Source organism: Streptomyces sp. MNU76, from assembly GCF_020982545.1.
GTDB lineage: Bacteria > Actinomycetota > Actinomycetes > Streptomycetales > Streptomycetaceae > Streptomyces.
In genome coordinates, this window is the sequence record NZ_JAJKLK010000001.1 from 171897 (window position 1) to 286636 (window position 114740).

Below are 114740 nucleotides of genomic sequence, written 5' to 3' on the forward strand. Positions count from 1 at the left end.
CCGTGCGGGAGCCGGACATCGAGGCCGTGATCGCCCAGATGTACGCGCAGCAGGCGGAGCGGGTGGGGAAGGAGGGAGGGGTGGGGAGCCCGGTGCGGCTGTGTCGTAGCCCCCCGTACGGGGTTCCTCGTAGGCTGATTCGCATGACGGACGACCTGCCGGATCTTCCGGCCGCCGCGGACCTTCGTGCCTCCGACGCCGATCGTGAACGAGTCTCCGAGCAGCTGCGGGACGCCCTCGCGGAGGGGCGGCTCGACATGGAGGAGTTCGAGGAGCGGCTGGACGCGACGTACAAGGCGCGGACCTACGGCGAGTTGGCGCCGATCACCCGGGATCTGCCCGGCGCGGGCGCGGTGGCGCCGCCGGCCGTCGTGCCGCAGCCGCCCGTGTCCCTGGTCAAGGGGTCCGCGGCGGACGCGAGTTGGCCGGAGCGGATCGTCGGGGGCGACGGCTCGTCCACCTGGGGTGTGGCGATCATGTCCGGGTTCGAGCGCAAGGGGCGGTGGACCGTGCCCGCGCGGTTCGACTGCTTCGCGTTCTGGGGCGGCGGGGAACTGGACCTGCGGGACGCGTACTTCGCGGAGCGTGAGGTCGTCATCAACTGTGTGGCGATCATGGGCGGGATCAACGTGATCGTGCCGCCCGGCGTCGAGGTCGTGGTCCGGGGCATCGGCATCATGGGCGGCTTCGACCATAGCGAGGAGGGGGTGCCCGGGGAGCCGGGTGCTCCGCGGGTCGTTCTCACCGGGTTCGCGTTCTGGGGCGGGGTCGGGGTAGAGCGGAAGGTGCCCAAGGCCGAGCGCCAGCGGTTGAAGGAGGCGCGCCGGCAGGAGCGGTTGGAACGGCGTGAGGCTCGGCGGGAGTTGCACGCGTCGCATCGCGATCACACGCATGAGATGCGCGAGGCGCATCGGGAGGCGATGGGCCAGGTGCGGGACGCTCTGCGCGACCGGCGGGACGCGGAGCGGGAGCGACGGCGGGGGAGAGGCAACTAGGGGGTGTTTCGAAAGTCCCGCACAGCACCCACGGCGCCCGGCACGCACTCTCGCCGCACCGGCCGAAACCCCAAGTACGTCCAGTACGAGGGCTTTCGTCCGGCACGCCGAGAGCACGCACCGGACACCGCGGGCACCGCACAGGACTTTCGAAACACCCCCTAGGCCGTCTGCCGGGTGCGGGCACGTCGTGGTCGCTCGCGCAGTTCCCCGCGCCCCCTTACGGGCTGCGCCCCTGACGGGGCGCTCCCTCCCGTGTCGCAGTGACCGTCACAGCTTCGCCGGTGCCGATCCCTTCAGTTGCTCCAGGTCGAAGACCTCCGCCATGCGCTCGTAGCCCTTGTCGCTGGGGTGCAGGTGGTCGCCCGAGTCGTAGTCGGGGCGCAGGCTGCGGGGGTCGTACGGGTCGCGCAGGGCCTTGTCGAAGTCCACGTAGGCGTCGTACACGTCGCCGGAGCGGATGATGGCGTTGACGGCCTGGCGGACGGACTCGCGCTGGTCGGAGTAGCCGCGGTGGCCGTGGAACGGCATGAGGGTGGCGCCGACGACGCGCAGGCCCCGCGCGTGCGCCTGCTCGACGAGCCGGCGGAGGCCGTCGGTGATGGCCACGGGGTCGGCCCGGCCGGGGTTCTTCAGGATGTCGTTGACACCGAGGTCGATGACGACGGCCTTGACACCCGTACGGCCGAGCACGTCGCGCTGGAAGCGGGAGAGGCCGCTGGGGTTCTCGGCGGGCCGCCCGTTGCCGTCGGTCAGGACGCGGTTGCCGCTGATCCCCTCGTTGACGACGCTGTAGCGGGGCGCGTCGGAGGAGCCGGCGGCCGCCCGGATCCGTCCGGAGAGGACGTCCGTCCAGCGCCGGTTCTCGTTGACGGTGGAGCTGACGCCGTCGGTGAGCGAGTCGCCGAGGACCACGACCGTGCCCTCGGACTCGTTGCTCAGCACGTCCAGGGCGGTGACGTACCGCCAGTGCAGTGTCTGTGTGGTGTACGGCTCACCGGTGACGTCCGCGACCTGGTCGCCCTCGGCGGTGTAGGAGATCTGCCGCGCGTGCGCGTGGTAGGTCGCCGGGCCGGAGGGGGTCGGGGAGTAGGTGGTGATCAGTACGTCGCTGTCGTGCGGGATCGGCACCCGTACGGCGTCGCTCACCACCTGCCGGCCGGCCGCGATGACGACCGTCGGGTTGCCGGCGAAGGTGAGACGGCGCATGGTCTCGGCCGCCGCGGCCGGGGTGTCGCTCGAAGCGGCGACGGCGAGCGAGGCGTGAGTGATGGTCAGCGGCTGCTGGCCGTAGAGATTGGACAGGGTGACGCGGGCACTCGTACCGGCGGCGGTCGTGTGCACCACGTTGCGCACCGAGCGGCCGGCGAGTCCGTCCCGCTCGGTGCCCGGCTCCGACCCGCTCGGCGACGCGGCCCAGGCTCCGACCCAGACGCCGGTGGAGGCGGGGGCGGCGCTGTTGTGGGGCGCGCGGGCGAAGGTCTCCTGCCGCGGGGTGCCGTCGTCGATGCCGACGCCGACGTATATCGCGGCCGAGACGGCCACGATCAGGGCGGCCATGGCCGCCAGAAGTGCATAACCGTGCTGCTTGGTCATGCGGTGTGTGACTCCTCGGGCTGTGGAGCCCCGAGGCTCCGATGTGATCACCCCATGATGCGTCATGGGATGGGGGTTGCTTGCGAGAACCCCCATCGGTTCCCCCGCCCGGACAGACGCGGGGAACTCCTGTTCCGTTCCGGGAGTCGGTCATGGAGTAGTCCACATCACGTCACCGAGCGGTGAAGAGACGGGAAACGGGACAATGTGTACGGGGGACAGGGAACGGGTGGAGTGAATGGACCGTACGAAAGCGGAAGAAGCGCAGCCCGGGGCGGCGGCGGGCGCCGGGCCGCGCGCCTCGCACCGCACCATGACCACCTTCAGCGCCGCCGACGAGGAGAAGCAGCGCGGCGTTCGGCAGATGAAGCTCATCGCGGCCGGACTGCTGCTCTTCGTGGCGCTGGTCTACGTGCTGGCCAAGTGGGCCGCGCACGAGGGCGCGGGCGCCTGGGCCGGCTATGTCGCGGCGGCGGCCGAGGCGGGCATGGTGGGCGCGCTGGCCGACTGGTTCGCCGTGACCGCGCTGTTCCGGCATCCACTCGGGCTGCCCATCCCGCACACCGCGATCATCCCCACCAAGAAGGACCAACTGGGCGTCTCGCTGGGTGAGTTCGTCGGCGAGAACTTCCTCTCCCAGGACGTCGTACGACAGCGGCTGCGGGCCGTCGGCATCGGCAGCCGGCTCGGCGCGTGGCTCGCCGAGCCGCAGAACGCCGACCGGGTGACGGCCGAACTGGCGACCGCGCTGCGGGGCGCGCTGACCGTGCTGCGCGACTCGGACGTGCAGGCCGTGGTGGGGGAGGCGATCACCCGGCGGGCGAACGCGCAGGAGATCGCGCCCGGTATCGGCAAGATGCTGGAGAAGGTCGTCACCGACGGCGGCCACCGGCGGGTCGTCGACCTGATCTGCACCCGCGCCCACGACTGGCTGGTCCTGCACGACACGCAGGTCATGAACGCCGTCGAGGGCGGCGCCCCGGGCTGGACCCCCCGGTTCGTGGACCGCAAGGTCGGCGAGCGCGTCTACAAGGAACTGCTGCGCTTCGCCACCGAGATGCGCGACTCGCCCACCCACCCGGCGCGCGGCGCCCTGGACCGCTTCCTCACCGACTTCGCCACCGACCTGCAGTCCGACACGGAGACCCGGGCGCGGGTGGAGCGGCTGAAGGGCGAGGTGCTGGGCCGGAGCGAGGTCCAGGACCTGATCGCCTCAGCGTGGACGGCCGTACGGGCGATGATCGTGTCCGCCGCCGAGGACGAGCGCAGCGAGTTGCGGCTGCGGGTGCGCGCGTCCCTGCTGTCGCTGGGGACGCGGATGGCCACCGAGCCGAGCGCGCAGGCCAAGGTGGACAAGTGGGTCGAGGGCGCGGCCGTGCACGTCGTCACCACCTATCGCGCCGAGATCACCTCCCTGATCACCGAGACCGTCGCGAGCTGGGACGCCGAGCACACCACGAAGAAGATCGAGGCCAACATCGGCCGTGACCTGCAGTTCATCCGGATCAACGGCACGGTGGTGGGTTCGCTGGCCGGGCTGCTGATCTACACGGTGTCGCGGGCGCTGGGGGCGTAACCGCTGTCCGGCAGGGCACTCGGGGCGAGTTCGCTCGATGTGGAGGGAGCCCGCACCCATGTCCTCATCGCCCCGAAGCCGCCGGGATCACCGGGATCACCGGGATCACCGGGAGTGATCACCACCGCCGTTCCGGCGCGCCTGGACCGGCTGCCCTGGTCGCGCCGGCACTGGACGATCGTGATCGGCCTCGGCACCGTGTGGGTCCTCGGGCTCCGCCCAGCGTCAGGTGGGGTTGTGTGTGGGGTGGGGTTGTTCGTTGGCTGCGGCTGCGTGGGGGCCGGGCGCGCAGTTCCCCGCGCCCGTTTGGGGCGCGGCTCCGGTCGGCGTCTTCTGGGTCCGGGAAGTAGGGCGGTCTGAGTATCCGTACTCTGTCCGGTTGGCTCCCGGGGCGGAAACCTCGTACGCATGACCGAGAAGCTGCTCCGCCCCCTGCGCACGTGCCCCTGGCCGGAACGCTGGCTGACCCGCCTGCTCGGCGCCGCGCTCGCCGCGGCCGCGTACCGCCTGTGCCTGCCGTGGGATCTTCGCGACCGCCCCGAGTTGGAGGGCTCCCTCACGGAGACGACGCCCGTGACCGTCACGGGCGTCGTCGTCCTCGCCCTCGTCCTGCTGCTCCTCGCGGCCTACTTCGGCCACCGGGACGCCCTGGCCTGGCCCCTGCTCCTGGTCGCCGTGCCGCCGTCCGCCCTGATGTACGTGTCCTTCCACGCGCCCCCGGAGCCTCCGGACGCGGACGTATGGCCGCTGTCGTGGGCCTTCTTCACGCTGGTGCTCGGCGCGTGGGTGCTGGTCGCGTCCTCGGTGGCGCGCCGGTTCCGGACGGATCCGGTGGACGAGCGGTGGCTGATCCACAGCCGGCCCCAGGACGGTTCGGTCACCGCCCGGTTCGCCGAGCAGCCGCCGCCGGGCCGCCGTGCGGGCGCCCGTCAGCCGTAGAACCGTCAGCCGTAGAAGTACTGCCGGGCCTTCTGCTCGAAGAACGACGAGTAGGCGAGGCCGATGGCCGGGGTGCCGCGGTACGAGCCCACGTACTGCTGGGTGCTGTCGACCACCACGGGGCGGGCCATGCACGCCCACTTGTTGCGCTGCTGGGCCTCCGCCCAGCGGACGGCCGCCGGGTCCACCCGGTCGCTGACCAGCACCGGGAACGCGCCGATGCCGTTCTGGATCCCGGCCGGCAGACCGCCCTTGGTCTTCTTCGCGTACGTCAGCACCTGGTCGGTGAAGGTCTCGATGGTCGGGATGGTTATCTCCTGGACCGCCGCCGCGACCGTGAACAGGTGCAGCTTCGTCCCCATCCAGCTCCACCGGAAGTCGGCCCGGCGCCCGACGAGCACGGGCACCCCGGCCCACTCCTCCCACCAGGTACGACATCCGTCGGCGGCGAGACGGGCGGCCACGGAGGCGAGGTAGGTCTGGGAGGGCGTCTGCTGAGGATGCATGGCCGGATCATGCACCCGCCGGTGGGCGCGTGTGAAGCCGGGGCGGCTTCACACGGACGTCAGGCTCCGGTGGTCGAACCGGGTCGCACGATCATGAGGACCGTGACGGTCGCCCACAGGAGGTTGAACACGCCGGTGAACATGGCGAGTCGGGCGGTGGCCGCGGGTCCGGCGTCGGTGCCGGTGCCGGTTCCGGCCGCGGCTCCGGTGCCGACGGCGGTGCCGCCGAGTCCCTCCAGGATCTCCTCCTGCCGGGGCAGCACCAGTGCCAGCAGGACCATCGCCGCGAGGGCGGTCAGCAGCATCGACACGATCAGCCAGGCGTCCTTCAGCACCCCCATGCTCAGCGCCGTGGCGAACCCGAGCACGGGCACCGCGATGCCCACGCCGCCGTACACCCGGCAGATCCGGTGCAGCAGCCGTACGGCCGACACCGCCCGCTCGCTGTCGGGTTCGGCCAGCGCCTTGCGGGCGCTCGGCGGGAACATGCTGGCCGCGACGGTGACGGGCCCGACGGCGATGATCGCGGCGAGCACGTGGAGGGAGAGAAGGAACTTGGTCACAGGGGGACGGTAGGGCGGGGAAGGATCACAGAGGAGTGGCTTGATTGCCATGCCCCAACGGATTTTCGCCAGCGCCGCCACGACAGGGTGGGAGAAGCCCGCCTCCCGTTGGCCGGATCCCGGTGCGGGCCTACGCTCCCGCCATGCACACCGTGGCCGTACTGGCGCTCGACGACGTGATCCCCTTCGACATGTCGGCTCCCGTCGACACCTTCGGCTGGGCGCGGCTGCCGGACGGGCGGGAGGCGTACCGGGTGCGGGTCTGCTCGGCGGCGGGGACGGGGTGGTGCGGGCGGGGCCGTTCAGCGTCCGCGCGCCGTACGGGCTGGAGGCGCTGGCCGAGGCGGACACCATCATCCTGCCGGGGACGGCCGACCCGACCCGGCCCCTGCCGCCGGGGGTCACGGAGGCGCTGCACGCCGCGGCGGCGAGCGGGACGCGGATCGCGTCGATCTGTGTGGGCGCGTTCCTCTTCGCGGCGACGGGGCTGCTGGACGGGCTGCGCGCCACCACGCACTGGATCGCGGCCTCCGATCTGGCGGCCCGTCACCCGAAGGTCACCGTCGACCCGAACGTCCTCTACGTCGACAACGGCCAGTTCCTGACCTCGGCGGGCGCCGCCGCGGCCATGGACATGTGCCTGCACATGATCCGCAAGGACCACGGCTCGGCGGTCGCCGCGTTCACCGCGCGGATGTGTGTGATGCCCCTCGAACGGGAGGGCGGACAGGCGCAGTTCATCGTGCAGGACCTGCCCCCGGCACCCGCCGGCACCACCATGGAGCCCCTGCTGCGCTGGCTGGAGCAGAACGTGGAGCGGGATCTGACCCTGGACGACATCGCTCTCCACGCCGGCACCAGCACCCGTACGCTGAACCGCCGCTTCCGCGAACAGACGGGCACGACGCCCTTGCAGTGGCTGCACCGGGCGAGGGTCCGTCGGGCCCAGTACCTGCTGGAGTCCACCGACCACACCGTCGACCGCATCGCGACCCAGGCGGGCTTCGGCTCCCCCACGGCCTTCCGCGACCGCTTCAAGAGGGTGGTGGGAGCGAGCCCGTACGCGTACCGGAGGGCGTTCCGGGGAGAGGGGCGTGGGGCGCGGAGGCGTTAGAGGGCGGAGTCCTTCACGGCCGCTTCGCCTCGGGCCGTGCCCCTCCACGGCCGTGCCCCGTAAGGGGCGCGGGGAACTGTGCGAGCAACCACGGACAACCCGCAGCCCCCGACCGGCGGCCCCTACCGGCGGCGGCTACCCAGGGCCCGGCAACCCCTTCTGCCACTGCTGGGCCGCCGCCGCACACGCCACCGCGAGGACCGCCCCGCCCGAGGCTACTGCGCCGCCACCCGCCGGGCGCCCCGAGGCCCCCGTACGGCCACGGCCAGCAGGGACGCGGCCAGACAGACCGCGCTGAGGACGGTCCAGACGACGTCGTACGCGCCGAAGAGATCACGGGCGGTGGCGCCGAGGAACGCGGAGGCGCCCGCGCCGAGTTGGTGGGCGGAGTTGACCCAGCCGAAGACGATCGGGCCGTCCTCGCCGTACACGCGGTCACTGAGGGCGATGACCGGCGGGACGGTGGCGACGTCGACGAGGCCGTAGACGACGACGAAGGCGACCATCGTGGGGGTGACGGTGGACGAGAACACCATCGGCAGCGCCAGCAGGGTCAGTGCGCGGACCGCGAAGTACGCGGACAGCAGGCGGCTCGGGTCGAAGCGGTCGGTGAGCCAGCCGGAGAAGACCGCGCCCAGCGCGGAGAACACGCCGATCAGGGAGAGCAGCGAGGCGGCGGCCGTGGCGCGCATGCCGTGGTCGTGGGCGGCCGGGGCCCAGTTGCTCCACATGATCCCGTTGGTGGAGGCGCCGCAGATGACGAACATCCCGGCCAGGACCCAGAACGGCCCGGTCCGCGCGGCGTCGAACAGCACCTTCAGGGCACGCTGCGCCGCCCCCGACGCAGGCGGCGGCTTCGGTACGAACTCCGTCGCCCCGTACGGCTTCGCGCGCACGTCCGCCGGGTGGTCGCGCAGCAGCAGGAGGACGAGGGCGGCCACCGCGAGGGCGACGAACGCGAGCGTCACCACCGGCGGGCGCCAGCCGTGCCGGTCGACGCCCCAGGCGAGCAGCGGCAGGAAGAGGAGCTGGCCCAGGTGGCTGGAGGAACTGAGCACTCCGGTGACCAGTCCGCGCCGCCGCTCGAACCAGCTGCTCGTGATGCTCGCCGCGAACGTCATGGTGAGACATCCACTGCCGAGGCCGATCAACACGCCCCAGTACGCGGTCAGTTGCCAGGGCTGGGCCATCACGCTGGTGAGCAGCGCGCCCGCCGTGACGAGCAGCAGGGCGCCGACGACCACGCGCCGGATGCCGACCCGGTCCATCAGCGCGGCGGCGAAGGGGGCCGTGAGACCGAAGAGCACCATGTTCACCGAGGCGGCGAGGGCGATCTGGCCCCGGTCCCAGCCGTAGTTCTCGTGCAGCGGCGTCACCAGCAGCCCGGGAACGGTGGTGAAGGCCCCGGCGGTGACGATGGCCGCCCCGGCGGCGAGGGCCACGGCCCAGGCGCGGTGGAGGCGGGGGGTGCTGCCGTCATGGTCGCGGGGGGTGTTGCCGTCGTCATGGTCGCGGGGCGTGGTGCCGTTGTCGTCCTGGCGGTTCCGGGGGGTCGTCAGCTCAGCCATACGTCCAGCCTGTCGGCCGTGCCCCGCCCCTACGAGTGGCCAGATGGACCAGGTGCGCAAGAATGTGGCCATGCCTGTCTTCGCCCGTCCCGGACGCCACCGCGTCGCCGTGCTCGCCCGTCAGATGCTCCTGCCCATCGAACTGGGAATCGTGCACCAGCTGTTCGGGCAGGCGAGAGAGGGGGCCACGGCGGAGGGGGAGCCGCTGTACGAGGTCGTCACCTGCGGGCTGCGAGCCGGTGTCACCCGTACGGACGGCGACTTCACGGTCAACGTCCCGTACGGCCCGGAGGCGTTGGCCGAGGCGGACACCGTCATCGTCCTGTCCTCCCACGACGACTACGTCCAGGACACCCCCGACCTCACCGCCCCGCTCGCGGACGCCCTCGCCCGGATCCGCCCCGGCACCCGGATCGCCTCCATCTGCACCGGCGCCTTCGTGCTCGCCTCCGCCGGGCTGCTCGACGGCCACACGGCCACCACGCACTGGCGGTACACCGACCTGTTCGCCCGCCTGTTCCCCCGGGTCGAGCTGGACCCGGACGTCCTCTACACCGACGGCGGTGACGTCCTGACCTCCGCCGGCTGCGCCTCCGGCATCGACCTGTGCCTGCACATGATCCGCCGCGACCACGGCACGGCCGTCGCGGGCGACGTGGCCCGCCGTACGGTCGTGCCGCCGCACCGCGAGGGCGGCCAGGTCCAGTACGTACGCCGCCCCGTTCCCGCCCTCGCGGCGCCCGCCACCTCCGCCGCCCGCGAATGGGCGCTGCGCCACCTCCACGAGCCGGTCACCCTGGGGCAGTTGGCGGCGCGGGAGGCGATGAGCGTGCGCAACTTCAACCGCCGGTTCCGGGACGAGGTGGGCACGACCCCCATGAACTGGCTGACCCAGCAACGCGTCGAGCGGGCACGGGAGCTGCTGGAGGAGTCCGACCTGCCGGTCGACCAGATCGCGGCCCGCACGGGCCTCGGCACGGCTGCCAACCTGCGCCGGCACTTCCAGGAGGCGCTGGGCACGTCCCCGAGCGCGTACCGGACTACGTTCCGGGCGACGTGACGCCGAGGGGGCGGCCCCTTCGAGGAGGGGCCGCCCCATGGTCGTACGGTCATGCCGGCGTCGTACGGTCGCGCCGTCGGTCACATGCCTCGCGGGAACTCCCGGTTGCCCAGGTGCTGCGGCCGGGGCACGGGGGCCGCGTACGGCTCCTCCAGGAGGTTCTCCACGCTGTTGTAGACGATGAAGATGTTGGACCGCGCGAACGGGGTGATGTTGCCGTTCGAGCCGTGCATCAGGTTGGAGTCGAACATCACCGCGGATCCGGCGGGCCCGGCGATCTGTCGGATCCCGTGCTCCTGGGCCATCCGCGTCAGATGCTCCGGTCCGGGGGAGCCCACGGTGATCTTGTGCACCCGCAGCGACTCCTTGTGGAAGTCGAGGGGCGTCTCGCCGACCGAGGGGACGAACGTGCGGTGCGTCCCCGGCATCACCATGAGCGGCCCGTTGAACTCGTAGTTCTCGCTCAGCGCGATGGACACGCTGAACGCGCGCGGCCTCGGCATACCGTCCTCGGCGTGCCAGGTCTCGAAGTCCGAGTGCCAGTCGAACTGGGCGCCGCCGAAGCCCGGCTTGTAGTTGACGCGGCTCTGGTGGACGTACACCTCCGAGCCCAGCACCTGCCGGGCCACGTCCGTCAGCCGGGGCGAGGCGAGCAGATCGGCGAAGACCTCGCTGACCTTCTCCACCTCGAACACGGAACGGAGGCGGTCGGAGTCCGGCTCCAGCACCACGCGGTCGCCCGCCAGGATCGCCGGGTCCTCGCTCAGCCGCCGGAGTTCCGCACGGTAGAGCTGGACCTCCTGCTCGCTCAGCAGGTTGTCGAAGACGTGGAAGCCGTCGGCCTCGTAGCGCTCCAGTTCGTGCCGGGTCAGCGGCCCCTCCCGGGTGCCCCACACGGTCGGGTCGACCCGCGGCTGGGTGACGGCCTTGCCGGTGACACGGGTCGGGTAGCGGTCGGTGCGGGTGGGGGCGGTGGGGGCGGTGGTCATGCCTGCTCCTCCGAGGGGTGCGAGGGGTGGGGGTGGTGGCGGTGGTGTCGGTGGTGAGGGGGTGAGGGGGCCGATGCGGTGCAGGACCTCGTCGTGGTGGCCCTCGCCGAGCCACGCGGCCGGGAACAGCACACGTTCGGTGACCTCGGCCGACCGCTTGCGCGCGTACTGCTTGAGGACCATGTGGATGGCCTTGTTGTCGGCGGACACGGTGGCCTCGACATGGCGGGCACCGCGCTCGCGCTGTCGCTCGGCCGCCGCCTCGAAGAGCCGTACACCGAGGAACGGGATGCCGTGCCGGGGGCTGACGGCCGTCTGCCAGACGAAGTACGTCTCGGGCTCGTCGGGGCGCCGGTAGCCGGTGAGGAAGCCGACGATCTCACCGTTCACGGTGGCGAGCAGCGAGCAGTCGGCGTAGTCCCGGAACCACAGGACGTAGGAGTAGGGGCTGTTGGTGTCCAGGCCGGGAGTGTTCTTCACCAACTCCCAGACGGCGAAGCCGTCTTCGGGACGGGGCTCGCGGAAGACTGCCCGGCGGGTCGGTTCGGGGGTGGCGGCGGCCGGGGCGGCCTTCTCGGCGGGAGCCCGGTCGGTGTTCTCCGCGTCGGTCCGGGTGGCGGTGGGGCTGGTCACGGCCGGCCCACCCCCTCGGCGGTCAGGCCGGGCGCCTCGGTCGGCAGAGGGTACGCGCCGGTCGCGTCGTGGTCCTCGGCGCCGGTCACCGGCGGGTTGAAGACGCAGACGTATCGGGAGTCCGTCCTCGGCCGGAGCGTGTGCCGCTCATGGCCGTCGAGGAGGTACATCGTGCCCGGAGTGATCCAGTGCTTCTCGCCGGTCTCCTCGTTGGTGAGCTCCGACTCGCCCGCCACGCACAGCACGGCCTCGATGTGGTGGGCGTACCACATGGTCGTCTCGGTGCCGGCGTAGACGGTGGTCTCGTGCAGGGAGAAGCCGACCCGCTCCTTGGCGAGCACGATGCGCTTGCTCTCCCAGGTGCCCGACTTCGCCTTCACATGACGGTCGGTGTTCTCGATGTCCTTGAACGATCGGACGATCACGGTAAGTTCAGCCCTTTCGGTGGCCAGGCGGGTTGGTGGTCAGGCGGTTGGTGGTCGGTGTGGACGGTCCGTCGCCGTGGTCAGGCGGTCTCGCGGACGGCTCGGGACAGGACGCGCAGGCCCTCGTCCAGGTCGTCGGGGGTGACGGTCAGGGGCGGCAGCAGCTTCACGACCTCGTCCTCGGGGCCCGAGGTCTCCAGGAGCAGACCCAGCTCGAAGGCGCGACGGCAGACGGCCGAGGCCCGGCCCCGGTCGGTGAACTCGACGCCCCAGACCAGACCGCGCCCCCGGTGGACGGCGTCCGGGTGTTCGTCGACGAGGGCGAGCAACGCCCGCTCGACCTGTTCGCCCCGGGCGAGGGTCTGCTTCTCGGTCTGGTCGTCGGCCCAGTACGCGGCGAGCGCGGCGGACGCGGTGACGAACGCGGGGTTGTTGCCCCGGAAGGTGCCGTTGTGCTCGCCGGGCTCCCAGACGTCCAGCTCCGGCCTGCACAGCGTCAGCGACATCGGCAGGCCGTACCCGCTGATGGACTTGGAGAGGGTGACGATGTCCGGCGTGATGCCCGCCTCCTCGAACGAGAAGAAGGCACCGGTCCGTCCGCAGCCCATCTGGATGTCGTCGACGACGAGCAGCATGTCGTGCCGTTCGCACAGCGCGGCCAGCGCGCGCAACCACTCGGGACGGGCGACGTTGACCCCGCCCTCGCCCTGCACGGTCTCGACGATCACGGCGGCCGGCGTGTCCAGCCCCGAGCCCCGGTCCTCCAACAGCCGCTCGAACCAGCGGAGTTCGGAGAGGCCGTCGAGTCGGTCGGTGAGGTGGTCGGTGACACGGGTCCGGCGCTCGCCGAGGTAACCGTCGTACGGCAGCCGGACGGCGTGCGCCAGGGGCACTCCCGCTCCCGCCCGCTTGAAGGCGTTACCGGTGACGGCGAGCGCGCCGAGCGACATGCCGTGGAAGGCGTTGGTGAAGGAGACGACGGACTCACGGCCCTTCACCTTCCGCGCCAGCTTCAGCGCGGCCTCCACCGCGTTGGCGCCGGTCGGCCCCGGGAACATGACCTTGTACGGCAGGTCGCGCGGCCGGAGTACGAGGTGCTGGAACGTCTCCAGGAACGTCCGCTTGGCGGTGGTCGCCATGTCGAGGCCCTGGGTGACCCCGTCCCGCTCCAGGTGGTCGAGCAACGCCCGCTTCAGTACGGGGTTGTTGTGCCCGTAGTTGAGGGAGCCGGCGCCCGCGAAGAAGTCCAGGTACGGGTGGCCGTCCTCGTCGTACAGCCGGCTGCCCCGGGCCCGGTCGAAGACGGTGGGCCAGCCCCGGCAGTAGCTCCGGACCTCCGACTCCAGGGTCTCGAAGACGCTCAGGTCGGGCGGGGCGATGGTCATACGGCGGCCTGCTCGGGGATGCCCGACGTGACGCCTGAGGCGAGGACGAAGTCGGTGAAGGTGTCCACGGAGACGAAGTCGTCCGCGTCCAGCTCCTCCGGGTCGACGACCAGCCCTAGGGAGTCCTCCAGGGCCATCAGCATCTCCAGCATCGTCGTGGAGTCGAGGTGCAGGTCGTCGAAGAGCCGGATGTCGCCGTGGAGACCGGTGACGGGGCGTTCGAGGACGTGGGTGAGGGCGTTTTCCAGCGCGGTGACGACGTTCTGACGATCCATTGCGAGTCCTTCGGGGTGGGGATGGCGGGGATGGTGGGGTTAGTGGGGTTGGTCGGTTGCTGGGGTCGAGGGCGTGGGCGGGGTAGAGGGCGCTCAGGGAACCGGGGCCGTGGGCGTGGCGGGGCCGGAGCCGGCTGCCGGGGTGGTGAGCGGGTCGGGCGAGGCGACCAGGGTGGCCAGGGCCTTCCGGTCGACCTTTCCGTTGCCGTTCACGGGGATCGCGTCGAGGCGTACGCAGCGACGGGGAATCTTGAAGGGTTCGATCAGGTCGCGCATGCGCTCGCGCACGGCTTCGGCCGGCAGGTCCGCGACCACGGCGAGCACGGCGGACCGCTGCCCGTCGGGAGGCAGGACGGCGGCCGACACGACGCCCTCGACACGGGACGCAGCGGCCTCGACCTCGGTGGCGCTGAGCCGGAAGCCACGCTCCTTGTAGAGGTCGTCGCGCCGCCCGGAGAAGTACAGGTAGCCGTCATCGTCCTGCCTGCCGTAGTCGCCGGTGCGCAGTTCGGGGAAGAGCCCCTCCGCGCGCGGGAAGCGCTCGGCGGTCAGGTCGGGGCGCCGCCAGTAGCCGGCCATCACATGCGGTCCGCGCACCACGAACTGCCCGATCTCCCCGGGCGGCAGTCGCTCGCCGTCGTCCCCGACGACGAACACCTCGGTGCCGGGCAGCGGCAGACCGCAGGAGCCGGGCCGGGCGAGGTCGCCGTCGGGTGGCATGATCGCGGTGCGCTTGCACTCCGTGAGGCCGTACATCACCTGGATCCGCAGCCCCGGCAGGGCGCCGCGCAGTGCGGCCATGGTGGTGTCCGACAGTGCCGCGCCGGTGTTGGTGAGCAGCCGTAGCCTCGGCAGCCGACCGCCCGCCGCCCCGCCGGAGCCACGCCGCACCAGCCACGCCAGCCGGTCGGCCACGGACGGCACCCCCGGCAGCACGGTGGCCCCGCTCTCCTCCAGACTCCGCAGCAGCGGCGGGCCCGACTCCGCGACGGTGCCGAGGCGCAGCCGGGCGCCGCTCAGCGCGCAGAGGTAGAGCTGGTAGAGGCCGTAGTCGAAGGAGAGGGGCAGCGGGCAGTACACGACGTCTTCGGCCCGGTATCCGAGGCACGACTGGATCGCCGACACCGCGAACAACACCTGCTGGTGGGTGCTCACGACGGCCTTCGGCAGCGCGGTGGTGCCTGAGGTGTAGATGAGGCTCACGGGGTCGGTCGTGAGGGGCGCGGGGCCGTCGGCGGTGAGGGGAAGAGGGCCGTCGGTGGTGGACCGTAGGAGATCCTCGATCCGTACGGCCGTCACGCCGGCCCCGGCCGCGGTACGGAGGGCCTTCGGGTCGTCGGAGACGAGGACACGAGGCTCGCAGTCGCCGAGCACGTGCTCCAACGGGCCGCCGCGCACCTCCTCGTGCAGCACGCTGAACACCGCCCCGATGCGGGACGCCGCGTACACCAGCATCGCCACGCCGAGCCCGTCCGCCGCCTTCACGACCAGGCGGTCACCCCGGCGCACACCCTCCCGCCGAAGCCGTCCGGCCAACCGCGTACTGGCCTCGGCCAGTTCGCCGTAGGAGAGAACACCACCTCCGCTCGTGCTCAGGGCGGTGGCCCGGGGGTCCCGCTCGGCGGCCAGGTCGAGGAGCTGGTGGAGGTGGTGGGGGAGGGGTGGTGGATGTGCGTCGGCGGGGCCGGGATCTGCTGGGACTCTGCGGTCATCACTGCTCCCTCGTCGTGGTGGCCGCGGTGGCTGTGGTGGTGGAGCCGGCGGCGGAGGTGTCGGCCGTGGCCGCGGTGGCGGGGCCGGTCTCTGTGCCGGGGGCGCTCGCGGCCACGACCACGCCCCTCTCACGCCTCCTCGCGGCCCTTCTCATCGGCACCACCGTCGTGGCCGTGGCCGCGCAGACGAGCTGGGGTTCGTCGAGAACCTCGGCCGAGCTGTCACCGGCACCGCCACCGGGACCGGCACCGGCGCCGGGTTTCGCGGCGATCACCTTGTGGGCCCGTAGCTCGACGATCCGACGCAACCGGGTGCTGCGCACGAGACGGCCGCTCGCCTCGATGTAGTCGCCGGGGTGCACGGGCGCGGTGAAGCGGACGTCGGAGTACTCGGAGAGCAGCCCCTCGTCGCTGTCCGTCCGTACGGTGATCTCGGTGACCAGATCCCCGAAGAGCCGCAGGATCCGGGCACCGTCGACCAGCCCGCCGCCGTAGTGGGCCTCCTCCTGTCCGATCCGTACGCGCAGGAAGGCCGTGGTGTGCTGCTCCGAGTGCCGCTCCGTGCTGTGGTGGTGGTCCTCGTCGCTGTCCGCCGCGGACGACATGATGGCGAACTCCTTTCTGTCGATGGCACTTTCGGTGAGGCTGTCGTCGCATCCGCAGGCCGCGCCGGGCAGGGCGATGGCGACCGCCGCGACGATGTTCTGCTTGTGCGTGATGGACAGGGAGATCTCCGGCGGCCTCCGTGCCGCCCGCCCCCGGAACCGGACGACGGGCGCCCCGTCGGTGTCCCGGTCCACGCAGATCTCGTACGGCGCGACGCCCTGGAGCATCCCGGTGCCCAGCACCTTGAGCACCGCCTCCTTGGCGGCGAACCGCCCGGCCAGGAACTCCAGCCGCCGCTCGGCCCCCATCGCGTCGGCGAGCGCGGTCTCCTCGGGGGCGTAGGCGAACCGCAGGAACCACGGTCGGCCGAGCAAGGCGCGGAGTTCCTCACGGTCGAGGACGTCGACGCCGATCCGCAGGCTCAAGGCATCCCGTCGAAGTCGACGAGCCGCTGCTTGGCGAGCAGGTCCTCGGTGGTGTCCCGCTCCCGCACCAGATGCGCGCGGCCACGGTGGACGAGCACCTCGGCCGGATAGCCGTGGCTCAGGAAGAGCCCCGGCGACGCGGTCGGCCCGTACGCCCCCGAACGCTGGACCCCCAACAGGTCCCCCGGCCGCACCTCGGGCAGCTCCACCTTCTTGGCGACCACGTCGTTCGGCGTACAGAGGGGGCCGGTGAGGGTGTAGCGCCGCAGAGGCGCCTCGGACGCCGAACCCGATACCTGTTCCTGCGCCTGTCCCTGTGCCTGTCCCGGTCCCAGATGGACGACGGGAAAGTTCCGTTTGACGAAGCTCCCGACCCCGACGGCCGCCATGTGGTGATTCGTCCCGCCGTCCGCGACGACGAACGTCTCACCCCTGGACTCCTTCACGTACCGGGCGCGTACGACATACGTACCGGCCGTCGCCGTGAGGAAGCGGCCCAGCTCGATGATCAGCCGGCACCCGGGATTGCGCGTGGCGAACGGCGCGATCGCGGCACGCATGCCCGCGCCCAGGGCGGTCAGGTCGAGGTCGTCCTCGTTGTCGAAGTAGGCGACCCCCAGACCACCGCCGAAGTCCACGGTCTCCAGCGGGAATCCGAGCCGCCCCGCCAGATCCTCGGCGGCGGCCAGCACCTCGCGGGTGTTGCGGACCACGTCCTCGTGGTGCAGGAACCGCGTCCCCATGTACGCGTGGACGCCCCGTACCCGGATGTTGCGCAACTCCGCCAACTCGCTCTTGGCGTCCCGCAGTTCCTCCTCGTCGATACCGAACTGCCGGGGTTTGCCACCCATGGCGAGCCCGGACCCCTTGGTACTGAAGGCGGGATTCACCCGCAGCACCACGGGAACCCTGCGGTCGGCGACAGCTCGGGCTTCGGCGACAGCGTCGGCGTCGGCGTCGGGTTCTGCTTCGGCCTTGACGTCAGCCTCGGCGTCGACTTCGGCCGCGAGCCGATCCAACTGCCTCAGCTCCTCCAGCGATTCACACACCACCGCGTGGATCCCGGTCTCGACACAGGCCGTCAGCTCCCGCAGGTCCTTCCCCGGCCCGAGGAAGATGATGTCCTCCGGGGCAACGCCGGCCCGTAGCGCGGTGACGAGTTCGGCGTACGAGGAGACCTCGGCGCCCGCTCCCCGCGCGCCGAGGAAGGCGCACACGCTGATGTTCGGGTTGGCCTTGAGCGAGAAGAAGATGTCGACGGACTCGGGCAGGAGACCGCGCAGTTCGCGAAAGGTCCCCTCCAGTACGTCCGCGTCGTAGACGAACAACGGCGTACCGAATTCCTCGGCCAGCTCTCCGAACGATTTTCCCTGTACCTGGACGCGCTGTGCACTCACTGCACTCACGAAATTCCCTTCCTGGGTTTTCCGGCCCCCGCTGGTGCGGTTCACTGCCAGCCGGAGTCGTCGTCCTGTGTATGACGAACAGGTCCCTGGGATGTCGCGAACGCCATGACCGCCTCGCGTGCCATGAACTCCATGAATTCCATGAACTCCGTGCCCATTCCTGTGCGGCTGATGGGGTGCTTCCGACAAGCAAGAGTTTTGCGGCTCGGAGATGCCGTGGGAAGTCGAAAGCGATGGCCCAAACTGGCCGTGGCCTATTCAGTCCTGGGCCACCAGGGCCAGCCCTCGTCCGGCACGAAGAGGGGCGATTCGGCACACCGCACCTGCCAGCTCCGCAGGTCGGGCCGACACGCGACCGTCCGCCGCCAGAGCCGTACCGCCCTGCCCTCCGCTTCTTCGAGGCAGGCCGCGCGCAGGAAGAACCCCACCACCGGTCGCGTGGGGTCGTCCCGGTGCACGGTGACATGTTCGAGCCCCTCGGACTCACCGGCGCTCGCGGCGAGCGCCGGCCCGGTGTCCGCGGGCAGGGAACCACCGCCGGCCCCCCGACCGGACGGTTCCAGGGCAAGGTGAATGAGATACATCCCCCTAGCTTGGGGCGCTCGCCGCATATGCCCTGCCGACGGTCGCTGGACGGTTCGGGCCATGGCCGGGACCGGCCACACCTCACGCACTCGCGCGATCGCGCCCACCGGCCTGCTGTCGGCAGTCGTCAGGCACCCGTCCGAACAGACGTCAGGCACCCGTCGCGTCGCGTCGGCCTCAGCCCTGGATGAACCCCTGCTGGGCCGCCCGCACGCCCGCCTGGAAACGGCTGCGGGAGTCGAAGTGCTCCATCAGGGCGGTGGCGATGCGGCGGGCCGTGCGCGCCGAGACCCCGAGCCGCTTGGCGACCATCTCGTCCGTGTGCCCCAGCGCCAGCAGCCGCAGTGCCTCCAGATGTTGGGCGCTCAACCCGGCCGGCTCCCGCTGCTGCCCGTCCACCCCGAACGGTTCGGCCGTCCGCCACACGTTCTCGAACAGCGCCGACAGCGCGGTCACCGTGCCCTGCGCCCGATGGATCGTGACCCCTGCCCCCGTGTCGTCGCTGTTCGCGGCGATCAACGCGACCCGCCGGTCCCAGATGATCATGCGGTTGGGCAGCGAGGGCGCCGTCCGTACCTGCGCCCCGTGGGAGGTGAGCCACTCCGCGTGCGCCACGCTGGCCGAGTCGTTGCGGATGCTGTCGAGATAGACGGTCCGCATCCGCACACCCCGGTCCAGCAGCCGACGGTTCAACGGCCGCGAGTTGCGCATGTTCGCCTCGGTCTGGGCGCCGCCGGGCGCGAAGGTCAGGAACTCGTCCTCGACCTCGTTGTTCATCGCCGCCAGATGGTCCCGGATATTGTCGAGGCCCTCGACGTGTTCCGCGTCGCCCTTCACGGTCGCGGAATCGTCGAGCGCGAATTCCGAGAGAATGCGCGCGGCCGCCGCGCGGCCCTCCTCCACCCGCTGCTGCTGAACGGCGAGTTCGGCCTGCTGCCGGGCGATCAGCATTTCCATCCCCAGTTGGGGATTGAGGGCGTGCATACGCTGCGGATCCTCGGCAGACGGTCGTATGAGCGCCATTTCGCTGAGTCTGTCGAGAGCGGTACGTATCTCGTCCCGGGAGAGACCTAATGCGTCGCTCAGGCCTGTGACTCCGGCTTCGGGGTGGGCCAGCATCCCCCGGTAGACGGATTCGGTGCGGGCGTCAATCCCAAAGACATCGAGCATGCGTCTCATCCATCTCCAGTACGGGTCCCCTTCGCACGCCCACAGCCCGGACCCGTGGCGACGGCGACGCCGACCCGGCCCCCTCTCGTGATCATGCGTTGCTGGTCCGCTACCCCGGGTGGCGCCCAACACGCCCGCCTCCAGCCCGCCTTCAGCGGATGTGCACACCACGCACCCGTTTCGCGAACGAAACCACGGGTAACCGGAACAGTTCGCTCCGGCCCGGACTCCCTGATCCTGAGGCTCACGACGCACATCTGGACCGGCCGCGCCGGCTGCGTGCGGCAGTGCCCCGATACCTCAACTCTCCTCACCGAAAAGGAAGTTGGGGCGCGCGAAAAGGGCGAGTGGCGTGAGTCAGGTCACAGGCCGGCTGCGGGGGAAGTGGTCCACGGCATCCCCTGAGCCTGGCATGCTCATGCGTGGCTACTGGGGGGTAACCGCCGCGTGCGCACTGCCGTGAGGGCATGTGCGCCGCCATGCCCTCCCTGCGCCGCCTCGTTCTCTCTCCCTCCTGAAGCGCACCCCCCTGTCACCGCTCCCGAGGACTCACGCGTGCACAAGCTCAGAAGACACACCCAACTGTCGGTACTGTCGGCGATCACCGTCGCGACCCTGCTGATCACCGGCTGCTCCACCGACTCCCCCGCCACCGCCGACAAGGCGGCCGCCACGACGGCCGAGTCTCCCGCGTCCGGCGCGGCCGAGGAACAACTCGCCGTCGTGTCCGCCCCGACCGGTGACGCCACCCCCACCGCCGTGGCCGACGCGAACGCGGCCGACCGGCTGGGCAAGGCCGAGAAATCCGCGCTCAAGGTCGCGTCGTACGACAGAAAGAGCGGCCGGGCGGTGATCACGGCACCGGCGTCCGAGCCGGACGCCGAACCGTCCGCGACTCCGTCGACGACCGCCTCCGCCTCCCAGGACTCCGACGAGGGCGACACCGGCACCGACCCTGGAACCGCCACCGACCCCGGAACCGACCCTGGAACCGACCCCGGCACCGGAGCAGGTGCGAAGCCGAACCCGAAGCCGAAGCCCGCCGTGGCCGTCGGCGACGTCATAGCCAGCGCCCCCGCCCCCGGCGCCCCCGACGGCGTGCTGGCCGAGGTGACGGAGATCGTCGGCACGGCGGCGGACGGCGGCACGACCGTCGAGACGGAGCCGGCCGAGCTCAACTCCGTCCTGGGTGAGGGCAAGGCGGACGGCCAGGTCCCTGTCGACCCCTCCACCCTGGACGTCGACCCGCTCGTCCAGGGCGTGAAGGTCTCCTGGGCGAAGACCGGCGACCTCACCTTCGGCCCCGAGGGCGCGAAGCTCCCGCTCGGCAGCCTGCGCATCGACGTGGGCGCGGCGGTGGAGACCGCGCCGGGCGCCCCCGCCTCGGCGGCGGCCTCGGTCGAGGGCTTCGTCCAACTCGCCCCCGAGGTCGCCTTCTCGTACGACGGCTCCGGCGCCGGCACGGGCTCGTCGCCGGGCGGCGCGTTCCTGGGCCTGACCGGCGACTGGGCCTCGCAGTGGTCGCTGAAGGGCCGCGCGGCCGGCTCGACCGACGGCAAGCCGATCCGTATCCCCTTCGCCGAACTGCACGCCGATCCCGTCATCCAGGTCGGCCCCGTCCCGATCGTCGTCAACCTGGACCTCGTCTGCTACTTCCAGGTCGACGCCGACGGCCGCGTCACGGTCGACGTCGAGCAGGACCTCAAGGGCGACTTCCGCCTCGGCGGCAACTTCACCTGGGCCAAGGGCTGGCAGGGCGTGAGCGAGTCGAACATGACCGGAGAGCCCCTGAAGACGACGGTCACGGCCGTCGGCGACGTCAAGGCCGCGATGGGCGCGGAGGCGACGGTCGGCCTCTACGGCACGGTCGGCGTCACCGCCGACATCGCCCCGTACCTCCGCGCCGAGGCCGACGCGACCGCCGAGGGCTCGGCGAACGGCACAGGTTCGGCGAAGGGCTCCTGGGCCCTGTACGGCGGCATCGACCTCACCGGATCCCTGAACCTCCAACTCTCCATCTTCGGCACACCGATCTTCCAGACGAAGATCCCCCTCGGCGCACTGCACGAGGAGTGGCTCCTGACGAAGGGCGAGGCGAAGACGCCGTAGGGCGCGCCCGCTTCCCTGTGACCGCAGGCCCTGCTCTCCTCCCGCCGGGAAGGGCAGGGCCTACGGCACAGGCCGAAGAGGGCGAAGGAATAGCGGGGGCAACGGGAGAGAATCCCCCCATGGGGACCACGAAACTCACCGCCCGCGCCCTCAACCGCGCGACCCTCGCCCGCCAACTGCTCCTCTCCCGCGTGGAGTTGGACGTGCCGTCGGCGATGCGACGCATCGTGGCCCTCCAAGCCCAACACCCGGCGTCCCCGTACATCGCCCTGTGGAACCGCCTGTCCCCCTTCGACCCCACCACCCTGGACGCGGCGCTCGCCGACCACCGCCTCGTCCGGGCGACCTTGATGCGCGTCACGGTCCACACGGTCCACGCGGACGACTACACCCCGTTCCGCGAGGCGATGGAACCCACCCTGCGAGGCTCCCGCCTGGGCGACCCCCGCTACCGCGCCTCCGGCCTGACAGCCGCCGACGCCGACGCCTTCCTCCCGCACCTCCTCGACCACGCCGACCGCACCGTGCGCACGGCCGCCGAACTCCGCACCTGGCTGGAGGACCACCTCGGCGCCGCCGCCCCGGACGCCGACGCCCCGGACACCGCCGCCCACCGCATGCTCCGTCACTACGTGCCCCTGTGGCACGCCCCGACCGGCGGCCCTTGGTCCTTCGACACCCGCCAGTCCTACGTGGCGGCCTCCCCGCGACCGTCCCTCACGGACCCGGAAGCGGCCGCCGAGGGCCTCCGCGCCCTCATCCGCCGCTATCTCCAGGGCTTCGGCCCGGCGACGGTCGCGGACATGGCCCAGTTCGCACTGATCCAACAGCGCCGCATCAAAACGGCCTTGTCCGCCATGCCGGAGGAACTCGAAACCCTGCACGCCACCGACACCGGCCACACCCTGTACGACATCCCGGGCGCCCCACGCCCCCGGAGGACACCCCGCCCCACCCCGCCTGCTGGCCATGTGGGACAGCACGCTCCTGGCCTACGCGGACCGGGGCCGCCTCCTCCCACCCGAGTACCGCCCGTACGTGACCCGCATGAACGGAGACGTACTCCCGACCCTCCTGGTGGACGGCAAGGTGGCCGGCATCTGGCGCCCCCTGCCCGACTCCATCGAGGCCACGGCCTTCCACCCGCTCCCCACCGCTGTCTGGGACGCCCTCACGGAGGAGGCCACCGCCCTGCACGCCTTCCTCACCGCCCGCTCGGACCCCACCCCGTACCGCCGCCACGACCACTGGTGGACGAAGCCGCTCCCGCCCACGGCGGAGACACGCGTACTCCCCGCCGCTTGACGGGGACCTGCTCCCCGCAGTATCTCGCTCCACCACTCCTCCGAGTGATGGCGATCGCGCGAACTTCGAAGTACTTTCAAAGTCATGGGTACCGAGAGCGCCGCCGTGAACTTCTCCGAGCTGGTGAACAAGAACAAGCAGACACTCGCCCGGCTCCAGGAATCACCGAGACTGCTCCTGCACCGCCGGGACGGAGAAGATCTGGTTCTCACGACCGCGGCGCGGGCCGAGCAGGACCAGACGGTGGTGTCCGCAGCCACTCGGATGCTGGTCGCGATGGCTCGCCGGGAGCCCGGCAGCATGGAACTGCTCCTCGACATACTGCCGGAGGCCTTCCCCTGGGTCCGTTTCCTGCCCGAGCCCGATCTCCACGCCTTCGCCGTCGAACTGGTCGACACCATGCGGGCCGCCGACTCGGTCGGCAACAGCGCCTCCGTCGCCCAGCTGCTCATCGCCTGGCAGCACACCGCGGAGGTCTACTCCGACCCGGAACTCCTGGCCGCGCTGACCCGGCACCACTCCGAGGACTACGGCCTGGTACCCGACCCCAGGAACATCGCATGACCGGGCGCCGCGGAGACCGCGCCGCCCCACCGGCGCCCCACGGGCACTGGGTAGTCCGCTCGCGGACGCGGGGGTGGCCAAGGGCTGGGAGAGCCTCGCCCAGCAGGCCCGCGAGAACACCTACCGCGCCTGGATCACCATGCGCACCACCCCGAGGCCCACCATCGAGACACCCCGGCACCATCGACTCAAGGGCGCCCTGGCACACGGCACCCATCGAGGACAGACCTGCGAGCAGTGGCAGATCGAGGTGACCGGCGGAGGCCGCGTCTGGTACCTCCTGGACACAGCGAACGACACATGCTGGATCACCTTCGCCGGCACCGGGCACCCGAGAGCCACGGACCGACGCTGACCCGGACGGCGCCCAGCCAGCCCGCCCACCCTCATCCCTCCCGACCCCAACCCTCCCAGGCTCACCCTCAAGCTGCCCCACCAACGCGTCCGCGAGGCCCTCGGCATCAGGGTCGGGCCCACCGGGCCGGCACTCGTCGATGAACTGCCAGAAGGTTTTCTCATCCATGCGGCAGAGCATGATGCGCACCACTGACACCCGGGCCTCGGCGGTGGCGTCTGCCCGCTACTCACGACACGGACGGACTGGACATCACCTGAAGAGGAGGGTCGGCTCGGCGAGAATGTCCCGCCCCAGTTCGCTCTTGTAGATCAGGTCGATGCTGCCGAAGCGGGCGTGGCCGTAGTCCAGGCCCAGAGCCTCTACGGCGTCCCGCACCGCCGCCTCGGAAGAACTCTCGATCTCCAGAAAGGTGTCCAGCTCCGGCCAGGTGTCGAAGTCGTAGGTGACGCCGTCCAGCTGCCATTCCTTGCGGTAGTTCTGCTGGTAGCGGACCTGCCGCAGACCGAGCGCCGTGAGCAGCTCCGCGGTCTTGTCCAGGTCGCCGACCTCGATCTCGATCTCGGTGGTTCCGTTGATGTGCGTGGCATCGGTGACCTGCTTCAAGGTGAGCGTGGTCCTGCCGCCCTCGTCGCGCAGCCGCAGCCACTGTTCGCCCCGCACGGCGTCGTTCTCGAAGATCAGGCGGGTGAACATGGTCCTGGGGAAGACCTGTTCGGCCCCGGCGGCCCGTAGCGCGCCGATGGTGGCCTGCACGTCGATCTCCAGGAACTTCGCCTCGTACTCGTGTTGTGCCACGGTTCTCCTTGTCGTCTGAACAGAAGCTGCCGTGGCCTCGATGGAGGAAGGGCAGCCTCCCAGTGTGGTCACTGCTACGGTCGCGTGCATGGCGTTCTCCGTCTCCATGGCCCAGGCTGTTGATCTACGGGTGCAGCCGGTTGACGAGGTCCTTGATCGCGTCGAGCGGTCTCTGCGAGTGCACTTGCTCCCGGAGACGTTGGTGCGGAAGCGGCGATCGGTGGGGGCCAGGACAGACCGCGATACCTGGGTGCGGATCGAGCGGCGCTTGCTCGACAAGATCCCCGATCAGGGCTGGAACGGTACTGAGTGCGCCGCGCGTCTGGAAGGCATCGCTCAACCCGAATGGCACGGATGTGTGGTCTGGCGGGATGTGAACGGGCCCGTGATGTGGCGAGCGGACGAAACCGCGCTGCTGCCGGGAGCGCCTGTCGGTACCGCCGTGTTGAGTGTCGTCCCGGAACTGTCGGATCAGTGGTGGGAGACCCTGAACGCTTCGTTGGGTGCGCTGGCGGCTCAGGACACGAGGCGGATCGCCACACCGGACACCGCCACCATCACCCAGGCCTCCGTGACCGAGTCCATCCACGGTGTCTTCCCCAGCGACTTCGATACGACTGTGGAGCGGTGGGTCCCGGCCCACGCGGACCTGAACTGGGCGAACATGACCGCACCGACCTTCAGCCTCTTCGACTGGGAAGACTGGGGAAACGCACCGTTGGGGCTGGATTCTGCCTCCCTGTGGGCGAGTTCCCTCGCTGTCCCGGCTCTGGCCGATCGCGTACGGCACGAGCGCCGGTCCGACTTCGAGAGCCGGGACGGCAAGGTGATGACGTTGTTCGCCTGCTCGAAGATCCTCGGGCCCTACGCGCACCCCGGGGACCCTCGTCTGGAGCCCGCCCGGCGCACGGCCGACCAGATCATCAAGGAGATTCAAGCGGGTTGACCACTCGAGAGTGATCTCGAAGGAGACGCCGGTACTCCTGGACGGTCCGCTCCTCGACCTCGCCCGCCAGTGCGCCGACGAGTTCGCCCAGATGGGCGGGCTCATCAGTGCCCACGGCGACGGAGTCGACCTGCGGGAGGTGATAAGCGGCTCTGAAAGCCGCCTGTGCACGGGAGAGTTGGCTGCTGTCACGGAGAAAGAGGCGGGGGTCGATCCTGGCCCACACCGGAGCGCTGGTGCTGCCTCCGAAAGGGCACATCCCCCATACATCGCCGCTGCCCAAACCCCACGCCCTGGTGAGGGCATCCGAGGCATCCAGTGTTCTGGCTCCGACGAGCAAACCGGCGCGGACCATGAGGACCGCTGGCCTCGGTACGGTCGTGTCGACCAGGCTCAGCAAGGGCAACGGGTCGCAGGACGCGACGCCCCAAGCTGCGCACAGCCCCGTCGCCACAGCGGCGTCGAGGGCGGCACACGCCTGTACCAACACGTCCTGGTTGTGAGGGGCGGCTTCACGGAGCGAATGCTCCGGGTTGTGCAGGAACACCAAGTCCGGCTCTCGCCCAAGGTTCTCGGCAGCCTGTTTCACAGCAGCGTGCAGCCGTACGGAGTCCAGGGAGTGCTCCACCCCGTCCGGCCCTGGGAAGCAACCGACCTTGGTGGAGACCGTGAACTTCGGCAGCAGGTCGCCGGCTGTCCGCGCCAGGACCTGATGCGAGCGGAAGCCGAGGTAGTTGGCGCTGGTGTCGAGTGCGGTGACGCCGAGGTCCAGGGCCCCGGTCAGGAGACGGCGTTCGTGACGAGACCGGTGTAGCCCGAGGACAACTCGGGGGTCAGCACCGCGCACAGCTCCTCCTTCACCAGGATCTCGGCGACCTCCATCACTTCGGCTCCGACGACCGCTGCGGCCCGTTCCAGCGCGACCGGCCTGCCGCTGAGCAGCAGACGCAGCGCCGGCAGGGCCTTGGCCGTGAGGGTGAGCTTCTTCCCTGAGGCCACGACGTGGACGGCTTCTCCACTTTCCTGGATACGGGGAGAAAAGTGGGTGGTGCACACCACGGCGTCGAGCGGCCCGAGTATGTCGAGGAACGGCACGTGCCGAGACAGGGCCGTCCCACGCTCGTATGCGGCCAGGAAGTCGGCCGGGGAGCGTTCGGCGACGAGTCGGGCGACGGCCGCAGTCAGAGCTTCGCTGCCGGATCCGTGCCAGCGGTCGAGGTCCTGGCGAAAGATTTCGCGCTCACGGCACCAGTCGCCCAGCCATGCGAGCCAGCTTGCTCCAGTGCGCTTGGTGATGCCGAAGGTGACGTGAAGGCTCTTGCCCGAGCCGCTGCCGACCCGGGTCGCCTGGTGCCAGTGGCCTCGGGGGATGTGCATGACGTCACCAGTCCGCATGACGCCGGACCAGATGATCTCGTTGCTCGGCGTGTTGTTGGGGTCGGAGTCCCGGTACAGGGGGGCGCTTCGGGAGGCCGTGCGCACCTCCCACTCCTTCTCACCAGCGAGTTGGACGATCACGACATCGTGGTCGTCCCAGTGCAGAGGGAAGCCTGCGGCGTCGTTCGTCGTCAGGTATGCGTTGACCTGGACTCGCTCGCGGGACCACCACTGCAAGGCCCGGCAGGCGACCTCCATCGTGGGATCGAAGACGTTGGCCTGGTCCATGATCACCGTCGCGCCGTCCTGCAGGAGCCTGCCAAGGCTGCGCATGTTGACCATGGAGATGCTCTGGCCCCGAGGGCTGACACTGTCGGTGTAGTAGATGGCCGGGTGGACCTCCTCGCCCTTTTGGAAGCACCGGAACTGCGGGCGGTTCAGGCTCCTGCGCATCGCGATGTCGAGCAGGCGGTTCGGAGTCATGATCCGGGAGACAAGGGCGGGGTCGTCCATGCTCCCGCGTGCGAATCCCCTGCCCAGTCCCTCGACCCCGCTCCATCCAAGCGCTGCCTCGACGGCGCTGATCAACCGATGTTCCATCGCTGCGTCCTCCATGAGTTCGATCACGTGATTCGGACACAGCGGGGGCGACACGGCCGACCGTGCCGCCCCCACCGCTTGGTGCCTACTCGCTGTCGTGCAGGTTGCCGTCGCCGCCCGGCCACGGCGCGTCGCCGGAACTCCCGGCGTTGTCCGACCGGAGGCTGTCGTACCGGTCGTGGACGGCGGTCAGTTCCTCTACCGTCACCAACAGGCCACTCGGGCCCGGCGGCGTCGCGTTGTCTGCCACTTCGTGCTCCTTCCTCTTCGGGTCTCCCGGCCATGTCTGGCCGGGTTGGGGCGCTGGTGGAGCTGCGCTGTGCATGGCGCCGGAAGGCACCGCCGTTCCCGGCCTTCGGTCCTCGACCGGGAGTCTGTGCGTTGGAGGGAGGTGCGCAGGCCCTCCAAAAGGCGGGGGAGAAGGGCTACGCCAAAGGTTCGAGAGCCGACGGCAGTCCCGCCCCCTCGAACCAGCGGCCGAGGCATTGACATCGCGCTCCCCTTACGCGGAGTGCTGCCGCGTAAGGATGAAGCAGAGTCAGACGAGCCGCGATTCGCAGACGGGTGAGGTCGGAGGCTCGGTCCGTCGTCCGCCTTCAGCTTCTGGAAGCAGGCGCAGTGACAGCACGTGGGGCCTCCAGTTCCGCCCAAAGCGTCTTCCCCCAGGGGTGGCGGTCGCACCCCCACCGGTCGCTCAACACGTCGATGAGGAACAGGCCGCGTCCTTGCTCGGCGTCATCGGCGGGGCTGGTCATGGCAGGGATGGTGCGTGCTTTGTCGATGACCGCGATCTTCACGCGGTGCGGTGAGGGTCGACTGACGATGACCCGGAGCAGACGGCACGATGTGTGCTGGACGGAGTTGCCCACGAGTTCGGACACGATCAGCGTGGCCGTGTCCGCCAGGTCTCCTATGGCCCAGGCATTGAGGGCGGCGCTGATGAGCAGGCGTGCACGGCGTGCGGATTCCGGCTCGCATGGCATCGTTTCGCTGTAGCGGGGCGCGCCAATCGAGGCGGGTCTGGCGGCGGTCGTCGTCACGGGGTCATCCCTCCGATGGAACGGCCCAGCTCGGCTACAGGGCGCGGCGGCTGCTGGGCCTCTCCTCCACTGTCGCCGGAGCGTGGCGCTCGGTCCTTCGGCGACGTCAACGACCGTACGAAGCCAGCGATACCGGGCTCAACGAAATTGCGGGTTATTGCGGAACGTCAACCGAGGGCACTGATAGCCGAGTTGATGAGGGTGCGGGCGCGGTCGCCGTAGACGGCCATCTTTGCGAGTTCGGCGAACGCCTTGCGGTAGTCGGCGATTTCGCGAGGCTGCCTGATGTTGATCTCAGCGGTCAGGGTCTCCACCACGGCGTGGTTGTCGTCGAAGATGTAGAACGCCTCAAGGGGCCAGATGACGCGGGGGGCAGTGAACGGGATGACACCGAGCGAGACCGATGGCAGTGGCAGGACGTCAAGCAGGTGACGGAGCTGGTCGGCCGTCGTCCTCCGGTTGCCGATCCGAGAGCGTAGAACCCACTCTTCGAGCAGCACGACGAAGCGGTGGCCTCCCTCGTACAGGAACCGGCTACGGGCGAGGCGGGCGGCAACGGCATCGGCGACGTCGTTGGGCGTTCCCTGAAAGTCGGTGATCGACTGCATGAGGGCGGTGGCGAAGTCGGCGGTCTGGAAGAAGCCTGGAACAGCATTCGAGCAGTACACACGGCACACGGCCGCTTGCTCGTGGAGGGTGTAGAAATCCTCCTGGACCTTGCGCATGCCGTTCTTGTGGATGCGCCGCCACTCCACATACATGGAGTCGACCGCCCGCGCCGTGGCGATCAGGTCCTCCGTCTGGCTCTCTGCTCCGCAGGCGGAGCACCATGCTCTGATGTCTGCGTCGGAGGGCGCGGCCTCGGCTTTCTGGATACGGGTCGTCTTTGCCGGATGCCAGCCGCACCGGGCGGAAAGCTCTTTCCCGGTGAGGCCGGCGTCCTGACGAAGGTGCTGCAAGCGCTTCGCGAGGGCTTCACGCGCCGCCTGGGCGCTGGAGGAAGGGGAGGCGGGCATCGAATCGTACGTGGGATCAGACGGAGAACTTCTCGTGGTCGATGGCTCGCTCCCACACGTTCTCGAACGCGGCGACGACCATCTGCACCACGTCTTGGTTTTCGGTGAACTCATGCCCTGCCCAGTCACCGTCGCCAGTGAACCAGTGGAACATCACTAGCCGATCGTCGATGAGCCACAGGTCGTTGCCGGGCAGAGCGATATCCGAGGCGAGACGGCGGGGGAGCCAGCGAACCTCTTCACCGACAGCGATGTTGACCGAGGTCAGGGCATGTTCCCACCGGATGTAATCGGTCACGGGCTCGGAGACGATCCGGGCTCGACGCATTCGGACGCCCCTGGCGACGGTTTCGCGCACCAACGGGGTCCAGCCCAGCCAGAACGGTGAATCGGGGTCCAGGTCGGTCCGACCGGTTCGCAGGAACTCCTCGAAACTGTCCGCCTCGTTGCCGACACTGTAGACGTCGCGCATCTCCAGGTGGACGGCTGTGTGCTCGGCGGAACCCAGCAGTTCAGCGAAGTCCGGCACGCCGTTCTGCGACATCACACGCCTCCCTCAGAATCGGCACCATGCGGGCGGGGATGCGGATCACCGTCTCATGTGCGGGGATTCCCGTGTCGTGTCCGGCGACCCATTCCGTCTCGCCCACCTGGGCCTTCAGCAGCTTGTCGGCCTCCTCGCCCTGGAGGATGAGGTCGGCTGTCTCTTCCTCCACCCACACGGTCGGCGAACCGCCTCCTGTGGTCTCCGGGTCGATTCCAACGAACTCTAGAGCCATGGTGCCCTCCCGTATCAAGGCGGTTGCGGGTTGTTGCGGTGCGACGGTTCCCGGGCGGTTGTGCTGGGTCAAGGGCGCAAGGCCGCGTCGGTAACTAAATGGCTTGTTCGCGTCGGATGTGCTGCACGATGTCACTCGCCCATGCGCCGCAGGCACCTCCGGAGCCGTCCCGAGCCGTCTCGACTCCAAGGAGGAGTCACGCACCTTCCTCGATCAGGGCTCCCGCCAGCTTCAGCATGACGTCCACCCTGTCGTTTCGTTCAAGCCGTAGCCACTCTGCGAAGATCAGCTCGACCTCGTCTCGCTCTAGCCGTCCGGACTGCATGAGCCGGTACAGCCGACGTTTGTCATCGCGGTTTTCGAGCCTTGATGCGCGCGCCAGCACGTCCTTCATCGACGGCAGGGCCTTGCCTGCTCCCCGAAGTCCGGCGTTGCAGCGCTGGCACTCGACGCGGAGGTTCGACAACTCGGTGTTTATGGGCGGAGCCGGGTCAACTAGGTGGACGCTGAGCACCGCTCGCTGAGTCTCGTCCTCGGGGTACGCCTCGCCAGCACGGATTCCGCACGTCTGGCAGAGGGAGCCAGCCTTCTCTATGGCTTCTCGGCGGCGGGCAGCGGGGATGCGTGGCTTGGCGGGTTCCTGGCGCTGTTCTCCCAGGTCGATACGGACCCCGATCTTTGCGAGCAGATATTCGTCGGGCCTAAGCCGTGGATTGGTTTTGTAGTTGTCGATCCGCCACCCCAGTTCGCGCAGATCCCGCATACGGCGATCCACCTGGGCTACTCCAGGCACCCCCTCGATGAGCTGGAGCTTGGTGAAGACCTCGCCTTCACCCACGGCCGCCAAGAACTCGGCGACTTTGACCTTCGATGACCGTCGCACAGGGCGTTCGTCTGTCACTGCTCTCTCCCGTTGACCTAGCTGTCAGCACGCCGTGGTCCCTCCCCCAGCGGGGACGGCCCGAACTAGTGTACCTTCGGCGAACGTGGATCGTACGGACGGCGCGTATGATTGAAAGGCCTACGGCGTTCGGCAACGTCCGGCAAAAACGTTTCTCGCTGATCAGGGAGGTTGAGCGGTACAGATGGACATGGGTGCTTGGGCCGCCGCAGCGGTGGCTGGGATCTGGTTGATCGTCTTCGTGGTGGGCTACACCCTTGACCAGGTCCCTGGCCTGTCGGCCAAGGCCGAGAGGGCGATCGCCTCGCTCCGTCGCCTTCGGTCCGCCTGGCGCGGTGGTGAGGGCGCGGAGCGGCACGAGCGGCAGGCGGAGGTAGGCGACCGGGAGCGCATCGAGCCTCGTCGATGACAGCGTAGGTTGGCGGGCGCGCGCCTGCCGCGGACGGTCAGATCCCTGATCTGCCGGCCGCTGCGGCAGGCGCGTAAGGGCGGACCGGTCAAGCAACCTGCACGGCGCTGGCCTGAACGAGGTGCGGAGTCTGGGCCACGAAACTTGTCCATGCCTCCGCTGAAACCGAGAGGCGGGCGGCTGCCGGCCGTTTCGAGTCCCGTATGAGGACTTGGGAAGGGAGGAAGGCGGCTTCCAGGCACTCTGTGGTGTTGGCGCCGCTGTACGACGACTTGAACCAGGTGGGCTCAGGGGCAGCCTGGGGATCGACAAGCATTCAAAGCTCCTTGCGGGCGTTGTGGATCATGTCGGAGGAAGCCTCCATATCCAACGCTTGTGCGCGCAGGTACTCGAACGCAAGCCTGTACTTGTCCAGTTCCTCGTCCTGCTCCAGGAAGAGGGAGCCCGTATGGAAATCGACGTATACGACGTCGAGTGCCGGTTCCTGGCCGCCGATGACGACGAAGCTGCCCAGGGCTGCGGCGTGCGCTCCTTTGGAGAACGGCAGTATCTGGAGTGTGATGTGTGGGGACTCGTTGGCCTCCAGCAGTCGGTCGAGTTGATTCCTCATTACCCGCGGTGACCCGACGACGCGGCGGATCACGGACTCGTCGAGGATCGCCCACAAGCTCGGCGGCGTCGGCCGGAAGAGGATCTCCTGTCTCCTCATGCGGATGTCGACGAGCCGTTCGATCTCCGCAGGCTCTAGAGGTACCTCGTTGGCCTTCTGGAGGGCCGTGCTGTACTCGCGGGTTTGCAGAAGGCCGGGCACGTAGACGCAGCAGAAATGACTCTCGCGCACTGCTTCGTCCTCTAGCGTGAGCAGGAGGTTCATGCTCTCGGGGATGGAGTCGGCGAAAGAACTCCACCAGCCCTGTTCCTTGGCGTTCTTGGCAAGGTTCACAACTGCTCGGCGTTCGGCGTCAGTTGCTCCGTACTCGCGACACAGGGCGTCGATCACCAGCCATTTTACGGGTCCGGCTTGGGTCTCGTACCGGCTGACCGTGGCCTTGGATACGCCCACCAACTGCCCGGCCTCCTCAAGGGTCAGCCCTTTCTGGGCGCGCAACTTTCGCATCATCACGCCCAACTGACGGCGGCGAGTGGTGGTCCGTACGGACATGGAGCTCCTTCACCTGAGCATGGGGCGGCTGCCTGGAGGCCCTTCAGGCTAGGCAGCACCGCAGCCGCGTCACTACCAGATTCACTCGATGGATTGTCGTGAGAAGTTACACAGTAAGAGTTCTCTGTGTCATGCTCGCTCATGGATCGCTACGCAATGCAGTCGTACGGATACGGCAGGCGCAGGCAGCGCGTGGCATGGGAGGGAGGAGTAGCCGTGCCCGGCTACGACATCACCAAGCCTCGACTTCGCTGTGTCCTGCCCTTCGAGGCGGGGCCGGCGGAGGTACGACTACTTCGCAGAGCGACCGCCTCGCAGTTGGGGCAGTGGGGCTTGCTGGCCGCTGCGGAGGAAGCCGAGTTGGTTGTGACAGAGCTGGCGACGAACGTCGTCAGGCACGTTGGCGAGGGGGCTTCGGCAGCCTTGGTCCTTGAGAGGAGAGGCGAGCGGCTACGAGTTGAGGTCCACGACAAGAGCCGCACGGTGCCGATTATTCGGCCGACGCTCTGTGACGAGGAGTGCGGACGCGGATTGCATCTGCTCGCTGCCCTGACGGCCGATTGGGGGACGGTTCTTACGGCGGTGGGCAAGGCTGTCTGGTGCGAGGTCGAGATCGACTCCGGAAAGGGGTGCCGCCGCGTCGAGCGGGCCGCTGAGGCCTTGGAGGCCTACCACGGCGGTGACAGTGCTGCGGTTGATCAGGGGCGTCGTCGGCAAGTTGTGCTGGAGGAGTCGGCGATCGAGTTGATTGCCGATCTGCTCCACTGGACATCGGCCCGCGGTTTGGACCCGGATGACATCCTCGACCGGGCGCAGATGCACTACGAGGCGGAGGCGGCGTGATCCCTTCCTGCTCCGGACCACGCCGGCGACTACCTCATTGCAGCCCGCAGCAGCGCGCCGGCATCGCCGTGAGCGCCCTGCTCGTGAAGCTCTAGGGCTGCCTGCATGACCTCTCGATCCCCTTGATCTCGGCCGTAGACATGGATCAAGTTGTCGGCCAGCCGGTTCTGGTGCCGCTGGCGAAGCGTCAGTAGTACCACGGCCGTTTCGACGGGACTGAGGACCTCAGTTGTGGTCTGGCGGAGCATGGCCAGTGCAACGTCCTGTCTGTCGCCTCTGCCTAGCTCTTCCGCTTGTGCCGCCACTCGGCGTGCCGCCGCCACATCGTTCCGGCTCCGCCGCCGGTCCCCCCTTCGACGGGGGACCGGCGGCGGAGCCGGATGAGCGAGGGCGGCCAGACGTGCTTGCAGGCCGGCTTTGGCCGCGTTCAGTTCCGTGACGGCGGCACGCAGTGTCGCGGATTCGTTTTTCAGCGAGGCCAGTTGTTCGGCCTGCTCGCTCAGGTCGGCGCATCTGACGCAACGCCGTTCGTCCACGGCCCTGAGGCGAAGACTCATCACGTCGTCGAGGCTGATGCCAACGGCTCGCTCGCCGCCAGCGTCTGTGCAGGCTTCTTTGTAGAGAGTCTCAATGAACTCCGGCCCGGGGACCGTCTTGCCGCTCAGGAATCGGGACAGCGAACTGGGATTGCTGCTCAGCCTTCCAGCTGCTTCTGATTGGTTAAGTCTCTTATTCCCAAATTGACCTGAAAAATCTGGTTTCAGGTGTCGGCAGAGGTCGCCGAGTGTCATTGCGAGTGCTCGTCGGCCAGGGGAAACATCGCTGCTGAACTGCTTCTTTATCCAGCTATGCCCGGCCGGGCTGCGGTCTTCTGGCGTCATGCGAACCTGTCTCCCCGCTTCAGTCCACCCGGTCTCAAGTCCCGGTCGTGTGCAGGTAATTGTGCATGATCACGGCAGGATCGATCGGGGCGCTTGCTCTTTTGCGAGCAAGTGTTTTCTGAGTGGACTTTCATTCGGTCGGAAGTGCAACACTGGTTGAGCCGCCCGGGAAGCGGGGGACGCGAAACCGCGTGAGCGCTGCCAGTTGTTTGTGGTGCGAAGCGGCATGTTGGACACGACTTGACCGGAGGAGCTCATGGAGTTGCCGTCCTACCAGGACGTCAAAGGGGGCAAGTCGCAGGTAGCGCTGTGGCTGATCACCGAAGTAGGGGAGGGGAACACCTTCACCAAGGTCCAGCTGCGTGAAGCCTTCCCGGAAGCGGCGCAGATCGACAGGCGGCTGAGGGAGCTTCGCGACCATGGCTGGAGATTCGATACCAGTCGTGAGGACCCCTCGCTGCTCCAGCAGGAACAGCGGTTTGTGACCAGGGGCGCTGACGTCTGGATTCCGGGCAGGGCTAAGGCGCCGGCGCACAAGAACAGCCTCACCGCCACACAGCGCGCAAAGGTCATGCATGACGACAACAACCTGTGCCGGTCCTGCGGCGTGGGAGCCGGTGAAGCCTACGAGGACGGCGGCGGAATCGACCTTGCGAAACTGAACGTGTCCCGCCGCAAGGTGCTCCACAGTGATGGGACCGAGGAGTACCAGCTCATCACCGAGTGCAAGAGGTGCGGTGTCGGCGGAGGCTCCGATCGGGAGGTCGACCTCGGCATGATTCTGGACCTCGTGGAGGATCTCGCTCCCATCGAACAGGAGGTCTTCCTCAAGTGGGTGGCGGCTGACCAGCGCACGTTCAGCCCGATCGAGAGGGTTTGGGGCATCTACCGGACCTTGCCGCAGGAGTCCCGTGCCGCTGTGGCAGAGGCCATCACCGAGATGCTCGGCTGATCACCAACCGCAGGAACGACAATACGCAGATACAACAGAGGACGGGGTAGCCATGCTGCGGGAATTTCCGCCGCCGCCGCGTGCGGCAGCGTTCAGCGAGCTGATCAAGAAGAGGCTGGAGGAGGTACGAGGGGCGGGGGGTACCCGGGAGACCGTCACGGTCGACTGGAACGGACAGCAGACGCATGTCGATGTGATCGATCTTCCCCTGAGCGGTCTCTACCTGAATCCGGGCACTCACCGCATCAGGGCGCAGCGCACCTTCGACCCGGTGCGTGATGAGGCCCTGGAGCGGGAGCCGTTCGGTGAAGAGGGGCAGCTCTACCTGCGCGATCTGTTGATGGCTCGCCCCGACAACCCGGATCTGCGCGACCCCGACTTCGACAAACTGATGGAAGATCTGCAGAAGTTCGGGCAGAACGATCCTGGCTTGGTCACCCATCACGGCGTGCTGGTGAATGGCAATACGCGAGCTGTGGCGCTGAGGAAGCTCGGCGCACAGTCGATGCGGGTGGGTGTGTTGCCGTCATCGTTCACGCAGCCGGACATCGACGCGGTGGAGCTTGCTCTCCAGCTTCGTCTCGACCAGAAGCGCGATTACACGTACATCAACCGCCTGCTTGCTATGGAGGAGCAGGCCACTTTGGGGCGGACCCCGGAGCAGATCGCCAAGGAATTCCGGATCCGGACGTCGACCTACCACCAGGAGCGATGGATCCTCAGCACGATCAAGGAGCTGAACGGTCGTAGCCAGAGTGGTGGGGGTGTGGAGCTTCGGCTGGTCGACTGGGAGGGAGCCCAAGAACGTCTCAAGGAGCTTCAGCGGTTGTATCTGAAGCTGGAGACCTTGGACCGCGACCAGGCGGAGATCTTGAAGGAGTGGCGGCTGGCCGCGATCCTCCTGGACTTCTCGAAGACTGATGTCCGGCACATCGATGAGGAGTTTTTGAAGCAGGGGTACCTGAGCAAGGTGCTGCCTGCGGACTTGGCAGAGGGCGGAGAGGCGGCCCAGCCGAAAGCCGTGTCCATCCCAGGCCTGGGCCTGGAGGTGCCGGCGGCATCGTCGGCCGTCTCTGCGGCCCGTGCCCTGAACGACCGCATCCTCCGTGCGGCTGCCGCAGTCCGCACCACGAAGACCGAACTCTCGGATACCGAGAAGTCCAAAGCACAGGCGCTGCTTGACGTGGCGAAGACCGCGTTCGATCAGGCCATTGAATTCCATGGCCGTGACGCCCGCGTTCGGAAGCGCAAGCAGCTGGCTCCTGCTCGTCTCGCTGATGCCTCCGCCAACATCGACCAGTGCGTCACGGATCTGGTCCAGGCCCGTACGTCGAACAGTCTCGACGAAGAGGCTTTCGACGAGGCCGTGCTCAAGCTCCGGAGCAGCTTCCGGAAGCTTGCCCAGCAGGCTGGCCGCGGCATTCCGAATCCGGGTGATGGCGTGTCCTGGCTCCTCGCGGCCGCCGCTGCGGAGGGTCTCCAGTGACGGAGAGTGCGACGGAAACGTCCCTGCACCTGGGCTTCGACGCCACCCGTACACGCGTAGTGCTGAAGACCACCGATCAGTACCGCCAGGATCTGGTGCAGTTGGCCGCTCGGTTCCGTACCGGCGGCCAGCTCGGCCCGCTCTCCGCCTCGGTTGCCCTTGACGAACTCCTCGCGGATCTGGGTGTTCTCGGCAGTTGGCCGCACCACGTAGGAGTGGAGTGGGCGCCGGAGCTGCGCAGTCTCGTGGCTGGCGTCATCAACGATGCCAACACGGTCAAGGAACGACTGGCCGGCTCCGTAGCGTCATCAGAAGTCGCCTCCGTGGATGTTCCGGATCTGCTCGGCGACACATGGAAGGGCGAGCTCAACGCGTTCCAGCGCAGGGACATCGCGAAATTGCTCTCGCTGGGGCACGGGGCCAATTTCAGTGTGCCTGGGGCGGGCAAGACACGCGTCGCCCTAGCTGTCTACGCCGCGCAGAAGGCTCAGCAGAAAGTGAGCCGCCTCCTGGTTGTCTGTCCCAAATCGGCCTACGAGTCCTGGCGTTACGAGACTGCGGTCTGCTTCAACTACCCACTGCGCACCCATGTGCTCGACGGTTCTATGGACCAGTGGGCAGAGGTCCTGATCGTCAACTACGAGAGGCTGGACCGATCGCTCTCGATGCTGGCGAGCTGGATCAAGTCGGGCCCCTCAATGATCATTCTGGATGAGGCGCACAGGATGAAACTCGGTGCGCGCGGTACCTACGGTGCCGCATGTATGGCCCTTGGCCCTCTTGCGGAACGCAGGCTGATCCTCACCGGAACCCCGGCTCCGAATGGCTCCAAGGACTTGGAGAATCTCCTGGGATTCGTCTGGCCAGGCCATGGGCAGCGCACGGTAGTGCAGGCTGTGGCCGGCGGTGACCTGGCCTACGCGAGCACGGTCCTCCGGCCCCTGTTCACCAGGACGACAAAACACGAACTCGGCCTGCCGCCTATGCGACTTCGGATGCGGTACGTCGACATGCCGGACCTGCACGCCGAGATCTACCGCTCACTGGTGGGGGGGATGGGGAACGGCGCCGCTCGCGAAGACCTGAGCTCTCTTGGCAAAACGGCACTGCGCCTCCTGATGGCGGCGACGAGCCCCGCTCTCCTCCTGGAGGGAGCCAGCCGACATGAACCACTCGTGTATCAGTTGCCTCCGCTGGAGATCCCAGTGGGCACTTCGCTGTACTCGCTGATGCAGGATCTTCCTGACTACGAACTCTCCCCGAAGTACAAGGAAGCGGTTGCGATCGTCGCCAAGAACGCGGAGCAGGGGCGCAAAACCCTGGTCTGGACGACGTTCGTGCGGAGTCTGACGACGTTGGCGCAGATGCTTGAGAAGTTCGGCCCGGCTGTCGTGTACGGCGGTACACCAGACCGGGACGAGCAGTTGCGGCGCTTCCGCGAGGATCCCAGCTGCATGGTGCTGATCTCCAATCCCGCGACCCTGGGTGAGGGCATCAGCCTGCACCACGTCTGTCACGACGCCGTCTACGTGGACCGTGACTTCATGGCCGGCCGTTTCCTGCAGAGCCTCGACCGGATCCACCGCCTCGGGCTCGCCCCTGGTACTGACACACACGTCACAGTCATCGCGGCGCGTAACACCATCGACGAGGTGGTGGAGATTCGGCTGGACCAGAAGCTGGAGTTCATGGGCAAGATCCTCGATGATCCCACTGTTCAGCAGCTCGCTGACCTGCAAGAAGAACCGGCGGTAGCCGCCGGTCTCGCTCCGAGTGACATAGAGGCTCTGCTGCGTCATATGGGAGGAGCGTAGCGCTGAGTGACCAGCTCTCGGTGCTCCATCTGAACGGAAGGGGAGGGGCTCTCCCTGGATAGACAGGGAAGAGCGGGGCGGTGGGAGACTCGTGGGGTCAAGTGTCCAAGAGTCAGTGCATGATCATGATCTCTGGGACACTTGAGATCGGTTTTGAGTCACTTTCCGGAAGGAGCGCTATGCACCCCCGCGGTCGCCAGCGTCCGCAGTTCACCCAGCCGCTAACCTCGTTGGAGATCTGTGCTGGAGCAGGCGGGCAGGCCGTTGGGCTGCACAACGCCGGATTTGATCACTTGGCGCTGGTGGAGTGGGACCAGCACGCTGTACGGACACTCAGGGCGAATGTGCACGACTGGCCAGGGTGGGACAAGTCGCGCATTGACGCACTGGAACCCATGGATGTCAGGGAATTCCTTGGATCCAAAGTTCACACGAGCCTTGACCTTGAAAAAGGTGATCTTGATCTGCTGGCCGGCGGAGTTCCGTGCCCTCCCTTTTCCCTCGCGGGGAAGAGGCTAGGCAAGGACGATGAGCGCGACCTCTTTCCCGATGCGCTCAGGATCGTCAGGGCTCTGCGGCCCAAGGCTGTGATGATTGAGAACGTGCGAGGGATTTTGGAGCCCCCAGAGGTCTTCATTGACTACCGCAGAGACATCCTGAATGAGCTTGGCGAGCTTGGCTATGTGATTCCTGAAATCAGCGAAAGCTGGCCAGCTGAAAAGCAGGACAGGGAGATGCGTCAGGTTTGGCGCAGAATGGATGCGAATAGATTTGGCGTCCCTCAACTCCGTCCCCGCGCTATCCTTGTGGCGATTCGCAAGGATGTTCTGGCGTCCTCTGGAGTGGATTTCCTCTGGCCGCTTCAGCTTGAGGGGAAGCGGGCGACCGTAGTAGACGAACTGGCTGCGAGTATGGAAGCCCGTTGTCGTAAGTTCTGGAACAAGAACAAGGACGGGGAGCGTGCAAGGCCCGGCGAACGCTCCGGCAAGCATGTGTACCAAGATTGGCTGCGCAAGGCCACTGATGCCGCTGAGGCAGGCAAGGGAATTGCTCCGACCTTGGTGGGTGGGTCAAGGAAGCACGGTGGGGCCGACCTTGGTCCCACCAGGGCTAAGCGCGCCTGGGAAGCCCTAGGGGTGGATGCGATGGGTCTGGCGAATGATCCCAGTGAATGCGACCCGGAGCGTGACCTATTCCGGAAGGCCGGACCTATGCTGACCGTTGAACAGGCTGCTGTGATTCAGGGATTCCCCGAGGTTTGGAAATTCCCGGGGAAGAAGACGGCGAAGTACCGTCAGGTAGGAAACGCTTTTCCGCCTCCTGTGGCAGAGGCCGTAGGGCGGGCTATCGCGGCGGTTCTGCGTCCCGAGCAGCGCGACGAGTTGCTTCATGGATATGAAATGGACGACGGCGGTTCCGAGCTCGCTGCACCTCGGTTGGAGCAGATGTCCATCTCGTTGTCAGGTGTTTCGTGAGTCAGTTGCCCGGCGTGCAATAACAGTTGCGGTGATCGTGTTCGCGCAGGCGTCGGATGGCTCGTGTTCCCAGAATCGGAGCACAAGCCATCCGGCTTCCTTGAGTCGCTCGTCGGTGTCGCGGTCACGTGTCATATTGCGCAAAACCTTTTCGGACCAGTAGCCCGAGTTCGTTTTCGGTGGAACATAGTGCTCGGGGCATCCATGCCAGTAGCAGCCGTCTATGAAGACCGCCACCTTCACTGGGCGGAAAACCAAGTCCGCAGTACGGCGAAGGTCAGGCAGCGGACGCGCGCACACCCGGTAACGCAGCCCCTGCGCATGCACCAAGCGCCGGATCAGCTGCTCGGGTTTGGTGTCGCGATTGCGAATCGCCTGCATGTTGCGACGGCGAGCGGCGGATGAAGCCCAGGAGCCTTCTGGCGCTTCCCACTTGGGATCTTCGGACACACCACAGAGACTAGCTCCGGTGCAGTAGTTCGGGGTACTTCAGCTGGTCAGAGTCCGGATTGAGGCACGACAGGCCTCCAAGCTCCTGGAGGAGAAGGTCTAGAGGCGCCATAGGGCCACTCGCTTCTTTGGCAGTGTCGTGATTCCGCGGCCCGCCTCAAGGGCGCTTTGCGTCGCCTTCGGCGATGGCCCTGCGGGCCACCCTTGACCCGGGCCGCGGAATCACTGGGAGAGAAGCGAGCGAGCGGCCCGGGAGGGTGGGTGGCCCGGCCGAGTTCAGGTGAGGGGCGGCTGGGCTGCTGAGCGAGGTTCGGGGCACGTTCGCGGCTCGCAAGCACGCCGGGTTTGCTTAGCGGCTTGCAGGGAGTGGGTGGGGCGACCCCGACAGGTTATGGCTACGCCCCGTGGCACCCCTCATACGCCCGCCCCGAACCGCACCAGCACGAGTTCCCCCGCTGAGGGGGCCAGGAGACCGCCAGCCCTCGCGCCGCCAGCGTCGTCGCGTACTGCGGCAGCAGCGTCGTGTCGTCCGGGGACGTGCCCTCCGACGCTGCGAACGCCTCGTACGACGGGACCGTGCCCGTCACGATGCCCAGGTTCGGCGTGCCGGAGGTCGCCAGCTCCCTCAGCGAGGCCTCTATCGTCGCCAGGTGCTCCTTGTGCGAGGGGTACTCCGCGGTCAGGCCCGGGTACGCGCCCACCAGTTCCGCCAGTTCCGGGGCCGGCCAGTGCAGGACCGCCACCGGGAAGGGGCGGGACAGGGCTTCGCGGTACGCGCCCAGTTCCGCTCGTAGGCGGGAGATCTCGGCCTGGAGTTCCGCCGGGTTGTCCGAGCCCAGGGACCAGACGCGTTTCGGGTCGTGGAGTTCGTCCAGGGAGATCGAGGACGAGTGGAGGGTGTCCGCCACGGCGTCCCAGTTGTCGTGCGTCGCGCCCAGCATGCGGCGGACCCGGTGGCGGCCGAAGAGGAGGGGGCGGGTGGAGTACGGGGCTCCGCCACGTCCGTCAGGAGGAGGGTCACGGCCGCGGTGAAGGTGTCCTGGGCCGCCTCCAGCTCGTCGTGGGCCTCCAGGGCCTCGGCGACGATCACCCACGGCGCCGGGTCGCGCGGGGCGGCCGCGCGGACTCCGTCGATGATCGCGCGGGCCTCGGCCTCGTGGCCGTACTCCCAGAGGTTGGAGGCCTTGAGGGCGCGTACCAGGTGGGGGTTGTCGAGAGGGGCGGACGACGACAGCAGGCGGTCGTAGAGGGCTGTCGCGGTGGGGCGGTCGCCGGCCAGTTCCCGGTGGGCCGCGGCCTGCAGGAGCAGGTGCTCGGCGTCCTCCGGGTAGAGGTCGGCGGTCCGCTCCAGGCGTGCCGCTTCGGCGGTGTGGTCGACGTTCTCGGCAGGCGTGTCGGGGCGCATGGACGACACCGTACTGCCGATGGGGGGGCGGAGGCGAGGTGCGGGTGGCGGCAGGGGAGGGGAGGGAGGTGGGAGGGTGCCACCGCCGGGGCGCGCACGCTCCCACCTCCACCCCCGCTAGATCGTCACCCCGTCGATCTGCAGCGTCTGTACCGCGCCCGCCGCGAACGGGACCGCCACCGACTTGCCGTTCAGGAACGTGTCCGAGTACGCGCGGTAGCGGTCGGAGCCGCCCGAGGTGTGGGTGTTCCAACGGGGGACCAGGCCGCCGGAGCCGCCCGTCACCGTCGTGAAGCCCGACAGGTTGAAGGTGAAGGTCTGGGCCGAGGTCGCGGTGTTGATCGCCACGATCACCAGGCGCCGCGCCACCGCGTCGTAGGCCGCCGCCGTGTAGCTGGAGCCCGCGTCCAGGATCGTCATGCCCGGGCGGATGTGGCGGCTGAACTGGGCCATCACGTAGTACTTCGTCTCGATCGCGCCCGGCTGGAGCGTGTTCGCGTCGTACTTGATCATGCCCCAGCCCGCCGTCGGGTCCATCACCTGCCAGTAGACCCAGGCGGTGGGGTGCAGCCAGCGGAAGTCGTAACAGAGGTTGCGGGCGAGGGTCCAGCCCGAGCCGTCGCTGTCGCCCGTCTCCGAGTTCCACAGCTTCTTGCCGGACGTCGTCACCACGTCCGTGTAGAGGAGGTCCCGGCGGCCGCCCGCGCCCTGGTAGCCGTGCACGTTCACCTGGCTGACCAGGGACTTCGTGGAGGCGTTGAAGGAGCCCCACGTCGAGCGGGCCGTGTCGTAGTTCGTCTCGTCGGAGGCGGCGATACGGATGTTCGTCAGGCCCCGCTTGTCCAGCTCGCTGCGCATGTGGGGGAGCACGGCGGCCTGGACCGCCGGGTCCATGTGGCAGCCCTCCTGGGTGCCGGTCGCCGTCCACCACGTCGACGCCGGCTCGTTGAAGGGGTCGACCGTCGCGAAGTTCACGCCCCAGTTGTTCTTGGCGCGCAGGGCCGTCGCCGCCAGGTGGGAGGCGTGCTGGCGGTAGTTCCAGGACTGGAGGTTGTTGCCACCGCCGGAGGCACCCGAGGGGTTGTGGTTCAGGCACATCCACCACATCGGGGAGTTCGCGAAGAGTTCGGTGGTCGCACCACGCGCCACCGCCTTCGTCAGGGCCGCGCGCTGGTTGCCGTCCGCGTTCCAGTTCCAGGCCGAGGACGCCGGGTCCTCGTTGGTCCAGTTCTGCCAGAAGCCCTCGATCTGCTTGAAGGCGGGGATGTTCGGGGACTTGACCATGGTCGAGCCCTCCACCGTGTTCCAGCTGCACGCGCCGAGGTTGTAGCGGGCGATGTTCATGCCCAGGCCGGGCAGCGCCGTGCCGTTGTACGTCGTCGTCTTCGTGGTGAACCACAGGTCGGCGAAGTCGTCCCGGGCGCCGAACACATTGGCCCACCAGGCGAGGGATGTGCCCCAGCCCTCCCAAGTGCCGTACTTCGTGGCCGGGTTGACGGCGATCGTCGCGTCCGCGCTCGCCGTGCCCGTGCCGAGTGCGGTGCCGACGACCGCGCCGCCGGCCGCCGCCAGGAGCGCTCTGCGGCCGAAGGAGGGTGAGTTCCCCGCGGCCCTGTCGGGGGTCGGGGACTCCGCCGTCGGTCTCTGCCGGTCGTTCGTGGGGTCGGGGGATGCGGTCATGTCAGCTCCGGGGGTGCGGGTGCCGAGGAGAGGGAAGGAAAGCGGACAGGGATCCGTCGCCTTCCGGACTGCTGAGTGGGGACATCGGAAGAGTCAGGGGTGAGTGGTGAGGTTGTCGAGAGGTGTGACAGCGCTTTCTCCGATTTCTTCCAAGGGTTGTGAGAAGGGGAGATGAAAGTCCCTGGGTCGCTGTCGGGCCGGGCCCGCTCGCTCTGGGTCGCCGCGGAGTGTGCCGTCACCCTCGGGCTTGTGCTGCTTCTCTTCGTCGCCCATCAGCTGTGGTGGACCAATCGGCAGGCCCAGGAAGGGGCGGCCCGGGAGGTGGCCGCGCTGGAGCGGGCATGGGGAGAGGGCAGGGGTGGGGGTGGCGGGGAGCGTGCGGCCGGGGGCCGGTCAGGCGTACGCCGTGCTCGTGATCCCCCGGCTCCATCTGCGGGCACCCGTCGCCGAAGGGGTCGGGAAGGCGGAGGTCCTCGACAAGGGGTTCGTCGGGCACTACCCGGGGACCGCGCTGCCGGGGCGGCCCGGGAACCTCGCCCTCGCCGGGCACCGCACCACCCACGGCGAGCCCTTCCGCCACCTCGACCGGCTCGAAACCGGTGACGAGGTGCGCGTCGAGACGCGGGATGCCGTCCACACGTACGTCGTCGACAGCACCCTCCCGCAGACCGCGCCCGGCGACGGCGGGGTCCTGCGACCCGTCCCGCGCAGCGACGTGCGGCCGTCGTACGGGTATCGCGAGCCCGGCCACTACCTCACGCTCACCACCTGCACGCCCGCGTACACCTCCACGTACCGGCTCGTTGTCTGGGGGAAGCTGCGCTCCGTGCACCTCAGATGAGAGCATGTGTGCGAGAGTCGTTCGGGAGTTGTGAGAGCTGTTGGAGAGGGGGAGCCGTGATCCGTAGCTGGGCCAGTCTTCGCCCCGCCGCGATGTTGCTGCTGCTCCTCTTCGAGGTCGCCGTCCTCGACAGCGGCACGCTCTCCGCCGCCGTCGCTTTCGCCGCGACCGCCGCGGCCGGCTCCGCGTTCGCCGCCTGCGCGCTGATCACCGCGCGCTGCGCGCCCGTCGTACCCCGTACGCGCGTCCGTACGGCCATCCGGGACCGTGAACGCCGTACGGCGTTCCTGCCCCAACGCGATCCCGACGCACGCGGGCGTACGCGCCCCCGCGCGCCCGGACATGCCCTCCTGACGGCCACCGCGTAGGGCACACCGCACCCGCTCCACCCCCCTCACCTCGCCTCAGCTCCCCGCTGTCCTGGCTGAGGTCTGTGCTCCGCACGTGGGCCGTCGCGCCGAGTCCGGTCGTCCGACCACTTCTCACCGGCACGACGAGACCCCTGGAGGGCTCACACCCATGTCCGTATTCGCCGACCTTGTCGCGCACCTCGCCGATCTGCTCCAGCCGCTGTTCCACGCCTCCGCGACCGCCGTCGCGATCGTCCTGTTCACCGCGCTCGTACGACTGCTCGTGCACCCCCTGTCGCGGGCGGCGGCGCGGGGGCAGCGGGCGCGGATCGCGTTGCAGCCGCAGATCGCGGAGCTGCGGAAGAAGCACGCGAAGAATCCCGAGAAGCTGCAGAAGGCACTGCTGGAGCTGCACACGAAGGAGAAGGTGTCGCCGCTGTCCGGCTGCCTGCCGAGCCTCTGCCAGCTGCCGGCCTTCTTCCTCCTCTACCACCTGTTCTCCAACACCACGATCGGCGGCGAGGCCAACGCCCTCCTCACCCACCGGCTCTTCGCCGCCCCGCTCGGCGACCGCTGGGTCGACGCGCTCGCCCACGGCGGCGTCTTCGGGGCGCAGGGGCTCGTCTACGTCGGGCTGTTCGTGACCGTCACGGGGGTCGCGGCCTTCAACTTCCGGCGTACGAAGCGGATGGTGGCCGCCGGTACGGCCGGGGTGCCGGCCGTGTCGGACGAGCAGCTGCCCGGGATGGCGGCGAGCATGGGGGCCGTCAGCAAGTTCATGCCGTTCCTGTCCTTCTTCACGCTGGTCACCGTGGCGGTGGTGCCGCTGGCGGCCGCGTTGTACGTGGTGACCAGCACGACGTGGACGGCGGTGGAGCGGGCGGTGCTCTATCCGCTGCCGGAGGGCGAGACCGACGGGGCCGCCGGGGCCGAGGCCGGGGCCGAGGTGGCGGCCGCCAAGACGGCCAAGACTGACGGGGCCGCCAAGACGGCCAAGGTTGGGGCTGCCAAGACATCAGGGAGGCCGGGTAGGTCGGCGGCTGCTACCAAGCGGTAGCCGATTCGAGGCGCGGGGCGGGCGGTCCAGTCCGTGAACCGGGTCTTGCGGAGTGGACCATGACCTTGGACGATCGACCAGTCCTCCGATGGCCGCACCCATCGGTCGGGCGGCGGACGATCGAGGGAGTTGGCGACCATGAAGCTGCTGCGAGTCGGTACGGCGGGCGCGGAGCGGCCCGCGCTGCTCGACGCCGAGGGGGTCCTGCGGGACCTCTCGGAGGTCGTGCCGGACATCGACGGCGCGCTGCTCGCGGACGAGGCGGCGCTCGGGCGGGTCCGCGAGGCGGCCGAGAGCGGTTCGCTGCCCGTGCTGGACGCGGCGGGGCTGCGCATCGGACCGCCGGTCGCCCGGATCGGCAAGATCGTCTGCATCGGGCTGAACTACCACGACCACGCGCGCGAGACGGGGGCCGAGCCGCCCGCCGAGCCGGTGATCTTCTTCAAGGCGGCGGACACGGTCGTCGGGCCGCACGACACGGTGCTCGTGCCGCGCGGGTCGACGAAGACCGACTGGGAGGTCGAGCTCGCCGTCGTCATCGGGCGGACCGCCCGGTACGTCGAGTCGCGCGAGGCCGCGCTGGAGCATGTCGCCGGGTACGCCGTCTCGCACGACGTGTCCGAGCGGGAGTTCCAGCTGGAACGCGGCGGGACGTGGGACAAGGGCAAGAACTGCGAGACGTTCAACCCGCTGGGCCCGTGGCTGGTCACCGCCGACGAGGTGCCGGACCCGCAGAAGCTGGGACTCCGGCTGTGGGTCAACGGGGAGCTGAAGCAGGACGGCACGACCGGGGAGCAGATCTTCGCGGTGAGTGAAGTCGTCCGGTACGTCAGTCAGTTCATGACGCTGTATCCCGGGGACGTCATCAATACGGGGACGCCGGCGGGTGGCTCTGGGGAGCCCGAGCCGAAGCCGTTCCTGCGGGCCGGGGATGTCGTGGAGCTGGAGATCGACGGGCTGGGGCGGCAGCGGCAGGAGTTCGACAACGCGTAGGCGCTCCGCTTGGGGCCGGGTGCCTGGTGGGGGCTGCTGTTCGTTGGCGGCTGCGGGTACGTCGTGGCTTGTCGCGCAGTTCCCCGCGCCCCTGAGGGCGCGGGTGGACCCGGCAGTTGTCAGGTGCTCTTGAAGCGTTGCAGGGCCTCCACCACCATGGCGTGGTCGTCCAGTTGGGGGAGGCCCGAGACCGTTACCGTGCCGATCACTCCTGTTCCCTCCACCGTCAGGGGGAAGGAACCGCCGTGGGCGGCGTACTGGTCCGGGTCCAGGCGGGAGGACTCCTCGAAGGTCGTGCCCTTGGCGCGGAAGCGGGCGCCGACGAGGTAGGAGGAGCTCGCGTAGCGCTCCACGACCCGGCGTTTGCGGTCGATCCAGGCGTCGTTGTCCGCGGCCGAACCGGGCAGGGCGGCGTGGAAGAGCTGCTGGGGGCCGCGACGGATGTCGATGGCGACGGGGGCGCTCCGCTCGCGGGCCAGTTCCACCAGCAGGGAGCCCAGGGTCCAGGCGTCCTCGTGGGTGAAGCGGGGGAGAACCAACTGGCGCTCCTGCGCCTCCAGTTCCTCGATGGTCGGGGTCTCGTGGGTCGTCACAGCTTCACCGCCACGCCCTCGCTCGCGGACTTGCGGGCCGCCTCCAGTACGTCGAGCGCGGCGGCGGCCTCGTACGCCGTGACCGGGTTGTCGCCGGTGCCCTGCAGCGCGGCGGCGACGGCCGCGTAGTACGCGGGGTAGTCGCCGGGGACGGTCGGGACGGGGCGGCCGCCGTCGGTCAGCGGGGAGTCGCCGGCGCCGACGCGGCCCCAGAGGTCCTCGGGCTCCTGGCCCCAGGCGGCGCCGGGGGTGGGGCGCTCGCCCTCGCGGAGGGCCGCCTCCTGGGGGTCGAGGCCGTACTTGACGTAACCCGCCTCGGAGCCCAGCACGCGGAAGCGCGGGCCGAGTTGGGGAGTGACGGCGGAGGCGTAGAAGTGGGAGCGGACGCCGTTGGCGTGCGTCACGGCGATGAAGGTGTCGTCGTCCGTCTCGGCGCCTGGGCGGCGCAGGTCGGACTCCGCGTACACCAGGGTGGCGGGGCCGAAGAGGGTGAGGGCCTGGTCCACGACATGGCTGCCCAGGTCGTAGAGGAGACCGCCGATCTCCGCGGGGTCGCCGGACTCGCGCCAGCCGCCCTTCAGTTGGGGGCGCCAGCGTTCGAAGCGGGACTCGAAGCGGCGGATCTCGCCCAGTTCGCCGTCGGCGAGGAGGCGGCGGAGGGTCAGGAAGTCGTTGTCCCAGCGGCGGTTCTGGAAGACGGAGAGCAACAGACCGCGCGCGTCCGCGAGGGCGGCCAGCTCGCGCGCCTCGGCCGCCGTACCGGCCACCGGCTTGTCGACGACGACCGCGAGGCCCGCCTCCAGAGCGGCGGTGGCGATCGGGACGTGCGTCTTGTTGGGGGAGGCCACGACGACCAGGTCCAGCTCGTCCGCCCGGGACCAGAGCTCGTCCGCCGTGGCCGCGAACCGTACGTCCGGGAACTCGGCGCGGGCCTGCGCCCGGCGCTCCGCGTTCGACGTGACGACCGTGTCGAGGGTCAGGCCCTCCGTCGCGGCGATCAGCGGGGCGTGGAAGACGGAGCCGGCGAGGCCGTAGCCGACGAGGGCGACGCGCCGGGGCCTGTCGGTGCTGGTACCTGTCATACCGTCCACTTAAGCAACGCTGTTGCCGAAGTGCAAGCGCGAGGGACAATGGGGGTGTGGACGGCAACGGGATCGGTGACGGGTTCGGCGACAGGTTCGGCGACGGGATCGGTCGAGGGCGCCAGAACGGCAATGGCGGCGGTATCGGCGGCGGCAACGGGGGCGGTCTCGGACGGACCGGTGGTGTCGCGGGAGTGAACCTGCTCGCGTTGCGTAGTCACAACGGGGCGCTGGTGCTGGATCTGTTGCGCAGGGCGGGGGCGGCCGGGATAAGTCGGCTGGAGCTGGCGGAGCGGACCGGGCTCACTCCGCAGGCCGTCAGCAAGATCACCGCACGGTTGCGGGCGGACGGGCTGGCGACGGAGGCGGGGTACCGGGCGTCCACCGGTGGCAAGCCGCGCACCGTACTGCGGCTCGTGCCAGACGCCGGGCACGCGGTCGGCCTCCACCTCGACCGCGACGAGCTGACGGCCGTGCTCTGCGATCTGACCGGGGCGGTGGTCGCGCTGCGACAGGCGCCGCTGGATCTGGGCGCCGGGGCGGACAACGTGGTCGAGGGCGCGGCGCGTGAGGTGGAGGCGTTGCTGGCGGAGGCGAGTGAGGAGCGGGGGTGGGGGCTGGGGTTGTCGGGGCGGTGACGACGGGGGCGATGCCGACGCCGGTTCCGGTTTCGGGTTCGGTTCCGATGGCGGCGTCGACACAGACAGAGACAGAGACAGAGACAGAGACAGAGACACCGACACCGGTGCCGCGTCTGTGGCCGCCGTGGCTTCCGGCTCCGATCCTCACGGTCCCCCTCTCCTCCCCGTGCTCGGTGTCGGAGTCGCTCTGCCCGGGCCTCTCGATCATCTGCACGGTGTCTTGCACCGGGTCACCGGGTTTCCGGAGTGGGACGGGTTTCCGTTGCGGGCGGTGCTGGCGCGGCGGCTGGGGATGCCGGTGGTGGTGGACAAGGACACCAACGCGGCGGCCCTGGGGCTCGCGGCGGCCGCGGGGGCGCACGGGTCCTTCGCCTACCTCCACCTCGGTACGGGGCTGGGTGCCGGACTCGTGATCAACGGGTCCGTCCACCGGGGGGCCCGGACCCGGGCCGGGGAGTTCGGGCACCAGGTCGTTCAGCTGGACGGGCCGAGGTGCGAGTGCGGGAACCGGGGGTGCATCGAGGTGCTGTGCCTCGCGGCGATGGCGCGGGGACGTGGCGGCGGCGGCGCGGGTGCTCGGGACGGGGCCGCCAACCTCGTGGGGCTCCTCGACATCGAGGTCGTGCTGTTGGGCGGGCGTACGGTCGAGGCCCGGCCGGAGGAGTTCGTGCGGGGGTCGGGTTCGTGCTCGACGAGTGGGCTCGGTTGCAGGGGAGGATCCGGCCGTGCCGGTGCGGGTTGCCGGGGTGGGGTGTCGGCCGTTGCGGAGGGGCGGCTCAGTTGCTGCTCGCGCCGTTGTTCGGGCGGGAGGATGGGTGACGTGGGAGCCGGTGAGAGGGCCGGTGAGGGGTGACGGGGATGCGCCGGGGCGCCGTGGGGGTGCGGTTGGCGGGCGGTTGCGGGTTGTGTGGGGTTGCTCGCGCAGTTCCCCGCGCCCCTGAAAAACGACCGGGGGTGTGCGCAGCCGGCGTTGGAAAGTGGCCGGCGGCTTCTCGTGCCCTCTCGATGGCCCGCGGTTTCTCGTGCCTCCGGCTCTCGAGTGAGCCGGTGGCTCCGCTGATCGAGCGGATATTCGGGTCTGATCCCGGGGCCTCGGGGCGTGGCGGGGCTTGTCGGGGCGGGTGGGTGGCATGGTCATGTGTTCATGCGACTGTGTACGTGCCTGACCCTTGCCCTCGCCGCCGCAGACGCGCTCGTCAGTGGTCCCGCGGCGGCGGCCACCGTGCCCGCGCCCGCGTCGGACGCCCTGCGGACCGGCTGCGTCGGTGACGACAGCGGCGCCTTCCCCATCCGGACCCGTATCCGCGGCGGCCCCACCACCTACGTCGCCGGCGGCGGCTTCCACACCTGGGCCGTGGAGCTCACCAACACCACCTCCCGGACCTGCGGCAACATCCACCCGGTCGTCGTGCTGGCCGACAGCGCGCGCACACTGAAGCGGAGCCAGCCGCAGCTGGAGTTCTACGACGACGCCGACGACACCACCCCCCGGCCGGTGACCTTCGAACGGACCGACGCGGACGAACTGGTCGGCGTTCTCGGCGGGGACGGGCACGGCGGCGGAACCGGCTTCACCGTGCTGCCCGGCCGCACCCTCGCCGTCAAGGTCCGCCTCTCCCTCACCTCCGACGCGACCGCGCCGAACGAGGTCGTGGCGAACGCGGCCGTCGTCGAGCGGCGCGGCGACGACGGCACGTGGGTGGGGGAGTCGAACGACTACCGCTTCCGGATCACCGACGAGAAGGAGGACGAGGAGGAGGACGAGGACGGGACGGAGGCCGGCCAGGACAGCGGCGGGGCGGCGAAGGAGAGGGGCGGCACGACGGCCGTACCGGACGAGCGGCGGCCGTACCCCGACGAACTGGCCGCCTCGGGCATGCGCGAGGCCCTCCCGTACGTCACCGGCCTCCTGCTCCTGGCCGCCGGCGGCCTACTGACGGCCACGGTCCGCAGACGGGCCCGCTGACGACACGAGACCGACACCCGCCCCCGACGTCCACCCGTGCATGGCGGCCACGGCCCCCACACCCCCGCTGACCTGAAGCGACCCCGGTCTCAGCGGCCAAGATCGGCCTCCTCTTTTCGGCCAGGGCTCACTAGGGTTGGGGCGACCCGGACGTACGGGCGACAGAAGCACGTGCGTACGGAGGTGCGGACGTACGGAGGTACGGACGTATGGCAGGTATCGACAGACGCCGGCAGGAGATCGCACATGGCAGAGCGCAAGCCCATCGAGTCGTGGCTCACCGACATGGACGGGGTGCTCATCCATGAGGGCGTGCCGATCCCCGGCGCCGACGCCTTCGTAAAGAAGCTCCGCGACTCCGGCCGCCCCTTCCTGGTGCTCACCAACAACTCGATCTACACCCCACGCGACCTGCACGCCCGCCTCTCCCGCATGGGCCTGGACGTGCCCGTGGAGAACATCTGGACCTCCGCCCTGGCGACCGCCCAGTTCCTGGACGACCAGCGGCCCGGCGGCACCGCGTACGTCATCGGCGAGGCGGGGCTGACGACCGCGCTGCACGACATCGGGTACGTCCTCACCGACCACGAGCCCGACTACGTCGTCCTGGGCGAGACCCGCACCTACTCCTTCGAGGCCATGACGAAGGCGGTCCGGCTGATCAACGGCGGCGCCCGTTTCATCGCCACCAACCCGGACGAGACCGGCCCCTCCACCGAGGGCCCGCTGCCCGCGACCGGGGCCGTGGCCGCGCTGATCACCCAGGCGACCGGGCAGAAGCCGTACTTCGCCGGCAAGCCGAACCCGCTGATGATGCGCACCGGGCTCAACGCGATCGGCGCGCACTCCGAGACCAGCGCGATGATCGGCGACCGTATGGACACCGACGTCCTCGCGGGCATCGAGGCCGGGATGGAGACCTTCCTCGTCCTCACCGGTCTGACCACGCCCGAGCAGATCGAGAAGTTTCCCTACCGCCCCTCGAAGGTCGTGAACTCGATCGCGGACCTCGTGGACCGTCTCTGAGCCCGGGTCGGCCGGTCGGCCGGCCGACCGCCCCGCGAGACCGCCGAGTGCCCGGCCCTTGGAATAAACCCCCTGACACCCGTACGGAGCAGTGGAGGTGCCTTCCCGGATGCGTCCCGGCGCCCGGCGGGGGAGTCTCTGGGGTGTCTGGAGGTTCACCATGGGCTCAGTGCGAGTCACTCTCTGTGCCGGGACGGTGGTCGCGGCGGCGCTCGCCGCGTCGGCACCCTCGGCCCACGCGACCGAACCGGGAAACACCTCGGGAAATGTCTCGGAGAACGTCTCGGTGGTGCCGGCCTCGCCGGTCCCGGGCACCGACATCCAGGTACGGGCCGGGGGCTGCGGCGGGCAGACCGGAACGGCCGTCTCGGCCGCGTTCGTCGCGGACGCGCGGCTCACCCAGCTCACCGGCAGGAGCCCCGGCACGCTCGCCGGGGAGACCCGCGTCCGCTCCTCGCTCGACCCCGGCACCTACGCGGTACGGATCACGTGCGACGGCAGGGAGGACAAGGTCACGGGGACGATCAAGGTCGGCGAAGGAAAGCCCACGACCGGCCTCAGACCCCCGACAGGTCTCAGACCCCCGACCGGCACCACACTCCCGTCGACGAGGCCGCCCGCGATCAAGCCGCCCGTGACCGGGCCGACCGCGACCGAAGCTCCGCCGGTGGCCGAGCGGCCCGCCGGTGAGCGCCCCGCCGACCGGCAGCCCTCGGCGCCCTCCTCCCCGATCGCCCCCGTCCGTGCGGGCGGTGGCGGAGCGGCCGCCCACCTCGCGGCTGCCGACCCGGTGGACGCGCGCGGCTCGGCCGACCCGGCCAACTCCTTGGACGACGCCCGGCACACCGGCCCCGGCGCCCGCCACGCGGTGGTCGGCCTGGTCCTCGCCGGCGTCGCGGCGGTGGCGGTCGTGGCGCGTGGTGCGCGCCGGGGCCGCGACCGCCGTACGGAATAGGGGGCCGTCGTGTCCGGACGGGACTATTCCGACAACGGCTACGACTACGGCGGCGTCGGCGAACGCGGTCTCGGCGGAGGGTCCGGCGGCGGGACCGGCCGGGTCGTCACCGGTGTCGCGTGGGCCGTACTGCTGCTCGGGCTGTGGCTGTGGGGCCGCGAGGTCACCGACGTACGGCAGGGCGGCTCCGCGCCGACCACCGGGGACGTGGCCGCCGTGGGACGGCCCGCCCAGGCCGAACTGCCGCCCGCCGCAGAGCCGTTGAAAGGCGCGCGGCCGCAGCGGCTGGACATCCCCTCGATGGGGGTGCAGGCGCCGGTCGTGGCGCGCGGCCTCGACCGGGACGGGGCGGTCGAGCCGCCGTCGTACGGTCAGCCGGGCGTCGTCGGCTGGTACGCGGGCGGCGCGCGGCCCGGCGCGACGGGGGCCGCGCTGTTCGTCGGGCACGTCGACACCGAGACCCGGCCGGCCGTCTTCTACAAGCTGAGCGCGCTGCGCGTCGGCGAGAAGATCCGGGTGGCCCGCAGCGACGGGCGGATGGCCGAGTTCACCGTGGACGACGTGCGGGTCATCGGCCGGGACGAGTTCGACGCCCGACAGGCCTACGGCGTACGGCAGTCCGGGCGCGCTGAACTCCGACTCGTCACCTGCGGCGGCACGTTCGACAAGGCGAGCCGCACCTACACGGCGAACGTCGTCGTCAACGCGTACCTCAGCGGCACGGGGCCGTGACCGACACGGATATGGGTCCGTCACGCCACTGTGGCGGGCGGGACTTTGACCGGAAAGCGATCAGTGCACAGCCCCCGGTGGTACGGAACCCCGGCACCTGCGAAGACACCGTGCTCCCGGCCCGGTCGGCGACCCGCTCCCCCCGGCGCCGCCGACCGGGGGCTGTTCGACCGCGACTCCATGGCGTGGGGGCGGCACCGGCCAGAGGCATCCAGAGGCTGTTTGACGCCAAGTCGACGGATCGTGGCTCTCTGTCATGGGGGCAGGTGGCGGCCGTGCGGGCGCGTTCCGGTGTGTGTGCTCCCGGCGGTGCCGTCGGGCGAATGGTGATGACCTCGTGGCCGAGGCGGGACTTATGTCAGGATTGGGGCTTACGACACGGTGCACCCAAGGGGGAGTTGGATGTACGGCGGTAGGGGGCCGGGGTTCGGGCGTGCGGGGCGGTGATGGGGTGGCGTTACTGCTCGCCGGCTGTTCCGGGGGAGACGACGGGGACGACGGCGACGGCGGGAAGGACCGGGCCTCCGGTTCCGGCATCACCCAACAGCCCAACGGCACGGACCCGTTCTGGGTCAACCCGGAGGGGAACGCGGCGGCGCAGGTCGCCGCCTACGAGAAGGCCGGCAAGGACAAGGACGCCAAGCTGATCCGCAGGATCGCCGAGCAGCCGACCGGCGAGTGGATCGGCCCGGAGAACCCGGAGCGGGAGGCCAAGGGCTTCACCGTCGCCGCGGAGGAGGCCGACCGGGACGCCGTGCTCGTCCTCTACAACATCCCGCACCGAGACTGCGGCCAGTACTCCGGCGGGGGCGCCGCCGACGGCGACGCGTACCGGGCGTGGATCGACGGCGTGGCCCGGGGCATCGGTGACCGCCCGGCCACGATCGTGCTGGAGCCGGACGCGGTGCTGCACGTGGTGGACGGCTGTACGCCGGAGGAGTTCCACGAGGAGCGGTACGACCTGCTGAAGGGTGCGATCGAGACGCTGGGCGGGCTGAAGAACACGAAGGTGTACCTGGACGCGGGCAACGCGGGCTGGGGCGACCCCGAGCAGATCTACGACCCCCTCAAGTGGGCCGGTGTCGAACAGGCCGACGGCTTCGCCGTCAACGTCTCGAACTTCTACACCACCGAGGACTCCATCGAGTACGGCAGGCAACTCTCCGCGAAGATCGGGGACAAGCCCTTCGTCATCGACACCAGCCGCAACGGCAACGGCCCTTGGAACGAGGGCGACGAGGACGAGCGCTGGTGCAATCCGCCGGGGCGGGCCCTCGGGGAGACCCCGACTACGAAGACCGCGGACCCTCTCGTGGACGCGTACCTCTGGGTCAAGCGCCCGGGGGAGTCGGACGGGGAGTGCAAGGGCGGGCCCAAGGCGGGCGAGTGGTGGCCGGAGTACGCGCTGGATCTGGCGAAGGCCTCCGACTGACCTCGCGCGGCTCCCCGCGCCCCTGAAAGCGAAAAGCACGGGGCGCAGCCCGTGCTTTTCAGGAGCGCGGGGAACTGCGCGACCAGCCCCCACGCACCCGCACCCGAAAACGGCGAAACCCAGCGGAGCGCTACGGCACCTTCACCCACCGAGCCTTGCTCGGCACCCCCGCGTCATCCGTGACGAACAGCATGTACCAGCCCGACTGCACCAGATTCCGGTTCTTCGGCACGGTCACCGTGATCTCGTCCCCGGTCACCTCGAAGTCCACCTCGATCGACTTCTGGTCCACGTCGGTCACATGCGTCGACGCGCTGGGCCGGATCAACCGCGCCGACTCGATCGACGACCCGTGCCGCGTCCCGAACGTCGCCTTCCCGCCGCGCGCCGCCGTCTTCGGCCCACCCGTCAATGTCGGCCGGGCGTCCTGGAAGAGGTACGGCGGCGTGTAGATCTCTATCCGCTGTTCGAACTCACCCGGCTTGGTGTTGGCCTTGTCGGCGTACAGGGAGTCGGATCCGAAGAAGACGACACGTCCGTCCGGCAGCAGGATCGACCCGGAGTGGTAGTTCCGGCCCACCAGCGGGTCGGCGACCCGTCGCATCCGGCCCGTCCGCGCGTCGTACAGCCGCGCTTCGAGGATGTTGGAGTCGCCGCGCCCCCGGTAGTCCTCCGAGCCGCCGGAGATGAGGACGGTGTCGTCGGGCAGGATCGAGGCCTGCGGGTACCGCGTGCCCTTCGCCAGCCGCGGCCCGTCCACGAACCGCGGCCGGTCGGCCAGCAGATCGATCACCCGGGTCCGCTTGCTGGACCGCTCCGACTCACCGACCCCGCCCCCGCCGATGACCATGTACCTCTCGTCCTGCGCCGGGGGCAGCAGCACGGTCCCGGCGGTCTCCAGCAGCTTGCTGTCGCTCATCCCGGGGACCTTGGTGAACTTGTTGGTCTTCAGATCCCAGATCCCGGGGTCGCGCCCGATGTCGTCCGGCCCGTACCCCGCGTTGGCGCCCGAGTAGAACAGCTTGCCGTTCTGCATCAGGGAGATCGCCGGGTAGGTCGGGAACTGCTGTTCGTCCCTCGTGTACGTCCACTTCTTCGTCCCGGGGTCGTAGATCTCGTTCTTGCCCGGGACCAGCTGTCCGATCTCGTCGAGGCCGGACAGCGACAGCACGGTGCCGTCCGACAGGGTCGTCAGCGTGGGGTACCAGCGCGCCTCGTTCATCGGGTCGACCTTGATGTACTTCTCGGCGACCGGATCGAACTCGTAGGCGTCCTTGATCCCCTGGAAGTCCTTCTTGTCGAGGGCGAGTTTCTGCGCGATGCCGTACGTGTTCCGCGCGTCCTCGCCCTTCAGACCGACGACCTTGTAGTTGTCCTCCGTCCCCGTCTCGTACCGCTTGCCGCTGCGCTCGGCCTCGACGTAGGCGCGGGCGATCCCCGGTTCGTTGCCGGTGAACTTGCCGGTGTCCGGATCGAAGGTCTTGACGGCCTTCTTCAGCTCGACGGTGTCCTTGAGGACGAAGGTCTTGCCGTTCGCCTTGCCGACGAACCGGGTCCCCGCCCTCAGCCTCATCCCCTTGTCGGGATTCTCGTTGTGGATGATCATCAGGCCGCCGGCCTTGGTGACATCGCCCTTCAGCTTCTCGTAGCGCTTGGTGCCGCCCGCGATCAGCAGATTGCCGTTGGACAGCTGGGTGTGACCCGTGCAGAACAGGTCGGCCGGGGTCGGCACCCGCTTGATCGTCTGCTTGACCGGGTCCCAGACACGGGTGTCGAACTTCTTCTTGTCGAAGTTCTCCGCGTCGTTGCCCGAGCCGGCGATCAGCAGGATCTTGCCGGTGTGCAACAGGGCGGCGTGGATGGTGTTCTGACGGTACTTCTCCGGGAACTCCACGATCTGCCAGTGCCCGTTGTCGGCCTTGTACTCGGGTCTGTTGATCTTGTACTCGTGGTACTTCTCGGTACTGAAGCGGTACACCCACGGCCCGTTCATCCCGGCGAGCGCGAGGACCACCGCCGCGCCGATCGCGAGGCGACGGGCACGGCGGCGGCCTGCACGGTCCTTCATTCCTTACGTCCCCCAAGTCCGCCCAGGGCGATCTGCATGGTCTGGTCGCTACCCCCGCCGCCCGACCCGGACGCCGCCCAGCTCGGCTTGTGCTGGGGAGCGTGCGGCGCGTGTGGAGCGTGCGGTGCGCGGGGTGGCGCGAACGGTGCGGGAGCCGCCTCGGGCGGCGCCACCATGGACCCCTGCAGTTCGGCCGCGGCGGCGGCCTTCTTCCGGTCCTGGCGCAGCATGTAGCGCCAGGCGAAGATGGGCAGGGCGGTGATCATCATGGCGAAGGTGGCCCAGATGATCATCGCGGGGTGCGCGTTGCCGAGGACGAACCCGGCGGCGATCGAGGCACCGAAGATGACGATGAAGTACCAGTGGTACCGGAAGGTGCCGAACCAGCGGTCAGGGCTCGCCGAGTCCCCCTTGGGCGTGACCACGAACTTGCTCTTGCGGCGCAGCGCCGAGTCGATCAGCGCCTTCGCGTAGAGCGGCGCCGACAGCGCGGACATCACCATGCCCGCCACACCGCCGGAGCCCTCCGGCTCGTGCGGGGAGACGTTGTGCCGGCGGTTCCAGACGTACAGGCCTATCTGGAGCGCGGAGGCGTTGCCGTAGAGCATCAGCCACACCACCGGGTCGATGTTCACGCCCGAGGCGCCGAGGCCCAGGAACAGGGCACAACTCAGCGCCGCCAGGATCCAGTTGAGCGCCGACATCGGGTAGAAGATGATCATCATCGTGTAGTTGAAGAGCTTGGTCGGCGGCAGTGAGTACCAGCCTTTCCAGTACTGCTTGAGGATCGTCTCGTACGTCCCGCGCGACCAGCGCATCTGCTGGGTGAAGAAGTCCGTCCAGGCGCTGGGCCCCTCACCGACCGCGAGGACGTCCGGGGTGTATACGGAACGCCACTTGCGGCCCGTCGCCGGGTTCTTGTGCCGGTGGATCTCGAAACCGGTGGCCATGTCCTCGGTGATCGAGTCGTACAGCCCGCCGATCTGCTTGAGCGCCTTGATCCGTACGGCGTTGGAGGTGCCGACGAACATGGGGGCCCCGTACTTGTTGCCGGCGCGCTGGATCAGCGCGTGGAACAGGAACTGCTGGGACTCGGCGGCCTTGGTGACGAAGTTGTCGTAGTTGCCGTACACCTGGGGGCCGATGACGAAGCCGATGTCCGGGTCCCGGAAGAAACCGAGCATCCGCTCCAGGTAGTTGGGCAGCGGGATGTGGTCGGTGTCGACCGAGGCGAAGAAGTCGTAGTCGTCGCCGTGCGCGTCGAGCCAGGCGTTGTAGTTGCCGTGCTTGGTCTTGGCGCGGTGCGGTCCCTTGGGCTGGTTCCACTTCGCGATGCCCTTGCGGGAGAAGTGGCGCACGCCCAGGCGCGCGCAGACCGCCTTCACGTCCGGGTCGTCGCCCTCGTCGAGCAGCCACACGTGCAGCAGTCCGCGGTGGCGCAGCCGCACCGCGGCCTCCAGGGTCTTCGTCACCATCTCCAGCGGCTCCTTGCCGGGCACGAAGGAGGTGAGGAAGGCGACTCGGGTGCCGGTCTCGGGCACCACCGGGATCGGGTCGCGGGCGACCAGGGTGGCGTGCGCGTTCGACAGCACGTTCATGCAGCGGAAGAACTCGATCAGGCCGATCGAGATCAGCATGACCAGGTCGAGGGCGGGCAGGAACTCGTACTCGACGTAGTCGCGCTTGGTCCAGTGCTCCTGTTGCAGCAGCCAGGCCAGCAGGACCAGGGAGAGCAGCGGCGCGGCGGCCAGCATCAGGGCGACCCTGAGGCGGTGCGGCTCCTGGGAGATCAGCGACCGGTACTGCACCCTGTAGGGCTTGGTCGGGTCGGGTTGGGTGAGCGGGCCGGCGAGCCGGCTGTAGTGCTCGTAGTCGTATCTCGGAAGTGTCTTCCTGAGCTTGCGCAGGGCTCCGGTGCGGTGTGACGGCACCTTGAGCCGGGTCGTATCGGATGGGTCGTGGTTGTGCCGGGCGCCCGTCGGCGTCGACGTCATGAGTCATCCCCCCGCACACACGTCGAGTGTGTGTTCGTCGGTCTTTCGTCCGAATCGGTCCCCCTCGACCGTTACGGACGCATCAGTGGGTCATCGTCACCATGTGATCTACACCATGGAGGCGCGGGACGAAGACCATCCGGTTGCATTGATGCCCCCTCGGCATCTTTTGTGCCTGAGCGTGTACGGTGCGCACCTCGTCGAGGGCCCCAGATCCCCACCCCAGGGCGCAAACCGCCCAAGGCTCCCCAACCGCCATGTATCCGCAGTCTCTTACGGCCCAGGGTTCTATGGTGTTCATCTTGATCGCAAGATGCGAAACACGGCGTTTACCGGTCATACGCGGTTATTGGGGCATGGGTGGAGGAACCGTGGGGAGTGGGCGGGGAGTGGGTGAGGAGTGCGCGGGGGTCGTGGGCGAGCGCCGGGGGTGATGCGCACATGCGGAGAGGCCCCTCGCGATTCATTCGCGAAGGGCCTCTCCGGTGGGTGCGCCGCCAGGGACTCGAACCCCGGACCCGCTGATTAAGAGTCAGCTGCTCTAACCAACTGAGCTAGCGGCGCGCGAGAAGAACTTTACCGGAGGGGCGGGGGTGCTCCCGACCACGCGCGCTCCGGCTGAACGGCCTGGACGCGGGCGCGAGGCGGCCGGGTACATCGTTTGGACCGTCAACATGCGACACGGGAGGACAGTTGCGAAACTGACGGGCGTGCAGAAGCGTGGAATTCTTCGGTCGGTTCGCGAGGGGAATCGTATGGGGACTCCGGTATTCGAGGAGGTCGATCCGGGAGCCGATTGTGAATGCCCCGGTTGTGTCCACTGGCGGCGGGTCATGCCGTACTCGACCCGGTACGCCCATCTGAGTCATCCGGCGGCCAGGACCGCCCGGAGCGCCCTCGTCGTGGCCACCGCCGCCGGTGCCGCACTCGGCGCGGGGCATGCTGTGCCGGCGGTCGCGGCGGTCCACGGCCCGACCGTCCCCGCTGCCGTTCCCGCAGGTGAGGACCCGAAGACCCCGCAGGGGAAGAAGGCGCCGCTGCACGGCCCCGGCGGGCGTCCGACGGGCGGGGACAAGCCGCTGAAGGGAGTGAGGACACCACCCATCACACGCGCCGAGATCATCGAACGGGCCAAGAAGTGGATCGCGGACGAGGTGCCGTACAGCATGCGTGAGTACTGGTCCGACGGTTATCGCCAGGACTGCTCGGGGTTCGTTTCCATGGCCTGGAACCTCCCCGGAAACGAATGGACGGGCAGCCTCGACAAGTTCGCGCAGCGGATTTCCAAGAACCGGCTGGAACCCGGCGACATTCTGCTCTTCCACAATCCGAAGGACCCGCAGCAGGGCTCGCACGTCGTGATCTTCGGCGGCTGGACGGACCGTGCGCGGACCCACTACATCGCCTACGAGTCGGCCCGCCCGTACGCCCGCAGGCAGGCCACGCCGTACGGGTACTGGAACAACGCGACCCGCTATGTGCCGTACCGCTACAAGGGGTTGGTGTCCGACGGCGCGGGTTCTCCGGACGACGAGACGGACGGCCTGAACGGCTCCGGCGGCTCCGGCGGCTCCACCGGCGGCGGTTCCGCCAGCGGCTCTGGCGGCGTCGAGGGCGTGGGCGCCGGCGCACCCGCCGCCCCGGGGGACGAGCCCGGCGCGAAGGGCGCCGCCGGGCCGTCCGCCGGGCATCGCTTCCCCGGCGCCGCCGCCTTCGGGCCCGGCGCGCGGAACAAGCACGTCGCCCGGCTGGGGCAGATGCTGGTGGCACGCGGCGGGGCCCGTTTCTACACCGGTGGCCCGGGACCGATCTGGTCGGACAGCGACCGCAGGGCCACCCGGGCGTTCCAGCGGGCGCAGGGCTGGTCCGGCCGGCACGCCGACGGGATTCCGGGGACGCTGACCTGGTCGTACCTGGTCACCGGGAGGGGCAGGGACATCCCGCCGGCGCCGGCCGGAAGCCCCGGCCCCCAGGGCGCACCGGCCGGTCGGCCCAGGCCGCCCGTGGTGCACCGCCCGACGGGGAGTGCGGGAGCACCGGACAGGCCGGGCCCGTCCGCCATGCCCGGCTCATCCCACAAGCCCGGTTCCCCCCACGATCCCGGCTCACCCCTCCGACCCGTCTCACCTCTCAAGCCCGGGTCGTCCGTGAGGCCCGGGTCGAGCCTCGGGCCCGGCTCGTCCACCATGCCCGGCTCGTCCGGGGGGCCCGTCGTGTCCGGTGCCCCGGACACCGTGGGCGCCCCCCTGACACCCGCCTCGCACGGTGTCCGCGGCTATCCGGGGCGCGGCATGTTCCGGCCGGGCGCGGACAACGCGTTCGTCACGCGGCTGGGGAAGCGGCTGGTCGAGAAGGGGTTCGGCAAGTTCTACACCTCGGGTCCGGGGCCGCGTTGGGGCGAGTCGGACCGTCGGAACGTGGAGGCGTTCCAGCGCGCCCAGGGGTGGCGGGGCGGCGCGGCGGACGGCTACCCGGGTCCGGAGACCTGGCGCCGCCTGTTCTCCTGATCTCCTGACCCTCGTTCCAGCCCTCTCGCCCCTCACCCCTCACCCCTCGCCCTTTCCCCTCACCGACTCTCACCACGGTTCTTCCTGCGCGGAGGCATGGAGGCACGTATGAGTACGACCACCTCACACACCCCGGAGCCCGAGGGGGCCGCGCGGCCCGCCCGGCTCATCCAGAACGAGACGACCACCGAGATCCCCGTCCACCTGCTGTTCCGTGACGACCCCGCCCCGGTCTGCGTACCGGTCACCCCCGCCGTCGTGGGCCGTCGGCGCGGCACCGGTGAGCAGCCGAGGGTGCGGCAGGGACCCGCGTCCATGAAGCCGCGTCCCACCGTCGAGGTCGACCCCGAACTGGCCGAGCGCCCGGCGCGGGTGGTGCCCGGGACGGTCGGAGTGCTGGGCGGGGCGTGCGGGATGGCCGGGTGTGTGCTCACCTCCTGGTGGGCCGGGGTGCTGCCGGGCCTCGCGGTACGGGCGCTCGGGCTGCCTGCCGCGTACGCGGGCGCCGGGCTCGGGCCGGCGCAGTGGGCCGCGTACGCGGGGGCCGGGGCGCTGACGATGTTCGGCTTCGGCGGGCTGGCCCGGGGACGGACCGGACGGGCCTGGGTGCTGGGGCTGTTCGGCCGGTACCGGGGGACGGTCCGCCGCACCGGACTGCTCTGGGTGAACCCGCTCGTGCTGCGCCGTCGCGTCGACGTACGGCTGCGGCACTGGCGGAGCGAGCCGATGGCGGCCGTCGACGCGAACGGGGTGGCGCTGCGGGTCGTCGTTCTCGTGGCATGGCGGGTCAGGGACACCGCGCGGGCCCTGCTCGGGATCGAGGACCACGAGCGGTATCTGCGCGAGTGCGTGGAGGCGGCGGTCTCCCGGGTGCTGTCGCAGTTGCCGGCGGACGTGGCGCCGGGCGCGCTGGTGCGGGACTCGACGCTGCGCAACACGGAGGCGGTGGGGGAGGCGCTGACCCGGCTGGTGGCGGCGGACACGGCGCCGGTCGGGATGGAGGTGTTCTCGGTCCAGCCGGTCCGGATCGAGTACGCGCCCGAGGTGGCCGCCGTGATGCAGCGCCGCCGGATCGCCGCGCTCGACGCCCAGCACCGGGACACCGTGCTCACCTCCGTCGTCGACTCCGTCGAGGACACGGTGACCCGGCTGACCGTGCGCGGTCTGGTCGAACTCGACGACTACGAGCGCAAGGCGCTGGTGAAGGACCTGACGGTGGCGTTCTATACAGGGCGCCGCGAAGTGTCCCCGTGAACCCCGGAATTGGTATGGACATGTTCAATCCGCACCCATAATCTGGGACTTGGTCTAGACCTGGAAACACCCCCACGTACTCCAGGGAGCGGCAGCATGCGCACACGCACGCACAGCAGGACCAAGTGGTATGCCGTCGGGGTCGGCCTCGCCACCACCGGAGCGCTCGTCCTCTCCAGTGGTGGCGCCACCGGCCACGGCTACACCGACCTTCCCGTCAGCCGGCAGAAGCTCTGTCAGAACGGCACCGTGACCAACTGCGGCGACATCCAGTGGGAGCCGCAGAGCGTCGAGGGGCCGAAGGGCTTCCCGGGCTCAGGGCCGGCTGACGGCCAGATCTGCTCCGGCGGCAACAGCAGGTTCAACCAGCTCAACGCGTCCACGAAGCCGGGCGGCGGCGCCTGGCCCACCACCAGGGTGACGGGAGGTCAGAACTACACGTTTCGCTGGCAGTTCACGGCCATGCACGCCACCACCGACTTCAAGTACTACGTCACCAAGGCGGGCTGGAACCAGAACCACGCCCTGGCCCGCTCCGACCTCAACCTGACCCCGTTCTTCACCGTCCCCTACAACGGTCAGCGCCCCCCGTCCACGCTCTCCCACACGGGACGCCTGCCGTCCGGGCTGAGCGGCCGCCATGTGATCGTCGCCGTCTGGACGATCGCCGACACCACCAACGCGTTCTACGCCTGCTCGGACGTCACCTTCTGAGCGGCTTCCCCACCGGCCCCGCCAGTTCTGAGGATCCCTTGAGCTGCGCGGGGCCCCCGCCTGGGTACGTTCCCCACGTGCCGCCGACCAGGGCGGCCGCCGAACCCCGGGGGAACCACCATGGACGTCTTCTTCTACCTCATTCCCGTGGTCATCATGAGCGTCATCGCCTTCATGGCGTACGGCGTGCTGCGCCGCTGGCTGCGGATCCGCCGCGCCTGGAACAGCGGACTGACGGCCGAGGCGCGCTGTCTGAAGGCGTTCACGACGGTCAGCAAGGGCGCGGGGGATCACAGCTCGGTGCACACCACGATCCACCACGTGTACGAGTTCAGCACCCATGACGGCCGCTCGATCCGGTTCGAGGAGGAGGGTGGGCCCCTGACGACGGTCGAGGGCGACTTCGTCACCGTCCACTACACCGACGGCCCGAACGTGGTGGCCACCGCCCACGCCCCCGGCGAGCGGGTCAAGCACGCCGCGGCCGGCCTCGGCATCCTGGCCTTCCTCGGGGTCGCCTTCGCGTTCTGTGTCTTCTTCATGGTCACCTACCACCAGTTCTCGACGGACCCCTCGTTCCCGACGCCGTGACCCTCCTCAACTGACGGCATGTCAACTACCGTGCGCCGACATGGAGTCCACGAGGCGCACGGTCGCACAGCTCGTCGCCGACCGGTGGGGCGACCACCGGCCCGGGCTGTGGTTCGAGGAACAGGTCCTGACCCACCACGAGGTCACCGCCGCGGCCGCCGCCCGCGCGGCCCTGCTCGCCGACCTCCTGCCACCGAACGCCCATCCGCACATCGGCGTCCTCCTCGACAACACCCCTGAGTTCGCGCTCTGGTTGAGCGCGGCGGCCCTGGCGGGCGCCGCAGTCGCCGGTGTCAACCCCACCCGGCGGGGCCCCGAACTGGCCCGCGACATCCTGCACACCGAGTGCCGCCTGCTGATCACCGAACGGGCCCACCTCCCGCTCCTCGACGGCCTCGAACTCCCCGGCGTACGCGTCCTGGTGACGGACACCGAGCCCTACGCCGACCTCCTCGCCCCGTACGCGGGCGCCGAGCCCGACCCCACCCGGGCCACCCCGCCGACCGTCTCCTCCTCTACTTCACCTCCGGTTCCACCGGCGCGCCCAAGGCCGCGATCTGCTCCCAGGGGCGGCTCGCGGCGGCCGGACGGGCACTGGTGGACCGCTTCGGGGTACGGCGGGACGACGTGCACTACGTCTGCATGCCGATGTTCCACGGCAACGCGGTCATCGCCGACTGGGCCCCCGCCCTGGTCGCCGGGGCCGGTGTCGCCCTGCGCCGCCGGTTCTCCGCCTCCGGCTTCCTGGACGACGTACGGGCCTACCGGGCCACATACTTCACCTACGTCGGCCGGGCCGTGCAGTACCTCCTCGCCACCGAGCCCCGCCCCGACGACCGGGACACCCCGCTGCGCATGGGCTTCGGCACGGAGGCGGGCGCGGTGGACGCGGCGGCGTTCGAGGAACGGTTCGGGGTACGGCTGGTGGAGGGGTACGGGTCGTCCGAGGGCGGGGCGGCGATCCAGCGCACGCCCGGGGCGCCGCCGGGCGCGATCGGACGGGCGGCACCCGGCGACGACCTCGCGGTGGTGGACCCCGAGACCCGGAAGGAGTGCCCGCCGGCTCTCTTCGGCGACGACGGCCGACTGCTCAACGGCACCGACGCGATAGGGGAGTTGGTCAACCGGGGCCCCAACCCCTTCGAGGGCTACTGGCGCAACCCGGAGGCGGACGCCGCCCGCTGCCACGACGGCTGGTACTGGACCGGCGACCTCTTCTACCGCGACACCGACGGCTTCCTCTACTTCGCAGGCCGCACCGACGACCGCCTCCGCGTCGACAGCGAGAACCTCGCCGCCGCCGTCATCGAGAACATCCTCGCCCGCTACGAGGGCGCCGAGGCCGTCGCCGTGTACGCGGTCCCCGACCCGGTCGCCGGGGACCAGGTCATGGCCACCGTCGCCGGCACCTTCGACCCCTGCCGCTTCGCCGAGTTCCTGCTGTCCCAGCCCGACCTGGGCACGAAGATGACCCCGCGCTTCGTCCGGGTCGTCCGGTCCATGCCGGTCACCGCCACCAACAAGATCCAGCGCGCCACCCTCCGCCGCGAGGGCTTCCGCTGCCCCGACCCGGTCTGGTGGCGCCCGCCCGGGAAGTGGGCGTACCGCAAGTTCTCGGCGGTGGACCTCGCGCGACTGGTGACGGAGTACCGGGCGCGCGGACGGGAGGACCTGCTGACGAGGTAGGGCCGGCCCTACCTCCGGAACACCACCTGGGCGTATGGCCGCCGCCGGCAGCCCCCGCCTACCGTGACCCCATGATCCGAACGGTCGTACGGGATGCGCCGCGCGCGGTGGCCTACCTGCTGAGCGGTGTCCTCGTCGGCACCACGCTGCTGGTGGTGCTCCTGGTCCTGGGCACCCTCGGCCTCGCCCTGGCCCCCGTCCTCGTGGGCCTGCCGCTGCTCGCCGTGGCCGTCCTGTCGGGCATCCCCGTCGGCGCCCTCGAACGACGACGGCTCGCCCTCACCCGCACCCCGCCGCCGCCCGACCCGCACGCCACCCCGGCCGAGCCCGGTCTCGCGGCCTGGGCCCGGCTGCGGCTGACCGAGCGGTCCACCTGGCGTGAGCTGGCGTACACCGCCCTGCTCGCGTTCGTGCTGTGGCCGCTGGACGTGGTCGTGCTGTTCGTCGCGCCGGCCGTGCCCGCGGCGATGGTCGCGGCACCCGTGCAACTGGCGACGACCAGCAGCGTCAGCGGTGACGCGCGCATCGCCAAGCTCTGGCTGATCGACTCCTACGGCCAGGCCCTGCTGTGCACGGCCGCCGGAGTCGTCCTCCTCCTCGCGCTGCTGTGGCCCCTGGTCCGCTACGCCCGACTGCGCGCCGCGCTCGCCCGGCTGCTGCTCGCGCCGAGCGAGGCGGAGGCGGAACGCCGCCTGGGCGAGGTGATCCGGTCGCGGGCGCGACTGGTGGCCGCCTTCGAGGCGGAACGGCGCCGCATCGAGCGGGACCTGCACGACGGGGCCCAGCAGCGGCTCGTGTCCCTGAGCATGACCCTGGGCCTGGCCCGGCTCGACGCCCCGCCCGCCCTGGCCGACCGGCTCGCCGCCGCCCACCGGGAGGCCGACCGGGTCCTCGGCGAACTACGGGAGTTGATCCACGGCATCCATCCCCAGGTGCTGGCCGACTACGGCCTCCCGGACGCCCTCGCCGACGCGGCCGACCGGTCCGCCGTCCCGGTGGAACTGGACGTGGACCTGCCCCGCTTCGCCGAGTCCGTGGAATCGGCCGCCTACTTCGCCGTCCGCGAGGCGCTCGCCAACATCGGCCGCCACAGCGGGGCGGAGCGCGCGTGGATCACCGGGCGGCACACCGACGGACGGCTGCGGGTGGAGGTGCGCGACGACGGCACGGGCGGCGCCGACCCCGCACGCGGCACGGGGCTCACCGGGCTCGCCGACCGGCTCGCCGTGCTCGATGGGACACTGACCGTCCGCAGCCCGGCCGGCGGCCCGACCGTCCTGTCCCTGGAGATCCCGTGCCCGCAGCGCTGAAGATCGTGCTCGCCGAGGACAGCGTGCTGCTGCGGGAAGGGCTGGTCGGCGTCCTGACCCGCTTCGGCCACGAGGTCGTCGCGGCGGTCGGGGACGCGGAGTCGCTGGTCGCGGCCGTGCGGTCGTACGCCCCCGACCTGGTCGTCACCGACGTACGCATGCCGCCCGGCCTCACCGACGAGGGCCTGCGCGCCGCGCTCGCACTCCGCACGGCGAACCCCGCCCTGCCGGTCCTCGTCCTCAGCCAGTACGTCCAACGGGCCTACGCCGCAGACCTGTTGGACACCGGGGACGGCACCGGCGTCGGCTATCTGCTCAAGGACCGCATCGGCCAGGTCGAACAGTTCGCGGAGGCGGTGGAGCGGGTCGCGGCCGGCGGCACGGTCGTCGACCCCGAGGTCGTACGGCAGCTGCTGCGGCGTCGGCGTGATCCGCTGGCGGCGCTCACCCCGCGCGAGCGGGAGGTGCTGGCGCTGGTCGCCGAGGGGAAGTCGAACGGGGCGATCGCCCGCGACCTGGTCGTCACCGAGGCGGCCGTCGGCAAGCACATCGGCAACATCCTGGGCAAGCTGGACCTGCCGCCGGCGGAGGACACGCATCGGCGGGTGCTGGCCGTCCTCGCCTACCTGCGCGCGTAACGCGGAAGGCCCCTCGCCGAAGCGAGGGGCCTTCCTTCTGTGCGCCGCCAGGGACTCGAACCCCGGACCCGCTGATTAAGAGTCAGCTGCTCTAACCAACTGAGCTAGCGGCGCAGACTCCGTCGCTCTTCCGCTTTCGCGGCTGGCGACAGAGAAAATACTACCTGGTCCGCACGGGTGCCCTCGACCACTTAAACGTGAGCTGGATCTCTGCGGGATGTCGGGTGCCGGATGTCGGGAGTCTCCTGCGTTTCTAGATCGCCAACGACAGCAGCACCGGCGCCGCTCCCCGGTTCAGCGAGTTCGCCGCCGCCCGCAGCCGGTGCGCCTGCCGCAGTGGCAGGGACAGGGCGAGGCAGCCGACGGCGGAGCCCGCGGTGAGGGGGACGGCCGCGCAGACCGTGCCCGGCGCGTACTCCTGGAGGTCGAGGACGGGGACCGTGGGGGTCTGGGCGTCGAGTTTGCTCAGCAGCACCTTCTCGCTGGTGATCGTGCGGGCGGTGAGCCGGGCCGGGCGGTGCCGCGAGAGGTGGTCGCGGCGGCCGTTGAGGTCGAGCTGGCCCAGCAGGCCCTTGCCGAACGCGGTGGCATGGGCGGAGGAACGGAAGTCGACCCACTCGTGGACGGCGGGCATGGCCGGGCTGTCGGCCCAGCCGGTGACCTGGATCTCCCCGTCCAGATAGCGGGTGACGTAGACGGCCGCGCCCACGGAGTCGCGCAGCCGGTCGAGGGTGTGCTGGAGCTGCTCGCGCAGGGCCTGGTCATGACCCTGCGTGGAGCCCAGCCGGGCGAGTGCGGCACCGGTGACATAGGCGCCGTCGGTGGTCTGTTCCACGTACCCTTCGCGACGCAGCATTCGCAGGAGCGCGGTCAACCGCTCACTGTCGACGCCGGTGCGACGGGCGATCTCGGCGTCGGTGACGCCACCTGCGTGCCGCGCCACCGTCTCCAGGACGCGCAGCGCGTCCTGGGCCGAGTGGTACGGCGCGGTCGGCTCGTGCTTGAGCGCCACGGTTTCCCCCTGCGCTTCTCGGGCCGTTTTTCGGACAGCTTGCCGTCTCCCACGATACGGGCCAAGAAGCGTACGTGGAGGGGTTGTTCGCGAGAAAATGCCGGTATCGCCGGGCCTCCCATCTGCCGGACCAGCACTCTGGCATATGCCAGAGGTATGGCCCGGCGGATGGACCTCGGGTGTTCCCGCGTGATCAGTCGTTCACGTGCCGTAGTCAGAGGACGGCGCCGAGGAATTCCCGCGTACGTTCGTGCGACGGATCGCCGAAGATCTTCTCGGGGCTGCCCGACTCGATCACCTGGCCAGAATCGAACATCAGAACTTGATCCGAGATGTCCCGGGCGAAGTTCATCTCGTGGGTCACGCAGAGCATCGTGATGTCGGTGGTGCGGGCGATGTCCCTGAGCAGGTCGAGCACGTCCGCGACCAGCTCGGGGTCGAGCGCGGACGTCACCTCGTCGAGGAGCAGCACCTGCGGGCGCATCGCCAGGGCCCGCGCGATGGCCACCCGCTGCTGCTGCCCGCCGGAGAGCTGGGTCGGGTACGCGTCGCACTTGTCGGCGAGCCCGACCATGTCGAGCAGTTCCCGGGCCCGCGCCTCGGCCTCGTCCTTGGAGAGCCCGAGGACGGTGACGGGCGCCTCGGTGATGTTCCGCAGCACCTTCATGTTGGGGAAGAGGTTGAACTGCTGGAACACCATCCCGATGTTCTTGCGGACCTCACGGCGCTGCTTCTCGCTCGCCGGGAACAGCCGCTGCCCGCCGACGGTGATCGTGCCCTCGTCGGGCTTGGTCAGGGTCATCAGCAGGCGCAGGATCGTCGTCTTGCCGGAGCCGGACGGGCCGATCAGCGTGACGTGCTTGCCCGCGTCGACGGAGAAGTCCAGCCGGTCGAGGACGGTGTTGCTGCCGAATCGTTTGGTCACGTTCTCGAAGCGGATCAGCTCGCTCGTGTCCGCCACGCGCTCGCCGGGCGACTCGGGTTCTTTCATCAGCGGGGTGTCAGCGGACAAGGCGTCGCTCCAGGGTTCGCAGAAGCAGGGAGGCCGAATAGGAGATGAGGATGAAGGCCACCCCGATGACGGTCAGGGGCTCGGTGAAACGGAAGGTCTCCTGGGCGTAGAGCCGTGCCTCGCTCAGCATCTCCGGGACCGTGATCACCATCAGGATCGGAGTGTCCTTGAGCATCGAGATCACGTAGTTGCCCAGCGCGGGCACCACCCGGCGGACCGCCTGCGGCAGGATCACCACCGTCCAGGTGCGTCGCAGCGGCAGGTTCAACGCCGTGGCCGCCTCCCACTGGCCCGTCGGCACCGCCTCGATACCGGCCCGGTAGACCTGCATCGTGTACGTCGAGTAGTGCAGCCCGATCGCGAAGACGCCCGTGGTCAGCGCCGAGAAGGTCAGACCCCACTCCGGCAGCACATAGAAGAGGAAGAACAGCTGGACCAGCAGGGGAGTGTTCCGGATGAACTCCGTGACCACGCCCACCGGCCAGCTCACCCAGCGGGTCGGCGTCCGCACCAGCAGCGCCCACACCAGGCCGAGCAGGAAGGAGACGACCGAACCCAGGGCCAGCGCCTGCAGCGTGACCAGCAGTCCGTCCCAGAAGTGCGGCAGGAAGTCGGTGACCGCGTTCCAGTCCCAGTTCATCAGGCAGCACCTCCCGCGCCCGCGCCCTCGGGGACACGCGCCGACGGCACAGCCGCCTTCCTCACCGGGGCCTTGCCCACCCCGGCCTTCAACCGCCGCTCCAGCACCCGCATGGCCCGGGTCAGCAGGAAGGCGATCACGAAGTAGATGAGCAGCAGATACGCGTAGATCTCCACGCTCTCCTGGAGCGCCAGCCGCACCAGGCTGCCGCTGAACGCCAGGTCGCCCATGCCCATGACCGACACCAGCGCCGTGCCCTTGAGGAGTTCGACCACCAGGTTGGCGAAGGGCGGGATCATCTCGGGCACCGCCTGCGGCAGCAGGATCAGCCGCATCCGCTGCCACGGGGTGAAGCTCAGCGCGATACCGCCCTCGCGCTGCGCCGGATCCACCGCGGTCAGGGCGCCGCGCACGATCTCGGCGCCGTACGCCCCGTACGTCAGTCCGAGGGCGAGGACGCCCGCCCACATCGGGACGAGCTGCCAGCCGAAGGCCAGCGGCAGCACGAAGTACACCCAGAAGATCATGATCAGCGCGGAGGTACCGCGGAACACCTCGGTGTAGAGGCCCGCGACGAAGCGGACGATCCAGCGCCGGTGGGTGCGGGCGACCCCGACCACGAAGGAGACGGCCGTGGCCAGCAGCGCGCCGAACACCAGCAGCTGGAGGGTGACCCAGACACCGCGCAGTACCAGTTCCCAGAGTCCCGGTGTCATGCGCGACAGAGCTCCTTCGTGGTCAGGTCGGTCATCTCGACCTTGGTGAACCCGAAGGGCCGCAGCACCCGCAGCAGTTCGCCGCTCTCCTTCATCTTCCGCAGCTCGACGTTGAAGGCGTCCCGCAGCCGGGTCTCGGCCGGCCGGAACGCGAAGCCCGCGCCGTCCACCCGCGGCTTGCCGTCGACGAGCGCGGCGAAGGGCTTCGTGGCCTCCGTCGTGCGGGACTTCTTGACCACCTCACGGGTGGTCAGCGAGGTCCCCGCGAACACGTCGACCCGGCCCGCCTCCACGGCGTTCAGCCCGGCCACCTGGTCGGGCACGATGACGATGTCGCTCTCGGGGTACCCGGCCTCGACGGCGTGCGCGATCTGCGCGTACCCCGACCCCGTGGCGAACTTCGCCTTGGCCCGGATCACGTCCGCGTAGTCGTTGAGCCCCTTCGGATTGCCCTTCCGCACCACGAACGCGTCCAGCATCTGGTGGTCGGGCTCGGAGAAGATGACCTCCGCGCAGCGCTCGGGGTTGATGTACATCCCGGCCGACACGACATCGAACTGCTGGGAGTTCAGCCCGGGTATGAGCGACCCGAACTCGGTGGGCACGGGCTGGACCCGCTCCACGCCGAGCCGCTTGAAGATGACCCTGGCCACTTCCGGCCCCTCGCCGGTCAGCTCTCCGTCGGTGTCGATGTAGCCGAACGGGATCTCGCCCGCGATACCGAGCCTGACGACGCCCTGCGCCCGCAGCCGGTCCAGCAGCTCACCCCCCTCCGTACCGGAGGCCGTGGCCACCCTGCTGCACCCGGCGGCGCCCAGCGCGCCCGCCGTGGCGAGCGCGGAGGCGCCGACGAGCAGGGACCGGCGGCTGGGGCCGCGTGTCTTCCCGGTTCTCCCGGAGGTCTTCGTTGCTGGAGCCATGGGCGCGCGGCTACCCGACCCGATGCGATGTATTCACGCCACCGCGGCGCCCTTCACGACCCCCGCACACACGCGGGCCGGGCCCCTGCCGCCCCTCGGAGGCGCCCTTGACCCCGACGGCACCATGGAAGACATATGGAAGACATGACGGACACCACCGACCGCTATCTGGAGATCTCCCTGCTCAAGCGTCAGGTCGTGTGCCGGGCGAAACTCCTAGACGACCGCGCGCCGCGCACGTGCGCCGCCGTCTGGGACGCCCTGCCGCTGTCCGGGGACGTCTACCACGCCAAGTACGCCCGCAACGAGATCTACGCCCTCTTCCCGCCCTTCGCCCCCAGGAGCCACCCCTGGAAAACCCCACCGTCACCCCATCCCCGGCGACCTCTGCTATTTCTCCTTCGCCGGCACGGAACTCGCCACGCAGGCGTACGGCTACGACGCGCAGGTCCGCCCCGACACCACCCTGGTGGACCTGGCCCTCTTCTACGAACGCAACAACCTGCTCCTCAACGGCGACGTCGGCTGGGTACCGGGAATCGTCTGGGGCCAGGTGGTCGAGGGCCTGGAGGAGATGGCGGCCGCGTGCAACGACCTGTGGAGAACAGGGGCGGCGGGGGAGACGCTGCGGTTCAGCAGGGCGTAGGGGCGCCTCATAGCTCGGGGGTCCGGGTGCGTGGGCGGCTGTCGGCCCGGTGGGGCCGAGGGATGAAAAGCGCGGGGCGCAGCCCCTGCTTTCAGGGGCGCGGGGAACTGCGCGAGCAACCCCACCCACCCGCACACGCCCCGACCACCCCAGCCCCCACCCCTCCGACAACCCACCCACCCCTCGGGGTCGAAGGGGCAGCGCCCCTGGGTGGGGAGGGACGGGTAGGGGCGGCGGGGCGAATCAAACGCGGGAGCCACCGACGGCAGGCGCAGGCACCGTTCCTGAAAACTGAGCAGGAGTGAACCTGACTCAGCCGCACGCCCCGAACGGTCTTGAGCGCACTGGTCCCTGGCGTACTCAACCCCGAGGCAGCGACACGCATCCTGTGCGTGGTCCGATCCCGGGAGGCCGGTGTGCGACCTGGCCAAGTGGATACGGCCAGCGGCGACGGGCAGGCCCCGAACCATCTCTCCGGTGAAGCAGGGGCCCCGCACGCTGGCGCCATGTCCGGCGTCCCATGATCGCGCGATCACGTCAACCCGGACGGCCCAGGACGCCGCAAGCCAGGAAGCCGACCATCACACGATCGAGTCAAAGCGGCCTTATGCGCGCTCCTAGGCCAGCAGTTGCCAACCCCCGCCACCCTCGCCTCGTACAACGCATGCCCCACCCGCAGCACCAGGTCATCCCGATGCCGGGCCGCCACCACCTGAAGCCCCACCGGCAACCCACCCCCGTCCACCCCCACCGGCACACGCCGCCGCTGCTGCGTCAGGTTGAAGGGATACGTGAACGGCGTCCACCCCGTCCACCGCCGATGCCCCGAACCTCCCGGCGCCTCCACCCCGCCTCGAACGCCGTCACCGGCAACGTGGGCGTCACCAGCACGTCGTACCGCTCATGGAACGCCCCCATCCGCCGCCCCAGATCCATCCGCACATCCACCGCGGCCAGATACTCCAGCGCCGACAGCCGCGCCCCGGTGTCCCGGATCTCCCGCAACCCGGGATCCAGCAGCGCCCGCTGCCCCGCCCCCATCCGCTGCGTCACCCGCGCCGCCCCGCTGAACCACAGCGTGTGGAACGCCTCCACCGGATCACAGAAGTCGGGGTCGGCCTCGCTCACGTACGCCCCGAGCCCGGCGAGCCCCTCCACCGCCCGCCGCACCACGCCGGCGACCCCCGGCCGCACGGCGACCTGCCCGCCCAGCGTCGCCGAGTACGCGACCCGCAACCCCGCACCCCACCCGCGAGCGCGTCGACGAACGATCCGGAGACCGGCCCCAGCCCCGACCAGTCCCGCGCGTCGGGACCGGAGATCACGTCCAGCATCAGCGCCGCGTCGGCCGCGTCCCGGGTCAACGGCCCCACGTGCGACAGCGTGCCGAACGCGCTCGCCGGATACAGCGGCACCCGCCCGTACGTCGGCTTCAGCCCGAACACCCCGCAGAAGGCGGCCGGAATCCGCACGCTGCCACCCCCGTCCGTGCCCAGCGCCAGCGGCCCGCCCCGAGCGCGACGGCCGCCGCCGCGCCCCGCTCGAACCCCGGCCGTACGCGAGAGGTCGTACGGGTTCCTGGTCACCCCGCTGAGCGGCGAGTCCGTGACGCCCTTCCAGCCGAACTCAGGCGTCGTGGTCTTCCCCAGGAAGACCGCCCCCTGCTCCCGCAGCCGGGCCACGGAGGGCGCGTCCTCGTCCCAACTCCCCTTCTCCGCGATGGTCCTGGAGCCCTTCAGGGTCGGCCCGCCCCGCATCAGCAGGATGTCCTTCACCGTGACCGGCACCCCGTCCACCGCCCCGGCCGGCTCCCCGCGCCGCCAACGCCCCTCCGACTCCCGCGCCTGCGCGAGCGCCGACCCGGTGTCGATCCGGACGAACACGTTCACGTCCGGCTGCACCCGCTCGGCCCGTTCCAGCACCGCCCGGGTCACCTCAACGGGACTGAACTCGCCCTTGCGGTACCCCTCGACCAGTCGTACGGCGGACAGTTCCGTGAGCTCCGACATCCGGCCCCTCCCAGGGGAGTTCAATGCCCGGGCACGTACCCGCGCTGCTTGTCGACCACGTTGGGCAGCGGCTTTCCCGCCTCCCACAGCTCGAACAACTCCACGAACTGGGCGCCGAGTTCGTCCCGCCACCCCACCGTGTCCCCGCTCATGTGGGGCGAGACGATCAGCCCGGGGACGTCCCACAGCGGGTCGTCCGGGCCCAGCGGCTCGCGCTCGAAGACATCCAGCGCCGCCCCCGCGATCCACCGCTTGCGCAGCGCCTCCACGAGCGCGTCCTCCACCACGAGCTGCCCGCGCCCCACGTTGACGAACCGCGCGGACGGCTGCATGACCCCGAACCGCCGGGCATCGAACATGCCGTACGTCGCCTCCGTCAGCGGCGCGGCCGCGATCACCCAGTCGGCGCGGGCCAGCAACCGGTCCAGCTCCTCCGGACCGTGGACACCGGGCCGCGCGACCCGCCCGACCAGGGCCGTGTGCAGACCGAGGAGCCCCAGGTGACGCGCGATCGCCCGCCCGATCGGCCCGGACCCCACCACACACGCCCGGCTGCCCGCCACCCGCAGTGCCTCCCGGTGCCGCCACTCCCGCCGCCCCTGCAACTCCCAGCTGCGCGGCAGATCCTTGGCCATGGCGAGCACGAGCGCGGCCACGTACTCGGCGATCGGCGCCTCGAACACGCCGCGCGCGTTGGTCACCACCGTGTCCTCGGCGGCGGCCAGTTCGGGACAGAGCAGATGGTCGACACCCGCGCTGGCCGTGTGCACCCAGCGCGGCCGGGGCCCGCCCCCCGGCCAGGCGCCGCGCACCGCACGGGAGGTGAAGTCCCACACCAGCAGCACATCGGCGTACGGCAGCCGCTCGGCCAGCGTCGAGGCGTCGGCGTACTCGACCGTCGCCCGCCCGGTGAGCCGCCCGAGCCGGGGACGCGGTTCGGCGTCGAGGACGAGGAGACGCGGACGCTGGGACGAGGTCATGGGCGAGGCCCCCGGGGCGAGACGTGGCCGGTGGAGAGGCGTGTGACATGCACTGATTGACCACGCTCGCACCCGAACCTACCTTCGTCAACACGGACTTGCGCACGTTCTGTCGTCCGCACATCTCTCTCCGTGAGGCCGGTGGCTGTCATGAACGTCTCCTTCCTCGGTGGACCCCGTCCGCAGCGCGGCGTCGGTGTCATCGCCCCGTTCGACTTCGCCCTCGACCGCGAGCTCTGGCGCTGGGTCCCGGACGACGTCTCCCTGCACCTCACCCGCACCCCGTACGTCCCCGTCGAGGTGAGCCTCGACCTGGCCCGGCTGGTCTCCGAGCACGAGACGCTGCACGAGGCGGTCATGGCCCTGAACGAGGTCGCGCCCGAGGTCGTGGCCTACGCCTGCACCAGCGGCAGCTTCGTCGGCGGGGTGGCGGGGGAGCGCGCGATGGGCGAGGCGATGATCCGCGCGGGCGCCGCGCACGCCGTCACCACCTCCGGCGCGCTGCTCGCAGCCCTGGCCGAGCTGAACGCGTACCGTATCGCCCTGGTCACCCCGTACACCGTCTCCGTCACCCAGTCCCTGGAGGAGTACCTCGCCGAGGCGGGCATCCTGGTCACCGGCCGCGCCTCGCTCGGCCTGGTCCGGCACATCTGGAAGGTCCCGTACCACGACGTGGTGGCCATGGCCCACCGCGCGGTACGGGCGACCGCACCGGACGCCCTCTTCATCTCCTGCACCAACCTCCCCACCTACGACGTCATCCCCCAGCTGGAAGCGGAACTGCGGATGCCGGTGATCTCGGCCAACCAGGTGACGATATGGGCGGCACTGCGTCAGCTGGGTACTCGGGCGGTGGGTCCGTACCAGGCTCTGCTCGACGAGTCGGCCAGGCAGACGTTCGGTGCGGGACCTGTTCCGCCACCGCCGGTACTGCCGGAAGAACAGGAAGGTTGGGCATGACCGCACTCGGTTTCCTCTATCCGGGCCACTCCGCCGAGGACGACTATCCGCGTATGGAGCAACTGCTCGGCAGTGACATCCGGGTGGACGTGGTGCACACCGACATCGGCGAGGACGCCCACCGCGTCGACGCCCTGCGGGAGATGGGTGCCCCCGAACGGCTCGCCGCCGGCTGCGAGGCCCTCCGCCTGTCCGGCGCGGAGGCCGTCGTCTGGGCCTGCACCAGCGGCAGCTTCGTCCACGGCTACGAGGGCGCGCACGAGCAGATCCGCTCCCTCGCCCGCACGGCCGGCCTCCCCGCCTCCTCCACGTCCTTCGCCTTCGCCCACGCGGCCCGGGAGGTGGGTGCCACCAGGGTCGCGGTCGCGGCGACCTACCCCGACGACGTGGCCCGTCTCTTCGTCGACTTCCTCGCGGCGGCCGGCATCGAGGTCCTCTCCGTCCGGGGCGCCGGCATCGTCACGGCGGCGGAGGTGGGGACGTGGACCCTGGACGACGTCCTCACCCTCGCCCGCGCGGCCGACCACCCCGACGCGGACGCCCTGCTCCTGCCGGACACGGCCCTGCACACCGCCTCCCACATCCCCACCCTGGAGAAGGAACTCGGCAAACCGGTCCTCACCGCCAACCAGGTCACGGTCTGGGAGGCCCTGAGGCTGGCCGACAGAAGGGTCAACGCCCCCGAACTGGGCACCTTGTTCACCCGCGAACCGATCGTGCAGGCGTAGCACCCGGGCGAGCGCCCCTGAGGAAGAGGCCCGCAGGGCCGATTCCTCAGGGCGCGGGAACTGCGCGACCAGCCCCCACCGAACCCGCGCGTCCCCCACCCGCGCGGAGCGCGAAAGGGGGTCGAAGGGGCGCAACCCCTTGAGGACGGGACGGGTAGGGGCGGCGGGGGCGAGGAATAACCGGAGCCACCCTCCTGTTACCCACCCCGTACGCGCCCGACGCACCCCGCGACCCCGCCCGCCCCCAGGAGGCCCCACCGTGACCACAGACGAGATACGAGGCGAAACCAAGGGCACCGCCCAGTTCCCCCTCTCCGTCCTGGACCTGGTCACCGTCGGCGCCGGCCGCACCGCCACGGACGCCCTCCGCACCAGCGTCACCCTCGCCCGCCAGACGGAGTCCCGCGGCTTCCACCGCTACTGGGTCGCCGAACACCACTCCATGCCGGGCGTCGCATCCTCCTCCCCGGCCGTGATCCTCGCCCACCTCGCCGCCCACACCACCCGCATCCGCCTCGGATCGGGCGGCGTGATGCTCCCCAACCACGCCCCTCTGGTGATCGCGGAGCAGTTCGGCACGCTGGAAGCCATGGCCCCCGGCCGTATCGACCTCGGCCTCGGCCGCGCCCCCGGCACGGACGGCGCCACCGCCGCCGCCCTGCGCCGCTCGGCTCTCCTGAACGAGGGCGCCGACGACTTCCCCGAGCAGCTCGCGGAGCTCACCCGCTTCCTGGACGACGATTTCCCCGACGGCCACCCCTACCGCCGTATCCACGCGGTCCCGGGCCCGATCCAGAGCACCTCACCGGGCGGAGTCCAGTCCCCGCACCGGCCCCCGGTCTGGCTGCTGGGCTCCTCCGGCTTCAGTGCCCGTCTCGCCGGTTCCCTCGGCCTCCCCTTCGCCTTCGCGCACCACTTCTCCGCACGCAACACGATCCCGGCGCTCGACCTGTACCGCGAGTCGTTCCGCCCCTCACCGGTCCTGGACGCCCCGTACGCGCTGATCGGTGTCTCCGCCCTCGCCGCGGACGAGGAGAGGGAGGCCCGCCGCCAGGTCAGGGCCGCCGCGCTCAACATGGTCCGGCTGCGCACCGGCCGCCCGGGTCTCGTCCCGACGCCGGAGGAGGCGGAGGTGTACGAGTTCAGCCTGGTCGAACAGGACTTCATCGACTCCTGGAACGCGGACGTCGTGCACGGCACCGTCGACGAGGTGCGCACCCGCCTCGACGACCTCCACAAGCGCACGGGCGCCGACGAGTTGATGCTCACCACCCACGCCCACAGCGCCGACATCCGCCTGCGCTCGTACGACCTGATCGCGGACGCCTACGACCTGCCGCGCACCGGGGGTCAGGCCTGAGGGCAGGCCGCCGCCCCCAGCAGTTCCGCGATCCGTTCCGGCGGCACCGCGCGGGAGTACAACCATCCCTGCCCGGTGTCGCAGCCGAGCCGGCGCAGCCGTGAGGCCTGCGCGTCGGTCTCCACGCCCTCCGCCGTGACGGACAGCCCGAGCCGGTGGGCGAGTTGGACCAGCGCCTCGACGATGATCTCGTCGGCGGGGTTGGGCTGTCCGGCGTCCCCGACGTCCCCGGCGGTGGCGGGAGCCCCGGCCCCGCCGGGACCCCGCCCTCCTCGCCGTCCTCGTACTGGAACCCCCGGACGAACGCGCCGTCCAGCTTCAGCACCGACACGGGCAGGCGGCTGAGGTAGGCGAGGTTGGAGTACCCGGTGCCGAAGTCGTCGATGGCGATGCGGACGCCCATGTCGCTGAGGGCCTTGAGCGCCTGGAGGGGGCGTCCGGCCGAGCCCATGAGCGCGGACTCGGTGAGCTCCAGCTGGAGCAGGTGCGGGGCGAGGCCGGTCTCCGCGAGGATCTCGGCGACGTCGGCGACCAGATCGGAGTCCCAGACCTGGCGGACGGCCACGTTCACACTGACGAAGATCGGGGCCCGGTCGGGATGGTCCGTCTGCCAGCGGCGCGCCTGCCGACAGGCGGTGGCCAGAATCCACCGTCCGAGCTGGACGATCGAACCGTCCTCCTCGGCCAGTGAGATGAACCGATTCGGCGTCAACAGGCCGAACGTCGGGTGATGCCAGCGCACCAGCGCCTCGACCCCGCGCACCTCGCCCTGCGCCATGCCCACCAACGGCTGGTACTCCAGGACGAACTCGCCCCGCCCGACGGCCGCCCGCAGCGTGGACGACAGGGCCTGACGGGTCATCCGGTGGGCGTTGCGCTCCGGGTCGAACAGCGTCCAGCGGGCCTTGCCGTCGGCCTTCGCCCAGTACAGCGTCGTGTCGGCGGCCTGCATCAGCCCCGTCGCCGTGGTGCTCGCCGACTGCCGTTCGACGACTCCGATCGAGGCGGAGACGGACAGCCGTTGACCGGCCAGGTCGAAGGGCGCCTGCAGCGCCTTGAGGACCGAGTCGGCCAGATCGGCGAGTTGCTCGGTGCCGGTGGAGTCCTCCACGAGCAGCGCGAACTCGTCACCGCCGAGCCGGGCCACCAGCGGTGCCCCGGCCGCCGTTCCGGCCGTGCGCAGGAGCGCGGCCTCGTCGGCGCAGCGGGTGAGCCGCTCGGCGACGGCCGTGAGGAGCCGGTCGCCGACGCGGTGGCCGAGGGTGTCGTTGACCGCCTTGAACCCGTCCAGGTCCAGGTAGACCAGACCGATTCGGCCGGTGCCGGCCTCGTCGTACGCCTCCCGTTCGAGGGCGGCGGAGAGCTGTTCGAAGAACAGGGTGCGGTTGGGGAGGCGGGTCACCGGGTCGTGCATCTGCAAGTGGCGGAGCCTGGCCTGAAGCTGACGGTTCGCGCTGATGTCGGCGACCGAGAGCAGGACCGCCCGCTCCTCCTCGGGCAGCGGCGCCACCGAGACCTGTACCCACAACCAGGTCCCGTCCGGCTGTTTCAGCCGTCGGGTACAGCGCAGCCGGGCCTGCCGTCCGCGCAGCACCTCGCGGTACGCGTGCCAGGTGCGGGTGTCCGAGGCCAGGTCCACCAGGTCGGCGGCGACCCGCCCGACGAGCGGTTCGGAGGCCGTCCCGAGCAGGGTCTCCATCGCCCCGTTGGCGGTGACGACCAGCCCGTCCCGGTCGACGACGGCCATGGCGAGCGGCGCGAGGGAGAAGGCGGCGGGTGTCGTGGGACTCTCCTCCGACGACCGAGGCGGCTGAGATTGCTGGGGCGACTGAGGCGGCTGGGGCGGCTCAGACGACTGAACTGAGGCATTGGCGTGACGCTCTGTAATCGCCGGCCGGACGAGATCTGCCGCGGGCGCCGGCCCTTGGGACGTTCCGCTCACCGTTCGCTCCCGCAGTGCACTCGTTTTCGTACGGATCTCATATGTCTCGTCGGAGCGGCCGAACCTGGTACGTAGGGGCGCTCAAGCCGTGTCCGTGCAGGAAAGTGTGCCGATCATAGAGGCTGACCCCAGGGCCTTCTAGCCACTCTCCAGTCTCCCTGAACAACGACCTGATCTGACAGATCGTTTCTGCCCCGAGCCGAACGGCTTCCCCGTTCCGTGGATCGCTTGTGACGTTCCGTGAGCATCCGGGGTGTCGACGGCCGTGCCCCGAGGTGCGGGCGGGCGGGGTCGAGAGACCGCTCCTCACTCTTCTGGTGCAGGCAAACAGGGCGTAGTACTACAAATTCCGAAAATCTGGACGCGGCGTCCCCAAGATCCGCATCCGGAGGTCCCCGTGCAGCGTCCGCTCCCCTGGAAGGAACTCCTCGGCGACCGGGCGCCCGTGCTGCGCAGCACAACGGCCATGCTCACCTCCCTCACCGCACTCGCCGCGACCTCCCTGATCGCGGCTCCTTCCGCCGTACCGCTGTCGGAGTCGTGCACCCTGCGGCGCACCCAGGCGCACCACTCGGAGGGCCTCGACACCTGGAATTCCGCGTATCCACGCCCCACCCGCGACCTCGACGCCGTACTCGTATTCTTGTCATTCCCGGACGCGGCCCCTCTCACCACACCGGCCGAGCTGACCGCGGATCACTTTCCGGCCACCAGCGAGTTCTTCGAACGCGCGTCGTACGGCAAGTTCGCCCTCCGTTCCCACCCGCGCCGCGAGTGGCTGGAGATGCCCCAGCCGTCGACGGCGTACGCCATACGCCGTGACTGGAATGCGACGCACCGGGCCGCCTACCTCAGGGACGCCCTCGCCACGGCCGACCCGCACGTCGACTTCTCCCGCTACGACATCGTGTACTTCGTGGCCGACCCGCACGCGCCCGGTGTCGACTCGGACGCGACGAAGGTGGTGAACCTCCAGACCCCGCTGAAGGTCGACGGCACGGGTCTGCGCCGGGTGGTCACCGTGTTCGAACGGCATCCGCCGGACCGCCTCGTCCTCGCCCATGAGACCGGCCATGTCTTCGACCTCCCCGACCTCTACCGCCGCCCCGCCGACGGCAAGGGCGACTGGGACACCCACGTCGGCGACTGGGACCTCATGGGCAGCCAGTTCGCCCTGGCCCCGGACCTGTTCGCCTGGCACAAGTGGAAGCTGGGCTGGCTGGAACCCCACCAGGTGACGTGTGTGCACGGCGCCGGGACGACCCGGTTGACGCTGGAGGCGGTGGGGGCGGGCCCGCGGGGGCGTACGAGGGGAGACGGAGGAGGGCGCGGAGACCGGTGCCGGCGAGGTGGGGTACGCGGGCGGAGGGGGCGGCGTGGTGCTGGTGCTGGTGCCGACATCCGTGCCCGTGCCGAGGTCGGTGAGGCGGCTCCCGGTCCCGGTGTCGGCACCAGTGGTGGAGGTGTCACCGGCGTGGCGGCCGGGGCGCGAGGGTTCGGCGCCGGCCGGGGTACGAAGCTGGCGGTCGTCCGTACGGGTCCCGACAGCGCGCTCGGTATCGAGGCGCGGGGCGCGGTCGGGAACGACGCCTCCGTCTGCACGCAGGGCGTCCTCGTCTACCGCATCCGCAGCGGGGCCGAGTCCGGCGGCGGCCCCATGGAGGTCCTCGACGCCCACCCGCGCACCGAAGCCTGCTGGGAGGAGTCCGTCTACCCGCCCCTCGCGGACGCGCCGGTCGGCGTGGGCGAGAGCTTCACGGTGCCGGGGGAGGCCGTGCGGGTGGACGTGGAGGGGCGTACGACGTCCGGCGCGTGGACCGTGCGGATCACGACGGGGCGGTGAGGTGCTGTGCATGGGGGGCGGAGGGCCCGCGTGGAGGCATACGAAGGAAGCCCCTCGCTTCCGCGAGGGGCTTCTTCGTGTCGTGCGCCGCCAGGGACTCGAACCCCGGACCCGCTGATTAAGAGTCAGCTGCTCTAACCAACTGAGCTAGCGGCGCCTGCTGACGTCGTAGACCTTAGCACCCTGATCGGCGGGAGGAAAAATCGATACACGCACGGTCGCGGAGGCCCTCGACCGTGCCGCCCGCACCGCCGCCCAGAGCAGTACCTCGGGCCCCGGAAGCCAAGGTCGCCGGGTGTCCGGGGCGACGAGCCAACGGGAGCCGAGGCGGGTGACACCGGGGGTGCCGGAGGTCCCGGCGGCCCGGGAACCGTCGGTGCCGCGGGAGCCCTCGGGGGCCAGCACGGGCGGGACGGTGACCGCGTCACCGGTGCCATGACAGAGCAGGGGCGGGACCGCGCCGGTGCGGCCGGGGGAGCCCCACTCCTCCCACTCCAGGAGGGTGGGCAGCCGCTGGGCGGTGCCGGGGGCGCCGAACAGGAGCACGCGCCCGCGGTAGACGGCGACCGGTCCGGAGCCGGGGCCCTCGGCCCATAACCGGTCGAGCATGCGCCGCCCGAAGAGCGCCGGCACGCTGACGACATCGAAGACGGAGCCGCACGGCAGCACCACGGGGGCGGTCGGCCTCTCCTCCCACAGCGTCAGCGTGCTCCGCGGATACGTTCCTGCCGAGGCGAGCCAAGCGGCCCCCTCCGCCGTGACGCCGGCGACATCGACCCCGTCCTCCGGATACCTGCCCGTCCCCACTCCACCGCTCATGCGTCCAGGTCTACCGCCCGTGACCACGCGCCCCCGAGCAGTTACCGGAAACTGGTACACGAGATAAGCAAGTGGGGTATCTTGCCCACCCGGCATATGCCAGACGGTGTTTCGTGTACCCGCCAAGCCGTGCTGGCCGCGGGGAGTCGGGGCCGTCCTACCTGCAGGCAGTCGTGCCGCTAGGGGGTGTTTCGGGTGGGCGCAGGCGGCGCCCGGCAAGCGCCGGTGAGCGATATCGCCCCCCCGCCCAGCTGCGCCACCGGGCGACGCGCCAACCACCCCGCCGCGCCACCTCAGCTCAGCCGCAACCCCGAGCCACCGAGCGCCCCGGTCCCGCCCAGCCCCTCAGATGGACTCCGGCCCACTCACATCCCGCCCCGCAACAGATCCCGCCCGAACTCCACCATCTTCTTGGCGTAGTCCTCGGTCCACTCCGCCCGCTCCGCGATGTCCGCCGAGGTCAGCCGATCGAACCGCCGAGGATCGGCGAGCTGGGCCGCGGCGATCGCCTGGAACTCCACGGCCCGGTCCGCCGCCGCCCGGAACGCCTGCGCCAACTCCGTCGCCCGCGACAGCAACGCCCGCGGATCGTCGATCGACTCCAGATCGAAGAAGTGCTCGGGGTCGCCGGCCGCCTCCGCCGGCTCGAAGAGCAGCGGTGCGGGCCGCAGCCGCGGTTCGTTCCGACGCGACGTGGGCTCCGCCATGTCTTCTCCTCCTCGTACGACGGTTCAGTCGGCCGGCCCCCGGGCGTCCCGGGTGGAGGGCCACCGTCCATTCTCTCGTGACCGCGCAAGTGGGCATCGAGCCCGACCGGCGCCCCACACGCCGGCCCTCGCACACCCGCGCCCCCGCGACACCCCGGCCGGCCCCGCTCCCTAGGGCTCCCAGCTCACCCGATGCTCCGCCAGCGTCGCCAGCACCGCGTGGTTCGCCTCCCAGCCGTCCGGGAACTTCACGGTCACCCCCAGCTGGACCGGCTCGGTGGACGGGTGGTCGTCGAGCAGGTCGGTCACGCCCGCCCGGCACACCACGATGCACGCGTGCCGGTGCCGGGAGGCGAGGACGCACAGGCGCCCGGTCTCCAGGTGGAACGCCGTCGCGTCGGGGCGCCCGGAGAGCGGATGGAGGACGACCGTGACGTCGTACTCCCTCCCCTGGAGCCGATTCGCCGTGTCCACGACCACGTCCGCGACCCCCAGCTCGGCCAGCGCGGAGCGCACGGCAGCCGCCTGGTCACGGTGGGCCGTGCCGACGGCGATCCGGTCGGCGGTCAGCGGCACGGGCTCCTCGGACCGCTCCGAGGTCGCCGCCCCGCCCCGGTCGAGGAGCCGCCGGACGACCCGCGCGACGGCCCGTACCGCCTCGGGGTCGGTCCGTGGGGTGTGCCGGGCCGGCAGCTCCAGCAGCCCCCACCCCGACTCGGCGGCCTCGTCGATGACCCGGTCCGGGCCGGAGCCGTCCGCGGGCACCGCGAACCCGAGCCGCCGGTCCCCGTGGTCCGTGCCGCTGCGGAAGGGCGTGAAGGGGTAGAACGCGTCGGAGACCAGGGGTGCCGCCGACGCCGGGAGCCGCCACGACACCGGCAGCCGGTGCTGCGGCAGGTCGGGGTTGTGGGCCAGCAGCGTCGTCACAGCCGAGGCCGACGGGTCGTACGACAGCCCCGCCCACTGCTCGCTGCCCACGATCGCGAACGGGTCCAACTGCCCCGGGTCACCCACGAACAGCGCCCGCTCGAAGAGCCCGGCCACCGCCAGCAGCGCGTCCGACCGCATCTGGTACGCCTCGTCGACGATCGCGTGCCGCCAGGGCTCGACGCCCTTGACGTGTGCCCACTTCGCGGCCGTGGAGATCACCACGTCCAGCCCGGCCAGCTCGGCGGCCTTCGTCGACTTCCGTACGTTCGGCAGGGCGTCCAGCGCCTTGTCGTACGGGTCGCTGTCGCTGCTGTGCAGTCGGCCGACCGGGAGCTCCGGGTCCTTCTCGGCGAGCCGGAGCACCAGGTCGTCGACCTGCGCGTTCGTCTGCGCGATGACCATCAGGGGGCGCCCGGCCGTGGCGAGTTCGAGCGCGGCGCGGACGACGAGCGTCGACTTCCCGGCACCGGGCGGCGAGTCGACGACGACACCGCGCGCCTGACCGTGCAGCGTGTCGCGCAGGATCGCGTCGGTCGCGCGGCCGGCCGCCGCCCCGGGATCGAGCACGGCCTCGGTGGGGGTCACAGGACGTCCTCCTCGGTCACCGGGTCCGGCAGCGGTACGGCGTCCGGTTCACCCGGCGGCCCGCCGTGCGTCCACGGTGTCTCCTCCGGGTCCGGCAGCTTCGGCCCGCCCCGCTGGTCGTGTTCGAAGAGGGTGAAGCAGAGCCGGTCCCCCTTCTCGGGGACGGACCCCACCTCCGGCTCCTTGCCCCGGCCCATCTTGTCCATGATCCGCAGCACCAGCAGGGTCTCGCCCGCGTCGGCCGCCTCGCCAGGCTCGTCGGGCCCGCCCGGCTCGTGTCCGACGAACTCCGCCGTCTGTGGCTTCCCGCCCAGCGAGCGGTACACCTTCGCCCGCTCCCCGAGATGCGGCCGGTCGCGTGTCCGTAGGGTCACCAGCGGCCGCGGGCTCGGGCGCTTGCCCTCGCTGTACGCCATCACGACGTCCACGACCTCACCGGCGAACGCCTCCCCGGACAGCCGTCGCCCGGCCATCACGAGGGGGTCGTCCAGGGCCTCCTGGGCGTCGAGGCGGGCCTGTTCGCGCTCGCGCGCGGCCAGCTTGTTCGCGGCCGTGACCGCGTCGTCGACGCGCGGCTGCGGGGGCTCCCCGGCGACGATCCGGTCGCGGTGGCCGGTGAAGGACCAGCGGTCGCGGGTCCACCGGTCGGCCGCGTGGGCGCCCTCCGGCAGGGCGCGCAGCAGGTCCAGGCCGTGCCAGACCGCGTCCCAGGTGGGCCGGGTGCGGCTCTCGACCAGGGCGCGGATCTCCCGCTCGGCGGCCGTCAGCGCCCCCAGCCGGTCGTCGGCCTCCAGGCCGTCCTCGGCGGCGGCCAGCGCGAGCCGCGCCCGGTCGTACCGCTCGATGGCCGGGGCCAGCAGCTTGTTGTCGAACGCCGGGTCGGTCGCGGGCCCGGCGGGCGGGCACAGCAACTGGCCCTCGGCGTCCCGCGCCAGCTCGGCCCGCCGCGCCGCAGCCTCGCCCGACTCCCCTTCCGGCGGGTCGATCCAGGCGAGCAGCGAGGCCAGGTGCTGGTCCTCCACACCGGACTGGCCGGTGGCCCAGTGCCGCGACAGCAGATCGGTGAGCGCGAGCAGCAGCGAGGAGCCCGGCACCCGCGCCCGCTCCCCGAAGTGCGTGAGCCACCGCCCGAGCAACGGCACGCGCGGCGGCGCCGGATGGGGTGCCTCCGGGTCCTGCTCCGCGGTGCGCCTGAACCGCATGGAACGCCCGAGGAGTCGTACGAAGTCGATGCCCGTCCGGCTCGGCAGGATCAACTGCGGGGCATCCGCGCACAGTTCGACCTCGACCTTGACGCGTTTGCCGGTCTCCGGGTCGGTCTCGTTGCGCTCGGCGGCCTCCACCACGTCCGCGTAGGAGTCCACGTACGGCAGGACGATGTCAGCCAGTTCGGCGAGGAACGCGAAGCGCAGGTCACGGTCGCGGGGCTGGGGCACCACCAGCAGCCGGGGCGTGTCCCGGTCGGTGCCGACGAGTGCGCCGAGCGGGGCCCCGGCCTCACCGGCGGTGGTCAGCGGCACGAGGACGAGGGGGCGGGAGGAGAGATGCCGGTGCAGGACGGTGGCGGCGGGCTGGGCGCGGCCCGAGCTGACGGCTTCCAGACGGGCGAGGGTGGCGATCAGCGACACGGAACGCCCTCCGGCGCCGAGCCGCGCAGCGCTGAGCCGGGCAGCGCGGCGGCGCCGAGTCCGGCGGCCCCCAGCGCCTCCGCCCGTAGCTCCGCCGCTCTGCGCAGCGCGGCCACGGCCGGGTCGTCCGGGTCGCCGGCGAGGCCGTGGGCCGCCGCCAGGACGTCGTCGACGGTGGTGAGGCCGCCCAACTCCGCGCGCGCGGCCCGGCCCAGGGACGTCACCGCGCCCTCGGAACGGGAACGGGTCCGGCAGTGGAAGGCCAGCTCACAGGCGGCGAGGCACTCGGGCGCGTAGGTCGCGGACAGCGCCTCGACGGCCGTGGCCAGCTGCTCCCGGGGCAGGTCGGGGGCGAAACAGGTGCCCTCGGGGAGGTCGTCCGCGATCTCCTCGATCCGGGTCAGCCGGGTCAACTGTCGGCGGGTGACCGCGCGTTGCTTGCGGATGTCCACCGCCGCGGCCGTAGGGAGGTTGGTGAAGTCCTTGGGGCAGACCAGCAGGACCCGGTGGCGCACCTCGGGCGCGGGGGCGCCGCCGCGCGCCTCGCCGCCGAGCCGGGCGGCGACCTCCTCCAGCGCCAGCACGTACACCGCGGACTGGCGGGCGGCGGCGCCCACCTTCGCCGGGTCCGCCGAACCGTCCAGCATCGGGAAGGACTTGATCTCGACGACCGACCAGGTGCCGTCCGGGTGGACCACCACCGCGTCCGGTTCCAGGAACGCGGGGGAGCCCGCGACGTCGAGCGCGAGCATGGGGTGGTCCAGCAGCGTCCAGCCGCCGGCGTCCGTGGCGTCGCGCAACGCCAGTGCCGTACGGGCGGCGCGGCCCTCGGGGCCGACGGCGGCGAGGTCGGGGACCGAGGCCGAGACCGGCGGCTCGGCACCGGGGTCCAGCCTCTCGTGCACCAACCGCAGCAGTTCGGCGCCGCCGTCGGCCTTGACCCGGGCCTCGAAGGCGTTGCCCCGCATGAAGGCGAACTGGGACTGGCCGAAGGCGGAGGGCGAGCCGAGCGCGCCCGCAAGCACCGCCTTGTTCACCCCCGCGCCGTCCAGTAGCGCGCGGCGCTCACAGCCGGGGTTGGCCGCGAGCGCGGCGAGGGCGCGCGCGTCCAGCGACTTCGGGGGGACCTCGGGTCCGCGCAGCTCAGCGAGCCGCTGCCGCAGCGCCGTCCCCTGTCTGCGAGGGGGCGGCACCCGGCTCGGGGTCGGTGATCCGCTGCCGTGGAATTCGCTCACCCGGGGAAGTCTGGCACTCACCACTGACAATTGGGGAAACCGAGGCCCGAGAGACGGCGGTGGCCGCACCGGCGGGCTCCGTCACGGGCCGTGAGCCGCCGCCGTCGAACCGGCTCGCGGCCGCGGTGGAGAGGCCGAGCGAGTCCCGCCACTGGTCCGCGAGTCGAAGCACCAGCGGGGTCAGCAGCAGGCCCGCCCCCATCACGGCGGCGCCCGCCACCGCGTCGAGGAAGTAGTGGTTCGCGGTGCCCATCACGACGATCGTGGTGATCAGCGGATACGCGACGGCCGCGGTCCGCACGAGCCGGGAGTCGCCCGCGAAGCGCCACAGGATCACCCCGCACCACAGGGCCCAGCCGACGTGCAGGCTCGGCATGGCCGCGTACTGGTTCGTCATGCCGCCCAGGCCCCGGGGCGCGCTGGCCTCGCCGCCCCACCAGCCCCACGAGCTGTAGTACGCCATGGTGTCGACGAAGCCGTGGGCCGGGTTCAGCAGCCGGGGCGGGCAGGTGGGCAGCAGGGTGAAGCCGATGAGGCCGATGAAGGTGGAGGTCAGCAGCCAGGTGCGGGCCGCGCGGTAGCGCACGGCGTGCGACCGGAAGAGCCACACCAGGAGCGCGGGGGTGACCAGGTAGTGCAGCGAGGCGTACCAGAAGTCGGCGGGTATCCCGATCCAGGGTTCACGGGTGAACAGCCGGTTCAGCGGATGCTCGGCGTTGAGCCGGAACGCCTTCTCGATCCGCAGGATCGCCAGACCGTTGTCGACGGCGTCGGAGGTGTCGCCGCGGGCGAGCAGCCGGCCGGCCGAGTACGCCCCGTACACCAGCAGGATCAGCGGTAGCTCGGTCCACCAGCGGAGCCGCGTGCCCGGCGTCGCCTCGGTAACCGGTGCACCGGTCCTTCTGGTAACCGGCGCCTCGGTCGCCTCGGTCTGCGGCATCCGAACGTCCTCCCCCGTCTGTGCGCGTCGACGCGTCGATGTTCATCTGTGTGTGGTGCTGGTGTGGCCTTTGAGCAAGACGATGTCCAAGACGCTGGGATCGCCTGTCGGGTTGCCCCACGACAGCGTGAGCGATGATGGAAGCATCCGCCTCCCATTTCTCCCTTCTCGCAGAAGGTCCCCGGAAAGGTCGCTCATGGCACCGCGCATCCTGCTGGCCCGGCACGGACAGACGGAATGGTCCCTGCTCGGCAAGCACACCGGCAGGACGGACATCCCGCTCCTCGAAGAGGGCCGGCGCGGCGCCAAGCTCCTCGGGGAGCGTCTGCACCGGGCGCCCCTGGACGGGTTGCCCGGTGTCGACGTCCGTACGAGTCCCCTCTCTCGCGCGCGTGAGACCTGCGAACTGGCCGGCTTCGGCGACCGCGCCACCGAGTGGGACACGCTCATGGAGGTGGACTACGGGGCGTACGAGGGGCTCACCCCCGCCGAGATCCAGGCTTTCCGGCCGGGCTGGCTGATGTGGCGCGACGGCGTCCCCGACGGGGAGACACTTCAGCAGCTCTCCGCGCGCGCGGACGATGTGGTCGCGTGGGCGCGGTCCGCCGAGCGTGACGTGCTCGTCTTCGCCCACGGCCATATGCTGCGCTCCATAGCCGCCCGATGGCTGGGCCTGGACCTCGACTTCGCCGCCCGCGTCCGCCTCAACCCGACATCCCTGTCGGTCCTCGGCTGGGCCTACGGCGACCCGGCGATCGAGTCCTGGAACGACACGGGGCACCTGGCGGGCTGATCATCGATAGCCCTGGGAGCCCTCCCCGCCCTAGGCCCTGTCGTCACATTCCCGCCTGCCCCGCGACGCCATGCACGCGCTCTCGACGCACCGGGCACTGACCCGAGTACGTCCAGTACGCGAGTCAGTGCCCGGCACGCCGAGAGCACGCTCCCCCAGTCTCGGCTGCGCTCGACCGGGAGGTACCCCCACGACGCCGCGGGGCCGCCCTTCGGGCGACGACGGGAATGTGACGACAGGGCCTAGTAGGGCTCCGTTACGTCTGTCTGTCGGTCCTGTTTGGGGGAACGCTGAAGGTGTGGACGCACATGAAGTGAACCGTGCTCGGGCGACGTTGGCGTTATTCGTCGCTGACGTGTTCGCGTCGGTGCCGCGCAAGGATCAGCGGGCGAAGGGCGACTGCTACCTGCGGGGACTGATGCTGGACGGACGGCGGAAGTCGATCCAGCCGATGGCGGAACGGCTGCCGGACGGCAACGAGCAGAACCTGCAGCAGTTCGTGAACCAGTCGACGTGGGATCCGGTGCCGGTGCGGCGGCGGATCGCCCAGCGGATGGTGCCGAGAATCGGCCCGGAGGCGTGGGCGGTCGATGACGTGTCGTTCCCCAAGGACGGGAAGATGTCGGTGGCGGTCGCGCGCCAGTACTGCGGGGCGCTGGGCAAGCGGGCCAACTGCCAGGTCGCGGTGAGTGTGCACGCGGTCTCCGACACGGCGTCCTGTCCGCTGCAGTGGCGGCTGTTCGTGCCCGAGGAGTGGGCGGACGATGCGGTGCGGCGGCAGAAGACCGGGATACCGCAGGAGGTCGGGCACCGGGAGAAGTGGCGTCTGGCCCTGGACATCCTCGACGAGCTGGCCGGGTGGGGTCTGGTGCCGCCGGTGGTGGTGGCCGACGCCGGCTACGGGCAGAACGCCGACTTCCGCGACGGTCTGAGCGAGCGGGGCATCGGCTATGTCGTGGCGGTCCGTTCGGACGTGACGGTCCACCCGCACGACGTGCGGCCCACCGCCCCGGCCTGGTCCGGGAACGGTCGCAGGCCGCAGCCCCGCTACCGGGACAAGCCGTCCTCGGTGGCAGCGCTGGCTCAGGAGCACGGACGGCAGGCGTTCACCGAGGTGACCTGGCGTGAAGGCTCCCGCGGGCCGATGCACTCACGCTTTCTGGCGCTGCGGGTGCGGCGGCCGGGGTGAGGGCCCGCCGTCTGGCCCAAGCCGCCGCCACTGCCGAGCACGGCCACTGGGACGGTGTCCTGCCCGAGGTGACGCTGCTGGTCGAATGGCCCCAGGACGCCGAAGCACCCACCGACTACTGGCTGTCCAACCTGCCCGCCGACACACCGATCACCGAACTGGTCCGCCTGTCCAAGATCCGCTGGCGCATCGAGCACGATTACCGGGAACTCAAGCACGGCCTCGGCCTGGACCACTTCGAGGGCCGCTCCTGGAACGGCTGGCACCACCACGTCACCCTGGTCACCGCCGCCCACGCCTTCCTCACCGAACAGCGCCTGTCCCCAAAAGCCGATACAGCGGACTCACCCTCTACCAGATCCTCGACGCCATCCAGGACCTGCTGAACTGCTGGACCGGCACCTGCACCACCTGCCACCGCCCGCTGCCCAGAACATCCACCACCAGCCAGAACCCAAGAGCCAGAGCAACCTAACGGAGCCCTACTAGGCCGTGCGCGCGACCCCCGCGTGACGTTCCAGGAACGCCGACACCCCCGATGCCCGCCGGTGCGGCAGCAGCACCCGTGCCGTGCCGGCCAGCATCTGCTGGACGCGGGAGGACTGGACCTCGTCGAGGAGGTCGAGGACCCGCATACCGGCGGCCGCGGCCTCGTCGGGACGCCCCCCGCGCGCGAGGTCGTCCGCGAGCTCGGCGGTGTAGAGCGCGATGTTCCGTGTGAAGTGCGGGTTCTGCAGACCGGCCGCCCGGCGCGCGTGCCGGGCCGCCCGGGGCCAGTCGCCCAGCGTGGACCAGCACTGCGCCTCCAGGCCCTCCAGCTCTGCCTCCCCGTAGAAGCTCATCCACTCCGGGTCCGCCTCGGCGGTCCCTCGCCCGAACAGGGCGTGCGCCCGGGCCAGCGCCTGCTCGCACCCGGTGCGGTCGGCGAGCCCCGCCCAGCCGCCCGCCTCCCGCAGCGCCAGCAGGGACATCAGCCGCGGAGACCCCAGCGGCCGGGCCACCCGCTGCGCGGCCTGCGCCGCCCGCACCGCCTCACGCGGGCGGCCCGCGTCCCGCGCCAGGAACGCCGTGTTGCAGAACGCGTGCGCCTCGAGACCCGGGTCCCCGGCCATCCGGGCCGTGGCGAGTGCCTCCGCGTAGTGCGAGCGGGCGTCGTCGAACCGCCCCGAGTCATGCGCCAGCCAGCCCACGGAGATGGCGAGCTCGCCCGCCCCCGCGTAGAGCCGGTCGGCGGTGGTCTGCCGGGTGGTGCCCGCGTCGAGCAGCGCGTACGCGGCCCGCAGTGGCGCCGAGGCCCTGCGGTACAGCCCGTCCGCCCCGTGCCGGTCGTCGAGCAGCCGGATCTTGCGCACGGCCGCTTCGAGGGCCCCCGCCTCCCCCGTGCCCGCCCGGTGCACGGGGGAGGCGGGGGCCCTGGCCGCGCCGCCGAGGGGGAAGGGGCCGAAGGAGGCGGCCGCCACCGCGGCGGTACCTCCGGTCATGAACGCGCGACGCTGCACGTCGCTCTCCTCGTCGTTCTGGTACGCCTGCTGCGTGCCCCGCCGGCCGCGCACGTAGCCCGTGTCGCCCCGCGGGTCCTGCATGTCGTACATCTCTTGCGTGTCATACGGCTCGTACGCACCTTCCGTCTCACCCCCCGTTCCGTATGAGGAGTGCGAGCGGCTCTTGTTGCGAGGGGAGGGCGCCTCGTCGGTGGGGCGCGCCCCCCGACCGCGTACCTCCGCGCGGGGCGCGAAACCCAGGTCGGTGAGCGTTCGGCCGGGAAACATATGCAGGAACACCCGTTCGTACGCGTAGTTGGGGCAGCGGATCTCGCCCGCCTCGACCCGTCCGACGTACCGAGCGTCACAGCTCACCCGCTCGCCGATCTCACGCGCGGCCCGTCGTACCGCAGCGGCGAACTCGCCCGGCGAACGCTGCCCGCGCAGCTGCCTGAAGACGAGATTCGGTCGTTGCGGACGGGGGGACTGGGACGAGGTCACCGATGACGACGTCATGGCCGGGCCCTCTCTCGCGAACCGTCGAACCATGCCGGATTCAGTAGGACTTGTGTGCGTGGTGCACGGTTGGTTCCGCTGTGTCCGGCGGGGCAAGAACGTACCCGCCCCATCGGGGCCCCCACGCGAGGTTTGGCTACAAACCGGATATCTCATCCTGGATCTGCCATGAACTGCCATCCTTTGCGGCGCAGTTTCGCCGTAGCCGTTGACAGGGCGGCACGTTGGGCAGGGCGCTGGTAGGCGTGGGAGGCCCGGATGAAGAACCTCGAACCCCGTTCCGATTGCGACCTGGTGACCGTGCCCGCGCGGCAGGGACTGGAGGCGGTCGACATCCTCCGCCGCGGCGCCCTCGACGCGGTGGGGCCCGTCATGACCGTCGGGCCCGTGCTGCACGACGACACGTGCGACACCCTCGGGTTCCTGGTGCCGCCCGGTACGGCGGACGCGTGGGACGTGCCGGGGAGCACGTGCACGCAGAGCGACGGGCGGGGGGCCGTGCTGGCTCCTCCGGAGGGGGGGGTGGTTGTTGCCGCCGGGTGAGGTGGACCTCGCGACGGACCCGGCGGTGCTGCGCGCCGCGCTGGGTGAGGCGGCGCGGTTGATCCAGGCCGCGGACAACTGTCGGTGAGGTGGTGCCCGGTCGCCATCGGGGTTCCGTGCGTCGGCGGCCGCGGGTTCGTCGTGGTGTGTCGCGCAGTTCCCCGCGCCCCTGTCGGGGCGCTCCTGGGGCCCGGCGCGCCCACGTCCGCCCACGCCCGATAATGGACTGGTGGGCAGGTCGAAGAAGGGGCGCGGGCGGCGGGGCAGGATGCCGACGCCGTGGTCGAGGAGGTCGACGGGGGGCTCGCCGAGCTGCTTCCCGATCGGGAGCGTGCCCGGGCCTGGACGTTGCTGGTGGACGGGGCGCCGCAGTCGCACGTCGATCTCGACGATCCCGCCCATCTGTCCTTCGAGTACCAGCGGCGGCTCGGGCATGTGATCGACCTGGTCGCCCCGGCCGGACGGCCCGTGCACGCCGTGCACCTCGGCGGAGGCGCCTTCACCCTCGCCCGGTACGTCGCCGCCACCCGGCCTCGCTCCACCCAGCAGGTCGTCGAGCGCGACGCGGCTCTCGTCCGACTCGTCAGGCGGGCGCTGCCGTTGGACCCCAACGCACGGGTGCGGGTGCGGTCGACGGACGCGCGCGAAGGGCTCGCGAAGGTGCCCGACGGGTGGGCGGACCTGGTGATCGCGGACGTGTTCAGCGCGGCGCGCACCCCGGCGCACCTGACGTCGACGGAGTTCCTCACGGACGTACGGCGGGTGGTGAAGCCCGGCGGCTGCTACGCCGCCAACCTCGCCGACGGCCCGCCGCTGGCCCATCTGCGTGCGCAGATCGCCACCGCGGCCGTCGTCTTCCCCGAACTGGCGCTGGTCGCCGACCCGACCGTGCTGCGGGGCAAACGATTCGGCAACGCGGTTCTCGTCGCCTCCGACCAACCGCTCCCGATCGCCGAACTGACCCGCCGCGCCGCCTCCGACCCGCACCCCGGCCGTGTCGAACACGGCCGCGCGCTCACCGACTTCACGGGCGGGGCGGTGCCGGTGACGGACGCGGTGGCGACCGCCTCACCGGCGCCGCCGTCCTCGGTGTTCCGCTGAGCCACCCGCCCCGACGGTCCTCAGAAGTTCTGGACGTCCACCCGGGGCGCGCTGTCGTGCCAGGTGCAGAACACCGACACCCGGTCCGCGCCGGCGGCGAAGTCGACCCGGATCCACGTCTCGGTCTTCCACACCTGCATCGACCAACCCGAGCCGGGCGTCGCCGACACGAGGGTCGCGTACTCCTCGCCCAGCGAGAACACCACCCGGCCGCCCTCGGTGTCGTAGGACCTGACCTCACCCGAGTCGGCCGGGCCGCCCGGCCCGGTCGGGGCTCCGGTGCCCGGACGAGGGCCGGGCTTCGCGGACTTCGACGGTTCGGACGGGGTCGCGGACGGCTCGTCGCCGTCGTCCTGCCGCTGCTCGTCGGCCTTGCGCGACGGTTCCGGGAGCGCGGTCGGTGTGATCGACGCGGGCGCGCCCCGGCCCTGGGTGTCGGCGGCCGTGATGGGCAGGGCGCGGGGCGGGTCGTAGGCGGTGCCGGTCATCACCGTGTGGACAGCCCACCACGTCAGCGTGACCGCCGCGCCCGTGGCGAGCAGCCAGGCCAGTGCGTGTAGGAGTCCTCTGCGCATCGCGGCCATACTGCCCCACCGGCCCCGGTGGTGTCGTGGCCGAGCCGGGGTCGCGTGAGTTGTCCACAGGCCCCGACCGGCCCGGCCCGTTTGGCGTACGGTGCGGCGCATGGCAAGTGTGCTCGTGGTCGAGGACGACCAGTTCGTACGCTCGGCGCTGATCAGGCATCTGACGGACGCCGCCCACACCGTGCGCAGCGTCGGTACGGCACTGGAGGCGCTGCGCGAGGTCGCGCACGTCCGCTTCGACGTGGTGATCCTCGACCTCGGGCTGCCCGACCTCGACGGCTCGGAGGCACTGAAGATGCTGCGCGGCATCACGGACGTCCCCGTGATCATCGCGACCGCGCGGGACGACGAGTCGGAGATCGTCCGCCTGCTGAACGCGGGCGCGGACGACTACGTGACCAAGCCGTTCTCGGTCGAGCACCTGTCGGCCCGGATGGCGGCCGTGCTGCGCCGCTCCCGGGCCCTGGCCGGCGAGGTGCCGCCGTCCACGGTGATCCGGGTCGGCGGCCTCGCGATCGATCCGCTGCGCCGCCAGGCCGAGTTGGACGGCGTACGGCTCGACCTCACCCGGCGCGAGTTCGACCTGCTCGCGTTCCTCGCCGGCCGCCCCGGTGTCGTCGTCGCGCGCAAGGAGCTGCTCGCGGAGGTGTGGCAGCAGTCCTACGGCGACGACCAGACCATCGACGTGCATCTTTCCTGGCTGCGCCGGAAGCTGGGGGAGACGGCGGCGCGGCCCCGCTATCTGCACACGCTGCGGGGCGTCGGCGTGAAGCTGGAGCCGCCGGGGGCGCGGTCATGAGGCGGGCGCCGGTCGGGCCGTGCGGGGTGGTGCGGCCATGAGGTGGGCGCTGGTCAAGGTGTGCCTGGCGGTGACGGCGATGGTCGTGGTGGCCTTCGCGGTGCCGCTGGGGCTGGTCGTCAAGGAGATGGCGCGGGACCGGGCCTTCTCGGGCGCCGAGCGGGAGGCCGCCGCGATCGCCCCGGCGCTCTCCATCACCACCGACCGCGAGCAGTTGGAGCGGGTCGTCGCCTCGGCCGGGTCGGACGACGGGATGGCGGTGCACCTACCGGCGGACGGCGCGGGGGCCGCCGCGCTCGACCTGGGCCGGCAGCGGGCCTCCGACGAGGACATCGCGACCGTGCGGAAGCTGGGCCGTGCCTCCACCACCGAGGTGCGGGGCGGGTCCACGCTGCTGCAGCCCACCGCGCTCAGCTCCGGCGCGATAGCGGTCGTCGAGGTGTATGTGCCCGAGTCGGAGGTGACCAACGGGGTCGCCACGGCGTGGGCGGTGCTCGCCGGGGTGGGCGTGCTGCTGATCGTCGGTTCGGTCGCGGTGGCCGACCGGCTCGGGGTACGGATGGTCCGGCCCGCGCGGCGGCTGGTCGAGAGCGCGCACGAGCTGGGGAGGGGCAGCTGGGGGCGCGGGTGCCGGAGACGGGGCCGAAGGAGCTGCGGCTGGCGGCGGTGGCGTTCAACGCGATGGCGGACCAGGTGGTCCAGCTGCTGGCGAACGAGCGGGAGCTGGCGGCGGACCTGTCGCACCGGCTGCGCACCCCGCTGACGGTGCTCCGGCTCAACGCGGCCTCCCTCGGCGACGGGCCGGCCGCCGAGCAGACCCGGGCGGCGGTCGAGCAGCTGGAGCGGGAGGTCGACACGATCATCCGCACGGCACGGGAGGCCAAGCCGCAGACGGCGGTGGCGGGGCCGGGCGCCGGGTGCGACGCGGCCGAGGTGGTCCGGGAGCGGATGGCGTTCTGGTCGGCGCTCGCCGAGGACGAGGGCCGCAAGTGGCGGGTGGCCGGGGTCGAGCGCCCGGTGCGCATACCCGTGTCCCGGGCGGACCTGGCCGCCGCCCTGGACGCCCTGCTCGGCAATGTCTTCCGGCACACGGGGGAAGGCACGGCGTTCGCTGTCGACGTTCACAACGGCGAGGATGCGGTGATCGTTCTGGTCTCCGACGCCGGTCCGGGGATCGCTGATCCGGAGGCCGCGATGGCCCGGGGAAGGGGCTCCGGCAGCGCCGGCTCGACCGGTCTGGGCCTCGACATCGTGCGCCGCCTCGCCGAGTCGACCGGCGGCGATGTACGGATCGGGTCGTCGGTGCTGGGCGGGACCGAGGTGCGGATCTGGATCCAGCTGAACGGGGGCGCGGGCCGGGACGGCGGGCCGTCGGCTCGCCGGGGACACCGGGGCGCGTCCATACGCCGGCGCAAACACACCAGGGCCCTGTTCGCCCCCGGGCAGTCGCGTGTCTCGTCGTGATCGGGCCTGTGCGATCGCCTGTTCGGGCGCTGTGTCCCGTATGTGGATACATGTCCGTGGGTGACGTGGCTCACGTGTGTGACGGTCACGTTTCGACAACCAGGGATTACGTTTCAACAAAGGGGGACAAGAGGTCTTGACGCATGACATGACATAGAGCTGTTATGGCGGCCAACGTGTTCGGTCGAGTTGGTTTCTGATTGTTTTCGATCAGTCACCGGCGAGGGCCATTGAGACCGAACGACCTGTCCCCCAGGGAGCCGTACATGCAACTCACACCTTCCGGTCTCGCCGTGCCCGGTCCGAGCCGCCGTACCCTGCTGCGTGGCATAGGCGGCGCTGCCGCACTCGGCGCCGGCATCCCCCTGCTGAGCGCCTGCGGTGGCAGCGGCACGGCCGCCGACCCGAAGACCGTCACCCTCGGCTCCAAGGCGTCCGACCCGGTCCCGAAGAAGGCGTTCGCCGAGATCTACGCGGCGTACAAGAAGCAGTCCGGCATCGCGGTCGACGTGAACACCAAGGACTCCAACACCTTCCAGGAGCAGATCAACTCCTACCTGCAGGGTACGCCGGACGACGTGTTCACCTGGTTCGCCGGCTACCGGATGCAGTTCTTCGCGGCCAAGGGCCTGGCCTCGCCGATCGACGACGTGTGGAAGACCATCCAGGGCAACTTCCCCGAGGCGATGCAGAAGCTCAGCAAGGGCGAGGACGGCAAGTACTACTTCGTGCCGCTGTACACGTACCCCTGGGCGCTCTTCTACCGCAAGAGCGTTTTCGCGGAGAAGGGCTACGAGGTCCCCACCACGTGGGACCAGCTGATCGCCCTGTGCAAGCAGATGAAGAAGGACGGGCTCACCCCGATCGCGTTCGGTGACAAGGACGCCTGGCCCGCGCTCGGCACCTTCGACCAGATCAACTTCCGCAAGAACGGCTACGACTTCCACGTCGAGTTGATGGCGGGCAAGGCGTCCTGGACCGACGCCAAGGTCAAGTCCGCCTTCGACCTGTGGGCCGAGCTCCTCCCGTACCACCAGGAGGGCGCCGTCGGCCGTACCTGGCAGGACGCGGCGCAGACCCTGGTGTCGAAGAAGGCCGGCATGTACCTGCTGGGCACCTTCGTGGCGCAGCAGTTCACCAACAAGGACGACCTCGACGACCTCGACTTCTTCGCCTTCCCGGAGATCGACCCGGCGTACGGCCAGGACACCGTCGAGGCGCCCACCGACGGCTTCATGATGAGCAAGAGCCCCAAGAACAAGGCCGAGGCCGTCAAGCTCCTGGAGTTCCTGGGCACCACGGAGGCCGAGGACATCTACCTCAAGGCCGACCCGAGCGTCGTCCACGCCGCCTCCGGCGCCGACACCTCGTCGTACACGCCGCTGCAGAAGAAGGCGTACGACATGATCTCGGGTGCCAAGAGCCTCACCCAGTTCATGGACCGCGACAGCCGCCCGGACTTCACGTCCACGGTGATGCAGCCCTCGCTGCAGAAGTTCATCCGTGACCCCAAGGGCATCGACAGTCTGCTCTCGTCGATCGAGCGCCAGAAGAAGACGATCTTCGCTTCCTCATGACGACGACCGACACCCCCGAGAAGTCGGGCGACCCGGAAGCGGCCAAGGCGCCGCTTCCGGGCTCTGCCCATGTCCCCGCCAAGAAGCCCGAGACCGGCCACAAGCGCCTGCTGACCAGGCGCGACCGGCTGGTTCTCGGTGTGATGGCGGGCCTGCCGACGATCCTGCACGTGCTGCTCGTGTGGGTGACGGCCCTCGCCTCGATCCTCCTCGCCTTCACCACCTGGGACGGCATCGGCTTCGACGCCATCAAGTGGGTCGGCCTGGAGAACTTCAAGGAACTCTTCACCAACAACCCGCAGTTCTGGCCGGCCGTCGAGCACAACGTGGTCTGGTTCGTCGTCCTGATCCTGATCCCGACGCCCATGGGCCTGTTCCTGGCCGTGCAGCTGGACAAGAAGATCCGGTTCAGCCGGGTCTACCAGACGGCGTTCTTCCTGCCCGTCGTGCTGTCCATGGCCGTCATCGGCTTCGTGTGGCAGCTCGTCTACAACCCCGACACCGGCCTGATCAACAGCCTGATCGGCGCCAACGAACCGGGCAAGTACATCGACTGGATCGGCGACCCGGACCTCAACCTCTGGGCCGTCCTCATCGCCGCGTCCTGGCGCCACACCGGCTACATGATGATCCTCTACCTCGCCGGCCTGAAGGGCGTCGACCCCTCGCTGCGCGAGGCCTCCGCGCTCGACGGCGCCAACGAGTGGCAGACCTTCAAGAACGTCATCTTCCCGACGCTGCGCCCCACCAACACCGTCGTCCTGGTCGTCACCATCATCGAGGCACTGCGCGCCTTCGACCTGGTCTTCGTCTTCAACGGCGGAGCCCAGGGCACCGAGCTGCTGTCGATCCTCGTGACCAGCAACATCATCGGTGAGTCCAGCCGGATCGGATACGGGTCGGCGATCGCGGTCGTCCTCCTGCTGATCTCCCTCGTCGTGATCATTCCGTATCTGATCAGCACCTTCCGGAAGGAGCGCCGCGCATGAGCGCCTCCACCGTCCCCACCGTCGCCGACGGCATCGTGACGGGCCCGCAGAAGAAGCGCACACCCGTCCGCCCCGCCCGGATCCTGCTGCACGTGTTCCTGGCCGGCGCCGCGCTGGCCTGGCTCGCCCCGCTGCTCTGGGCGATCTACGCGGCGCTGCGGCCGTACTCGGAGACCAGCGAGAAGGGCTATGTCTCCTGGCCCGACAAGCTGACCTTCGAGAACTTCACGAACGCGTTCACGCAGTCGGACATGACGCACTACTTCGTGAACACGCTGCTCATCGCCGTCCCGGCGGTACTCCTCACGCTGTTCCTGTCGTCGATGGTCGCGTTCTACGTCAGCCGCTTCGACTTCCGCCTCAACCTGGCACTGCTGCTGGTCTTCACGGCCGGCAACCTGCTCCCGCAGCAGGTCATCATCACTCCGCTGTACCGCCTGTACCTGCTCATCGACCTGCCCGGCATCACGATGAGCGGCAAGCTGTACGACTCGGCGCTCGGTCTGGTCCTCATCCACATCGCGTTCCAGTCCGGGTTCTGTGCCTTCGTGCTCAGCAACTACATGCGCTCGCTGCCGCACGAACTGACCGAGGCCGCGCTCGTCGACGGCGCCTCGGTGTGGCGGATGTACTGGCAGATCGTGCTGCCGCTGTGCAAGCCCGCGATGGCCGCCCTCGCCACGTTGCTGTCCATCTGGATCTACAACGACTTCTTCTGGGCGCTCGTCCTGATCTCCACCGGCGAGAACATGCCGATCACCTCGGCGCTGAACAACCTCTCCGGCCAGTTCTTCACCGACAACAACCTCGTCGCCGCCGGGGCCCTGCTCACCGCGATCCCGACCCTGATCGTCTACTTCCTGCTCCAGCGGCAGTTCGTGGGCGGTCTGACCCTGGGCGCCAACAAGGGCTGACAGCAGACCTCGTACAGGTTCGGCGCCGGGTCCGAGCGGGCCCGGCGCCACCCGTTCCCGCATCCTTCCGAGAGAGAACCACCGTGCCCCACCCCTTCACCCCCGTGGTCTGCGTGCCCGTGGACACCAGTACGGCACGGGTCCACGAGGAGGGCTGGCAGTCCTGGAGTCCCAGCGGCTCCTACGCCCTCGACGCGACCCCGTACCGTCCGACCAACGACAACTGGGCGACCGTCTGCTACCGCCCCGGGGTCACCGCCCCCGCCGGCACCTTCCAGGGCGAGGGCCTGCTGGCCCTCGACCCGGGCGACGGCTCACCGGTCCGGCTGTGGGCCGCCCCCGACCCCGTGCGCGAGGTCCCGTCCGTCCGCCTGGTGGTCCGGGACGGGATCGCCGAGGTCAGCGCCGACGGCCCGGTGAAGGAGTGGACCGGCACGGACATCCAGGCGGTGCTGGGCGAGTGGGCGGCGGGCCTCGGCCTCGCGGCCCCCCGCCCGGCCCCCACCGTCTGGTGCTCCTGGTACGAGTACTTCACCTCCGTCACCGAGGACGACATCCACGAGAACCTCCGTGCGATGGACACCCTCGACCTGCCCATCGACGTCGTCCAGATCGACGACGGCTACCAGAAGGCCCTGGGCGACTGGCTCAGCCTCTCCGGCCGCTTCCGCTCCCGCGCGGGCATCGCGGAGGTCATCCGGGCGAGGGGCCGCCGCGCGGGCATCTGGACGGCCCCCTTCCTCGTGGACCCGGCGAGCACCCTGGCCGCCGAGCACCCCGAGTGGCTGGTGCGCGACGACAACGGCGGCTTCACCCACGCCGGCCGCAACTGGGGCCACGACCTGTACGTCCTCGACACCACCCACCCCGAGGCGGCGGCCTACCTCACCGAGGTCTTCACCACCCTGCGCGCCGAGGGCTACGACTACTTCAAGGTCGACTTCCTGTACGCGGGCGCGCTGGACGGCGTACGCCACGCCGGTGTGGACGCGCTCACCGCGTACCGTTCCGGGATCGAACTGATCCGCGCCGCCATCGGCCCCGACGCCTACCTCCTGGGCTGTGGCGCGCCGATCCTCCCCTCCATCGGCCTGTTCGACGCGATGCGGGTCAGCCCCGACACGGCCCCGCACCGCCGCTCGGAGGCCGACGACCACAGCCAGCCCGGCCAGGACGCCGCCGAGTTCACGGGCGCGGGCCGCCAGTGGCAGCACGGCCGCCTCTGGGTGAACGACCCCGACTGCCTGATGGCCCGCCCCGCCGTCGAGACCCGCGAGCGCTGGGCGGCCCATGTCGAGGCGACGGGCGGCCTGATGGCGTCCAGCGACCGACTGCTGTCGCTCGACACCTGGGGCGTGGAGACGACCCGCCGACTGCTGACCAAGGGCCTGGAGGCCGCTGAATGAAGCGCGAACTGAAGGTCCCCGGCATCGCCTACGGCGGTGACTACAACCCCGAGCAGTGGCCCGAGGAGGTCTGGGCCGAGGACGTACGCCTCATGCGCGAGGCGGGCGTGAACATGGTGAGCGTCAACATCTTCGCGTGGGCGCTCCTGGAGCCCCGCGAGGGCGAGTACGACTTCACCCGCCTCGACAGGATCCTCGCCCTGCTCCACGAGAACGGCATCGCCGCCGACCTGGCGACCCCGACGGCCGCCCCGCCGGCCTGGTTCTTCGTCAAGCACCCGGAGGCGCTGCCCGTCGACCGGGACGGCCGCACCCTCTCGTACGGCAGCCGGCAGACCTTCTGCCCGTCGAGCCCCGCCTACCGGGAGGCCGCGCTGCGGATCGCCCGCGTCCTGGGCGAGCGGTACGCCGACCACCCGGCCGTCGTCATGTGGCACGTCCACAACGAGTACGGCTGCCACAACGGCGAGTGCCACTGCGACACGAGCGCGGCGGCGTTCCGGGTCTGGCTGCGGGAGAAGTACGGCGACGACCTGGCGGCGCTCAACCACGCCTGGGGCACGACGTTCTGGAGCCAGTGGTACTACGACTGGGACGAGATCATCCCGCCCCGTGCGACGGGCGCGGTCCCGAACCCGACCCACCAACTGGACTGGCGCCGCTTCTGCAGCGACGCGCTGCTGTCGCTGTGCAAGGCGGAGCGTGAGGTGCTGCTGGAGGCGGCCCCGGCCACCCCCGCCACCACCAACTTCATGGTGATGTTCAACTTCGACAAGCTCGACTACTGGCGCTGGGCGCCGGAGTTGGACATCGTCTCCAACGACCACTACCTCCAGTCGACGGACCCCGAGTCGCAGATCGACATCGCGCTCAGCGGCGACCTGGTGCGCTCCCTGGCGGGCGGCAGCCCGTGGCTGCTGATGGAACACTCCACCGGCGCGGTCAACTGGCAGCCGGTCAACCGGGCCAAGACGGCGGGGGAGTTGCGCCGCAACGCGCTCTCCCATGTGGCCCGGGGTGCCGACGGCATCGCGTACTTCCAGTGGCGGGCCGCCAAGGCAGGTGCCGAGCAGTGGCACTCGGCGATGCTGCCGCACGCGGGCACGGACAGCCAGATCTGGCGGGACGTCGTCCGACTGGGTGCGGATCTGCGGTCGTTGGCGGAGGTGCGGGGCAGCACGGGCGTCGCCGAGGTGGCGATCGTGTGGGACTGGAACGCGTGGTGGGCGGTGGAGCTGCCGTCCCAGCCGAGCGGCGAACTCCGCTTCCAGGACCTGATCCGCGCCTGGTACGAGCCGTTGTGGCGCTCGGGCGTGGCGGTGGACTTCGTCCGTCCCGACGCGGACCTCACCTCGTACAAGGTGGTGCTGGCGCCGAGCCTGTACCTGGTGGACGACGCGGGCGCCGCCAACCTGACCGGCTTCGCGGAGGCCGGCGGCACGCTGGCCGTCGGCTTCCACAGCGGCGCGGTGGACGAGAACTGCCATGTCCGGCTGGGCGGTTACCCGGGCGCGTTCCGCGAAGCCCTGGGCGTCCGCACGGACGAACTCTTCCCGCTGCTGCCGGGGGAGTCGGTGGACCTGAGCGACGGCGGTACGGCTTCCCTCTGGTCGGAACGGGTCGCCCTGGCGGGCGCCGAGGCGGTGACCTCGTACACCTCCGGCCCCCTGACCGGAGTCCCGGCGGTCACCCGCCACACCCACGGCTCGGGCACGACCTGGTACCTGGCCACCCGCCCGGACCCGACGACCCTGACGTCCCTGCTCGACCGGATCCGCGCCGAGGCGGGCGTGGAGCCGGTCCGGACGACCCCGGAAGGTGTGGAGGCGGCGGTGCGCCGGGGCCCCGACGCGGACTACCTCTTCCTGATCAACCACGGCGGGACGGCGGCCGAGGTCGCGATCTCCACGGACGCGTCCGAACTGCTGACGGGCAGGGGCATCACCACGAACGCCGACTCGACGACGGTACGGGTGGAGCCCGGGGACGTGGCGGTCGTCCGCGAACCACGCTGACGCCGGGCCGACCCGGCACGCCCGACCCCTCGCAACCGGGCGTGCACAGACGCGCAGGGCCGTGGCCCCTTCCAGGGGGCCACGGCCCTGCGCGTGCCTTACTCCCAGTCGTGCAGGGACAGCCGTGGTCCGCCGGCGAGATAGCCGTGCAGTGCGGCCGCGTCGCCCTCCACGAAGTCATCGGGGAGCGCGCCGGTGTCGGTCCAGCGGACCTGGGCGTGTTTGTGGGGTTCCCGGTTCTCCAGCTCTCCGCTCCACTCGTGGGTGGCGAAGACGACGGTGAGGAAGCCGTCCGGTGCGTCGACGCCCCGGGCCGCGTGGACGAGGTGCACGACCTCCAGCGCCTCGGGTGTCACGGTCAGTCCGGTCTCCTCGTACAGCTCGCGCACGGCGGTCCGGGTGATCGGCTCCCCGGGCTCGCTCTTGCCGACCGGCAGATGCCATCTCCCCCGCGCGAACCTGGCGTTCTCGCCCCGCTGGAGGAGCGCGACCCGCCCCGCGTCCCGGTCGTGGACGATGACGGCGGCGACCAGCAAAGTCATATGACCTGTCCTTTCGTAGGCCGCTAGGGCGTGTTTCGGAAGTCCCTTCGTCGCCCGAAGGGCGGCTCTGCGGCGTCCGGTGCGGCGAGAGTGCGTGCCGGGCGTCGCAGAGCGGAAGGGACTTCCGAAACACGCCCTAGCATGCCGTGCATGGAGTGCTTCGCTTCCTGGCGTACTCGCCACTGAGGGTCGGCCCGCCGGCGCGTCATGGACGAGCGGCGGGCCAGAGGTGTCCTTTTCCCCCTGGTCTCCCTCAGGTTCCGAGAGGTCCACTCCATCGACACGTTCCGGCAGTTCTTCGAGGACTCCGTCGGACCCGTGCTCGACGGGCTCGTCCTCGGCACGCTGCACGCCGACCGGCGTGGCGACTACCGCGCGCTCGTCCCCACCCTGCACGACCCCGACCGGCACACGTACGTCGCGGTCGCCGAGACCGACGGGCTGATCGCCGGCCACGTCGCCTGGCAGGCCGACCCCTCCCGCCACCACGGCGAGATCACCCTGCTCGCCGTGGACGAACGCCACCGCGGCGACGCGCTGCCGCCCCGCGTCCCGCCCTTCATGTCCCCCGGGGCGCCACCATCACCCCGAACTCCCGCGACGCAGAAGGTAATTGGGGGTTCGCTCCCCATGTCCTGTCACCACCCAGGCCCCAGGGTGGATCACGGCAAGACCAGCCAGTGTCCATCAGGGAGAAGAGGAGGAGCATTGAAGACGTCCATGCGCAGAGCGGTACAAGCGGGCGTGACGACCATGGTGCTGGGTGTGGCGACGGTGCTGTCGGCCGGACAGGCGCACGCGGCGACCGGCGTGAGGTCGGACACGGTTCGCATCTACGTCAACGCCGCAGCGGGGAAGGCGAACACGCTCTCCATCACCCGCTCCAACAACTCCGTCTTCATCAGCGACGACGCCGACACCGTCACCGCGGGATCCGGCTGCACCCAGGTCGATGTCGACACGGTCCGGTGCCCGTTCGACGGTCGCACCCTGACCCTCGACTCGGGGGACCGCGCTGACATAGTCACCATCACGGGCAGCGTGCCCGCCAACATCACCGCCGGCGCGGGCGACGACGTCATCACGCTCGACCCCGCCGCCACCGCGGGGACCACCGTGGACGGTCAGGGCGGGCACGACACCATCTTCGGCGGTGGCGGGGCCGACCGAATCACCGGTGGCTTCGGAGACGACGTCATGTTCGGCAGGAACGGCAACGACCGCCTGGACGCCCTCGACTCCTCACAGGGCAACGACCGCTCCTTCGGGGACTCCGGCAACGACACCTGCATCGGGGACATCAACGACCGCGAGGACAGCTGCGAGAGCTGAGCGCTTCGCTCCCTCGGCCATGAACGCGGCGGGCACCCCGTGGAGGGTTCCCGCCGCGTCACCACCCCTGTGGCCCGTTACGCCGAGGTCGGCACCAGTGGCGGCAGGGCGCCCGTCTTCGCCGCCTGGCTGTACCAGTACGCGCTCGACTTCGGCGTACGGGTGAGGGTCGCGTAGTCGACGTACACGGCACCGAACCGCTTGCCGTACCCGTACGCCCACTCGAAGTTGTCCATGAGGGACCAGAGGTAGTAGCCGCGGACGTCCGCCCCCTCGGCGATCGCGCGGCGGACCGCGCGCAGGTGGCCGTGGAGGTAGGCGATGCGCTCGGGGTCGTGGACGCGGCCGTCGGAGTCCATCTTGTCGTCGTACGCGGCCCCGTTCTCCGTCACGTACATCGGCAGCCCCGGAGCCTCCCGCGCATACCGCATGATCAGCTCGTGCAGGCCCGTCGGGTCGATGGTCCAGCCCATCTCCGTGCGCTCGCCCGGGGTCTGGTGGAACAGGACGTCGTCCGCGCCCGGCCACGGCGAGTGCGCGCTCGCCCCGTGGCCGTCCGCACGCGGGCCCTTCAGGTCCGCGTCCGCCGCGCCCACCAGCGTGGGCGTGTAGTAGTTCAACCCCAGCGCGTCCAACGGCTGGTTGGCCGTCGCCACGTCACCGTCCTGCACGAACGACCAGTCCGTCAGCGACGAGGTCGCGGCGAACAGGGTCTCCGGGTACGCGCCGTGCAGCATCGGACCGTGGAAGACACCGTTGGCCAGGTCGTCGATCTTCCGCGCCGCCGCCACGTCCTCGGGGGAGTTCGTGATCGGCCGTACCACCGACGAGTTCAGGCTCACCGCGATCGCGTTGCGGGACGGCATCACCGAGCGGAGGGCCGCGACACCCAGCCCGTGCGCCACGTTCAGGTGGTGGGCCGCGCGCAGCGACGCCACCGGATCCGTACGGCCCGGCGCGTGCACCCCGGAGCCGTAGCCCAGGAACGCGGTGCACCACGGCTCGTTGAGCGTGATCCACTGCTCGACGCGGTCGCCCAGCGCCGCGCCCACGATCCGCGCGTACTCGGCGAACCGGTGCACGATGTCCCGCTCGGGCCAGCCGCCCGCGTCCTCCAACTCCTGGGGCAGGTCCCAGTGGTAGAGGGTCACGGCCGGCTTGATGCCCTTCTCCAGCAGCTCGTCGACCAGCCGCCGGTAGAAGTCCAGGCCGCGCTGGATCGCCGGGCCCCGGCCCGTCGGCTGCACCCGCGACCAGGAGACGGAGAAGCGGTACGAGTTGAGGCCCAGGTCGGCCATCATCGCCACGTCGTCGCGGTAGCGGTGGTAGTGGTCGACAGCGATGTCACCGGTCTCGCCACCGGCGGTCTTGCCCGGGGTGTGGCTGAAGGTGTCCCAGATGGAGGGCGTACGGCCGTCCTCCCGCACCGCTCCCTCGATCTGGTAGGCGGAGGTGGCCGCGCCCCAGAGGAAGGCGGGAGGAAAGGTCACCGGGGTGGTGGGCTCAGGCATGGAAGCGCTCCCATAGGTGGTCGTCGCAGACCGACGGAGATGAGTGGGGGGAAGGAGAGAGGGAGGAAACGGAGAGAAAGGGGCCGAGGCGGCGGTGACCCGGCCCCTTGGAGAACGTACGGACTGGCGTGGGCTGTCAGCCCTTGACCGCGCCCTGCATGATGCCCCCGACGATCTGCTTGCCGAAGATCGCGAAGACCAGGAGCAGGGGCAGCGTGCTCAGCAGCGCGCCTGCCATGATGAGGGCCTGGTCGGGGGTGTAGCCGCGGCCCAGACCGGCCACCGCGACCTGCACGGTCGGGCTGCCCAGCTGGGTCAGCACGAGGAACGGCCACAGGAAGTCGTTCCATGCCTGGACGAACATGAGCATGCCCAGGACGGCCATCGCGGGCCGCGCGGCCGGGAACACCACGTGCCAGATGACGCGCCAGCTGCTCGCGCCGTCCACCCTCGCCGCCTCGATGATCTCGTCGGGGAGGGCCTGGAGCAGGTACTGCCGCATGAAGAACACGCCGAACGCGCTGACCAGCGACGGCAGAATCACCGCCTGGAGCTGGTCGGTCCAGCCGAGCTCGGCGACCATCATGTAGAGCGGGATCACCTGGAGCTGCGGCGGCACCATCATCGTGCCGACCACGATCAGCATCAGCGCGCCCCGGCCCCGGAAACGCAGCTTGGCGAAGGCGAAGCCGGCCAGCGTCGACAGGAAGACGATGGTCAGCGACGAAACACCGGCCACGATCGTCGTGTTGAGGAACGCCTCGCCCAGGTTGGCGTCCTCCCAGGCCACTTCGATCTTGTCGAAGAGGTTCGCGCCGAACCAGAACGGCGGTGGGGTCTCCGCCAGCCGCGCGTTGTCCCGGGAGGCGGCGACCGCCGTCCAGAACAGCGGGAACACCGAGACCAGGGTGAACGCGATGAGGATGAGGTAGGCGAGGGGGCCCGCGTGGTGCTGCCCGCCCGCGCGCGCCGCCTTCAGCCCGCGCTTGCGTTTGCCCTTCTCCGGCGGCTCCGCAGCCGCGTCGGCCGGGGGTTTGTTGAGTGTCGTCGTCACGGCCGGTCTCCTAACTACTGGCGCGCAGCCGGCGCGAGATGACGTAGTTGACGATTCCGACCACGATGAGGATCAGGAACATCGTCCAGGCGATCGCTGAGGCGCGGCCCAGGTGGTGGAACACCCACCCCTGCTCGTACAGGTACAGGCCCAGCGTCTGGAACTGGTGCTGAGGACCGCCGGACGCGCCCTTGTTGGCGTCGAACAGCAGCGGCTCGGCGAAGAGCTGCGAGGCACCGATGGTCGACACCACGACGGTGAACAGGATCGTCGGGCGCAGCGACGGCAGTGTCACATGGATGAACTGCTTCCAGCGGCTGGCGCCGTCGAGGGCCGCCGACTCGTACAGGTCCTGCGGGATCGCCTGCATCGCGGCGAGGTAGATCAGCGCGTTGTAGCCGGTCCAGCGCCAGATGACGATGGTCGACACGGCGATCTTCGAGAACCATGTGTCGTTCTGCCAGTCGACGGCGTCGAACCCGACCAGACCGAGGAACCAGTTGATCATTCCGTAGTCGCGGCCGAAGAGCAGCACGAAGACCAGCGTGGCCGCCGCGATCGACGTGGCGTACGGGGCGAGCATCACGACCCGGTAGAAGGTCGAGGCGCGGAGCTTGTAGTTGAGGATGTGCGCGATGCCCAGCGCCATCATCAACTGCGGGACGGTGGAGATGATCCCGATGATCAGCGTGTTCTTCGCCGCGTTCCAGAAGAAATCGTCGTCGAAGATCCGGGTGTAGTTGCGCAGCCCCACCCAGCTCATATCGGTGGGGGCGGTCAGTTCCACCGCGTGCAGCGATGCCCAGCCGGTGTAGAGCAGCGGGAACAGGCCGAACGCGAGGAAGAGCAGGAAGAAGGGGGAGACGAACGCGTACGGGCTCCAGCGCACGTCCCGCTGCCAGCGGCGGGACAGCCGGGCCCGGCGTCGTTCCTCGGACGGAGACTCCGCGGGCGGGCGGGGCCGCGCCCCCCTTCGCGGGGGGCGCGGCGGTGTCGTGCCGTGTGGCCATGCCGGTCACTTGTCCAGTGCGTTGTCGATGGTCTTCACGGCGTTCTTCCACGCTTCCTCGGCCGACTTGCCCTGGGTCACGAGGATCACGCCGTTGTCGGTCAGGCCCTGCTGGATGATCTGGTCCTTCGGACCGATCGTCTGGACCGGGATGTTCTCGGCGGCCTGCGCGAAGATCGGGCCGATCGGCGCGTCACCGGTCATGTCGTTCTTCGCGTCCTTCACCGCGGTCGAGTCGTACGCGGCAGGGGTGCTCGGGAAGCTGCCCTGCACGGCGAAGAGCTTGGCCTGCTGCTCCGGCGCGGTCAACCAGGCGGCCAGCTTCGCGGCCTCCTCGGCGTTCTTGCCGTTCTTGGGCACGGACAGGAAGGAGCCGCCCCAGTTGCCGGACTTCGGCGCCTGGGCGATGTCCCACTTGCCGGCCGACTCGGGCTTCGACTTGCCCTTGATGTAGCCGAGCATCCACGGCGGGCAGGACATCGCGGCGAACTTGCTGTTGGCGATCGTCGTGTCCCAGGCGGGCTGGAACTGCGTCTGGTTGCCGATCAGCCCGTCCTTCGCGGCCTGCGACGTGAGGTCGAAGGCGTCCTTGACGGCCGGGTTCGTCTTGTAGATGACCTCGCCGGAGGCGTCGTAGAACCGGTCCTTCTCACTGCTGAGGATCGCCTGCAGCAGACCGCCGGGGGAGTCCAGGAAGGTGGTGCCCTTGGGCGCCTTCGCCTTGAACTTCTTGCCGGTCTCGACGAACTTGTTCCAGTCGCCGGCCCACAGCTTGCCCACCTCCTCGCGGTCGGTCGGCAGACCGGCCGCCTCGAAGAGGTCCTTGCGGTAGCAGATGGCCATCGGGCCGACATCGGTGCCGACCGCGATCGTCTGCCCGCCGGAGGTGGTGGCCTGCTGCCACTTCCACTCCAGGTAGTCGCTCTTCTTGCCGTACTTCGACAGGTCGAGCAGCTTGTCGGACTGGGTCTCGACGATCTCGGCGATGTTGCCGACCTCGATCATCTGGATGTCCTGCAGACCGCTGCCGGTGGTCAGGTGGTTGAGGAGGGCGGGGTAGTAGTTCTCGTTCCGCTCCGTCACGGTCTGCTGGATGTCGATGTCCGGGTGGAGCTTCTCGTACTCCTTGTACAGGCCGGACTCCTCGAAGCCCGCAGTGCCGAAGAGCCCCAGGGTGATCTTGGTCTTGCCACCGCCGCCGTCCGACGACGAGCCGTCCTCGTCCTTGCCGTCGTCGGCACAGCCGGCCAGCAGCCCGGCGCCCAGCGCGGCGACGGCCGCGATGGCCACCGTCCTGCGCGTCCTGCGGGCGATAGGGGTGCCCCCGCCCGACCGGAGCCGGGAGTGGGGGAGGGTACGTGCTCGCATTGCGTCCTCCTGATGCCCTGACGTGCCGACCCCCCGGCCAACTGCGTTGTTGGGCCCTTTTCACTGCTGCGGCTCGGGCGGGGAACGTGCGGGATGTGTAAGTGCCAGGTACTGTGGGAGCGCTCCCACAAGTGATGTGTTGAAGAGTCGTCGGTTCATGCGGGGGTGTCAAGGGAGCGAGCGCGGAGAGATGTCTTCGGTTATCGGGCTGTTAACTAACCTGAGGGCCGATGGGAGTGGGGCGGGGCCGACGAGAGCGGGGCGGGGTTGGCGTGAAGGACCTGTGGGACCGTTGGACTCGTGTAACCAGTCGTCTCGTAACCAGTTGTCGCGCCGGTCGCGCCGGTCTCGCCGAAAGCCGAAGGACCACCTTCCGGACGTCGTACGAGGATCAGGACTGTTAGATTCCACGCCAGCGCGGTGTGAACGGGAGGCGACCATGGTGGCAGGCCGCGGAGCACGGGGCCGGAGCGGTGGGCGGCCGACGTTGGAAGAGGTCGCCGCACGGGCCGGTGTGGGGCGGGGGACGGTGTCCCGGGTGATCAACGGCTCGCCCCGGGTCAGTGACGCGACCCGCGCGGCGGTCGAGGCGGCCGTCGCGGAGCTCGGCTACGTCCCCAACACGGCGGCCCGCGCGCTCGCGGCGAACCGTACGGACGCGATCGCGATGGTCGTGCCCGAGCCGGAGACCCGCTTCTTCGCGGAACCGTACTTCTCCGACATCCTCAAGGGCGTCGGCGCCCAGCTCTCCGACACGGAGATGCAGCTTCTGCTGATCTTCGCGGGCAGCGACCGGGAGCGCCGCCGGCTGGCCCAGTACCTGGCCGCGCACCGCGTCGACGGGGTCCTCCTGGTCTCCGTGCACGCGGACGACCCGCTCCCCGACCTGCTGTCGCAACTGGAGATCCCGGCGGTGATCAGTGGCCCCCGCTCGGAGCACGAGACGCTCCCGTCCGTCGACTCCGACAACTACGGTGGCGGCCGCTCGGCGGTGGAGCACCTGATCGCGCGGGGCCGCACCCGGATCGCCACGATCACCGGCCGGCTCGACGTCTACGGTGCCCAGCGCCGGGTCGTCGGCTACCGCGAGGCCCTCGTCGACGCCGGCCGCGAGGCCGACGAGCGGCTGATCGTCCCCGGTGACTTCACGGAGGAGGGCGGCCGCAGGGCGATGAAGGAACTGCTGGCCCGCCGCCCCGACCTCGACGCGGTCTTCGTCGAGTCGGACGTGATGGCGTCGGGCGCCCGCCAGGTGCTGCGCGAGGCGGGCCGCCGCATACCCGACGACGTGGCGTTGGTCGGCTACGACGACTCGGCGATCGCCCGCCACATGGATCCTCCGCTGACGAGCGTCCGTCAGCCCATCGAGGAGATGGGCCGCGCCATGATCGACCTCCTCCTCGACGAGATCGCGGACCGCCGCCCGGCGGTGTCCCGGGGGTTGGAACGGCGGCAGGTGGTGCTGCCTACGGAGTTGGTGGCGCGGGCTTCGTCCTGACGGGAGGTCACTGCGGACGCCCGCCTTTGGGACCGCGTGGGCTCGTGCCCGCCGGCCCACGAGACGGCGGCGAAGCTGCCCCGTGCTGCTGGCAGCCTGGCTCTCATGGAGAAGCTTGGCGGCGACGGGGAAAGCACGGGAAACCATCCGCTGTTGGACGTCGACCGGGTCGAGGGCCCTCTCGGGGCCTACCTGTCCCGGGTCGGCGACGTCTTCCGGGTGTTCGGGAAACAGGACTCGGGGTGCATGGCCTACGGCGTTCGGCTGCGGGTCCGCGATGAGCGGTGGTTCGTGAAGACGGCGGTCACTGCCGTGGGCCGACGGTCGCTGGAGCGGGCGTGGGGTTTCCACCAGGCCGTACGGCACCCGGTGATCGTTCCGCAGGTGCACCGGATCGCGTTGCGGGACGGGTCGGCCGTGGTCATGCCTTGGCGGGACGGCGAGGTGCTGTACGACCCCGCCGAGCGCGGCAGAGGAGACCGCACGAACCCAGACAGTCCGATGGCGCGCTTCCGCTCCCTGTCCGTCGACCGGATCGAGGCGGCCTTCGCCCGCGTCCTCGACGCCCACCTCGCAGTCGAGGCCGCCGGGTACGTCGCCGTGGATCTCTACGACGGGGCCCTGCTGTACGACTTCGCGGTGGGGGAGATGCGTCTGATCGACCTCGACGAGTACCGGCCGGGGCCCTTCGTACTGGATGCCGAGAGGCTGCCGGGGTCGACTCGCTTCATGGCGCCGGAGGAGTACGAGCGCGGCGCGACGATCGACATCCGTACCACGGTCCACGCGCTCGGCCGCACCGCACGCCTGCTGCTCGACGCCGGCGACGAGGAGCGCGCCTGGCGGGGCACGGCGGCTCAACTGGGCGTACTGGAGCAGGCCACGCACCCCGATCCCGGTGAACGCTTCGCGGGCGTGAAGGAGTTCAGGGAAGCCTGGCTGCGTAGCTGAGGTCCTTCCGGCAACTCGCCTCGACCCGCCACAAGATCAATGGTCAGAGTGCTCGCGGTCCAACACGCGCGGGGTCCGCCACGAACCGGTTCAGCCGATAGGCGGTTTCGTGGCAGTACTTTCCCAAGGGCGCCGACCTCGCGGTCCACAGCCGCGAACACCTGGCCGCAGTCGCCTCCGAACTCAA

General features: G+C 70.2%; 93 protein-coding genes, 3 tRNA genes and 17 pseudogenes (2 of these 113 cut by a window edge). 56 read left to right on the plus strand and 57 right to left on the minus strand.

The window, feature by feature from the left end:
- A pseudogene (locus tag E4N62_RS00690) lies at positions 1–62 on the plus strand (ATP-binding cassette domain-containing protein) (its annotated part extends 904 nt beyond the left edge of the window); the annotation flags it as partial.
- Positions 63–143: 81 nt separating this feature from the next.
- On the plus strand, positions 144–995 hold the full coding sequence (locus tag E4N62_RS00695; RefSeq protein WP_230212343.1) for a DUF1707 domain-containing protein: 852 nt from the start codon (positions 144–146) through the stop codon (positions 993–995).
- A 270-nt stretch (positions 996–1265) separates the two neighbouring features.
- On the opposite strand, the gene E4N62_RS00700 is transcribed toward E4N62_RS00695, so the two are convergent.
- Positions 1266–2591 (minus strand): SGNH/GDSL hydrolase family protein, encoded by a 1326-nt coding sequence (locus E4N62_RS00700; protein ID WP_230211460.1) that lies wholly within the window; start codon positions 2589–2591, stop codon positions 1266–1268.
- A gap of 238 nt (positions 2592–2829) precedes the next feature.
- Between E4N62_RS00700 and E4N62_RS00705 the strand changes: the two genes are divergently transcribed.
- The 3 genes and pseudogenes from E4N62_RS00705 to E4N62_RS00715 all read left to right on the plus strand — a co-directional run bounded on the left by E4N62_RS00705 (position 2830) and on the right by E4N62_RS00715 (position 5106).
- Positions 2830–4167 (plus strand): DUF445 domain-containing protein, encoded by a 1338-nt coding sequence (locus E4N62_RS00705; RefSeq protein ID WP_230211461.1) that lies wholly within the window; start codon positions 2830–2832, stop codon positions 4165–4167.
- 66 nt (positions 4168–4233) lie between these two features.
- A pseudogene (locus tag E4N62_RS49195) lies at positions 4234–4413 on the plus strand (MFS transporter); the annotation flags it as partial.
- 162 nt (positions 4414–4575) lie between these two features.
- Complete coding sequence (locus E4N62_RS00715) at positions 4576–5106, plus strand: hypothetical protein (RefSeq protein ID WP_230211462.1); 531 nt, start codon at positions 4576–4578, stop codon at positions 5104–5106.
- A gap of 5 nt (positions 5107–5111) precedes the next feature.
- Here E4N62_RS00715 and E4N62_RS00720 read toward each other — a convergent pair whose 3' ends face one another.
- Both E4N62_RS00720 and E4N62_RS00725 read right to left on the minus strand, forming a co-directional pair.
- Positions 5112–5612 (minus strand): levansucrase, encoded by a 501-nt coding sequence (locus E4N62_RS00720; protein WP_215455740.1) that lies wholly within the window; start codon positions 5610–5612, stop codon positions 5112–5114.
- Between the two features lie 59 nt (positions 5613–5671).
- Positions 5672–6175: a protease gene (locus E4N62_RS00725; RefSeq protein WP_230211463.1), complete on the minus strand. Its 504-nt coding sequence runs from the start codon at positions 6173–6175 to the stop codon at positions 5672–5674.
- A gap of 143 nt (positions 6176–6318) precedes the next feature.
- On the opposite strand from E4N62_RS00725, the pseudogene E4N62_RS00730 reads away from it, so the two are divergent.
- Positions 6319–7289: pseudogene (locus E4N62_RS00730) on the plus strand (GlxA family transcriptional regulator).
- A gap of 215 nt (positions 7290–7504) precedes the next feature.
- Here the strand turns inward: E4N62_RS00730 and E4N62_RS00735 are convergent.
- Entirely contained in the window at positions 7505–8857 is a 1353-nt protein-coding gene (locus tag E4N62_RS00735; RefSeq protein WP_230211464.1) for an MFS transporter, read from the minus strand.
- Positions 8858–8927: 70 nt separating this feature from the next.
- Here E4N62_RS00735 and E4N62_RS00740 point away from each other — a divergent pair, with 70 nt between their 5' ends.
- Complete coding sequence (locus E4N62_RS00740; protein ID WP_374116897.1) at positions 8928–9917, plus strand: GlxA family transcriptional regulator; 990 nt, start codon at positions 8928–8930, stop codon at positions 9915–9917.
- 80 nt (positions 9918–9997) lie between these two features.
- On the opposite strand, the gene thpD is transcribed toward E4N62_RS00740, so the two are convergent.
- The 10 genes and pseudogenes from thpD to E4N62_RS00790 all read right to left on the minus strand — a co-directional run bounded on the left by thpD (position 9998) and on the right by E4N62_RS00790 (position 19528).
- Positions 9998–10906 (minus strand): ectoine hydroxylase, encoded by a 909-nt coding sequence (thpD, locus tag E4N62_RS00745; protein ID WP_230212345.1) that lies wholly within the window; start codon positions 10904–10906, stop codon positions 9998–10000.
- Positions 10907–10978: 72 nt separating this feature from the next.
- Positions 10979–11539 (minus strand): annotated as a pseudogene (gene ectA, locus E4N62_RS47775) (diaminobutyrate acetyltransferase); the annotation flags it as partial.
- Positions 11536–11964, minus strand: coding sequence for an ectoine synthase (locus E4N62_RS00755; RefSeq protein ID WP_230211466.1), 429 nt, complete (start codon positions 11962–11964; stop codon positions 11536–11538). The pseudogene ectA and the gene E4N62_RS00755, both read right to left, overlap by 4 nt.
- Before the next feature lie 80 nt (positions 11965–12044).
- Positions 12045–13349 carry a diaminobutyrate--2-oxoglutarate transaminase gene (gene ectB, locus E4N62_RS00760; RefSeq protein WP_230211467.1) on the minus strand — a complete coding sequence of 435 codons (1305 nt, stop codon included), beginning with the start codon at positions 13347–13349 and terminating at the stop codon, positions 12045–12047.
- Positions 13346–13624 carry a phosphopantetheine-binding protein gene (locus tag E4N62_RS00765; RefSeq protein WP_230211468.1) on the minus strand — a complete coding sequence of 93 codons (279 nt, stop codon included), beginning with the start codon at positions 13622–13624 and terminating at the stop codon, positions 13346–13348. Before E4N62_RS00765 ends, ectB begins: the two co-directional genes overlap by 4 nt.
- 93 nt (positions 13625–13717) lie before the next feature.
- Positions 13718–15253: a class I adenylate-forming enzyme family protein gene (locus E4N62_RS00770; protein WP_230212347.1), complete on the minus strand. Its 1536-nt coding sequence runs from the start codon at positions 15251–15253 to the stop codon at positions 13718–13720.
- A gap of 82 nt (positions 15254–15335) precedes the next feature.
- Complete coding sequence (locus tag E4N62_RS00775; protein WP_230211469.1) at positions 15336–16367, minus strand: holo-ACP synthase; 1032 nt, start codon at positions 16365–16367, stop codon at positions 15336–15338.
- Positions 16364–17764, minus strand: a complete 1401-nt coding sequence (locus E4N62_RS00780) for a diaminopimelate decarboxylase (RefSeq protein WP_374116932.1) — start codon at positions 17762–17764, stop codon at positions 16364–16366. Before E4N62_RS00780 ends, E4N62_RS00775 begins: the two co-directional genes overlap by 4 nt.
- 263 nt (positions 17765–18027) lie before the next feature.
- Positions 18028–18357: a hypothetical protein gene (locus E4N62_RS00785; RefSeq protein ID WP_230211471.1), complete on the minus strand. Its 330-nt coding sequence runs from the start codon at positions 18355–18357 to the stop codon at positions 18028–18030.
- A 178-nt stretch (positions 18358–18535) separates the two neighbouring features.
- Positions 18536–19528 (minus strand): LuxR family transcriptional regulator, encoded by a 993-nt coding sequence (locus tag E4N62_RS00790; RefSeq protein WP_230211472.1) that lies wholly within the window; start codon positions 19526–19528, stop codon positions 18536–18538.
- A gap of 555 nt (positions 19529–20083) precedes the next feature.
- On the opposite strand from E4N62_RS00790, the gene E4N62_RS00795 reads away from it, so the two are divergent.
- The 4 genes and pseudogenes from E4N62_RS00795 (at position 20084) to E4N62_RS00810 (ending at position 23861) form a co-directional block, all read left to right on the plus strand.
- Entirely contained in the window at positions 20084–21637 is a 1554-nt protein-coding gene (locus E4N62_RS00795; RefSeq protein WP_230211473.1) for a hypothetical protein, read from the plus strand.
- A 119-nt stretch (positions 21638–21756) separates the two neighbouring features.
- Positions 21757–22942 (plus strand): annotated as a pseudogene (locus tag E4N62_RS00800) (winged helix DNA-binding domain-containing protein).
- A gap of 84 nt (positions 22943–23026) precedes the next feature.
- A complete protein-coding gene (locus tag E4N62_RS00805; RefSeq protein ID WP_230211474.1) occupies positions 23027–23506 on the plus strand; it encodes a hypothetical protein in 480 nt (159 codons plus the stop codon).
- Positions 23507–23579: 73 nt separating this feature from the next.
- Complete coding sequence (locus tag E4N62_RS00810; RefSeq protein ID WP_308184816.1) at positions 23580–23861, plus strand: hypothetical protein; 282 nt, start codon at positions 23580–23582, stop codon at positions 23859–23861.
- A gap of 252 nt (positions 23862–24113) precedes the next feature.
- Here the strand turns inward: E4N62_RS00810 and E4N62_RS00815 are convergent, their stop codons facing one another.
- Positions 24114–24659 (minus strand): class IV adenylate cyclase, encoded by a 546-nt coding sequence (locus E4N62_RS00815; protein ID WP_230211475.1) that lies wholly within the window; start codon positions 24657–24659, stop codon positions 24114–24116.
- Between the two features lie 88 nt (positions 24660–24747).
- Here E4N62_RS00815 and E4N62_RS00820 point away from each other — a divergent pair, with 88 nt between their 5' ends.
- The gene (locus E4N62_RS00820; protein ID WP_230211476.1) at positions 24748–25605 is read left to right on the plus strand and encodes a hypothetical protein; all 858 of its coding nucleotides are present in this window, start codon (positions 24748–24750) and stop codon (positions 25603–25605) included.
- Here E4N62_RS00820 and E4N62_RS00825 read toward each other — a convergent pair.
- The 8 genes from E4N62_RS00825 to E4N62_RS00860 form a co-directional block, all read right to left on the minus strand.
- Positions 25583–26452, minus strand: coding sequence for an aldo/keto reductase (locus tag E4N62_RS00825; RefSeq protein WP_230211477.1), 870 nt, complete (start codon positions 26450–26452; stop codon positions 25583–25585). The two genes, E4N62_RS00820 and E4N62_RS00825, sit on opposite strands and share 23 nt — an antisense overlap.
- Positions 26386–27582 (minus strand): JmjC domain-containing protein, encoded by a 1197-nt coding sequence (locus E4N62_RS00830; RefSeq protein WP_230211478.1) that lies wholly within the window; start codon positions 27580–27582, stop codon positions 26386–26388. Before E4N62_RS00830 ends, E4N62_RS00825 begins: the two co-directional genes overlap by 67 nt.
- A gap of 85 nt (positions 27583–27667) precedes the next feature.
- Entirely contained in the window at positions 27668–27832 is a 165-nt protein-coding gene (locus tag E4N62_RS00835; RefSeq protein WP_230211479.1) for a hypothetical protein, read from the minus strand.
- A 346-nt stretch (positions 27833–28178) separates the two neighbouring features.
- Positions 28179–28622, minus strand: a complete 444-nt coding sequence (locus E4N62_RS00840) for an ATP-binding protein (protein WP_230211480.1) — start codon at positions 28620–28622, stop codon at positions 28179–28181.
- Positions 28623–28789: 167 nt separating this feature from the next.
- Positions 28790–29638 carry a helix-turn-helix transcriptional regulator gene (locus E4N62_RS00845; RefSeq protein ID WP_230211481.1) on the minus strand — a complete coding sequence of 283 codons (849 nt, stop codon included), beginning with the start codon at positions 29636–29638 and terminating at the stop codon, positions 28790–28792.
- Positions 29639–29654: 16 nt separating this feature from the next.
- Complete coding sequence (locus E4N62_RS00850) at positions 29655–30182, minus strand: DUF6879 family protein (protein WP_230211482.1); 528 nt, start codon at positions 30180–30182, stop codon at positions 29655–29657.
- Entirely contained in the window at positions 30151–30417 is a 267-nt protein-coding gene (locus tag E4N62_RS00855; protein ID WP_230211483.1) for a hypothetical protein, read from the minus strand. Before E4N62_RS00855 ends, E4N62_RS00850 begins: the two co-directional genes overlap by 32 nt.
- Before the next feature lie 196 nt (positions 30418–30613).
- Positions 30614–31318 carry a hypothetical protein gene (locus E4N62_RS00860; RefSeq protein WP_230211484.1) on the minus strand — a complete coding sequence of 235 codons (705 nt, stop codon included), beginning with the start codon at positions 31316–31318 and terminating at the stop codon, positions 30614–30616.
- A 184-nt stretch (positions 31319–31502) separates the two neighbouring features.
- Here E4N62_RS00860 and E4N62_RS00865 point away from each other — a divergent pair, with 184 nt between their 5' ends.
- Complete coding sequence (locus tag E4N62_RS00865; RefSeq protein WP_230211485.1) at positions 31503–31727, plus strand: hypothetical protein; 225 nt, start codon at positions 31503–31505, stop codon at positions 31725–31727.
- Positions 31728–31815: 88 nt separating this feature from the next.
- On the opposite strand, the gene E4N62_RS00870 is transcribed toward E4N62_RS00865, so the two are convergent.
- Together E4N62_RS00870 and E4N62_RS00875 are read right to left on the minus strand one after the other, a co-directional pair.
- The gene (locus E4N62_RS00870) at positions 31816–32043 is read right to left on the minus strand and encodes a DUF397 domain-containing protein (protein WP_230211486.1); all 228 of its coding nucleotides are present in this window, start codon (positions 32041–32043) and stop codon (positions 31816–31818) included.
- On the minus strand, positions 32044–32889 hold the full coding sequence (locus E4N62_RS00875; protein WP_230211487.1) for a helix-turn-helix transcriptional regulator: 846 nt from the start codon (positions 32887–32889) through the stop codon (positions 32044–32046).
- A 216-nt stretch (positions 32890–33105) separates the two neighbouring features.
- On the opposite strand from E4N62_RS00875, the gene E4N62_RS00880 reads away from it, so the two are divergent.
- Positions 33106–33732, plus strand: coding sequence for an ATP-binding protein (locus tag E4N62_RS00880; RefSeq protein ID WP_230211488.1), 627 nt, complete (start codon positions 33106–33108; stop codon positions 33730–33732).
- A gap of 29 nt (positions 33733–33761) precedes the next feature.
- Here E4N62_RS00880 and E4N62_RS00885 read toward each other — a convergent pair whose 3' ends face one another.
- A complete protein-coding gene (locus E4N62_RS00885) occupies positions 33762–34613 on the minus strand; it encodes a hypothetical protein (protein WP_230211489.1) in 852 nt (283 codons plus the stop codon).
- Positions 34614–34869: 256 nt separating this feature from the next.
- Between E4N62_RS00885 and E4N62_RS00890 the strand changes: the two genes are divergently transcribed.
- From E4N62_RS00890 to E4N62_RS00905, 4 genes are all read left to right on the plus strand, one after another.
- Positions 34870–35565 (plus strand): hypothetical protein, encoded by a 696-nt coding sequence (locus E4N62_RS00890; protein ID WP_230211490.1) that lies wholly within the window; start codon positions 34870–34872, stop codon positions 35563–35565.
- Positions 35566–35617: 52 nt separating this feature from the next.
- Positions 35618–37051 carry a hypothetical protein gene (locus E4N62_RS00895; RefSeq protein WP_230211491.1) on the plus strand — a complete coding sequence of 478 codons (1434 nt, stop codon included), beginning with the start codon at positions 35618–35620 and terminating at the stop codon, positions 37049–37051.
- Entirely contained in the window at positions 37048–38865 is a 1818-nt protein-coding gene (locus E4N62_RS00900) for a DEAD/DEAH box helicase (RefSeq protein ID WP_230211492.1), read from the plus strand. The genes E4N62_RS00895 and E4N62_RS00900 overlap by 4 nt, the downstream gene beginning before the upstream one ends.
- A gap of 179 nt (positions 38866–39044) precedes the next feature.
- The gene (locus E4N62_RS00905; RefSeq protein ID WP_230212349.1) at positions 39045–40340 is read left to right on the plus strand and encodes a DNA cytosine methyltransferase; all 1296 of its coding nucleotides are present in this window, start codon (positions 39045–39047) and stop codon (positions 40338–40340) included.
- Here the strand turns inward: E4N62_RS00905 and E4N62_RS00910 are convergent.
- From E4N62_RS00910 to E4N62_RS00920, 3 genes and pseudogenes are all read right to left on the minus strand, one after another.
- A complete protein-coding gene (locus tag E4N62_RS00910) occupies positions 40326–40790 on the minus strand; it encodes a very short patch repair endonuclease (protein WP_308184817.1) in 465 nt (154 codons plus the stop codon). The two genes, E4N62_RS00905 and E4N62_RS00910, sit on opposite strands and share 15 nt — an antisense overlap.
- Before the next feature lie 395 nt (positions 40791–41185).
- A pseudogene (locus E4N62_RS00915) lies at positions 41186–42195 on the minus strand (hypothetical protein).
- Between the two features lie 117 nt (positions 42196–42312).
- Entirely contained in the window at positions 42313–43875 is a 1563-nt protein-coding gene (locus E4N62_RS00920) for a beta-1,6-galactanase (protein WP_230211493.1), read from the minus strand.
- A 171-nt stretch (positions 43876–44046) separates the two neighbouring features.
- On the opposite strand from E4N62_RS00920, the pseudogene E4N62_RS00925 reads away from it, so the two are divergent.
- The 4 genes and pseudogenes from E4N62_RS00925 to E4N62_RS00940 all read left to right on the plus strand — a co-directional run bounded on the left by E4N62_RS00925 (position 44047) and on the right by E4N62_RS00940 (position 47116).
- Positions 44047–44716, plus strand: a pseudogene (locus tag E4N62_RS00925) (class E sortase).
- A gap of 92 nt (positions 44717–44808) precedes the next feature.
- On the plus strand, positions 44809–45084 hold the full coding sequence (locus E4N62_RS00930) for a DUF6412 domain-containing protein (protein WP_230212354.1): 276 nt from the start codon (positions 44809–44811) through the stop codon (positions 45082–45084).
- 151 nt (positions 45085–45235) lie between these two features.
- Positions 45236–46123: a YidC/Oxa1 family membrane protein insertase gene (locus E4N62_RS00935; RefSeq protein WP_230211494.1), complete on the plus strand. Its 888-nt coding sequence runs from the start codon at positions 45236–45238 to the stop codon at positions 46121–46123.
- 138 nt (positions 46124–46261) lie between these two features.
- Positions 46262–47116, plus strand: a complete 855-nt coding sequence (locus E4N62_RS00940; RefSeq protein WP_230211495.1) for a fumarylacetoacetate hydrolase family protein — start codon at positions 46262–46264, stop codon at positions 47114–47116.
- Positions 47117–47235: 119 nt separating this feature from the next.
- Here E4N62_RS00940 and E4N62_RS00945 read toward each other — a convergent pair whose 3' ends face one another.
- Together E4N62_RS00945 and E4N62_RS00950 are read right to left on the minus strand one after the other, a co-directional pair.
- Complete coding sequence (locus E4N62_RS00945) at positions 47236–47709, minus strand: heme-degrading domain-containing protein (RefSeq protein WP_230211496.1); 474 nt, start codon at positions 47707–47709, stop codon at positions 47236–47238.
- Positions 47706–48791, minus strand: coding sequence for a Gfo/Idh/MocA family oxidoreductase (locus E4N62_RS00950; RefSeq protein WP_230211497.1), 1086 nt, complete (start codon positions 48789–48791; stop codon positions 47706–47708). The genes E4N62_RS00945 and E4N62_RS00950 overlap by 4 nt, the downstream gene beginning before the upstream one ends.
- Positions 48792–48934: 143 nt before the next feature.
- Here E4N62_RS00950 and E4N62_RS49200 point away from each other — a divergent pair.
- The 7 genes and pseudogenes from E4N62_RS49200 to E4N62_RS00985 form a co-directional block, all read left to right on the plus strand.
- Positions 48935–49400 (plus strand): annotated as a pseudogene (locus E4N62_RS49200) (winged helix-turn-helix transcriptional regulator); the annotation flags it as partial.
- 198 nt (positions 49401–49598) lie between these two features.
- Positions 49599–50285, plus strand: coding sequence for an ROK family protein (locus E4N62_RS49205; RefSeq protein WP_374116933.1), 687 nt, complete (start codon positions 49599–49601; stop codon positions 50283–50285).
- Between the two features lie 291 nt (positions 50286–50576).
- A complete protein-coding gene (locus E4N62_RS00965; RefSeq protein WP_230211498.1) occupies positions 50577–51398 on the plus strand; it encodes a cell wall protein in 822 nt (273 codons plus the stop codon).
- 246 nt (positions 51399–51644) lie between these two features.
- The gene (locus E4N62_RS00970; RefSeq protein ID WP_230211499.1) at positions 51645–52424 is read left to right on the plus strand and encodes an HAD-IIA family hydrolase; all 780 of its coding nucleotides are present in this window, start codon (positions 51645–51647) and stop codon (positions 52422–52424) included.
- A gap of 160 nt (positions 52425–52584) precedes the next feature.
- The gene (locus E4N62_RS00975) at positions 52585–53379 is read left to right on the plus strand and encodes a hypothetical protein (RefSeq protein ID WP_230211500.1); all 795 of its coding nucleotides are present in this window, start codon (positions 52585–52587) and stop codon (positions 53377–53379) included.
- Between the two features lie 9 nt (positions 53380–53388).
- The gene (locus E4N62_RS00980; protein WP_230211501.1) at positions 53389–54111 is read left to right on the plus strand and encodes a class F sortase; all 723 of its coding nucleotides are present in this window, start codon (positions 53389–53391) and stop codon (positions 54109–54111) included.
- Positions 54112–54466: 355 nt separating this feature from the next.
- On the plus strand, positions 54467–55543 hold the full coding sequence (locus E4N62_RS00985) for a glycoside hydrolase family 6 protein (protein WP_374116898.1): 1077 nt from the start codon (positions 54467–54469) through the stop codon (positions 55541–55543).
- 130 nt (positions 55544–55673) lie between these two features.
- Here E4N62_RS00985 and E4N62_RS00990 read toward each other — a convergent pair whose 3' ends face one another.
- From E4N62_RS00990 to E4N62_RS01000, 3 genes are all read right to left on the minus strand, one after another.
- Positions 55674–57611, minus strand: a complete 1938-nt coding sequence (locus E4N62_RS00990) for a kelch motif-containing protein (protein WP_230211503.1) — start codon at positions 57609–57611, stop codon at positions 55674–55676.
- Positions 57608–59605: a glycosyltransferase family 2 protein gene (locus E4N62_RS00995; RefSeq protein WP_230211504.1), complete on the minus strand. Its 1998-nt coding sequence runs from the start codon at positions 59603–59605 to the stop codon at positions 57608–57610. Before E4N62_RS00995 ends, E4N62_RS00990 begins: the two co-directional genes overlap by 4 nt.
- Positions 59606–60095: 490 nt before the next feature.
- A tRNA-Lys gene (locus E4N62_RS01000) sits at positions 60096–60169 on the minus strand.
- Between the two features lie 269 nt (positions 60170–60438).
- Between E4N62_RS01000 and E4N62_RS01005 the strand changes: the two genes are divergently transcribed.
- The 7 genes and pseudogenes from E4N62_RS01005 (at position 60439) to E4N62_RS01035 (ending at position 68305) form a co-directional block, all read left to right on the plus strand.
- Positions 60439–62112, plus strand: coding sequence for a peptidoglycan-binding protein (locus tag E4N62_RS01005; protein ID WP_230211505.1), 1674 nt, complete (start codon positions 60439–60441; stop codon positions 62110–62112).
- Positions 62113–62220: 108 nt separating this feature from the next.
- On the plus strand, positions 62221–63366 hold the full coding sequence (locus E4N62_RS01010; protein ID WP_230211506.1) for an SPFH domain-containing protein: 1146 nt from the start codon (positions 62221–62223) through the stop codon (positions 63364–63366).
- 96 nt (positions 63367–63462) lie between these two features.
- Positions 63463–64080, plus strand: a complete 618-nt coding sequence (locus E4N62_RS01015; RefSeq protein WP_230211507.1) for a lytic polysaccharide monooxygenase — start codon at positions 63463–63465, stop codon at positions 64078–64080.
- A 120-nt stretch (positions 64081–64200) separates the two neighbouring features.
- The gene (locus E4N62_RS01020) at positions 64201–64671 is read left to right on the plus strand and encodes a DUF3592 domain-containing protein (protein ID WP_230211508.1); all 471 of its coding nucleotides are present in this window, start codon (positions 64201–64203) and stop codon (positions 64669–64671) included.
- A 40-nt stretch (positions 64672–64711) separates the two neighbouring features.
- Positions 64712–66357, plus strand: a pseudogene (locus E4N62_RS01025) (long-chain-fatty-acid--CoA ligase).
- Between the two features lie 71 nt (positions 66358–66428).
- Complete coding sequence (locus tag E4N62_RS01030; protein ID WP_230211509.1) at positions 66429–67667, plus strand: sensor histidine kinase; 1239 nt, start codon at positions 66429–66431, stop codon at positions 67665–67667.
- Positions 67652–68305 carry a response regulator transcription factor gene (locus E4N62_RS01035; protein ID WP_230211510.1) on the plus strand — a complete coding sequence of 218 codons (654 nt, stop codon included), beginning with the start codon at positions 67652–67654 and terminating at the stop codon, positions 68303–68305. The genes E4N62_RS01030 and E4N62_RS01035 overlap by 16 nt, the downstream gene beginning before the upstream one ends.
- Positions 68306–68345: 40 nt before the next feature.
- Here E4N62_RS01035 and E4N62_RS01040 read toward each other — a convergent pair.
- The 6 genes from E4N62_RS01040 to ehuB all read right to left on the minus strand — a co-directional run bounded on the left by E4N62_RS01040 (position 68346) and on the right by ehuB (position 72605).
- Positions 68346–68419, minus strand: a tRNA-Lys gene (locus E4N62_RS01040).
- Between the two features lie 139 nt (positions 68420–68558).
- The gene (locus E4N62_RS01045; protein ID WP_230211511.1) at positions 68559–69317 is read right to left on the minus strand and encodes an IclR family transcriptional regulator; all 759 of its coding nucleotides are present in this window, start codon (positions 69315–69317) and stop codon (positions 68559–68561) included.
- Positions 69318–69531: 214 nt separating this feature from the next.
- The gene (gene ehuA / locus E4N62_RS01050) at positions 69532–70308 is read right to left on the minus strand and encodes an ectoine/hydroxyectoine ABC transporter ATP-binding protein EhuA (protein ID WP_230212356.1); all 777 of its coding nucleotides are present in this window, start codon (positions 70306–70308) and stop codon (positions 69532–69534) included.
- A 10-nt stretch (positions 70309–70318) separates the two neighbouring features.
- On the minus strand, positions 70319–70969 hold the full coding sequence (gene ehuD, locus E4N62_RS01055; RefSeq protein ID WP_230211512.1) for an ectoine/hydroxyectoine ABC transporter permease subunit EhuD: 651 nt from the start codon (positions 70967–70969) through the stop codon (positions 70319–70321).
- The gene (ehuC, locus tag E4N62_RS01060) at positions 70969–71685 is read right to left on the minus strand and encodes an ectoine/hydroxyectoine ABC transporter permease subunit EhuC (protein ID WP_230211513.1); all 717 of its coding nucleotides are present in this window, start codon (positions 71683–71685) and stop codon (positions 70969–70971) included. Before ehuC ends, ehuD begins: the two co-directional genes overlap by 1 nt.
- A complete protein-coding gene (ehuB, locus tag E4N62_RS01065) occupies positions 71682–72605 on the minus strand; it encodes an ectoine/hydroxyectoine ABC transporter substrate-binding protein EhuB (RefSeq protein WP_230211514.1) in 924 nt (307 codons plus the stop codon). Before ehuB ends, ehuC begins: the two co-directional genes overlap by 4 nt.
- Before the next feature lie 144 nt (positions 72606–72749).
- Here ehuB and E4N62_RS01070 point away from each other — a divergent pair.
- Positions 72750–73251 (plus strand): annotated as a pseudogene (locus E4N62_RS01070) (DUF3830 family protein).
- A gap of 634 nt (positions 73252–73885) precedes the next feature.
- Here the strand turns inward: E4N62_RS01070 and E4N62_RS01075 are convergent.
- Positions 73886–75260, minus strand: a pseudogene (locus E4N62_RS01075) (amidase); the annotation flags it as partial.
- Positions 75261–75280: 20 nt separating this feature from the next.
- A complete protein-coding gene (locus E4N62_RS01080) occupies positions 75281–76240 on the minus strand; it encodes a D-2-hydroxyacid dehydrogenase (protein ID WP_230211515.1) in 960 nt (319 codons plus the stop codon).
- A 150-nt stretch (positions 76241–76390) separates the two neighbouring features.
- Here E4N62_RS01080 and E4N62_RS01085 point away from each other — a divergent pair, with 150 nt between their 5' ends.
- The 3 genes from E4N62_RS01085 to E4N62_RS01095 all read left to right on the plus strand — a co-directional run bounded on the left by E4N62_RS01085 (position 76391) and on the right by E4N62_RS01095 (position 79288).
- A complete protein-coding gene (locus E4N62_RS01085) occupies positions 76391–77200 on the plus strand; it encodes a decarboxylase (protein WP_230211516.1) in 810 nt (269 codons plus the stop codon).
- A complete protein-coding gene (locus E4N62_RS01090; protein ID WP_230211517.1) occupies positions 77197–77928 on the plus strand; it encodes a decarboxylase in 732 nt (243 codons plus the stop codon). Before E4N62_RS01085 ends, E4N62_RS01090 begins: the two co-directional genes overlap by 4 nt.
- A gap of 259 nt (positions 77929–78187) precedes the next feature.
- A complete protein-coding gene (locus E4N62_RS01095; protein ID WP_230211518.1) occupies positions 78188–79288 on the plus strand; it encodes an LLM class flavin-dependent oxidoreductase in 1101 nt (366 codons plus the stop codon).
- On the opposite strand, the pseudogene E4N62_RS01100 reads toward E4N62_RS01095, so the two are convergent.
- Positions 79279–81245, minus strand: a pseudogene (locus E4N62_RS01100) (putative bifunctional diguanylate cyclase/phosphodiesterase). The gene E4N62_RS01095 and the pseudogene E4N62_RS01100 overlap by 10 nt on opposite strands.
- A gap of 382 nt (positions 81246–81627) precedes the next feature.
- Here E4N62_RS01100 and E4N62_RS01105 point away from each other — a divergent pair.
- The gene (locus tag E4N62_RS01105) at positions 81628–83073 is read left to right on the plus strand and encodes a M6 family metalloprotease domain-containing protein (RefSeq protein WP_230211519.1); all 1446 of its coding nucleotides are present in this window, start codon (positions 81628–81630) and stop codon (positions 83071–83073) included.
- A gap of 83 nt (positions 83074–83156) precedes the next feature.
- Here the strand turns inward: E4N62_RS01105 and E4N62_RS01110 are convergent.
- From E4N62_RS01110 to E4N62_RS01140, 7 genes are all read right to left on the minus strand, one after another.
- A tRNA-Lys gene (locus E4N62_RS01110) sits at positions 83157–83230 on the minus strand.
- Positions 83221–83892, minus strand: a complete 672-nt coding sequence (locus E4N62_RS01115) for a bifunctional DNA primase/polymerase (RefSeq protein ID WP_230211520.1) — start codon at positions 83890–83892, stop codon at positions 83221–83223. Before E4N62_RS01115 ends, E4N62_RS01110 begins: the two co-directional genes overlap by 10 nt.
- 365 nt (positions 83893–84257) lie before the next feature.
- Positions 84258–84599 carry a hypothetical protein gene (locus E4N62_RS01120; protein ID WP_230211521.1) on the minus strand — a complete coding sequence of 114 codons (342 nt, stop codon included), beginning with the start codon at positions 84597–84599 and terminating at the stop codon, positions 84258–84260.
- Positions 84600–84770: 171 nt separating this feature from the next.
- The gene (locus E4N62_RS01125; RefSeq protein WP_230211522.1) at positions 84771–86114 is read right to left on the minus strand and encodes an AAA domain-containing protein; all 1344 of its coding nucleotides are present in this window, start codon (positions 86112–86114) and stop codon (positions 84771–84773) included.
- A complete protein-coding gene (locus E4N62_RS01130; protein WP_230211523.1) occupies positions 86111–87742 on the minus strand; it encodes a hypothetical protein in 1632 nt (543 codons plus the stop codon). Before E4N62_RS01130 ends, E4N62_RS01125 begins: the two co-directional genes overlap by 4 nt.
- On the minus strand, positions 87733–88935 hold the full coding sequence (locus E4N62_RS01135) for a hypothetical protein (RefSeq protein WP_230212358.1): 1203 nt from the start codon (positions 88933–88935) through the stop codon (positions 87733–87735). Before E4N62_RS01135 ends, E4N62_RS01130 begins: the two co-directional genes overlap by 10 nt.
- Positions 88886–89917 carry a phosphatase PAP2 family protein gene (locus E4N62_RS01140; RefSeq protein ID WP_230211524.1) on the minus strand — a complete coding sequence of 344 codons (1032 nt, stop codon included), beginning with the start codon at positions 89915–89917 and terminating at the stop codon, positions 88886–88888. Before E4N62_RS01140 ends, E4N62_RS01135 begins: the two co-directional genes overlap by 50 nt.
- Before the next feature lie 196 nt (positions 89918–90113).
- Here E4N62_RS01140 and E4N62_RS01145 point away from each other — a divergent pair, with 196 nt between their 5' ends.
- Together E4N62_RS01145 and E4N62_RS01150 are read left to right on the plus strand one after the other, a co-directional pair.
- Entirely contained in the window at positions 90114–90710 is a 597-nt protein-coding gene (locus E4N62_RS01145; RefSeq protein ID WP_230211525.1) for a histidine phosphatase family protein, read from the plus strand.
- Between the two features lie 298 nt (positions 90711–91008).
- Positions 91009–92285 (plus strand): annotated as a pseudogene (locus tag E4N62_RS01150) (IS701 family transposase).
- A gap of 99 nt (positions 92286–92384) precedes the next feature.
- On the opposite strand, the gene E4N62_RS01155 reads toward E4N62_RS01150, so the two are convergent.
- Entirely contained in the window at positions 92385–93896 is a 1512-nt protein-coding gene (locus E4N62_RS01155; protein ID WP_230211526.1) for a hypothetical protein, read from the minus strand.
- A 258-nt stretch (positions 93897–94154) separates the two neighbouring features.
- Here E4N62_RS01155 and E4N62_RS01160 point away from each other — a divergent pair.
- Both E4N62_RS01160 and E4N62_RS01165 read left to right on the plus strand, forming a co-directional pair.
- A pseudogene (locus E4N62_RS01160) lies at positions 94155–94527 on the plus strand (hypothetical protein).
- 191 nt (positions 94528–94718) lie between these two features.
- Positions 94719–95540, plus strand: coding sequence for a spermidine synthase (locus E4N62_RS01165; protein ID WP_230211527.1), 822 nt, complete (start codon positions 94719–94721; stop codon positions 95538–95540).
- Positions 95541–95560: 20 nt separating this feature from the next.
- Here the strand turns inward: E4N62_RS01165 and E4N62_RS01170 are convergent, their stop codons facing one another.
- Positions 95561–96124: a hypothetical protein gene (locus E4N62_RS01170; RefSeq protein WP_230211528.1), complete on the minus strand. Its 564-nt coding sequence runs from the start codon at positions 96122–96124 to the stop codon at positions 95561–95563.
- Positions 96125–96224: 100 nt separating this feature from the next.
- Between E4N62_RS01170 and E4N62_RS01175 the strand changes: the two genes are divergently transcribed.
- The 7 genes and pseudogenes from E4N62_RS01175 (at position 96225) to E4N62_RS01205 (ending at position 105288) form a co-directional block, all read left to right on the plus strand.
- Positions 96225–96923: a response regulator transcription factor gene (locus E4N62_RS01175; protein ID WP_230211529.1), complete on the plus strand. Its 699-nt coding sequence runs from the start codon at positions 96225–96227 to the stop codon at positions 96921–96923.
- 37 nt (positions 96924–96960) lie between these two features.
- Positions 96961–98387: pseudogene (locus E4N62_RS01180) on the plus strand (sensor histidine kinase).
- 266 nt (positions 98388–98653) lie between these two features.
- The gene (locus E4N62_RS01185; protein WP_230211530.1) at positions 98654–99964 is read left to right on the plus strand and encodes an ABC transporter substrate-binding protein; all 1311 of its coding nucleotides are present in this window, start codon (positions 98654–98656) and stop codon (positions 99962–99964) included.
- Complete coding sequence (locus E4N62_RS01190; RefSeq protein ID WP_230211531.1) at positions 99961–100953, plus strand: carbohydrate ABC transporter permease; 993 nt, start codon at positions 99961–99963, stop codon at positions 100951–100953. The genes E4N62_RS01185 and E4N62_RS01190 overlap by 4 nt, the downstream gene beginning before the upstream one ends.
- The gene (locus E4N62_RS01195) at positions 100950–101867 is read left to right on the plus strand and encodes a carbohydrate ABC transporter permease (RefSeq protein WP_230211532.1); all 918 of its coding nucleotides are present in this window, start codon (positions 100950–100952) and stop codon (positions 101865–101867) included. Before E4N62_RS01190 ends, E4N62_RS01195 begins: the two co-directional genes overlap by 4 nt.
- 83 nt (positions 101868–101950) lie before the next feature.
- Positions 101951–103273 (plus strand): glycoside hydrolase family 36 protein, encoded by a 1323-nt coding sequence (locus E4N62_RS01200; RefSeq protein ID WP_230211533.1) that lies wholly within the window; start codon positions 101951–101953, stop codon positions 103271–103273.
- Positions 103270–105288 (plus strand): beta-galactosidase, encoded by a 2019-nt coding sequence (locus E4N62_RS01205; protein WP_230211534.1) that lies wholly within the window; start codon positions 103270–103272, stop codon positions 105286–105288. Before E4N62_RS01200 ends, E4N62_RS01205 begins: the two co-directional genes overlap by 4 nt.
- A 98-nt stretch (positions 105289–105386) precedes the next feature.
- On the opposite strand, the gene E4N62_RS01210 is transcribed toward E4N62_RS01205, so the two are convergent.
- On the minus strand, positions 105387–105830 hold the full coding sequence (locus tag E4N62_RS01210) for an NUDIX domain-containing protein (protein WP_230211535.1): 444 nt from the start codon (positions 105828–105830) through the stop codon (positions 105387–105389).
- 207 nt (positions 105831–106037) lie between these two features.
- Here E4N62_RS01210 and E4N62_RS01215 point away from each other — a divergent pair, with 207 nt between their 5' ends.
- Positions 106038–107162, plus strand: a complete 1125-nt coding sequence (locus E4N62_RS01215) for a GNAT family N-acetyltransferase (protein ID WP_230211536.1) — start codon at positions 106038–106040, stop codon at positions 107160–107162.
- A 77-nt stretch (positions 107163–107239) separates the two neighbouring features.
- On the opposite strand, the gene E4N62_RS01220 is transcribed toward E4N62_RS01215, so the two are convergent.
- The 4 genes and pseudogenes from E4N62_RS01220 to E4N62_RS01235 form a co-directional block, all read right to left on the minus strand.
- Positions 107240–108673: a GH1 family beta-glucosidase gene (locus E4N62_RS01220; protein WP_230211537.1), complete on the minus strand. Its 1434-nt coding sequence runs from the start codon at positions 108671–108673 to the stop codon at positions 107240–107242.
- A 136-nt stretch (positions 108674–108809) separates the two neighbouring features.
- The gene (locus E4N62_RS01225) at positions 108810–109727 is read right to left on the minus strand and encodes a carbohydrate ABC transporter permease (protein WP_230211538.1); all 918 of its coding nucleotides are present in this window, start codon (positions 109725–109727) and stop codon (positions 108810–108812) included.
- A gap of 10 nt (positions 109728–109737) precedes the next feature.
- Positions 109738–110737: pseudogene (locus E4N62_RS01230) on the minus strand (carbohydrate ABC transporter permease).
- Between the two features lie 5 nt (positions 110738–110742).
- On the minus strand, positions 110743–112104 hold the full coding sequence (locus E4N62_RS01235) for an ABC transporter substrate-binding protein (protein ID WP_230211539.1): 1362 nt from the start codon (positions 112102–112104) through the stop codon (positions 110743–110745).
- A 442-nt stretch (positions 112105–112546) separates the two neighbouring features.
- On the opposite strand from E4N62_RS01235, the gene E4N62_RS01240 reads away from it, so the two are divergent.
- The 3 genes and pseudogenes from E4N62_RS01240 to E4N62_RS01250 all read left to right on the plus strand — a co-directional run.
- The gene (locus E4N62_RS01240; RefSeq protein WP_230212361.1) at positions 112547–113602 is read left to right on the plus strand and encodes a LacI family DNA-binding transcriptional regulator; all 1056 of its coding nucleotides are present in this window, start codon (positions 112547–112549) and stop codon (positions 113600–113602) included.
- Positions 113603–113707: 105 nt separating this feature from the next.
- Entirely contained in the window at positions 113708–114553 is an 846-nt protein-coding gene (locus E4N62_RS01245) for a serine/threonine protein kinase (RefSeq protein WP_230211540.1), read from the plus strand.
- Positions 114554–114666: 113 nt separating this feature from the next.
- Positions 114667–114740, plus strand: a pseudogene (locus E4N62_RS01250) (IS30 family transposase) (its annotated part continues 64 nt past the right edge of the window); the annotation flags it as partial.

Bases quoted from the DNA above. Each gene is read 5' to 3' on its own strand.
- E4N62_RS01220 (WP_230211537.1), bottom strand. From the start codon at position 108,673: ATGCCTGAGCCCACCACCCCGGTGACCTTTCCTCCCGCCTTCCTCTGG.
- ectB (WP_230211467.1), bottom strand. From the start codon at position 13,349: ATGACCATCGCCCCGCCCGACCTGAGCGTCTTCGAGACCCTGGAGTCG.
- E4N62_RS00885 (WP_230211489.1), bottom strand. From the start codon at position 34,613: ATGACGCCAGAAGACCGCAGCCCGGCCGGGCATAGCTGGATAAAGAAG.
- E4N62_RS01170 (WP_230211528.1), bottom strand. From the start codon at position 96,124: ATGGCCGCGATGCGCAGAGGACTCCTACACGCACTGGCCTGGCTGCTC.
- E4N62_RS01015 (WP_230211507.1), top strand. From the start codon at position 63,463: ATGCGCACACGCACGCACAGCAGGACCAAGTGGTATGCCGTCGGGGTC.
- E4N62_RS00935 (WP_230211494.1), top strand. From the start codon at position 45,236: ATGTCCGTATTCGCCGACCTTGTCGCGCACCTCGCCGATCTGCTCCAG.
- E4N62_RS01140 (WP_230211524.1), bottom strand. From the start codon at position 89,917: ATGCCGCAGACCGAGGCGACCGAGGCGCCGGTTACCAGAAGGACCGGT.
- E4N62_RS00855 (WP_230211483.1), bottom strand. From the start codon at position 30,417: ATGGCTCTAGAGTTCGTTGGAATCGACCCGGAGACCACAGGAGGCGGT.
- E4N62_RS00950 (WP_230211497.1), bottom strand. From the start codon at position 48,791: ATGACAGGTACCAGCACCGACAGGCCCCGGCGCGTCGCCCTCGTCGGC.
- E4N62_RS00695 (WP_230212343.1), top strand. From the start codon at position 144: ATGACGGACGACCTGCCGGATCTTCCGGCCGCCGCGGACCTTCGTGCC.
- E4N62_RS00805 (WP_230211474.1), top strand. From the start codon at position 23,027: ATGGGTACCGAGAGCGCCGCCGTGAACTTCTCCGAGCTGGTGAACAAG.
- E4N62_RS00890 (WP_230211490.1), top strand. From the start codon at position 34,870: ATGGAGTTGCCGTCCTACCAGGACGTCAAAGGGGGCAAGTCGCAGGTA.
- E4N62_RS00965 (WP_230211498.1), top strand. From the start codon at position 50,577: ATGCGACTGTGTACGTGCCTGACCCTTGCCCTCGCCGCCGCAGACGCG.
- E4N62_RS00830 (WP_230211478.1), bottom strand. From the start codon at position 27,582: ATGGAACATCGGTTGATCAGCGCCGTCGAGGCAGCGCTTGGATGGAGC.
- E4N62_RS01115 (WP_230211520.1), bottom strand. From the start codon at position 83,892: ATGAGCGGTGGAGTGGGGACGGGCAGGTATCCGGAGGACGGGGTCGAT.
- E4N62_RS00735 (WP_230211464.1), bottom strand. From the start codon at position 8,857: ATGGCTGAGCTGACGACCCCCCGGAACCGCCAGGACGACAACGGCACC.
- E4N62_RS01030 (WP_230211509.1), top strand. From the start codon at position 66,429: ATGATCCGAACGGTCGTACGGGATGCGCCGCGCGCGGTGGCCTACCTG.
- E4N62_RS00870 (WP_230211486.1), bottom strand. From the start codon at position 32,043: ATGCTTGTCGATCCCCAGGCTGCCCCTGAGCCCACCTGGTTCAAGTCG.
- thpD (WP_230212345.1), bottom strand. From the start codon at position 10,906: ATGACCACCGCCCCCACCGCCCCCACCCGCACCGACCGCTACCCGACC.
- E4N62_RS01020 (WP_230211508.1), top strand. From the start codon at position 64,201: ATGGACGTCTTCTTCTACCTCATTCCCGTGGTCATCATGAGCGTCATC.
- E4N62_RS00705 (WP_230211461.1), top strand. From the start codon at position 2,830: ATGGACCGTACGAAAGCGGAAGAAGCGCAGCCCGGGGCGGCGGCGGGC.
- E4N62_RS00970 (WP_230211499.1), top strand. From the start codon at position 51,645: ATGGCAGAGCGCAAGCCCATCGAGTCGTGGCTCACCGACATGGACGGG.
- E4N62_RS00765 (WP_230211468.1), bottom strand. From the start codon at position 13,624: ATGGATCGTCAGAACGTCGTCACCGCGCTGGAAAACGCCCTCACCCAC.
- E4N62_RS00700 (WP_230211460.1), bottom strand. From the start codon at position 2,591: ATGACCAAGCAGCACGGTTATGCACTTCTGGCGGCCATGGCCGCCCTG.
- E4N62_RS00715 (WP_230211462.1), top strand. From the start codon at position 4,576: ATGACCGAGAAGCTGCTCCGCCCCCTGCGCACGTGCCCCTGGCCGGAA.
- E4N62_RS01245 (WP_230211540.1), top strand. From the start codon at position 113,708: ATGGAGAAGCTTGGCGGCGACGGGGAAAGCACGGGAAACCATCCGCTG.
- E4N62_RS00845 (WP_230211481.1), bottom strand. From the start codon at position 29,638: ATGCCCGCCTCCCCTTCCTCCAGCGCCCAGGCGGCGCGTGAAGCCCTC.
- ehuC (WP_230211513.1), bottom strand. From the start codon at position 71,685: ATGACACCGGGACTCTGGGAACTGGTACTGCGCGGTGTCTGGGTCACC.
- E4N62_RS01190 (WP_230211531.1), top strand. From the start codon at position 99,961: ATGACGACGACCGACACCCCCGAGAAGTCGGGCGACCCGGAAGCGGCC.
- E4N62_RS00720 (WP_215455740.1), bottom strand. From the start codon at position 5,612: ATGCATCCTCAGCAGACGCCCTCCCAGACCTACCTCGCCTCCGTGGCC.
- E4N62_RS01090 (WP_230211517.1), top strand. From the start codon at position 77,197: ATGACCGCACTCGGTTTCCTCTATCCGGGCCACTCCGCCGAGGACGAC.
- E4N62_RS01215 (WP_230211536.1), top strand. From the start codon at position 106,038: ATGGACGAGCGGCGGGCCAGAGGTGTCCTTTTCCCCCTGGTCTCCCTC.
- E4N62_RS00875 (WP_230211487.1), bottom strand. From the start codon at position 32,889: ATGTCCGTACGGACCACCACTCGCCGCCGTCAGTTGGGCGTGATGATG.
- E4N62_RS00820 (WP_230211476.1), top strand. From the start codon at position 24,748: ATGGCGTTCTCCGTCTCCATGGCCCAGGCTGTTGATCTACGGGTGCAG.
- E4N62_RS00985 (WP_374116898.1), top strand. From the start codon at position 54,467: ATGTCAGGATTGGGGCTTACGACACGGTGCACCCAAGGGGGAGTTGGA.
- E4N62_RS01235 (WP_230211539.1), bottom strand. From the start codon at position 112,104: ATGCGAGCACGTACCCTCCCCCACTCCCGGCTCCGGTCGGGCGGGGGC.
- E4N62_RS01155 (WP_230211526.1), bottom strand. From the start codon at position 93,896: ATGACGTCGTCATCGGTGACCTCGTCCCAGTCCCCCCGTCCGCAACGA.
- E4N62_RS00940 (WP_230211495.1), top strand. From the start codon at position 46,262: ATGAAGCTGCTGCGAGTCGGTACGGCGGGCGCGGAGCGGCCCGCGCTG.
- E4N62_RS00975 (WP_230211500.1), top strand. From the start codon at position 52,585: ATGGGCTCAGTGCGAGTCACTCTCTGTGCCGGGACGGTGGTCGCGGCG.
- E4N62_RS01085 (WP_230211516.1), top strand. From the start codon at position 76,391: ATGAACGTCTCCTTCCTCGGTGGACCCCGTCCGCAGCGCGGCGTCGGT.
- E4N62_RS00865 (WP_230211485.1), top strand. From the start codon at position 31,503: ATGGACATGGGTGCTTGGGCCGCCGCAGCGGTGGCTGGGATCTGGTTG.
- ehuA (WP_230212356.1), bottom strand. From the start codon at position 70,308: ATGAAAGAACCCGAGTCGCCCGGCGAGCGCGTGGCGGACACGAGCGAG.
- ehuB (WP_230211514.1), bottom strand. From the start codon at position 72,605: ATGGCTCCAGCAACGAAGACCTCCGGGAGAACCGGGAAGACACGCGGC.
- E4N62_RS01120 (WP_230211521.1), bottom strand. From the start codon at position 84,599: ATGGCGGAGCCCACGTCGCGTCGGAACGAACCGCGGCTGCGGCCCGCA.
- E4N62_RS00990 (WP_230211503.1), bottom strand. From the start codon at position 57,611: ATGAAGGACCGTGCAGGCCGCCGCCGTGCCCGTCGCCTCGCGATCGGC.
- E4N62_RS00905 (WP_230212349.1), top strand. From the start codon at position 39,045: ATGCACCCCCGCGGTCGCCAGCGTCCGCAGTTCACCCAGCCGCTAACC.
- E4N62_RS00920 (WP_230211493.1), bottom strand. From the start codon at position 43,875: ATGACCGCATCCCCCGACCCCACGAACGACCGGCAGAGACCGACGGCG.
- E4N62_RS00895 (WP_230211491.1), top strand. From the start codon at position 35,618: ATGCTGCGGGAATTTCCGCCGCCGCCGCGTGCGGCAGCGTTCAGCGAG.
- E4N62_RS01185 (WP_230211530.1), top strand. From the start codon at position 98,654: ATGCAACTCACACCTTCCGGTCTCGCCGTGCCCGGTCCGAGCCGCCGT.
- E4N62_RS00850 (WP_230211482.1), bottom strand. From the start codon at position 30,182: ATGTCGCAGAACGGCGTGCCGGACTTCGCTGAACTGCTGGGTTCCGCC.
- E4N62_RS00930 (WP_230212354.1), top strand. From the start codon at position 44,809: ATGTTGCTGCTGCTCCTCTTCGAGGTCGCCGTCCTCGACAGCGGCACG.
- E4N62_RS00995 (WP_230211504.1), bottom strand. From the start codon at position 59,605: ATGACGTCGACGCCGACGGGCGCCCGGCACAACCACGACCCATCCGAT.
- E4N62_RS00785 (WP_230211471.1), bottom strand. From the start codon at position 18,357: ATGTATCTCATTCACCTTGCCCTGGAACCGTCCGGTCGGGGGGCCGGC.
- E4N62_RS01175 (WP_230211529.1), top strand. From the start codon at position 96,225: ATGGCAAGTGTGCTCGTGGTCGAGGACGACCAGTTCGTACGCTCGGCG.
- E4N62_RS01080 (WP_230211515.1), bottom strand. From the start codon at position 76,240: ATGACCTCGTCCCAGCGTCCGCGTCTCCTCGTCCTCGACGCCGAACCG.
- E4N62_RS01005 (WP_230211505.1), top strand. From the start codon at position 60,439: ATGCCGTACTCGACCCGGTACGCCCATCTGAGTCATCCGGCGGCCAGG.
- E4N62_RS01145 (WP_230211525.1), top strand. From the start codon at position 90,114: ATGGCACCGCGCATCCTGCTGGCCCGGCACGGACAGACGGAATGGTCC.
- ehuD (WP_230211512.1), bottom strand. From the start codon at position 70,969: ATGAACTGGGACTGGAACGCGGTCACCGACTTCCTGCCGCACTTCTGG.
- E4N62_RS00740 (WP_374116897.1), top strand. From the start codon at position 8,928: ATGCCTGTCTTCGCCCGTCCCGGACGCCACCGCGTCGCCGTGCTCGCC.
- E4N62_RS01205 (WP_230211534.1), top strand. From the start codon at position 103,270: ATGAAGCGCGAACTGAAGGTCCCCGGCATCGCCTACGGCGGTGACTAC.
- E4N62_RS00790 (WP_230211472.1), bottom strand. From the start codon at position 19,528: ATGCTCGATGTCTTTGGGATTGACGCCCGCACCGAATCCGTCTACCGG.
- E4N62_RS01195 (WP_230211532.1), top strand. From the start codon at position 100,950: ATGAGCGCCTCCACCGTCCCCACCGTCGCCGACGGCATCGTGACGGGC.
- E4N62_RS01210 (WP_230211535.1), bottom strand. From the start codon at position 105,830: ATGACTTTGCTGGTCGCCGCCGTCATCGTCCACGACCGGGACGCGGGG.
- E4N62_RS01010 (WP_230211506.1), top strand. From the start codon at position 62,221: ATGAGTACGACCACCTCACACACCCCGGAGCCCGAGGGGGCCGCGCGG.